At 71.1% G+C, this 115343-nt stretch carries 97 protein-coding genes and 1 tRNA gene (2 of these 98 running past the window's edge); 63 read left to right on the forward strand and 35 right to left on the reverse strand.

What is annotated here, in order from left to right:
- The 6 genes from Q0863_RS00260 to Q0863_RS00285 form a co-directional block, all read left to right on the forward strand.
- A protein-coding gene (locus Q0863_RS00260) for a bifunctional (p)ppGpp synthetase/guanosine-3',5'-bis(diphosphate) 3'-pyrophosphohydrolase (protein WP_298573560.1) crosses the window boundary here: on the forward strand, positions 1–1001 show its end. The gene continues 1171 nt to the left of window position 1, outside the view; only the last 1001 of its 2172 coding nucleotides appear in the window; its start codon lies off the left edge, out of view; it ends in the stop codon at positions 999–1001.
- Between the two features lie 86 nt (positions 1002–1087).
- Complete coding sequence (locus Q0863_RS00265; RefSeq protein ID WP_298573561.1) at positions 1088–1471, forward strand: RidA family protein; 384 nt, start codon at positions 1088–1090, stop codon at positions 1469–1471.
- A gap of 12 nt (positions 1472–1483) precedes the next feature.
- Complete coding sequence (gene recG / locus Q0863_RS00270; protein WP_298573562.1) at positions 1484–3592, forward strand: ATP-dependent DNA helicase RecG; 2109 nt, start codon at positions 1484–1486, stop codon at positions 3590–3592.
- 258 nt (positions 3593–3850) lie between these two features.
- Positions 3851–4789, forward strand: coding sequence for a nucleoside hydrolase (locus Q0863_RS00275; RefSeq protein WP_298573563.1), 939 nt, complete (start codon positions 3851–3853; stop codon positions 4787–4789).
- A 74-nt stretch (positions 4790–4863) separates the two neighbouring features.
- Positions 4864–5112 carry a type B 50S ribosomal protein L31 gene (locus Q0863_RS00280; RefSeq protein ID WP_298573564.1) on the forward strand — a complete coding sequence of 83 codons (249 nt, stop codon included), beginning with the start codon at positions 4864–4866 and terminating at the stop codon, positions 5110–5112.
- A gap of 253 nt (positions 5113–5365) precedes the next feature.
- A complete protein-coding gene (locus tag Q0863_RS00285) occupies positions 5366–6649 on the forward strand; it encodes a citrate synthase (protein ID WP_298573565.1) in 1284 nt (427 codons plus the stop codon).
- Between the two features lie 70 nt (positions 6650–6719).
- On the opposite strand, the gene Q0863_RS00290 is transcribed toward Q0863_RS00285, so the two are convergent.
- Together Q0863_RS00290 and Q0863_RS00295 are read right to left on the reverse strand one after the other, a co-directional pair.
- On the reverse strand, positions 6720–7379 hold the full coding sequence (locus Q0863_RS00290; RefSeq protein ID WP_298575783.1) for a hypothetical protein: 660 nt from the start codon (positions 7377–7379) through the stop codon (positions 6720–6722).
- 86 nt (positions 7380–7465) lie between these two features.
- Positions 7466–9994 (reverse strand): penicillin-binding protein 1A, encoded by a 2529-nt coding sequence (locus Q0863_RS00295; RefSeq protein WP_298573566.1) that lies wholly within the window; start codon positions 9992–9994, stop codon positions 7466–7468.
- A 250-nt stretch (positions 9995–10244) separates the two neighbouring features.
- Between Q0863_RS00295 and Q0863_RS00300 the strand changes: the two genes are divergently transcribed.
- The 13 genes from Q0863_RS00300 to tkt all read left to right on the forward strand — a co-directional run bounded on the left by Q0863_RS00300 (position 10245) and on the right by tkt (position 25896).
- Positions 10245–11303, forward strand: a complete 1059-nt coding sequence (locus Q0863_RS00300; RefSeq protein ID WP_298573567.1) for a pilus assembly protein PilM — start codon at positions 10245–10247, stop codon at positions 11301–11303.
- The gene (locus Q0863_RS00305) at positions 11303–12013 is read left to right on the forward strand and encodes a PilN domain-containing protein (RefSeq protein WP_298573568.1); all 711 of its coding nucleotides are present in this window, start codon (positions 11303–11305) and stop codon (positions 12011–12013) included. The genes Q0863_RS00300 and Q0863_RS00305 overlap by 1 nt, the downstream gene beginning before the upstream one ends.
- Positions 12010–12681: a type 4a pilus biogenesis protein PilO gene (pilO, locus tag Q0863_RS00310; RefSeq protein WP_298573569.1), complete on the forward strand. Its 672-nt coding sequence runs from the start codon at positions 12010–12012 to the stop codon at positions 12679–12681. The genes Q0863_RS00305 and pilO overlap by 4 nt, the downstream gene beginning before the upstream one ends.
- Complete coding sequence (locus Q0863_RS00315; RefSeq protein WP_298573570.1) at positions 12681–13217, forward strand: pilus assembly protein PilP; 537 nt, start codon at positions 12681–12683, stop codon at positions 13215–13217. The genes pilO and Q0863_RS00315 overlap by 1 nt, the downstream gene beginning before the upstream one ends.
- Before the next feature lie 16 nt (positions 13218–13233).
- Entirely contained in the window at positions 13234–15180 is a 1947-nt protein-coding gene (gene pilQ, locus Q0863_RS00320) for a type IV pilus secretin PilQ (RefSeq protein ID WP_298573571.1), read from the forward strand.
- A gap of 278 nt (positions 15181–15458) precedes the next feature.
- Positions 15459–16451, forward strand: a complete 993-nt coding sequence (locus Q0863_RS00325; protein ID WP_298573572.1) for a MoxR family ATPase — start codon at positions 15459–15461, stop codon at positions 16449–16451.
- A gap of 29 nt (positions 16452–16480) precedes the next feature.
- A complete protein-coding gene (locus tag Q0863_RS00330; protein ID WP_298573573.1) occupies positions 16481–17419 on the forward strand; it encodes a DUF58 domain-containing protein in 939 nt (312 codons plus the stop codon).
- Positions 17416–17874, forward strand: a complete 459-nt coding sequence (locus tag Q0863_RS00335; protein WP_298573574.1) for a DUF4381 domain-containing protein — start codon at positions 17416–17418, stop codon at positions 17872–17874. Before Q0863_RS00330 ends, Q0863_RS00335 begins: the two co-directional genes overlap by 4 nt.
- Positions 17871–18917: a VWA domain-containing protein gene (locus Q0863_RS00340; protein ID WP_298573575.1), complete on the forward strand. Its 1047-nt coding sequence runs from the start codon at positions 17871–17873 to the stop codon at positions 18915–18917. The genes Q0863_RS00335 and Q0863_RS00340 overlap by 4 nt, the downstream gene beginning before the upstream one ends.
- A complete protein-coding gene (locus Q0863_RS00345; RefSeq protein ID WP_298573576.1) occupies positions 18914–20683 on the forward strand; it encodes a VWA domain-containing protein in 1770 nt (589 codons plus the stop codon). The genes Q0863_RS00340 and Q0863_RS00345 overlap by 4 nt, the downstream gene beginning before the upstream one ends.
- Positions 20680–22329, forward strand: coding sequence for a BatD family protein (locus Q0863_RS00350; RefSeq protein WP_298573577.1), 1650 nt, complete (start codon positions 20680–20682; stop codon positions 22327–22329). The genes Q0863_RS00345 and Q0863_RS00350 overlap by 4 nt, the downstream gene beginning before the upstream one ends.
- Before the next feature lie 104 nt (positions 22330–22433).
- Positions 22434–23747 (forward strand): dicarboxylate/amino acid:cation symporter, encoded by a 1314-nt coding sequence (locus Q0863_RS00355; protein ID WP_298573578.1) that lies wholly within the window; start codon positions 22434–22436, stop codon positions 23745–23747.
- A 160-nt stretch (positions 23748–23907) separates the two neighbouring features.
- The gene (gene tkt / locus Q0863_RS00360; RefSeq protein WP_298573579.1) at positions 23908–25896 is read left to right on the forward strand and encodes a transketolase; all 1989 of its coding nucleotides are present in this window, start codon (positions 23908–23910) and stop codon (positions 25894–25896) included.
- Between the two features lie 143 nt (positions 25897–26039).
- On the opposite strand, the gene Q0863_RS00365 is transcribed toward tkt, so the two are convergent.
- The 8 genes from Q0863_RS00365 to Q0863_RS00400 form a co-directional block, all read right to left on the reverse strand.
- Positions 26040–26354, reverse strand: coding sequence for a BolA family protein (locus tag Q0863_RS00365; RefSeq protein ID WP_298573580.1), 315 nt, complete (start codon positions 26352–26354; stop codon positions 26040–26042).
- A 162-nt stretch (positions 26355–26516) separates the two neighbouring features.
- A complete protein-coding gene (locus Q0863_RS00370; protein ID WP_298573581.1) occupies positions 26517–28472 on the reverse strand; it encodes an acetyl-CoA hydrolase/transferase C-terminal domain-containing protein in 1956 nt (651 codons plus the stop codon).
- 20 nt (positions 28473–28492) lie between these two features.
- Positions 28493–29050: a flavin reductase family protein gene (locus tag Q0863_RS00375; RefSeq protein ID WP_298573582.1), complete on the reverse strand. Its 558-nt coding sequence runs from the start codon at positions 29048–29050 to the stop codon at positions 28493–28495.
- Positions 29051–29111: 61 nt separating this feature from the next.
- Entirely contained in the window at positions 29112–29732 is a 621-nt protein-coding gene (locus tag Q0863_RS00380) for an ATP-binding cassette domain-containing protein (RefSeq protein WP_298573583.1), read from the reverse strand.
- A complete protein-coding gene (gene modB, locus Q0863_RS00385; RefSeq protein WP_298573584.1) occupies positions 29732–30418 on the reverse strand; it encodes a molybdate ABC transporter permease subunit in 687 nt (228 codons plus the stop codon). Before modB ends, Q0863_RS00380 begins: the two co-directional genes overlap by 1 nt.
- 9 nt (positions 30419–30427) lie before the next feature.
- Positions 30428–31246 (reverse strand): molybdate ABC transporter substrate-binding protein, encoded by an 819-nt coding sequence (gene modA / locus Q0863_RS00390; protein ID WP_298573585.1) that lies wholly within the window; start codon positions 31244–31246, stop codon positions 30428–30430.
- Between the two features lie 756 nt (positions 31247–32002).
- Positions 32003–33793, reverse strand: a complete 1791-nt coding sequence (locus Q0863_RS00395) for an acyl-CoA dehydrogenase C-terminal domain-containing protein (RefSeq protein ID WP_298573586.1) — start codon at positions 33791–33793, stop codon at positions 32003–32005.
- A 31-nt stretch (positions 33794–33824) separates the two neighbouring features.
- The gene (locus Q0863_RS00400; RefSeq protein WP_298573587.1) at positions 33825–34304 is read right to left on the reverse strand and encodes an LEA type 2 family protein; all 480 of its coding nucleotides are present in this window, start codon (positions 34302–34304) and stop codon (positions 33825–33827) included.
- A gap of 182 nt (positions 34305–34486) precedes the next feature.
- Here Q0863_RS00400 and Q0863_RS00405 point away from each other — a divergent pair.
- From Q0863_RS00405 to Q0863_RS00415, 3 genes are all read left to right on the forward strand, one after another.
- Positions 34487–34562: transfer RNA gene (locus tag Q0863_RS00405), tRNA-Phe, on the forward strand.
- A 126-nt stretch (positions 34563–34688) separates the two neighbouring features.
- Complete coding sequence (locus tag Q0863_RS00410) at positions 34689–35909, forward strand: ISL3 family transposase (protein WP_298573588.1); 1221 nt, start codon at positions 34689–34691, stop codon at positions 35907–35909.
- 236 nt (positions 35910–36145) lie between these two features.
- Positions 36146–36367, forward strand: coding sequence for a DUF2188 domain-containing protein (locus Q0863_RS00415; protein WP_298573589.1), 222 nt, complete (start codon positions 36146–36148; stop codon positions 36365–36367).
- Positions 36368–36420: 53 nt separating this feature from the next.
- Here the strand turns inward: Q0863_RS00415 and Q0863_RS00420 are convergent, their stop codons facing one another.
- Positions 36421–37806: an FAD/NAD(P)-binding protein gene (locus Q0863_RS00420; RefSeq protein ID WP_298573590.1), complete on the reverse strand. Its 1386-nt coding sequence runs from the start codon at positions 37804–37806 to the stop codon at positions 36421–36423.
- A 171-nt stretch (positions 37807–37977) separates the two neighbouring features.
- On the opposite strand from Q0863_RS00420, the gene Q0863_RS00425 reads away from it, so the two are divergent.
- Positions 37978–38436: a DUF6491 family protein gene (locus Q0863_RS00425; protein ID WP_298573591.1), complete on the forward strand. Its 459-nt coding sequence runs from the start codon at positions 37978–37980 to the stop codon at positions 38434–38436.
- Between the two features lie 58 nt (positions 38437–38494).
- Here the strand turns inward: Q0863_RS00425 and Q0863_RS00430 are convergent, their stop codons facing one another.
- From Q0863_RS00430 to ftsY, 4 genes are all read right to left on the reverse strand, one after another.
- Positions 38495–38764, reverse strand: coding sequence for an oxidative damage protection protein (locus Q0863_RS00430; protein ID WP_298573592.1), 270 nt, complete (start codon positions 38762–38764; stop codon positions 38495–38497).
- A 91-nt stretch (positions 38765–38855) separates the two neighbouring features.
- The gene (mutY, locus tag Q0863_RS00435) at positions 38856–39944 is read right to left on the reverse strand and encodes an A/G-specific adenine glycosylase (RefSeq protein WP_298573593.1); all 1089 of its coding nucleotides are present in this window, start codon (positions 39942–39944) and stop codon (positions 38856–38858) included.
- Positions 39941–41215: a hypothetical protein gene (locus Q0863_RS00440; RefSeq protein ID WP_298573594.1), complete on the reverse strand. Its 1275-nt coding sequence runs from the start codon at positions 41213–41215 to the stop codon at positions 39941–39943. The genes mutY and Q0863_RS00440 overlap by 4 nt, the downstream gene beginning before the upstream one ends.
- Positions 41212–42558 carry a signal recognition particle-docking protein FtsY gene (ftsY, locus tag Q0863_RS00445; protein WP_298573595.1) on the reverse strand — a complete coding sequence of 449 codons (1347 nt, stop codon included), beginning with the start codon at positions 42556–42558 and terminating at the stop codon, positions 41212–41214. Before ftsY ends, Q0863_RS00440 begins: the two co-directional genes overlap by 4 nt.
- Before the next feature lie 148 nt (positions 42559–42706).
- Here ftsY and Q0863_RS00450 point away from each other — a divergent pair, with 148 nt between their 5' ends.
- The 8 genes from Q0863_RS00450 to Q0863_RS00485 all read left to right on the forward strand — a co-directional run bounded on the left by Q0863_RS00450 (position 42707) and on the right by Q0863_RS00485 (position 49651).
- Positions 42707–44494 (forward strand): DUF885 family protein, encoded by a 1788-nt coding sequence (locus Q0863_RS00450; protein ID WP_298573596.1) that lies wholly within the window; start codon positions 42707–42709, stop codon positions 44492–44494.
- Positions 44491–45048, forward strand: coding sequence for a 16S rRNA (guanine(966)-N(2))-methyltransferase RsmD (gene rsmD, locus Q0863_RS00455; RefSeq protein WP_298573597.1), 558 nt, complete (start codon positions 44491–44493; stop codon positions 45046–45048). Before Q0863_RS00450 ends, rsmD begins: the two co-directional genes overlap by 4 nt.
- 65 nt (positions 45049–45113) lie before the next feature.
- Positions 45114–45617, forward strand: a complete 504-nt coding sequence (coaD, locus tag Q0863_RS00460) for a pantetheine-phosphate adenylyltransferase (RefSeq protein WP_298573598.1) — start codon at positions 45114–45116, stop codon at positions 45615–45617.
- A 37-nt stretch (positions 45618–45654) separates the two neighbouring features.
- On the forward strand, positions 45655–46140 hold the full coding sequence (locus Q0863_RS00465; protein ID WP_298573599.1) for a hypothetical protein: 486 nt from the start codon (positions 45655–45657) through the stop codon (positions 46138–46140).
- Positions 46141–46315: 175 nt separating this feature from the next.
- A complete protein-coding gene (locus Q0863_RS00470; protein WP_298573600.1) occupies positions 46316–46597 on the forward strand; it encodes a YfhL family 4Fe-4S dicluster ferredoxin in 282 nt (93 codons plus the stop codon).
- A gap of 20 nt (positions 46598–46617) precedes the next feature.
- A complete protein-coding gene (gene ggt, locus Q0863_RS00475; RefSeq protein WP_298575785.1) occupies positions 46618–48330 on the forward strand; it encodes a gamma-glutamyltransferase in 1713 nt (570 codons plus the stop codon).
- A 23-nt stretch (positions 48331–48353) separates the two neighbouring features.
- Complete coding sequence (locus tag Q0863_RS00480) at positions 48354–49253, forward strand: MBL fold metallo-hydrolase (RefSeq protein WP_298573601.1); 900 nt, start codon at positions 48354–48356, stop codon at positions 49251–49253.
- Positions 49250–49651, forward strand: coding sequence for an MAPEG family protein (locus tag Q0863_RS00485; protein ID WP_298573602.1), 402 nt, complete (start codon positions 49250–49252; stop codon positions 49649–49651). The genes Q0863_RS00480 and Q0863_RS00485 overlap by 4 nt, the downstream gene beginning before the upstream one ends.
- A 14-nt stretch (positions 49652–49665) precedes the next feature.
- Here Q0863_RS00485 and Q0863_RS00490 read toward each other — a convergent pair whose 3' ends face one another.
- On the reverse strand, positions 49666–50052 hold the full coding sequence (locus Q0863_RS00490; protein ID WP_298573603.1) for a helix-turn-helix domain-containing protein: 387 nt from the start codon (positions 50050–50052) through the stop codon (positions 49666–49668).
- A gap of 387 nt (positions 50053–50439) precedes the next feature.
- Here Q0863_RS00490 and Q0863_RS00495 point away from each other — a divergent pair, with 387 nt between their 5' ends.
- Positions 50440–52236, forward strand: coding sequence for a glycoside hydrolase family 9 protein (locus Q0863_RS00495; protein ID WP_298573604.1), 1797 nt, complete (start codon positions 50440–50442; stop codon positions 52234–52236).
- Positions 52237–52291: 55 nt separating this feature from the next.
- On the opposite strand, the gene upp is transcribed toward Q0863_RS00495, so the two are convergent.
- Together upp and Q0863_RS00505 are read right to left on the reverse strand one after the other, a co-directional pair.
- Positions 52292–52924, reverse strand: a complete 633-nt coding sequence (upp, locus tag Q0863_RS00500; RefSeq protein ID WP_298573605.1) for a uracil phosphoribosyltransferase — start codon at positions 52922–52924, stop codon at positions 52292–52294.
- Between the two features lie 107 nt (positions 52925–53031).
- Entirely contained in the window at positions 53032–55356 is a 2325-nt protein-coding gene (locus tag Q0863_RS00505) for a TonB-dependent receptor (RefSeq protein ID WP_298573606.1), read from the reverse strand.
- Positions 55357–55529: 173 nt separating this feature from the next.
- Here Q0863_RS00505 and Q0863_RS00510 point away from each other — a divergent pair, with 173 nt between their 5' ends.
- Genes Q0863_RS00510 through Q0863_RS00520 form a run of 3 tightly spaced genes read left to right on the forward strand, consistent with a single transcriptional unit; the run spans position 55530 to position 58743 of the window.
- Positions 55530–56693, forward strand: coding sequence for a phytase (locus Q0863_RS00510; protein ID WP_298573607.1), 1164 nt, complete (start codon positions 55530–55532; stop codon positions 56691–56693).
- A gap of 26 nt (positions 56694–56719) precedes the next feature.
- The gene (locus Q0863_RS00515; RefSeq protein WP_298575788.1) at positions 56720–58063 is read left to right on the forward strand and encodes a metallophosphoesterase family protein; all 1344 of its coding nucleotides are present in this window, start codon (positions 56720–56722) and stop codon (positions 58061–58063) included.
- Positions 58064–58071: 8 nt separating this feature from the next.
- Positions 58072–58743 carry an inorganic diphosphatase gene (locus tag Q0863_RS00520; protein WP_298573608.1) on the forward strand — a complete coding sequence of 224 codons (672 nt, stop codon included), beginning with the start codon at positions 58072–58074 and terminating at the stop codon, positions 58741–58743.
- A 383-nt stretch (positions 58744–59126) separates the two neighbouring features.
- On the opposite strand, the gene Q0863_RS00525 is transcribed toward Q0863_RS00520, so the two are convergent.
- On the reverse strand, positions 59127–60623 hold the full coding sequence (locus tag Q0863_RS00525; protein WP_298573609.1) for an aminotransferase class III-fold pyridoxal phosphate-dependent enzyme: 1497 nt from the start codon (positions 60621–60623) through the stop codon (positions 59127–59129).
- A gap of 176 nt (positions 60624–60799) precedes the next feature.
- Between Q0863_RS00525 and Q0863_RS00530 the strand changes: the two genes are divergently transcribed.
- The 9 genes from Q0863_RS00530 (at position 60800) to secF (ending at position 71502) form a co-directional block, all read left to right on the forward strand.
- Positions 60800–61231: an Lrp/AsnC family transcriptional regulator gene (locus Q0863_RS00530; protein ID WP_298575791.1), complete on the forward strand. Its 432-nt coding sequence runs from the start codon at positions 60800–60802 to the stop codon at positions 61229–61231.
- Between the two features lie 223 nt (positions 61232–61454).
- Complete coding sequence (queA, locus tag Q0863_RS00535) at positions 61455–62492, forward strand: tRNA preQ1(34) S-adenosylmethionine ribosyltransferase-isomerase QueA (RefSeq protein WP_298573610.1); 1038 nt, start codon at positions 61455–61457, stop codon at positions 62490–62492.
- A gap of 108 nt (positions 62493–62600) precedes the next feature.
- A complete protein-coding gene (locus tag Q0863_RS00540) occupies positions 62601–63680 on the forward strand; it encodes a Fe(3+) ABC transporter substrate-binding protein (RefSeq protein ID WP_298573611.1) in 1080 nt (359 codons plus the stop codon).
- Between the two features lie 81 nt (positions 63681–63761).
- Positions 63762–65483, forward strand: a complete 1722-nt coding sequence (locus Q0863_RS00545) for an iron ABC transporter permease (RefSeq protein WP_298573612.1) — start codon at positions 63762–63764, stop codon at positions 65481–65483.
- Positions 65480–66487, forward strand: coding sequence for an ABC transporter ATP-binding protein (locus tag Q0863_RS00550; protein ID WP_298573613.1), 1008 nt, complete (start codon positions 65480–65482; stop codon positions 66485–66487). Before Q0863_RS00545 ends, Q0863_RS00550 begins: the two co-directional genes overlap by 4 nt.
- 387 nt (positions 66488–66874) lie before the next feature.
- Positions 66875–68002: a tRNA guanosine(34) transglycosylase Tgt gene (gene tgt, locus Q0863_RS00555; RefSeq protein ID WP_298573614.1), complete on the forward strand. Its 1128-nt coding sequence runs from the start codon at positions 66875–66877 to the stop codon at positions 68000–68002.
- A gap of 166 nt (positions 68003–68168) precedes the next feature.
- A complete protein-coding gene (yajC, locus tag Q0863_RS00560) occupies positions 68169–68510 on the forward strand; it encodes a preprotein translocase subunit YajC (RefSeq protein ID WP_298573615.1) in 342 nt (113 codons plus the stop codon).
- Positions 68511–68626: 116 nt separating this feature from the next.
- Positions 68627–70513, forward strand: a complete 1887-nt coding sequence (secD, locus tag Q0863_RS00565; protein ID WP_298573616.1) for a protein translocase subunit SecD — start codon at positions 68627–68629, stop codon at positions 70511–70513.
- A 23-nt stretch (positions 70514–70536) separates the two neighbouring features.
- Entirely contained in the window at positions 70537–71502 is a 966-nt protein-coding gene (gene secF, locus Q0863_RS00570) for a protein translocase subunit SecF (protein WP_298573617.1), read from the forward strand.
- A 522-nt stretch (positions 71503–72024) separates the two neighbouring features.
- Here secF and Q0863_RS00575 read toward each other — a convergent pair.
- Positions 72025–72855, reverse strand: coding sequence for an inositol monophosphatase family protein (locus Q0863_RS00575; protein WP_298573618.1), 831 nt, complete (start codon positions 72853–72855; stop codon positions 72025–72027).
- A 98-nt stretch (positions 72856–72953) separates the two neighbouring features.
- Here Q0863_RS00575 and Q0863_RS00580 point away from each other — a divergent pair, with 98 nt between their 5' ends.
- From Q0863_RS00580 to Q0863_RS00590, 3 genes are all read left to right on the forward strand, one after another.
- Positions 72954–73715, forward strand: coding sequence for an RNA methyltransferase (locus Q0863_RS00580; RefSeq protein ID WP_298575794.1), 762 nt, complete (start codon positions 72954–72956; stop codon positions 73713–73715).
- A 201-nt stretch (positions 73716–73916) separates the two neighbouring features.
- Positions 73917–74807, forward strand: a complete 891-nt coding sequence (locus Q0863_RS00585; protein WP_298575797.1) for a phosphate/phosphite/phosphonate ABC transporter substrate-binding protein — start codon at positions 73917–73919, stop codon at positions 74805–74807.
- On the forward strand, positions 74804–76933 hold the full coding sequence (locus Q0863_RS00590; RefSeq protein ID WP_298573619.1) for an EAL domain-containing protein: 2130 nt from the start codon (positions 74804–74806) through the stop codon (positions 76931–76933). The genes Q0863_RS00585 and Q0863_RS00590 overlap by 4 nt, the downstream gene beginning before the upstream one ends.
- A gap of 118 nt (positions 76934–77051) precedes the next feature.
- Here the strand turns inward: Q0863_RS00590 and Q0863_RS00595 are convergent, their stop codons facing one another.
- Positions 77052–77696, reverse strand: coding sequence for an exopolysaccharide biosynthesis protein (locus Q0863_RS00595; RefSeq protein WP_298573620.1), 645 nt, complete (start codon positions 77694–77696; stop codon positions 77052–77054).
- Positions 77686–78990 (reverse strand): hemolysin family protein, encoded by a 1305-nt coding sequence (locus Q0863_RS00600; protein ID WP_298573621.1) that lies wholly within the window; start codon positions 78988–78990, stop codon positions 77686–77688. The genes Q0863_RS00595 and Q0863_RS00600 overlap by 11 nt, the downstream gene beginning before the upstream one ends.
- Positions 78991–79283: 293 nt before the next feature.
- On the opposite strand from Q0863_RS00600, the gene Q0863_RS00605 reads away from it, so the two are divergent.
- A complete protein-coding gene (locus Q0863_RS00605) occupies positions 79284–79910 on the forward strand; it encodes a pit accessory protein (RefSeq protein WP_298573622.1) in 627 nt (208 codons plus the stop codon).
- 13 nt (positions 79911–79923) lie between these two features.
- Positions 79924–81051, forward strand: a complete 1128-nt coding sequence (locus tag Q0863_RS00610; protein WP_298575800.1) for an inorganic phosphate transporter — start codon at positions 79924–79926, stop codon at positions 81049–81051.
- 155 nt (positions 81052–81206) lie between these two features.
- Here Q0863_RS00610 and Q0863_RS00615 read toward each other — a convergent pair whose 3' ends face one another.
- The gene (locus Q0863_RS00615) at positions 81207–81617 is read right to left on the reverse strand and encodes a hypothetical protein (RefSeq protein ID WP_298573623.1); all 411 of its coding nucleotides are present in this window, start codon (positions 81615–81617) and stop codon (positions 81207–81209) included.
- 44 nt (positions 81618–81661) lie between these two features.
- Between Q0863_RS00615 and Q0863_RS00620 the strand changes: the two genes are divergently transcribed.
- Complete coding sequence (locus tag Q0863_RS00620; RefSeq protein ID WP_298573624.1) at positions 81662–82015, forward strand: MGMT family protein; 354 nt, start codon at positions 81662–81664, stop codon at positions 82013–82015.
- A gap of 99 nt (positions 82016–82114) precedes the next feature.
- Positions 82115–82768 carry a rhomboid family intramembrane serine protease gene (locus Q0863_RS00625; protein WP_298573625.1) on the forward strand — a complete coding sequence of 218 codons (654 nt, stop codon included), beginning with the start codon at positions 82115–82117 and terminating at the stop codon, positions 82766–82768.
- A gap of 67 nt (positions 82769–82835) precedes the next feature.
- Here the strand turns inward: Q0863_RS00625 and Q0863_RS00630 are convergent, their stop codons facing one another.
- Positions 82836–84851, reverse strand: coding sequence for a M13 family metallopeptidase (locus Q0863_RS00630; protein ID WP_298573626.1), 2016 nt, complete (start codon positions 84849–84851; stop codon positions 82836–82838).
- A 148-nt stretch (positions 84852–84999) separates the two neighbouring features.
- Positions 85000–87072: a M13-type metalloendopeptidase gene (locus Q0863_RS00635; protein ID WP_298575803.1), complete on the reverse strand. Its 2073-nt coding sequence runs from the start codon at positions 87070–87072 to the stop codon at positions 85000–85002.
- 206 nt (positions 87073–87278) lie between these two features.
- On the opposite strand from Q0863_RS00635, the gene Q0863_RS00640 reads away from it, so the two are divergent.
- The 3 genes from Q0863_RS00640 to Q0863_RS00650 all read left to right on the forward strand — a co-directional run bounded on the left by Q0863_RS00640 (position 87279) and on the right by Q0863_RS00650 (position 93255).
- Positions 87279–88652: an MBL fold metallo-hydrolase gene (locus Q0863_RS00640; RefSeq protein WP_298573627.1), complete on the forward strand. Its 1374-nt coding sequence runs from the start codon at positions 87279–87281 to the stop codon at positions 88650–88652.
- A gap of 108 nt (positions 88653–88760) precedes the next feature.
- Positions 88761–89654 (forward strand): ABC transporter ATP-binding protein, encoded by an 894-nt coding sequence (locus Q0863_RS00645; RefSeq protein WP_298573628.1) that lies wholly within the window; start codon positions 88761–88763, stop codon positions 89652–89654.
- 10 nt (positions 89655–89664) lie between these two features.
- On the forward strand, positions 89665–93255 hold the full coding sequence (locus Q0863_RS00650; RefSeq protein ID WP_298573629.1) for a M1 family aminopeptidase: 3591 nt from the start codon (positions 89665–89667) through the stop codon (positions 93253–93255).
- Positions 93256–93286: 31 nt separating this feature from the next.
- Here Q0863_RS00650 and Q0863_RS00655 read toward each other — a convergent pair whose 3' ends face one another.
- Together Q0863_RS00655 and Q0863_RS00660 are read right to left on the reverse strand one after the other, a co-directional pair.
- Entirely contained in the window at positions 93287–95125 is a 1839-nt protein-coding gene (locus tag Q0863_RS00655; protein WP_298573630.1) for a monovalent cation:proton antiporter-2 (CPA2) family protein, read from the reverse strand.
- A gap of 4 nt (positions 95126–95129) precedes the next feature.
- Positions 95130–95501, reverse strand: coding sequence for a hypothetical protein (locus tag Q0863_RS00660; RefSeq protein WP_298573631.1), 372 nt, complete (start codon positions 95499–95501; stop codon positions 95130–95132).
- Between the two features lie 449 nt (positions 95502–95950).
- Here Q0863_RS00660 and Q0863_RS00665 point away from each other — a divergent pair, with 449 nt between their 5' ends.
- Positions 95951–97330, forward strand: coding sequence for a DEAD/DEAH box helicase (locus Q0863_RS00665; RefSeq protein WP_298573632.1), 1380 nt, complete (start codon positions 95951–95953; stop codon positions 97328–97330).
- 190 nt (positions 97331–97520) lie between these two features.
- Here Q0863_RS00665 and Q0863_RS00670 read toward each other — a convergent pair whose 3' ends face one another.
- The 8 genes from Q0863_RS00670 to Q0863_RS00705 all read right to left on the reverse strand — a co-directional run bounded on the left by Q0863_RS00670 (position 97521) and on the right by Q0863_RS00705 (position 106148).
- Positions 97521–98309 (reverse strand): queuosine precursor transporter, encoded by a 789-nt coding sequence (locus tag Q0863_RS00670; RefSeq protein WP_298573633.1) that lies wholly within the window; start codon positions 98307–98309, stop codon positions 97521–97523.
- Positions 98310–98439: 130 nt separating this feature from the next.
- The gene (locus tag Q0863_RS00675; protein WP_298575805.1) at positions 98440–99564 is read right to left on the reverse strand and encodes a zinc-dependent alcohol dehydrogenase family protein; all 1125 of its coding nucleotides are present in this window, start codon (positions 99562–99564) and stop codon (positions 98440–98442) included.
- Between the two features lie 5 nt (positions 99565–99569).
- Complete coding sequence (locus tag Q0863_RS00680; protein ID WP_298573634.1) at positions 99570–100001, reverse strand: thioesterase family protein; 432 nt, start codon at positions 99999–100001, stop codon at positions 99570–99572.
- A complete protein-coding gene (locus Q0863_RS00685; protein WP_298573635.1) occupies positions 99998–101383 on the reverse strand; it encodes a hypothetical protein in 1386 nt (461 codons plus the stop codon). The genes Q0863_RS00680 and Q0863_RS00685 overlap by 4 nt, the downstream gene beginning before the upstream one ends.
- The gene (locus tag Q0863_RS00690; protein WP_298573636.1) at positions 101380–103023 is read right to left on the reverse strand and encodes a long-chain-fatty-acid--CoA ligase; all 1644 of its coding nucleotides are present in this window, start codon (positions 103021–103023) and stop codon (positions 101380–101382) included. The genes Q0863_RS00685 and Q0863_RS00690 overlap by 4 nt, the downstream gene beginning before the upstream one ends.
- A 32-nt stretch (positions 103024–103055) precedes the next feature.
- Positions 103056–104051, reverse strand: a complete 996-nt coding sequence (locus tag Q0863_RS00695; protein WP_298573637.1) for an NADPH:quinone oxidoreductase family protein — start codon at positions 104049–104051, stop codon at positions 103056–103058.
- A gap of 28 nt (positions 104052–104079) precedes the next feature.
- Positions 104080–104913: an IclR family transcriptional regulator gene (locus tag Q0863_RS00700; RefSeq protein ID WP_298573638.1), complete on the reverse strand. Its 834-nt coding sequence runs from the start codon at positions 104911–104913 to the stop codon at positions 104080–104082.
- Positions 104913–106148: an acyl-CoA dehydrogenase family protein gene (locus Q0863_RS00705; RefSeq protein ID WP_298573639.1), complete on the reverse strand. Its 1236-nt coding sequence runs from the start codon at positions 106146–106148 to the stop codon at positions 104913–104915. Before Q0863_RS00705 ends, Q0863_RS00700 begins: the two co-directional genes overlap by 1 nt.
- Positions 106149–106332: 184 nt before the next feature.
- On the opposite strand from Q0863_RS00705, the gene Q0863_RS00710 reads away from it, so the two are divergent.
- The 8 genes in view from Q0863_RS00710 to Q0863_RS00745 are tightly spaced (at most 46 nt apart) and all read left to right on the forward strand, a layout consistent with a single transcriptional unit that may run on beyond the window.
- Entirely contained in the window at positions 106333–107076 is a 744-nt protein-coding gene (locus Q0863_RS00710; protein ID WP_298573640.1) for a 2-phosphosulfolactate phosphatase, read from the forward strand.
- Positions 107073–108131 (forward strand): phosphotransferase family protein, encoded by a 1059-nt coding sequence (locus tag Q0863_RS00715; RefSeq protein ID WP_298573641.1) that lies wholly within the window; start codon positions 107073–107075, stop codon positions 108129–108131. Before Q0863_RS00710 ends, Q0863_RS00715 begins: the two co-directional genes overlap by 4 nt.
- Positions 108132–108177: 46 nt before the next feature.
- Positions 108178–110289: a 3-hydroxyacyl-CoA dehydrogenase NAD-binding domain-containing protein gene (locus Q0863_RS00720; RefSeq protein ID WP_298573642.1), complete on the forward strand. Its 2112-nt coding sequence runs from the start codon at positions 108178–108180 to the stop codon at positions 110287–110289.
- Positions 110290–110297: 8 nt separating this feature from the next.
- A complete protein-coding gene (locus Q0863_RS00725) occupies positions 110298–111476 on the forward strand; it encodes an acetyl-CoA C-acyltransferase (protein ID WP_298573643.1) in 1179 nt (392 codons plus the stop codon).
- Between the two features lie 4 nt (positions 111477–111480).
- Positions 111481–113310, forward strand: coding sequence for an acyl-CoA dehydrogenase (locus Q0863_RS00730; RefSeq protein ID WP_298573644.1), 1830 nt, complete (start codon positions 111481–111483; stop codon positions 113308–113310).
- An 11-nt stretch (positions 113311–113321) separates the two neighbouring features.
- Positions 113322–114104 carry an SDR family oxidoreductase gene (locus Q0863_RS00735; RefSeq protein WP_298573645.1) on the forward strand — a complete coding sequence of 261 codons (783 nt, stop codon included), beginning with the start codon at positions 113322–113324 and terminating at the stop codon, positions 114102–114104.
- Positions 114101–115003: an SDR family oxidoreductase gene (locus Q0863_RS00740; RefSeq protein WP_298573646.1), complete on the forward strand. Its 903-nt coding sequence runs from the start codon at positions 114101–114103 to the stop codon at positions 115001–115003. Before Q0863_RS00735 ends, Q0863_RS00740 begins: the two co-directional genes overlap by 4 nt.
- Before the next feature lie 14 nt (positions 115004–115017).
- Positions 115018–115343 carry the start of an acyl-CoA dehydrogenase family protein gene (locus Q0863_RS00745; RefSeq protein WP_298573647.1) on the forward strand. 841 nt of this gene lie beyond the right edge of the window, so the window shows 326 of its 1167 coding nt (coding positions 1–326); it begins with the start codon at positions 115018–115020; its stop codon lies off the right edge, out of view.

Here is a 115343-nt window from a genome sequence, read left to right on the forward strand (position 1 = left end):
AGTTCCTGGAGAACGTGAAGGTCGACCTGTTCCCCGACGAGGTCTACCTGTTCTCGCCCAAGGGCGACATCCTGTCGCTGCCGCGCAACTCCACCGCGCTCGACTTCGCCTACACCGTGCACACCGACGTGGGCAACACCGCGGTGGCGGCGCGCGTGGACCGCAAGCTGGTGCCGCTGCGCACCAAGCTGGTCAGCGGGCAGACGGTGGAGATCGTCACCGCCAAGTCCTCGCTGCCCAAGCCGCAGTGGCTGGAGTTCGTGGTCACCGGCAAGGCGCGCACCGCGATCCGTGCCCAGCTCAAGCAGCTCGAGCACGAGGACGCGGTGACCCTCGGCCACCGCATGCTCGACCGCGCGCTGGAGGACATGGGCACCTCGCTCGACCGCCTGCCCCAGGCGCGGCTGGATGCCTACCTGGGCGAACTGCGCTATCCGCGGCTAGAGGAACTGCTCGCGGACATCGCGCTGGGCAACCGCATGCCCACGCAGGTGGCCATGGCGCTGGCGCAGTCCGATACCGCCGGCACCGCCCCGGGCGACGAGCAGGTGCGGCGACGCGGCGAGCGCATCCTGATCAGCGGCCACGAGCGCGGCGTGATCAGCTTCGCCAACTGCTGCATGCCGATCCCCGGCGACGAGATCATGGGCTACCACACCGCCGGCAAGGGCATCGTCGTGCACCGGCTGGACTGTCCCAACGTGGCCGAGTACCGCAAGTCGCTCGACCGCTGGGTCGCCATCGGCTGGGATCGCGAGGTGATCGGCGAGTATCCGGTGGGCCTGATCATCGAAACCGAGAACCGGCCCGGCTCGCTGGCCGAGGTGGCGGCCGCGATCGCCAAGGCCAATTCCAACATTGAAGGCGTGGAGTACCTGGAGCGCGACACCAACATCGCCGTGATCCGCTTCTCGATCCAGGTCCGCAACCGCCAGCACCTGGCCGACGTGATCCGCCGCACGCGCCGCCTCGCGGCCGTGCACGGCGTGCAGCGGATGTAGCGCGGAGCGCGATCGCCTGCCTGGCGGCGGGCCGCGTCGTGCCTGCCGGCGACCTATAATCCGGGCTTTCCGAACCGGGACGCCCCATGCCACGTACTCCGATCCAGACCGACCGGGCGCCCGCCGCGATCGGCCCGTATTCCCAGGCCACGCGCGCCGGCAGTACCGTGTTCTTCTCCGGCCAGATCCCGCTCGATCCGGCGACCGGCGAGGTCGTCGAGGGCGGCATCGAGGCGCAGGCACGGCGCGCCTTCGACAACCTCAAGGCGGTGGCCGAGGCCGCCGGCGGCTCGCTGGCCGACATCGCCCGCGTCGGCCTGTACCTGACCGACCTGTCGCAGTTCGCGGCGGTGAACGCGGTGATGGCCGAGTACTTCGAGTCGCCCTATCCGGCACGTTCGACCATCGAGGTCTCCGCGCTGCCCAAGGGCGTGCTGTTCGAAGTCGATGCGGTGATGGTGCTGGGCTGATCCCGGCACGCGATGGCCAGGCCTGCGCCCGCGCTTGCGGCCAGCGGCAGCGTCGCGCTGGATGCACTGCCCGGCGTCGGCCCGGCCGTTGCCGGCAAGCTCGCCGCGCGGGGCCTGTTCACCCTGCAGGACCTGTGGCTGCACCTGCCGCGGCAGTACGAGGACCGCACCCGCATCACGCCGGTGCGACAGCTGCAGCCCGGCGTGGCGGCGCAGGTGGAGGGACGGGTGGAGGCGGTGGAACGCGGCTTCCGCTACCGGCCGATGCTGCGCGTGGCGCTCGCCGACGAGTCGCGGGCCACGCTGGTGCTGCGCTTTTTCCATTTCCGCTCGCAGCAGGTCAACCAGTTCCGCGTCGGCGCCCGCGTTCGCGCCTACGGCACGCCGCGACCGGGCCAGCAGGGTCTGGAGATCGTGCATCCGAGCTACCGCGTGCTGGCCGAAGGCGAGGACGGCGCGCTCGGCGATGCGCTCGATCCGGTGTATCCCCCAGTCGAAGGCATCGGCCCGGCCACGCTGCGCCGGCTGATCGCGCAGGCCCTGGACCGGCTGCCGGACGAGGGCGTGCTGGAACTGCTGCCGCCCGCGCTGCTGCAGGCCGGGGACCCGGCCATGCCGACGCTGCGCGATGCGCTGCTCGTGCTGCACCGGCCTCCACAGGGTGCCGACGTCGCCGCGCTGCTGGCGGGGACCCATCCGGCGCAGCGGCGGCTGGCGCTGGAAGAGCTGCTGGCCCACCACCTGAGCCTGCGCCGCCAGCGCATCGCGCTGCAGTCGCATGCCGCACCCGCGCTGGCGGCCGACGGCGGCCTGGTGGAACGCCTGCAGGCGTCGCTGCCGTTCGCGCTGACCGCCGCGCAGCAGCGCGTGTTCTCGGAAATCCGCGCGGACCTGCGCAAGGGCGCGCCGATGCTGCGCCTGGTGCAGGGCGATGTCGGCAGCGGCAAGACCGTGGTCGCCGCGATGGCGGCGCTGACCGCCATCGGTTGTGGACGGCAGGCGGCGTTGATGGCGCCGACCGAACTGCTCGCCGAACAGCACCTGGCCAACCTGCGCGCCTGGCTGGAGCCGCTGGGCGTGCGCGTGGCCTGGCTGGCGGGCAAGGTGTCGGGGCGTGCGCGCAGCGCGGTGCTGGCCGAGACCGCCAGCGGTGCCGCGCAGCTGGTGGTGGGCACGCATGCGCTGATGCAGGAGGGCGTGGTGTTCCGAGACCTGGCCCTGGCCATCGTCGACGAACAGCATCGTTTCGGCGTGCACCAGCGCCTGGCGTTGCGCGACAAGGGGGCGGATGCCGGCGTGGTCCCGCACCAGCTGGTGATGACCGCCACGCCGATCCCGCGCACCCTCGCGATGGCCGCCTACGCCGACCTGGACGTGTCGGCGATCGATGAACTGCCGCCCGGGCGCACCCCGGTGCAGACGGTGGTGCTCGGCGCCGGGCGCCGGCCGGAGCTGATCGAACGCATCCGCTCCGCCTGCGCCGACGGCCGGCAGGCGTACTGGGTGTGCACGATCATCGACGAGAGCGACGAGGTGGTCGCGCAGGCCGCCCAGACCACGTGGGAGCAGTTGACCGCCGCCCTGCCGGAGCTGCGTGTGGGCTTCGTGCACGGCCGGATGAAGCCGGGCGAGAAGCAGGCCACGATGCTCGCCTTCAAGCGCGGCGAGCTGCATCTGCTGGTCGCCACCACCGTCATCGAGGTGGGCGTGGACGTGCCCAATGCCTCGCTGATGATCATCGAGAATGCCGAACGCCTCGGCCTGTCGCAGCTGCACCAGCTGCGCGGACGGGTAGGGCGGGGCAGCCGTGCGTCCAGCTGCGTGCTGCTGTACCAGCCGCCGCTGTCGCAGATGGCCAGGGAGCGCCTGGACACGATGCGCACCACCAGCGATGGATTCCTGATCGCCGAGAAGGACCTGGAGCTGCGCGGCCCCGGCGAACTGCTCGGCACGCGCCAGACGGGCCTGGTCGGCTTCCGCATCGCCGACCTCGCCCGCGACGCCGACCTGCTGCCGGAAGTGCACCGCATCGCCGACGCGCTGATGCAGGCGTCTCCCGACGCCGCCGATCGCGTGGTCGATCGCTGGATCGGCGGCGCGGCGCGCTATGCCGCGGCATGACGGGACGATCCAGGCGAGGCGCAGCGGGATCGCGTGCCGCCAATCCCCGGGGGCGAGGAGGGCTGCGGAAGCGGCGCCGGCAGCCCGCGTACTCAGCTGACGCGCCATCGATGCGTGCAACGATTGCAGCGCCGCCCGGCCTCGCCCCCTGCGCGTGACGTCGTAAATCGCTACGCTGGTCGGTGCCGGCGCAAGCTTGCTCCGAAGCCGTCGCCGATGCGTGCCGGCGCCTGACCCTCCCTTCCGAATTCCAGACCGATGCCCGATCCGATTCCCCTGCTCATCGATACCGATCCCGGCGTCGATGACGCGCTTGCCCTGCTCATGGCCTTCGACGATCCGGCGCACGAGATCGTCGGCCTGACCATCGCCGCGGGCAACGTCGGCCTGCGCCATACCGTGGCCAACGCGCTGAAGCTGTGCGAGGTTGCCGGGCGCGAGGACGTGCCGGTGTTCGCCGGCTGCGCCGCGCCGCTGCTGCACGCCGCCCCGGATGCGGCCTACGTGCACGGGCAGGACGGGTTCGGCGACACCGGCTACGCGCCGTGCGCGCGGAGCGCTGCGCAGGAGCACGCGGCGCTGGCCATCCTGCGCCTGTCGCACGCGCATGCCGGGCGGCTGCTGCTGGTCGCGCTGGGTCCGCTGACCAACCTGGCGCTGGCGCTGAAGCTCGATCCCACCCTGCCGCAGCGCATCGACCGGCTGGTGGTGATGGGCGGTTCGGTCCGCGGTCGCGGCAACATCACCCCGGCGGCCGAGTTCAACGTCTACTTCGACCCGGAGGCCGCCCACCTGGTGTTCGAGGCCTTCCCGCGCTTCGACCTCGCCGACTGGGACGCCACCCTGGAGCACGGGCTGCCGCATGCCCAGGTCGAAGCCTGGCTGGCCGCCGGTTCCGCCCTCGGGCGCTTCTTCGACGGTATTTCGCGGCAGACGCGGGAATGGTCGGCCGACCGTCGCGGCGACCGCTGGTTCGCCGCCGACGCGCTGGCCATGGCCTGGGCGCTGGCGCCGGAGGGCGCGGTGGAGCTGGCCGAGCGTCCGCTCGAAGTGTGCCTGGAGCGCGGCCCGGCGCGGGGCACCACCATCGTGGACTGGAACCGGCAGACCGGGCGGGCGGACATTGCGCGCATCCTTGTGCGCTACGACCAGGCCGCGTTCGAGCAGCGCGTCCGCCGCGCACTGGCGGCCGGATAGGGACGGCTTGCATCGCGGGTGGGGCTGCCGCTACAATGCCGGGCTTCCCTGCGCAATCTCAACGGTGTGACGCCATGAAGGCCGACATCCACCCCGAATACCGCGAAGTCGTCTTCCAGGACGTGACTTCCGATTTCAGGTTCCTCACCCGCTCGACCCTGGCCGCCTCCTCGAAGGAGACGATCAAGTGGGACGACGGCAAGGAATATCCGCTGGTCAAGATCGAAGTGTCGTCCGCGACGCATCCGTTCTACACCGGTCAGAACAAGATCGTCGACACCAGCGGCCGCATCGACAAGTTCAAGCGCCGCTACGCGAAGTAATCGCGAACGGAACGATCCGTTCCGGAATGTCCCAGACGGCCGCCTTCGGGCGGCCGTCTGCGTTGTCGCGACCGGCGGCCGCGGGCGGTCCGCGCGCCGCGGCAGGCGCTGCCCGCTGCTGCCCTACGGGACCAAAGTCCGAGGCGGCCTCCGGGCCGCCTGTGCGATAATTGCTGCGTTGCGGTAGCCAGCTTGCCGCCGTCGCCGGGCTCCACGGGCCCGTCCGTACGTCTGAACCATGAGGAGCACATCCGTGTCCGACAAAGTCGTGTTGAACACCGGCGGCAAGTCCGTCGACCTGCCCGTCCTGAAACCCACGCTCGGCAACGACTGTGTCGACGTCTCGAAGCTGACCAGGGAAACGGGCCTCTTCACCTACGACTCGGGCTTCACCGCCACCGCCAGCTGCAAGTCGGCGATCACCTACATCGACGGCGACAACGGCGTGCTGCTCTACCGCGGCTATCCGATCGAGCAGCTGGCCGAGCATTCCAGCTTCCTGGAAGTGGCCTACCTGCTGATGAACGGCGAGCTGCCGAACCAGGCCGAGTTCGCCAAGTTCGAGCACGAGGTGACGCATCACACGATGATGCACGAGTCGCTGAAGAACTTCCTGCACGGCTTCCACTACGACGCGCATCCGATGGCGATGCTCGCCGGCACCGTGGCCTCGCTGTCGGCGTTCTACCACGACACCCTCGACCTCGACGATCCGGCGCATCGCCACCAGGCCGCGATCCGCCTGCTGGCGAAGGTGCCGACCCTGGCCGCCGCCGCCTACCGCTACTCGATCGGCTGGCCGATCCGCTATCCGCGCAACAACCTCGAGTACGTCGACCGCTTCCTGCACATGATGTTCGAGGTGCCGAGCGAGCCGCTGGAGCTCAACCCGGTGGTGGCCAAGGCGCTGGACCTGCTGTTCATCCTGCACGCCGACCACGAGCAGAACGCCTCGACCTCGACCGTGCGCCTGGTCGGCTCCACCGGCGCCAATCCCTATGCCTGCATCGCCGCCGGCATCACCGCGCTGTGGGGTCCCGCGCACGGCGGCGCCAACGAGGCGGTGCTCAAGATGCTCGAGGAGATCGGCGATCCGAAGAACGTCGCCTCGGCCGTCGCCAAGGCCAAGGACAAGGAATCGGGCTTCCGCCTGATGGGCTTCGGCCACCGCGTCTACAAGAACTTCGACCCGCGCGCCAAGATCATCCGCGAGATGACCCACAAGGTGCTCGGCGAGCTGGGCGTGGACGATCCGATGCTGGAAGTGGCGATGCGCCTGGAAGAGGCCGCGTTGCAGGACGACTACTTCATCCAGCGCAAGCTCTATCCCAACGTCGATTTCTACAGCGGCATCATCTACAAGGCGCTGAAGATCCCGACCGAGATGTTCACCGTGATGTTCGCCATCGGCCGCACCGCCGGCTGGGTGGCGCACTGGCTGGAACAGCAGGTCGACCCGGAGGCCAAGATCGGCCGTCCGCGCCAGATCTACACCGGCAGCGACGTGCGCGACTACGTGCCCGCCGGCAAGCGCTGAGCGTCCGCGCAGGCCACGCCAGGACGCCCCGCATCGCGGGGCGTCTTCGTTTCACGCCCGGCGTGGCGGATCAGCCGGTGCTTCCGCCGGCCGCCCCGTAGCCGGCGATCTCGTCCTCGACCAGCAGCTGCCGCAGCTGCGCGGCCGAAGCGCGCTTCATCGGCTTGCCGTCGATGCTCGAGAGCGGCGCCTGCCGCAGCGCCACCGCGGGCAGCACGGTCAGTTCGAAGCCGAGGTCTTCGGCGGTGAACATCCAGACCGGGAAATCGCCCTCGCGGATCCTGTCCAGCCGCAGCCGGCGGGCGCGCGACTCGGCCGGGATGCCGGCCTCCTCCAGGAAGCGGGTGACCGCGTCGGCATCGTCGCTGTACAGCTGCAGCGCGATCGGCGTGCGCGCATCGGCCGTGCCGTCGAGCACCGGACCGACCAGGCGCGGGTCGAAGCGGTCGAAGAACTCCAGCGCGCGCAGTGCGGCCTCGCGGCGCATGCGCAGCCCGTCGGCCTGGCTGTCGCCCAGGAACAGGCGCTGGTACTCGCGCAACGCATCCTCGATCTCGCGATTGCGCGGCAGCGAGGCGTCGTCGTGGAATCCCAGGCGCTCGGCGGCCTTGAGCTTGGCCTGGTGGTAGTCGCGGATGCCGCCTTCGGCCATCAGCCTGGCCGCTTCGTGGGCAAGGCGGTGCCGACGCTCGCGCGTGCGGGTTTCGGCGTGCTGGCGGGCACGGTGCATCACGATCCCCCGGTCCTGCGACGCCCCGACTGTAACCGACGCCGGAGAAACGTCAACGTGAAGCGCCGCCCGCCGCGGCGCCCCGGTCAGAAGATGTCGAACGCCTCTTCGGCCGGCAGGTCGTCGAACTCGAACGTGTTCACCGCCTCCATGCGTTCCAGGTCCTCGGCCTTCACGTATTCGACGATGCCGCCTTCCGACGAGGTGGGCAGAAGTTGCCCGCCCGCCGTCACCGCGACCTTGACCATGCCGGGCGGCGGCTCGTTGCTCGCCACCGGCACGCCTTCGAGGGCCACGCGCATGAAGTCGATCCAGATCGGCAGCGCCGCGCGGCCGCCGTACTCGCGGTAGCCGAGCGAACGGTTGTCGTCGCGGCCCACCCAGACGGACGTGACCAGGTTGCCGCCGAAGCCGGAGAACCAGGCGTCGCGGTGGTCGTTGGTCGAGCCGGTCTTGCCGCCCACGTCCTCGCGCCCCAGCACCTTGGCCGCCGCGCCGGTGCCGCGCTGCACGACGTCGCGCATCATCGACACCAGCTGGTAGGCCACGCGCTCGTCGATCGCTCGCGGCGCCAGGACCGCATCCTCGGGCAGCTCGACCGGTTCGGCCGCCGCGGCGCCTTCGGCGCCATCGGTGCCGGTGACGGTGCGCGCAGGCCCCAGGTCGAAGCCGTCGACCACGTTGGGACGCGCGACCTGCACGCCCGTCGCGCTGGGGGCGCAGCCGCGGCACGCGATGGCCGGGTTGGCCTTGTACACGAGCTCGCCGTTGCGGTCGCGCACCTCGTCGATGAACCAAGGGTCGATGCGGAAGCCGCCGTTGGCGAACACCGCATAGCCGCGCGCGACCGACAGCGGGGTCAGAGACGGCGTGCCCAGCGAAATCGACAGGTTGGGCGGCAGTTCGGATTCCTCGAAGCCGAAATGGCTGATGTAGCGACGTGCGTAGTCGACGCCGATCGCGTCGAGCAGGCGCACCGACACCAGGTTGCGCGAGCGCACCAGCGCCTCGCGCAGCCGCATCGGGCCGGCGAAGCGGCCGTCGGAGTTCTGCGGGCGCCATTCCTGGCCGCGCCGCATGCGGAACACCACCGGCGCGTCGAGCACGATCGAGGCCGGATTGAAGCCGCGCTCGAACGCGGCCGCGTAGATGAAGGGCTTGAAGCTCGAGCCGGGCTGGCGGCGTGCCTGGGTGGCGCGGTTGAACTTGTTGCCTGCGAAGCTGAAGCCGCCAATCAGCGCACGCACCGCGCCGTTGTCCGGCTCCAGCGACACCAGGGTGGCCTGTCCGCGCGGAAGCTGGTCGAGCTGCCAGCTGACGCTGGGCGCGGCACCTTCCGCGGCCGGTGCCTTGGCGGGCTTCTCGATCCTCGCCACCCGCACCAGGTCGCCGCGCTTGACCAGGGCCGCCGGCGACTTGCCGGTCCAGCGGCTGGACGCGGCATCCAGGGTGACCGTGGTGCCGTCGGCCAGGACCACCTCGGCCGTCCCCGTTCCGGTGCCGAGCACGAGGGCCGGCAACAGGCCGCCCTGGGCGGGAATCGCGCGCAGGCGCGCGCTGGCCGTGGCCGCGTCCTCGTCGGCGGCCAGTTCGAACGTCTGCTCGGCGCCGGTCCAGCCATTGCGGTGGTCGTAGGCGGCCAGCCCGCTGCGCACCGCGCGGTCGGCCGCGGCCTGCATCACCGGGTCGATGGTGGTGGTGACGTGGTAGCCGCGGCTGAGCACGTCGCCGCCGAAGCGCGCCTCCATTTCCAGCCGCACCATTTCCGCCACGTAGGGCGCATAGGCTTCAACCGGGCGCTCGTGCGGCTTGGCGTGCATCGGAGTGGCGCGCGCCTGGTGGAACTCGGCCTCGCTGATGAAGCCCAGTTCGTGCATGCGCGCGAGCACGTAGTCGTCGCGCCGTTCGCGGGCGCGCTCGGGATTGCTCAGCGGGTTGCCGCTGGACGGGAACTTCGGGATCGCCGCCAGCGAGGCCATCTCGTCGAGATCCAGCGCGGCCAGCTCCTTGCCGTAATAGAACTCGGCCGCGGCGGCGACGCCATAGGAACGGTTCCCGAAGAAGCTCTTGTTGAGATAGAGCTCGAAGATCTCGTCCTTGCTCAGCTCCTGTTCCATCTTGCGCGCCAGCAGCATCTCGGCGAACTTGCGGGTGAAGCTGTACTCGGTGCTCAGGTAGAACTGTCGCGCGACCTGCTGGGTGATGGTCGATCCGCCGGGCACGCGCTCCTGGCCGCGGGTCTTGGCCAGCAGCCAGACCGCGCGCGCGACGCCCTTGTAGTCGATGCCGCCGTGTTCGTAGAAGCGCGCGTCCTCGGTGGCGAGGAAGGCCTGCTTGAGCCGCTCGGGCACGTCCTCGATCTTGATCGGGTAGCGCCGCATCTCGCCGAACAGCGCCATCAGCTTGCCGTCGCGCGCGTACACGTACATCGGCTCCTGCATCTCGATGTCGCGCAGGCTCTGGACTTCCGGCAGCTTCGAGGAGACCGTGTAATAGACGAAGGCGCCGGCGGCCGCGGCGGCGACGGCCAGGACGATGCAGGCCAGCAGCGCCCAGCGCAGGATGCGCAGCAGCGGCCGGGACTTCTTGGGGGGAGTGGGGGCGGGCGCGGACATAGGGGCGCAAGTATAGAGGTCGACAGCGACCACTCAGTGGCCGGTGCCGGTCGGGCGGGGTGGTCGGCGTGGCGATCGGGGCCGGGGAGGGCCGGGGGCGGAAAAGGGGGCTGCCACCCCTCCGGGAGACCCAAAGGCGGGCAATCGGACACGCTCCGGGAAGCCCACTGTTGCCACCGGATGAAAAGTCCGTTATTTAATGCGTCGGGGCACGTTGCGCACGTAAGCGCCCGTGGCAAAGGGGAAAAACGTGGGGCTGATCACAAAAAGTCAAGCGCCGCTTGTCGGGGTCGACATCAGTTCGACTGCGGTCAAGCTGCTGCAGCTGTCGCGATCCGGGGACCGTTACCGGGTCGAGCACTACGCCGTGGAGCCGCTGCCGCCCAACGCCGTGGTCGAGAAGAACATCGTCGAGGTCGAGGCGGTGGGCGAGGCGATCCGCCGCGCGGTCTCGCGCTCGGGCACCAAGGCCAAGTTCGCCGCGGCCGCGGTCTCGGGATCGGCGGTGATCACCAAGATCATCCCGATGCCGGCCGACCTGGACGACGACGACATGGAGTCCCAGGTCGAACTCGAGGCGGTGAACTACATCCCGTACCCGATCGAGGAAGTGAACCTCGACTTCGAGGTGCTCGGCGGGATGCCCGGCAACACCGAGATGGTGCAGGTGCTGCTGGCGGCCTCGCGCTCCGAGAACGTGGAGATGCGTGCCTCGGCGCTCGAACTGGGCGGGCTGACCGCCAGGGTCGTCGACGTCGAGGCCTTCGCCATCGAGAACGCCTTCGGCCTGCTCGCCAACACGCTCAACATCCCGCGCGACGGCATCGTGGCGCTGGTCGATGTCGGCGCGACCATGACCACGCTCAACATCCTGCGCAACGGCCGCAGCCTGTATTCGCGTGAGCAGGTCTTCGGCGGCAAGCAGCTCACCGACGAGGTGATGCGCCGCTATGGCCTGAGCTACGAGGAGGCGGGCCTGGCCAAGCGCCAGGGCGGCCTGCCCGAGAGTTACGAGATCGAAGTGCTGGAGCCGTTCAAGGAGGCCCTGGTCCAGCAGATCAGCCGCCTGTTGCAGTTCTTCTACGCCGGCAGCGAGTTCAACCGCGTCGACCAGATCGTGCTGGCCGGCGGCTGCGCCTCGATCCCCGGCGTCTCCGAAATGGTGGAGGAGCAGCTTGGCGTGCAGACCGTCATCGCCAACCCGCTGGCGCAGATGACGCTGGGTTCGCGGGTCCAGGCGCACGCCCTGGCCCAGGACGCGCCGGCGCTGATGATCGCCTGCGGCCTGGCCCTGAGGAGCTTCGACTGATGGCCCGGATCAACCTACTCCCGTGGCGGGCGGAGCGCCGCAAGCAGCGCCAGAAGGAATTCGGCGTGATGCTCGGGATGGCCGCGCTGGCCGGCCTGCTGCTCTGGTTCCTGTTCAACATGTACTACAACGCGCAGATTTCCGGGCAGAAGGAACGCAACCAGTTCCTGGAGCAGGAGATCGCCGAGGTCGACAAGAAGATCGTCGAGATCGAGGCGCTGGACCGGCAGAAAGCCCGGCTGCTGGCGCGCAAGGACGTGATCGAGCAGCTCCAGGCCAACCGCTCGCAGATGGTCCACCTGTTCGATTCGCTGGTGCGTACCATCCCCGACGGGGTGATCCTCACCGGGATCAAGCAGGAGGGCGAGAAGCTCACCCTGGAAGGCCGCTCCCAGTCCAACTCGCGCGTGAGTACCTACATGCGCAACCTCGAAGGCTCGGGCTGGATGACCAAGCCGGACCTGTCGATCATCGAGGCGCGTGACGGCGTCGCCGGCCTGCCCTACGCCTTCACCCTGACGGTGCAGCTGGCCAACCCGAACGCACCCAAGGACGAGGACGGCGACGGCATCCCCGACCCGGTGCCGCCGGTCAATGCCGAACCGGCCGCCGCCGCAGAAACCGCCGCCGCGGCAACGCCCGCGGGCGAGCCGGCCATCGCGGACGAGCCCGCGGTCGAGACCGCGCCTGCCGAAGGAGCCGCCCAGTGAGCAAGAAGAAGATGTCGCTGCGCGAGCTCGACTTCAACAACATGGGTTCGTGGCCGCGCGAGTACAAGATCGGCTTCTGCGTGCTGCTGGCCGCGCTGATCTTCGGCCTGCTGTGGTACGTGGTGACGCGGCCCAAGGCACCGGAACTCGAGAACCTGGAGCGCAGGGAAGTCGAACTGCGCACGGATTTCGAGACCAAGCAGGGTCGCGCCTCCAACCTGGAGCCGCTCAAGCAGCAGCTCGCGCAGATGGAGCAACAGCTGCAGCAGATGCTGCGCCAGCTGCCGAGCCGCACCGAGATGCCGGCGCTGATCAACGACATCTCGCAGACCGCGCTTGCCACGGGCATCCACAACGAACTGTTCAAGCCGGGCCCCGAGACGCCCAAGGAGTTCTACGCCGAGAAGCCGATCGAGCTGAAGATGGTGGGTTCCTACCACCAGTTCGGCGCCTTCGTCAGCGGCGTGGCCTCGCTGCCGCGCGTGGTGATCATGACCATGCATGACATCTCGCTGCGTCCGCGCGGTGCCGGCAACAACAGCATGGCCGGCATCACGCCGAACTCCAGCCTGGAGCTGGCCGGTACGGTCAAGACCTACCGCTACCTGGACGAGGAAGAGGCCGCGGCCCAGGAAGAGGTTGCGGCGGCTGCCGGGGGGGCTCACTGATGCGAATTTCCAGGAATGCCGCCGGCGCCATGGCATGCGTGCTGGCGCTGGCGCTCACCGGCTGCGTGCGCGGGGTGAGCAGCACCCCGGGCGAGGCGCCCAACCTGCAGGAGTGGGTGGCCAACGTGAAGGCGCGTCCGGCGCCGCCGCTGGATCCGCTGCCGGTGATGCAGCAGTTCGAAACCTTCGAGTACGCGGCGCAGGACCTGCGCGATCCCTTCAGCGCCGTGTTCAGCGACGACGGCGACGGCAGCGGTCCGCGTCCGGACTCCAATCGCCGCAAGCAGGTACTCGAGCAGTTCCCGCTGGACAGCCTGGACATGGTCGGTACCTTGCATACCGGCGCGTCCATGGTGGCGCTGGTGATGGCGCCGGACAAGGTGACCTACCGGGTCTCGCCCGGCGTCTACCTGGGCCAGAACGATGGCCGGGTGACCAGCGTGCAGGAAGATAGAATCGATCTCGTCGAACTCGTGCCGGATGGCGCTGGCGGCTGGCTGGAACGGCCGGCCTCGGTTGCGCTCGAAGACAATTGATCAGGGGAAGTCAAAGATGACCGTCACCACAGTGCGTAATCGGCAGCCGGCCCGGCGCGCCATCCCCGTCAAGGCCCTGGCGATCGGCCTCTGCGCAGGCCTGCTTTCGGCCTCGGCAGCGGCAGGCGCTCCGGACCTGCGTGCCTATGCGCCCGGCATGCTGGCGATGGCGCAGGCCGCTGCCATCGACCCGGCCAAGCAGGTGCCAGGCGTGGTCTCGGTCTCGGCCGTGGACTTCAAGCGCGGCGACGGCGGCGCGGGCAAGCTGATCCTGCGCTTCGACGGCGATGGCGCGAACCCCGACCTTCGCACCCAGGGGTCGAGCGTCATCGTCAACATCGGCAACGCATCGCTGCCGGCCTCGCTGCAGCGCCCGCTCAACGTCACCGACTTCGCCACCCCGGTGCAGCGCATCGACGCGCGCCAGGGCGGCGAGGGTGCCCAGCTGGTGCTGAGCAACCAGGGCAACTTCGAGTCGATGGCCTACCAGAGCGGCCGCGACTACGTGGTCGAAATCGTGCCGCGCGCGGCGGCGACCCCGGAGCGGGCGGTTGGTGCCAGCAGCCCGTCGGCGGTGACCACCGCGGCGCAGGGATCTGCCGCACGCAGCTACAGTGGCCGCCCGGTGACCTTCAACTTCCAGGACGTGCCGGTGCGCACCGTCCTGCAGCTGATCGCCGAGGAGTCCAACCTCAACATCGTCGCCAGCGACACGGTCACCGGCAACGTCACCCTGCGCCTGATCAACGTGCCGTGGGATCAGGCGCTGGACATCGTCCTGCAGGCCCGCCAGCTCGACAAGCGTCGCAGCGGCAACGTGGTCTGGGTGGCGCCGCAGGTCGAGATCGCGGCGTTCGAGAAGGCCAAGGAAGATGCGCGCCTCGAACTCGAGGAACGCGCCGAGATGGTCACCGAGTACATCCCGATCAGCTACGGCAACGCCGAGGACATCGCCAAGCTGCTGACCGAGGAGAGCAAGAACAGCATGGGCGGGGGACAGGGCGGTGGCAGCCAGGGGCAGCAGGAGAGCCGGGGCTTCCTGTCGCGGCGCGGCAGTCTGAGCTTCGACCGTCGTACCAACACGCTGCTGGTCATCGACATCCCGCAGCGCGTGACCGAGATCCAGCGCCTGGTGACGATGCTCGACAAGCCGGTCGACCAGGTGGTGATCGAGGCGCGGATCGTGATCGCCAACGAGTCGTTCGCGCGCGACCTGGGTGCGAGATTCGGCGTGTACGGTGCGAAGGACCGGGTGATTACGTCCGGCAGCATCGATGCCAACCAGTCCTATATTTCTTCCTCCAACGCGTTCGCACGCGATCCGGACGATGCTCCGTTCCCGTCGTTCACCAATCCGCTGAACTTCTCCGGCGGGGCCGGAGCGGGCGCCGGTTCGCTCGCCCTGACCATCCTCGGCAACTACGTGAACTGGGATCTTGAAATCTCGGCGTTGCAGGAGGAGGGTCGCGGGGAAGTGGTGTCCAACCCGCGCGTGGTCACCAGCAACCAGAAGGAAGCAGTGATCCGCCAGGGCCAGGAGATCGGCTACCTGACCGTCACCGGCGGCCAGAGCAACAGCATCCCCACTGTCGAGTTCAAGGACGTCCTGCTGGAGCTCAAGGTCACGCCGACCATCACCAACGACGGGCGCGTGTTCCTCAACATGGCGCTGAAGAAGGACGAGGTCTCCGATTACATCGACATCGGCGACGACCTCGGCGAGGTGCCCGTCATCAACAAGCGCGAGATCACCACGGCCGTGCTGGTCGAGGACGGCCAGACGGTCTCGATCGGTGGCGTCTACGAGTTCAGCGAGCGCAGCGATCTGAGCAAAGTGCCGTTCCTGGGCGACCTGCCGATCCTGGGCAACCTGTTCAAGAAGCGCGGCCGCAACCGCGACAAGGCCGAGCTGCTGATCTTCGTCACCCCGAAGGTGCTGCGCGTCGCGCAACGCGTGAACTGAGCCGCGGCATCACGAAGAACGGGGCCCACGAGGCCCCGTTTTTTTCTGGACCGCGCGCCTGCGTGCGACCTGCCGCGAAGCCGCGGAACCCGCGGGCGCAAGGTTGTTCCAGTCCGCCGAAGACTCACCTGGCCCGGGAAGGGCTTCACGACCACGGGGCCTTCGCGCCCCGTTTTCGTTTGGCCCGGCTGAGTCGCTACTGATCGGCGTGGCCGGAACTGGAACCCGGACGGCGCGATTCTGGTCCAATGGAGCCTGACGACCCACCCAGGCCCCCGATGGACACTGCCCACGACGAGACTCCACGCCTGCATGCCGCGTTCACCGCGCTGCGCGACGACCTCGCCAGCGGGATCCTCGGCCAGGCCGCCCTGGTCGAGCGGCTGCTGATCGCGCTGCTTGCCGACGGCCACCTGCTGGTGGAAGGCGCGCCGGGGCTGGCCAAGACCACCGCGATCCGGGCGCTGGCTGCACGGGTGGAGGGCGACTTCGCCCGGGTCCAGTTCACCCCGGACCTGCTGCCGGCGGACCTCACCGGCACCGAGATCTGGCGCCCGCAGGAAGCCAGGTTCGAGTTCGTGCCCGGTCCGATCTTCCATTCGCTGCTGCTGGCCGACGAGATCAACCGGGCCCCTGCGAAGGTGCAGTCGGCGTTGCTGGAGGCGATGGGCGAACGCCAGGTGACGGTCGGACGGCAGACGTATGCGCTGCCGGCGCTGTTCCTGGTGATGGCAACGCAGAATCCGATCGAACAGGAGGGCACGTTCCCGCTGCCCGAAGCGCAACTCGACCGGTTCCTGATGCACGTGCGGATCGGCTACCCGGAAGCGGGCACCGAAACCGCGATCCTGCAGCTGGCGCGCGAGCGCGCCCGCGATGGGTTGCGTGGCGGCAGCCGCGAGCCGGCCCGGATGGCGCAGGCCGATGTGTTCGCCGCCCGCGCCGCCGTACTGGACCTGCACCTGGCGCCCGCGGTGGAGCGCTACCTGGTGGAACTGGTGCTCGCCTCGCGCGACCCGGGTCGCTATGACGCGGAGCTGGCGCGACGCATCGCCTGGGGCGCCAGTCCGCGCGGCTCGATCGCGCTGGAGCGCTGTGCCCGTGCGCGGGCCTGGCTGGCCGGCCGCGACTTCGTGACGCCCGACGACGTGCGCGACGTGGCCCCCGACGTGCTGCGCCACCGCGTCCTGCCCAGCTACGAGGCGACGGCCGAGGGCTGGGATGGCGATCGCCTGGTCGCGGCGCTGCTCGACCGGGTGCCCTTGCCCTGAGTGCGGACGCCGAGCGCAGGACTGCCGCCATGCCCGCCCAAGCACCAGCCAACGCCAGCGGTCGGCCCGACGCTTCCAACCAGGGCATCGTGCCGACGCTGGCAGAACTGCTCGCGTTGCGGACCGTCGCGCAGTCCCGGCGCCCGCCGCAGCGCGGGCGCCACGGCGCCAGCGGCCCGGCGCCGTCGCCGCTGCGCGGCCGCGGCATGGAGTACGCGGAATCGCGCGAATACGCGCGTGGCGACGATGCGCGCCACGTCGACTGGCGGCTGACCGCACGCAGCGGCCGCATGCACACCAAGCTGTTCCAGGCCGAACGCGAGCGCCTGACCCTGGTCGTGGCCGATACCGCGCCTGCGCTGTACTTCGGCACGCGCGTGCGTTTCAAGTCGGTGCAGGCCGCGCGCGCGGGCGCGGTCGCGGTCTGGGCCGCGGTGGGCGAGGGCGACCGCGTCGCCGCGCTGCGCGGCAGCCACGCCGAAGCTCCGGTGGCGCCTGCCGGTGGCACCCGGGGTGCGCTGCGCGTGCTCGACGCGCTGGTGCGCTGGTACGCGCGTCCCCCGGTCGACGATGCCGGCCTGCTCGACGGCCTCGCAAGGGCGCGACGCCTGCTGCGACCCGGTTCCAGGCTGGTCGCGCTGGCCGATCCCGGCAGCCTCGACGACGTGCCGGATGCGACCTGGGCCGCGCTGGCCCTGCATCACGAGGCGGTCGTGGTGCTGGTGGACGACCCGCTCGAGCGCGACCCGCCGCGCGAGCGCCTGCCGCTGCTTGCCGGCGGGCGGCGCATCGATCCCGACCTGGGCAGTGCGGCGCAGCGCCGCCGCTGGCACGACGCGTTCCCGCTGGCGACGGAGCAGGCCGCGACCCGCCTGCGCGCACGTGGCGTCCGCGTCCACCTCCTGTCGGCCGCCGCGCCGAGCCAGTCCTGGCGGGTGCCAGGCCCCCACGGCGGGGCTGCGGCGTGACTCCGGTGCAGTTGCCCCTGCGCGACGTGCACGAGCCGGTCGCGCCCGGCTGGTGGCCGCCGGCACCCGGCTGGTGGTTCGTGTTCGGCGCGGTCGTGCTCATCGTGCTGGTACTGGCCTGGCTGCGCTGGCGCCGCGCGCGCCGCCGTCGGCGCGCCGGCGAGCTGTTCGACCGGACTGTCGCTGCCGCCGTGACCGCGCCCGAGCAGGTCGCGGCGATGTCCGCGCTGCTGCGCCGCGCCGCCCGGCGTCGCGCAGCCGATGCGGACATCCGCCGCGACGAGGCCTGGCTGCAGCTGCTCGACGAAGGCCTGGAACATCCGGTGTTCGCCACCGGCGCCGGCAGGCTCCTGCTCGAAGGCGCCTTCCGCGCCCGGCTCGATGCGGCCGAGGTGGACGCGCTGCGCACGGTGGCGCGCGCGCGTTTCGTCGACTGGATGCAGGTGCGCGGATGACCGCTGCGCTGCCGGGCTGGTTCGACGCGCTGCCGCACCTGGCCTGGCCCTGGATGCTGCTCGCCCTGCCGCTGCCGTGGCTCGCGCGCCGCTGGCTGCCTCCGGTGCGGCCGACGCTGGCGGCACTGCGGGTGCCGTGGGGGCCGAGGATCGAGGAGATCGCCCGTCGCGGCGATCCCGTGGCGATGCGCGGCATGCCGCGGCTGGCGCTGCTGGCCTGGTGCCTGCTGTGCGTGGCGGCCGCGAGGCCGCAGCAGGCCGGTGAACCGGTGCAGCCGCCGGCATCGGGTCGCGAACTGATGCTGGCGGTGGACCTGTCCGGCAGCATGGGCGAGCAGGACATGCGCCTCGGCGCCGACGTGGTCGACCGGCTGACCGCCGCGAAAGCGGTGATCGCGGACTTCCTCGAGCGCCGCGAAGGCGATCGCGTCGGCCTGATCGTGTTCGGGCAGCGCGCCTATGCGCTGACCCCGATGACGGCCGACCGCGACAGCGTGCGCCAGCAGCTGCTCGACAGCGCGGTCGGCCTGGCCGGCCGCGAGACCGCGATCGGCGACGCGATCGGCCTGGCGGTCAAGCGCCTGCGCGGCGGCGGGACCGGCGCGCGCGGCCCGCAGGTCCTGGTGCTGCTGACCGACGGGGTGAACACCGCCGGCCAGCTCGATCCGATGAAGGCGGCGGAACTGGCCAGCGAACAGGGCGTGCGCATCCACACCATCGCCTTCGGCGGCGACAGTGCGCACACGATGTTCGGCATCCGCCTGCCGACGGGCGAGGTCGAGATCGACGAGGAGGCGTTGCGGCGCATCGCCGAGGCTACCGGGGGGCGGTCGTTCCGCGCCCGCGATGCGAACGAACTCGCCGGCATCTACGCCGAGATCGACCGGCTCGAGCCGGTGGTCCGGCCCGGCGCGCGGCTGCAGCCGATGCTGGAGCGCTATCCGTGGCCGCTGGCGGCGGCGCTGCTGCTTGGCCTGCTGGCAATGCTGCCACCGCCTTCGCGGTGGATGCCGGGCCGGGCGGCGGGGGGTGGCGCGGCATGAGCGAAGCCTTCGCCCAGCTGCAGTTCCTGCGTCCCGGCTGGCTGTGGGCGCTGTTCGCGCTGCCGCTGCTGGCGGCGGGCTGGTGGTGGCGCCGCAACCGGGCGAGCGTCTGGCGCCGCCACGTGGACGCCCACCTGTTGCCGCACCTGATCGAACCCGGTGCGACCCGCGCCAGCGTCGGCGGGCTGTTCGCGATGCTGCTTGCCTGGACGCTGGCCGTCCTCGCGCTGGCCGGGCCGAGCTGGCGCCAGGGCGAGGTGCCGCTGCAGTCGCAGGGCCGCGCGCTGGTGGTCGCGCTCGATCTCTCCGATGCGATGCTGGCGTCCGACCTGCCGCCCTCGCGGATGCTGCAGGCGCGGGCCAAGCTCGCCGCGCTGCTGCGCGAACGCGGCAGCGGTGACGTGGCGCTCCTGGCCTTCGCCGACGACGCCTACACCGTCGCGCCGCTGACCGCGGATGCGGCGAACGTCGCGCTCTTCCTCGACGCGCTGGCGCCGGACGTGATGCCCGTCGATGGCCACCGGCCCGATCGCGCGATCCTCGCGGCGATGCGCCTGCTCGAACAGGCCGGCCACGCCGGCGGCGACATCCTGCTGATCACCCACGCCGCCGATGCGGCGGCCGTTTCGGCCGCGGCGCGCGCGTCGGCCGCCGGCTTCCGCGTGGCGACGCTGGGCCTGGGCAAGGCGGCAGGCGCGACGTTCCGCGCGCGCGACGGCGAGCTGCGTTCGAGCCACCTGGATGCCGCCTCCCTGCAGCGGGTCGCGACCGCGGGCGGCGGACGCTACGCGGCCCTGTCCGCAGGCAGCGAGGACCTCGCCGCGCTCGGCGTGCTGGCGGCCACGGGCGCCCCCGATGCCGCAGCCACGACGCGCGGCAATACCCGGATCGCGCGCGACGAGGGCTGGTGGCTGCTGCCGCCGCTGATGCTGCTGGCGCTGCTGGCGTTCCGTCGCGGCGCCATGGTCGCCGTGCTGGCCGTATGCCTGCTGGCGCCGCTGCCCGCGCTGCAGGCGGCCGGTCCCCCAACCGCCACGCCCTGGCGGCGCGCCGACCAGGTCGAACACGCGCGCCTGCGCGAAGGCCTGGAGGCCTACCGCGCCGGCCGGTTCGACGAGGCCGCGAAGACTTGGCGCGCGCTGCCCGGCGCCGACGCCGCCTACAACAGGGGCAACGCGCTGGCCCGCGCCGGTCGCCTGGAGGAAGCGCTCGAGGCCTACGACGAATCGCTGCGCCACGAGCCGGGGATGGCCGATGCCATCGCCAACCGCGCCCTGGTCGAGGCCGAGCTGCGACGCAATCCGCCGTCCGGCGGCAGCCGGTCGCGGGAGCGGCAGGAAGCCGACGACCAGCGCGAGGGCAAGGGCCAGGGCGGCGGCGACGACGCCGGCGCGCCACCGCCCGAACCACAGGACGAAGGCACCGAGGGCGCGCAGGCGCGGCAGTCCCCGCCGCCGGAGGGCGAGTCCGAGCAGGCCCGGTCCGATCCGCAGCCGCCGCCCGGCAGCGATGCGCAGGCGCAACGCCAGGCCGACGCGGCGCAGCAACAGCGCATGCAGCGTGCCCTGGCCAAAGGCGAGCAGGCCGCCGAACAGGGCGAACGCGAGCCCGGCGATCCCGAGCGCGCGGAAAGCGAAGCCGAACGCGAACGGCGCCAGGCCGGCGAAGCCTGGCTGCGGCGCGTGCCCGACGATCCGGGCGGGCTGCTGCGCGCGCGCTTCCGCCTCGAACACCAGCGTCGCCACGGTGGAGGACCGACGCCATGACCTTGCTCCTGTTGCGCGCATTGGCCTGCGCGATCGTCCTGCTCGGCGCCGGCCTGCCCGCCGCGGCGCAGGCGGCCACCCGCGCCTGGCTCGACCGCGACCGCATCGAGGTGGGCGAAACCACCACCCTCAACATCGAGACCGACCAGGCCGGCGCGCGCATGCCGGACTTCGATGCGCTGCTGCCCGACTTCGTGCTCAGCGGCCACAGCAGCAGCCGCGGCATGGAGCGGGTGAACGGCCAGCACCGCGACCGCGTGCTGTTCGCGGTCGCGCTCAGGCCCCGTCGCGACGGCCTGATGACCGTGCCCGCACTGCGCGTGGGCAACGAGTCGACGGGACCACTGCACCTGACCGTCTCGCCGGCGTCGACCGCGCCCGCGCGCGCAGGCGAACCGGCCTTCATCGAAGGCGAGGCCGACAGCCAGGATCCCTACGTGCAGCAGTCGATCGGCTACACGCTGCGGCTGTACTACGCCACGCCGCTGGTGTCGGGGCAGCTCGACCAGCCGCAGCCCGATGGCGCGACGATGCAGCGCGTCGGCAGCGACCTGCAGTACACGCGCGAAACCGGTGGGCGCCGCTACACCGTGGTCGAGCGCCGCTTCGTGATCGTGCCCGAGCGCAGCGGCACACTGACCATCCCCGGCGCGCGCTTCGAGGGCACCGGCGTGGGCGGTTTCTTCGACGACATGTTCGGCAGCGGGCGTCGCGAACTGCGCGCCAACGGACCGCCGCGGATCCTGCAGGTGCGGCCCCTGCCCGACGGCGCGCCACAGCCATGGCTGCCCCTGCACGGGCTGGAACTGCGCTACCTCGCCACCCCGCAGTCTGCGCGCGCCGGCGATGCGGCGATCATCGACGTGGAGCTCGTCGCCGACGGCGCCGCGGCCAGCCAGCTGCCGGAACTGCTGCTGCCCCCGGTCAACGGGGCGCAGGTGCTGCCCGAGCCGGCCCAGGTGGACGAGAGCTTCGAACGCGGGCGGCTGCGCACGCGGGTGACCCGGCGCTTCGCGCTGGTGCCGGCCCGTGACGGCCAGCTGCGCGTGCCCGGGCCGCGCGTGGAATGGTGGGACGTGCGCGCGGGCGTGGCGCGTACCGCCTCGCTGCCGGCGCTGGAACTGGAAGTCGCGCCCGGCGACGCCGCACCGGCCAGCGCACCGGCCGCGGCCATCGCGGGCACTCCGTCCGCGCGCGACGCGGGTCCGTGGCCGTGGATCGCGCTGGCGTTTGCGCTGCTCTGGCTGGCGACGCTGGCCTGGGCACTGCGCCGGCGCGCGCCCGCGTCCGACGCCGGCGCGGTGCAGGCGCCGCCATCGTCGACCTCGCGGCCGACAGGCGTGCGCGAACTCCAGCGCGTGCTGCAGGTCGGCGATGCGGGCGAGGTGGAGCAGGCGCTGCGCGCCCTGGCCACGCCGCCGGCGCCGAGCCTGGAAGCGCTGTCGCAGGCGCTCGAGGATCCCGCGCAGCGCGCTGCGCTGCGCGAACTGCAGCTGGCGCGCTGGGCCGGCGGCGATCTCGCGGCGGCCCGCGCGTCGCTGCGCGCCGCCTTCGAGCGCGGGGCCGCGTGGCGCAGGGACGCCGCCCCCGCCGAACCCGGCCAGGACCTGCTGCCGCCGCTGTACCCGGGGCCGCGGCCGCGCTGAGGCCCGGTTCGCGCCCTTCCGCTGGAGCGCGCCGCACGCGGCCGGCCGGAGGGCCGCGCCGGTTTTGTTAAGCTTCGGCGATTGTTGCAGGAGAGACAGCGCCGATGAGCGAGCCGACCCGCGGGGCGAGGACACCGATGCCGTTGCACTGGAAGATCGCGATCGGCTTTGGCGTCGGCCTCGTGCTGGGGATGTTCGTCCACTACGGCATCGGCGCGGACGCCGGCTGGGTGCAGGCGCTGACCCGCTACGTCACCACGCCGTTCTCGCAGCTGTTCCTGAGCCTGATCTTCATGCTGATCGTGCCGCTGCTGTTCTCGGCGCTGGTGGTCGGCGTGTCGGAGATGGGCGACGTGCGCGCGCTGGGGCGCATCGGCTGGCGCACGCTGGGCTGGACCATCGCGCTGTCGGGCGTCGCGGTGCTGCTGGGCCTGGTCATGGTCAACCTGTTCCAGCCCGGCGCCGGCGTCGATCCCGCACTCGCCACGCAACTGCTCAGCGAAGGCGCCGAACGCGCCCAGGCGATCGTGCGCGACAGCACCCAGCAGCCCAAGGGCATGGACATGGTGCTGTCGATCGTGCCGCAGAACGTGATCGGCGCGGCGTCCAACAATGCCAACATCCTGGCGCTGATGTTCTTCGCGCTGATGTTCGGCGTCGGCCTGGTGCTGACGCCGTCGCCGCAGACCGCGGTGCTCAAGCGCGGCATCGAAGGGCTGTTCGAGATCTCGATGACCCTGATCGGGCTGGTGATCCGGCTCGCGCCCTACGCGGTGTTCTGCTTCATGTTCAACCTGGCCGTGCTGTTCGGCTGGGACCTGCTGATGAAGCTCGGCCAGTTCGTGCTGGTCGTGGTCGGCGCGCTGGCGATCCACATGCTGGTGGTCTATTCGCTGGCGCTGCGCCTGGTCGGCGGATGGTCGCCGCTGGCCTTCTTCCGCGGCGTGCAGGAAGCGATGCTGATGGGCTTCTCCACCGCATCGAGCAACGCCACCCTGCCCACCGCGCTGAAGGTCGCCGACGAGAACCTGAAGCTGCCGAAGAAGGTCTCGCGCTTCGTGCTCACCATCGGCGCCACCGCCAACCAGAACGGCACCGCGCTGTTCGAGGGCGTGACGGTGATCTTCCTGGCGCAGTTCTTCAACGTCGACCTGACGCTCGGCCAGCAGTTCATGGTGATGCTGGTGTGCATCCTCGGCGGCATCGGCACCGCCGGCGTGCCCTCGGGTTCGCTGCCGGTGGTGGCGCTGATCTGCGCGATGGTCGGCGTGCCGCCCGAAGGCATCGGCCTGGTGCTGGGCGTGAACCACTTCCTCGACATGTGCCGCACCACCGTCAACGTGACCGGCGACCTGGGCATCGCCGCACTGGTCGCGCGAGGGGAAACGGACAGCGAGCCGGACATCGCGGCCGCCTGACGCCACGGCGCGCGGCCGCGGCGCGCCGCAACGGTTGCAGCGGCACCGGTTGCGCGCGAAACCGCGCGAATCAGGCCGCCCGCGGCCACAGGTCCGGCGCGGCATGGGACAATGGCGGCCCCCGTTTGCCGGGGACACTCCCTTCGCTGCCCGCCCTCACATGACCACTCCCAGCCGCAGAGAGCTCGCCAACGCCATCCGTTTCCTCGCCATCGACGGCGTGGAAGCCGCCAAGTCCGGCCACCCCGGCATGCCCATGGGCATGGCCGACATCGCCGAGGTGCTGTGGAACGACTACCACAGCCACAACCCGGGCAATCCGAAGTGGAGCAACCGCGACCGCTTCGTGCTGTCCAACGGCCACGGCTCGATGCTGCAGTACGCGCTGCTGCACCTGACCGGCTACGACCTGCCGATCGACGAGCTCAAGCGCTTCCGCCAGCTCGAATCCAAGACCCCCGGGCATCCGGAAAACTTCATGACGCCGGGCGTGGAGACCACCACCGGTCCGCTCGGCCAGGGTTTCGCCAACGCGGTCGGCTTCGCGCTGGCCGAGAAGCTGCTCGCGCAGCGCTTCAACCGCCCCGGCTTCGACGTGGTCGACCATCGCACCTGGGTGTTCATGGGCGACGGCTGCCTGATGGAGGGCATCTCGCACGAGGCCGCCTCGCTGGCCGGCACCTGGGGCCTGGGCAAGCTGGTCGCGTTCTGGGACGACAACGGCATCTCGATCGACGGCCCGGTGCAGGGCTGGTTCACCGACGACACGCCGGCGCGTTTCGAGGCCTATGGCTGGCGCGTGATCCGCGACGTCGACGGCCACGATGCGGACAGCATCAAGGCCGCGATCGAGGCCGCGCTCGAGCGCGACGACCGTCCGACCCTGGTGTGCTGCCGCACCACCATCGGATACGGCTCGCCGGCCAAGGCCGGCAAGGAATCCTCGCACGGCGCGCCGCTGGGCAAGGACGAGGTCGAGGCCACGCGCCTGGGCCTGGCCTGGGCGCACACGCCGTTCGAGGTGCCGCAGCCGATCGCCGATGCCTGGCGCGCCAACGAAGCCGGCGCCGAGCGCGAGGCCAAGTGGAACGCGCTGCTCGAGCGCTATGCCGCGCAGTTCCCGGAGCAGGCGGCCGAACTGCAGCGGCGCATGCGCTGCGAGCTGCCGCAGGACTTCGCCGCTGCCGCCGATGCCTACATCGCCAAGCTGCAGGCCGACGGCCCGGTGGTCGCCTCGCGCAAGGCCTCGCAGATGGCGATCGAGGCCTACGCGCCGCTGCTGCCGGAACTGATCGGCGGTTCGGCCGACCTGGCGCACTCCAACCTGACGCTGTGGAAGGGCAGCCAGCCGGTTACCGGCGGTTCGCCGGACGCCAACTACATCAACTACGGCGTGCGCGAATTCGGCATGACCGCGATCGCCAACGCGCTGTCGCTGCACGGCGGCTTCCTGCCCTACGACGCCACCTTCCTGGTGTTCAGCGACTACGCGCGCAACGCCGTGCGCATGAGCGCGCTGATGCAGTCGCCGGGCATCCACGTCTACACCCACGACTCGATCGGCCTGGGCGAGGACGGCCCGACCCACCAGCCGGTCGAACACCTGGCCTCGCTGCGCTACATCCCCAACAACGACGTGTGGCGTCCCTGCGACGCGGTCGAGACGGCGGTGGCGTGGAAGGCGGCGATCGCACGCCGCGACGGGCCCTCGTGCCTGGTGTTCTCGCGCCAGAACCTGCAGCACCAGCCCCGCGACGAACAGCAGGTGCGCGACATCGCGCGCGGCGGCTACGTGCTCAAGGATTCCAGCGGCACGCCGGAGATCATCCTGATCGCCACCGGCTCTGAAGTGGAGCTGGCCACGGCCGCCGCCGCGCAGCTCGGCGACAAGGTGCGCGTGGTATCGATGCCGTCGACCGACGTGTTCGACCGCCAGGACGGCGCCTACCGCGAATCCGTGCTGCCGGGCGCGGTGCGCAAGCGCGTCGCCGTGGAAGCCGGCGTCACCGGCTTCTGGCGCCAGTACGTCGGCCTGGACGGCGCGGTGATCGGCATCGACACCTTCGGCGCCAGCGCGCCGGCGGGCGAGCTGTACAAGCACTTCGGCATCACCGTCGAGGCGGTCGTCGCGGCGGCCAAGGCGCTGTAGCACAGGCATCGCGCCGCGCTCGCGGCGCGATGATCGACGTGGTCGGTTGCAGGGCGCGCAGGCGCCCCCTGTTCCGTTCGGGGCCCGCAATGCGCCGTCATGCGCGGGCCGGGCTGCCCGCGGCACCGCCGCCGCCGCCGTCGTCAGCCGGCGCGGTCGTGCTTGCTGCCGCCGCGGCAGGTCGGGGAGTCCGGCGCTTCGCCGGCCTGCGCCCATTCCTCGGGCGTGTAGGTGTGCAGGGCCAGCGCGTGGATCTGCTGCATCAGCGGCCCGAGCGTGCGATACACCAGCTGGTGGCGCTGCACGGCGCGCTTGCCGGCGAACACCTCGCCCACGATCACGGCCTTGTAGTGCGTTTCAAGCCCGCGGCTGTGCATGTGGCTCTCGTCCAGCACGTGCAGGTGCACGGGTTCGAGCGTCTGCAGGGTTTGCGTCAGTTGGTCGGCTTTGCTGGTCATGGGCCGATGATACGCGCGGGGCGATGCGGGGCGTCCTTCCCCATTGCGGGACGGCGCCTTGCGCGCCACCCGGCAGGGCCTCGAGGACTCCCTCCCCCGCGCGCGGGGGAGGGCCGGGGTGGGGGCCGGCCCGCCGCGACAAGTCTACCGGCTACATCGCGTTCACCCCACCGGTGTTGCGGTGCGCGCCAGCGCGAGGCGCAGCAGCCTGGCCTGCAGTCGCTCGCCCAGCCCGCGCGGCCGCGACAGGTCCATGCGCGCCAACGCCTCGCTGTCGTCGACATCGTGCTGCAGCAACGCGGCGGCGACCGTCGCCAGCTTGCCCCGTCGCGAGCCGGTGCGCCGCTTCAGCCACGCCAAGGCGCGCACCACGCGCTGCTCGACCGCATCGAAATCGCTGCCCAGCGGGTAGTCGGGCAGGGTGCCGTCGGCGCGGAACGGCGCCAGTGCCGTCCGCACCCGCGCGGCGCTGTTGCGCGCCCATGCCTCCGGCATCCGGAAATCCGCGCGCAGCTTGCGGCTGCGGATCGCCTCCTCCAGCAGCGCCGGCACGGCCTGCGCATCGGCGATCGCGGCCATCGCGATCACGCAGTCCTCGTCGACCCTGCCGCGCAGGTCGGCGATGCCGTATTCGGTGACGTAGACATCGCGCAGGTGGCGCGGGATGGTCGCGTGCCCGTAGTTCCAGCGGATGTTGGAGCCGGTCTGCCCGCCTGCGTCGCGCGTCGCGCGCAGCAGCAGGATCGAACGCCCGCCGGGCAGCGCATGCGCCATCGACACGAAGTTGTACTGGCCGCCGACGCCCGAGACCACGCGCCCGTCGTCGAGCCCGTCCGACACCGCCGCGCCCAGCGCGGTGGCCATCATGCAGGTGTTGAAGAAGCGCCCGTCGCGCCGTTGCAGCCGTTCGAGCGACTCGTCCTGGCCGGACAGCGCGTTGACCTGGCTCACCCGCATCATGCCGATGCCGTTGCGCGTGGCCTCGTCCAGGCCGTGCAGCCAGTCGTAGAACGCCTGCGAGCCCAGGTAGAACGCGCCATGCAGGAACTGGCCGTCGCGCTCGACCAGGGCGCGTTCGGCCGCGTCCGCGGTGCCATCGTTGAGGCGCCGCATCAGCGCAGCCTTGTCGACCACGCGACGCCGGATCACGCCGGCCTCCACCAGTCGCCGGAAACCTTCGTTGATCATCTCGCTGCAGCCGTACAGGCCCTGTGCGAAGGGTCCGAGCCCGCCGCTGGCCACCACCGCGGGGTGCGACGCGAGGTCCGGATCGAGCGCGGCCAACACGCGCCGGTAGCGCGCATTGTCGGTATGCCGCAGCGCCAGCGCATGGCACAGCGCATCGGACAGCGCGCCGATGCCGATCTGCAGCGTGCCGCCATCGCGCACCAGCGCGCTGGCATACAGGCCGATGGCGTGCTCGGCGTCGCCCACCGGTTCGCGCGGCAGGGCGAACAGCTTCGGCCAGGGCGCGGGCGGCGCCACCACCAGGTCGAACCAGTCCGCGTCCACCGCCGCCGCGCCGCCCATCCAGGGCAGCTGCGGGTCGATCTCGGCCACCAGCAGCGGACGCGGGTGGCCGGCATCGACGATGGCATCGATCACGTCGAAGGTCAGGTCGGTATTGCTCGACAGCGACAGGCGCGTGCCGTCCGCATTCGCCGCCACCTTCTGCACGATGCACTGGACCCCGCGATCGGCCAGCGCACGGGCCACGTGCGTGTAGTTGAGGCTGGCATAGCGCCGCTGCGCCTGTCGCGAGCCGAGCAGGGCCCCCGACTGCAGGTAGAACTCTTCCACGCAGACATGCGCCGGCAGCGCATCGCGCCTTTGCGCATCGACATAGGCCAGGCGCGGAAAGTCCGCGCCGAAATGGCGCGCCACGAATGGCGCCATGAAGCGGCCCTCCAGCCCGCGCGTGGCGCGCGGCGGGTCCAGCGACAGCGCCGTGTACAGGCTCATCGGCCGCGATGCATCCGCGGCCACGCGCGCGTACAGCGCATTGAGCAGGCGGTGCGGCTTGCCGATGCCCAGGGGCGTGGCGATGTGCATCTCGCGCGGCAGCTGCTCCAGCATCCATGCCACCGCTTCGTCGAGGTCGCTGCAGGCGTAGGGCATCGGCCGTCGTCCTCCCGCGCTCATTGCGCCAGCATGTCCGGGCGGAACAGCCGGCGCCGCGAGACCTCGTCGCCCGAGCACATGAAGCGCCCATCGCCGCGGTAGTGCACCGTGCGCGGCCACTTCGGCGAGCGCGCCGCGCGCGCATGCACGATGCGCCACACGAACAGCGGGTATTCGCGGGTGAGGCGGGTCTCGTGCAGGCGGCATTCGAAGCTGGCGTGGCACTGCCCGATCGACGGCGCCGCCACCTCGCGGGACGCTTCCGCATCCAGCCCGAAGCGCTCGAACTTGTCGCCCTCGCGGCTGGAACAGTTGCCGATGCGCACCACCGTGTCGAGCAGCGCTGCGGTGGGCAGGTTGAGCGTGCATTCGCGGCTGCGCTTGGCCAGCGCGTGGCTGCGGTTGGCGTCCCAGAGGTAGGTGCCCACCAGGTCGTAGCCCAGCATCATGTGCCAGCCCAGGGTCATGATCGCGCGTTCGTCCTTCCATTGCGTGCACAACAGCAGCACCGGCCCGGGTTCGAGAAAGTGGCGGGCCTTGTCGACGGGAAATGCGTGCTTGCGAACCGGCTTCATCGGCGCCTCGCGGATCGGTGATGGCGACGAGGATGCCGAACCCCGCGCTAACGCCGCGTGCTCAAGCCAGCACGTGCACCGCCTCGGCGATGCGGCGCACGTCGTCCTCGGTGTGGCTGACGTAGACCATCGGCAGGCGCACCTCGTCGCGCACCCGCTGCAGCCAGGGGATCAGCTCCTCGCGCCGGGCCTGGTCGAGCGCCGACAGCGGCTCGTCGAACAGCAGGATCGCCGGCTGCGACAGCAGCGCCCGCCCGATCGCCACGCGCTGCGCCTCGCCGCCGGACAGGTTGGCCGGGCGCCGCCGGAGCAGCGGGGCGATGCCCAGCAGGTCGACCACCGCGTCGAGTTCGAAGGCGGCCGCCTGGCCGCGCACGGCATGGCGCCCGTACAGCAGGTTGCCGCGCACGTCGCGGTGCGGGAACAGGCGCGCGTCCTGGAACACGTAGCCGATGCGGCGCCGGTGCGTGGGCACGTCGATGCGCGCGGCGCTGTCGAACAGCGCCCGCCCGTCGATCGCGATGCGCCCCGATTCGGGCCGCAGCAGCCCGGCGATGGCGTTGAGGACCGAGGTCTTGCCGGCGCCGGACGGACCGGTGAGCGCCAGCACGCGCGCGTCCTCGACGATGCGCACGTGGCGACGGAAGCCGCCGCGGCGCAGCTGCACGTCGATCTCGAGCATCAGTCGTGCTCCTCGCGACGGCCGCGGCGCACCAGCCATTCCGAGGCCAGCAGCGCCGCCAGCGAGATCGCCACCGCCACCAGCGCCAGCCGCCAGATGCCGGCCTCGCCGCCGGGCACCTGCATCAGCCCGTAGATCTCGGACGACAGCGTGCGCGTCTGCCCCGGGATGCTGGAGACGAAGGTGATGGTGGCGCCGAACTCCCCCAGCGCCTTGGCGAAGGCCAGCACCGCGCCCGCCACCAGCCCCGGCCAGGCCAGCGGCAGGGTGATGGTGAAGAACACCCGCAGCGGGCTGGCGCCCAGCGTGGACGCGGCGCGCTCCAGCCGCCGGTCCACCGATTCGATCGCCAGCCGGATCGCCCGCACCATCAGCGGGAAGCCCATGATCGCGCTGGCCAGCGCCGCGCCCGTCCAGCGGAACGCCAGGGTGATGCCGAAGTGCTCGGACAGCAGCCGGCCCAGCGGCCCGCCGTGGCCGAACGCCACCAGCAGCGCATAGCCCACCACCACCGGCGGCAGCACCAGAGGCAGGTGCACCAGCGCATCGAGCAGGCCCTTGCCCAGGAAGCGGCACCGCGCCAGCAGCCACGCCACCGCGACGCCCGGCGGCAGGCTGGCCAGCGACGCGGCCACCGCCACCTTCAGGCTCAGCGCGATCGCCGTGGCTTCCTCGGGGCTGAACATGGCCGGCGCTCAGTGCGGATCGAAGCCGTGGCGCGCGAACAGCGCCGTCGCCTCGTCCGACCCCAGCCAGCCCAGGAAGGCGGCCGCCTGCGGATGCGTGCCTGCCTGCACCCGCGCCACCGGGTACACGATCGGCGGATGCGCGCCTGCCGGGAAGGTGGCCAGCACCTTCACCCGCGGCTCGGCCCGCGCATCGCTGGCGTACACCACGCCCAGCGGCGCCTCGCCGCGCGCCACCAGCAGCAGCGCCGCGCGCACGTTCTCGGCCTCGGCCACGCGCGGCTGCAGCGCCTGCCACAGGCCCAGCGATTCCAGGCCGGCCCGGGCGTACCTGCCGGCCGGCACGCTGGCGGTCATCGCCAGCGCCAGGCGGCCGTCTGCGCCCAGCAGCGGCAGCAGGTCGGTGCCAGGCGCCAGCGCCAGTGGCGCTGCATCCGAGGCAGCCGGCGCCACCAGCACCAGGGCGTTGCCCAGCAGGTCGCGGCGCGACCCCGCATCCACCAGCCCGCGCGCGTCCAGCCAGTCCATCCAGTCGCCATCGGCCGAGACGAACACGTCGGCCGGCGCCCCCTGCTCGATCTGCCGCGCCAGCGCAGGACTGCCCGCATAGGCCACCTGTACCGGCGCACCGCCGCCGGCCGTATAGGCAGCGGCCGCCTCGTCCATCGACTCCTTCAGGCTGGCCGCGGCGAAGACCAGCAGCGGCCGTTCGGCATCCGGCCCGGCGGAAGGGGCATCGCTAGCGCCACAGCCGGCCAGCAGGGCGGACAGCGCCAGCAGGGCCAGCCGTGTGGCGAGGCGGGGCACGGCCGGTCGAAACGGACCCATGCGGCATCCGGAAGCGGGGGGGAAACTGCACTATAACGGCGACGCGGCTGGCATCGGGGTAGGGCGCGAGAGGGCATCGCTAAAGCCCCGAACGGCAAGCGTCGCCCATTGAATCGCACCGACGGAAGTTTGAAGGACAACAGATGTCCGTCGCTCCTGTTGGGTGGCGAGAATTTCGCCAGACCTCGCGCAGACATCATCAATGCTGGCGCTGCGAGATGCGACGGTCTCGCTTCTTTGTGCGCTGCCGGGGGGTTGGAAGCTGCAACGCTGCAACTTGCAGATACTTTTGACCGCGTTGAAGAAAATTGCTGCGCTGCTTCAGGTGGCACGGACAGCGCGTGAACTGACTACGGCAAAAGTCCCTGAGGTAACGCCGCCAGAAGGACGGCTTCTTCCTCTTTGCTCCTGACGGTCTGATTACGCAGGGGCGCCTTCGGGGAGGACGTCAGCCCTGAGATGTGAGATTTCCCTTGTGGGCAACTCCGCGGGTGCGAACATTCTCGCCGGTCGGTCTACCGCTCATGCAATACCTGTTGCTGGAGCCGATGGGATGGTCGTTCCAGCGATGATCGTTCTACCAGACCGCCACCGCGCTGCCGGTGCGCCCGTTGAGCACGGTGGTCAACCATGCGTTACACATGGTGCTCTTGGTGGGTTGGCGCTGTGAGCTACCAGCCGATCACCGGCGCGCGTCGATCGAGGTGTGAAACGCAGTGCGCCAGAAGCGCGCCGGCCTGCGCCGGCGCGTCTCGATCAGGCGTCGAACGCCGCCTCGTCCAGCGCCAGCAGCGGCGCCGGGCCGCTGTCGATCGCGGCCTTGTGGGCCAGCGTGCGCGGCAGCAGGCGGGCGTAGTAGAAGCGCGCGGTCTCGCGCTTGGCGTCCTTGAACGCCTGCGGCTGCGAGGAGGCGTCGGCTGCGGCGACGCTGCGTGCCCACCAGTAGGCCAGGGCCACGTAGCCCGAGTAGAACAGGTAGTCGTGCGCGGCGGCGCCGATCTCCTCCGGGTTGGCCGCCGCGCGCTTGGCGATCGCCATCGTCAGCGCCTGCCACTCCTGCGCCTTTTCCATCAGCGGGCCGATGAACTCGGCCATCGCCGGGTTGCCCACCTGCTGCTCGCAGAACACCTGCACCAGGCCCAGGAACGCCTTCAGCCCCGCGCCGTGCAGCTGCATGGTCTTGCGGCCCATCAGGTCCAGCGCCTGGATGCCGGTGGTGCCCTCGTACAGAGTGGTGATGCGCGCATCGCGGGCCAGCTGCTCCATGCCGTGTTCGGCGATGTAGCCGTGGCCGCCGAAGCACTGCAGCGCGTGGTAGGTGCACTCCACGCCCCATTCGGTCAGGCAGCCCTTGACGATGGGGGTGAGGAAGCCAAGCAGTTCGTCGGCCTGCCTGCGCTCGTCCTCGCTGCCGGCGTGCGCGGCCAGGTCCACCTGCAGGCCGGCGTGGTAGCCGAGCGCGCGGCCGCCTTCCACCAGCGCCTTGCAGGTGAGCAGCATGCGCCGCACGTCGGGCTGCACGATGATCGGGTCGGCCGGGCGCTCCGGATACTTCGGCCCCGACAGCGCCCGCGACTGCAGGCGTTCGCGCGAATAGCGCAGCGCGTTCTGCAGGGCGCGCTCGGCCAGGCCCAGGCCCTGCAGGCCGACGCCCAGGCGCGCGGTATTCATCATGGTGAACATCGCCATCAGGCCGCGATGCGGCTGGCCCACCAGCCAGCCCTGCGCGCCGTCGAAGTTCATCACGCAGGTGGCCGAGCCATGGATGCCCATCTTGTGCTCGACCGCGCCGCAGCGCACCGCGTTGCGCTCGCCCATGGCGCCGTCGCGGCCGACCTTGAACTTGGGCACCACGAACAGCGAGATACCCTTGCTGCCCGCGGGGGCATCGGGCAGGCGCGCGAGCACCAGGTGGATGATGTTGGGGGTGAGGTCGTGCTCGCCGGCGGTGATGAAGATCTTGGTGCCGCTGATCGCGTAGGCGCCGTCGGCGACCGGTTCGGCGCGGGTCTTGAGCAGGCCCAGGTCGGTGCCGCAGTGCGGCTCGGTCAGGCACATGGTGCCGGTCCATTCGCCGGTGACCAGCTTCTCCAGGAACACCTGCTGCAGCCAGGCCTCGCCGTGGTGCTGCAGCGCGTTGGCCGCGCCATGCGAGAGCAGCGGGAAGTTGCCCCAGGCCAGGTTGGCGGAGTTGATCATCTCCTCCAGCGGCATGCCGACCACGTGCGGCAGGCCCATGCCGCCGAACTCGGCCGGCGCCGACAGTCCGCTCCAGCCGCCCTCGGTGAACTGCCGGTAGGCCTCGGCGAAGCCGGGCGCGGTGGTGACGCTGCCGCTGTCCTTGTCGTAGTGCACGCCGTGTTCGTCGCCGGCCTTGTTCAGCGGCGCCAGCACGGTACCGCTGAAGCGCGCGGCCTCGTCCAGCATCGGGTCGATGAGGTCGCGCCCGGCCTCCTCGAAGCCGAGCCGGGCGAAGCTGGACTCGACGTCCAGCAGGTCGAACAGGGTGAAGCGGATGTCGCGCAGGGGCGCGGAGTAGCTGCTCATCGCAAAGGCTCGTCAGTCTGGAATCGGGGCGTCAGCGCAACACGCCCGGCACGCCGGGCACCGGGCTGAGCCGGCTGTCGCGCTTGATCTCGTAGTCGCGGACCTTGCCGCGGTCGGTGGGCGCGGCGTCGATCGTGCCCTCGATGCGGTACTGCACGCCGCGGCCGTCGGCCAGCCGGCCGGCCAGCAGCAGGCGCGCATCGGGCGAGGGATCGAACGGCACCGTGATCACGTCGGCTGATTCGGGGCCGATGGTCAGCGCCGGCTGCGCGGCCAGCGTGCCGGCCGCCTGTTCCTCGACGGTGAGCGCCAGCGATACCGCCTCGAAGCGCATCGGGATGCTGCTGTAGTTCTGCAGCCGCAGTTCGATCGACCAGCGGCCGTCGGCTTGCACCGTCAGCTGCTGCAGGCTGGCGGCCGGCTCCGAGATCCGCCGCGGCACGCCGCTGCTCGAACACCCCACCAGGAACACCGCCAGCAGCATTGCCGGCACACGCCATCCAAGCTTCATCGCGACCCCATGTGTGTCGTCACGGACAGCGGGAGGATACTACGACGTACGGAAGCGGTCGGCCGGTCCGCCGCCAGGCCGGCCCGAGGGCGGTCGGGTGCATGGAATGCGTCCCCCGGCTTGCCCGACGGAGCGCTCGCCCGTATCATGCGCGGCTCGCACGGCCCAGCGCCGGAGCGCGTGGCCGGGTAGCTCAGTTGGTAGAGCAGGGGATTGAAAATCCCCGTGTCGGGGGTTCGATTCCCTCCCCGGCCACCATTTGCAGAAGCACGAGGAACCGCCCGAAGGGCGGTTTTTTTTTGGTTCTTCGCAGATCACCGGGGGAGTCTTTCGCGGCTGCCGTTACGCTTGAGGCCTGATTTCCAAGGGCTCAGGGATATGCCGATGTTCGACCGCAAGACCATCGAGAAGCTTGGGGGCTGGGAAGGCTACCGGGTCGAGCGGATCGAGTGGCCCCAAGGCGAGAGCCGGACAGTCACGATCCATCTCACGCCGTCGTCCCGTGCGATGTCCTGCGCGCACTGCGGCAGCCGGTGCCGGCAGGTCCACGAGACCACGGTGCGCCGGGTCCGGGATCTGCCGCTGATGGCGTTTCGCGTCGTGCTGGCGGTGCCTCGCCGACGCGTCTGGTGCGTCCAGTGTGGCGGCCCGCGGCTGGAGAAGCTCAGTTGGCTGGGGCGCTACCAGCGGGTCACCGACCGGCTGGCCGAAGCAGTCAGCCAGCTGCTTGCCTCCAGCAACATCGTGGCCGTTGCCCGCTTCTTCCAGCTGGGCTGGCACACCGTCAAGGCACTGGACAAGGCCCAACTGCGCCAAGCTGTCCGGGCGCCGGATTGGAGCCGGATCCATTACCTGGCGATGGATGAGTTCGCCCTGCACAAGGGCCACCGCTACGCCACGGTGGTGGTCGATCCGGTCCGCGGCCAGGTGCTATGGGTCGGCAATGGCCGTTCCCGCGAGACCGCGCGTGCTTTCTTCGAGCAGCTTCCCGCCGGCGTTGCCGCGCAGATCCGGGCTGTCGCGATCGACATGACCACCGCCTACGAGCTGGAGATCAAGGCCAACTGTCCTAATGCCGAAGTCGTCTACGACCTGTTCCATGTGGTGGCCAAGTACGGCCGCGAAGTGATCGACCGGGTGCGGGTCGACCAGGCCAACCAGCTGCGCCACGACAAGCCCGCCCGCCGGGTGATCAAATCCAGTCGTTGGCTGCTGCTGCGCAATCGCGAGAACCTGGATCGGCACCAGTCGGTGAAGCTGGACGAGCTGCTGGAAGCCAACCAGCCACTGCTCACCGCCTACCTCATGCGCGATGAGCTCAAGCGGCTCTGGTTCTACCGCCACCCCTCCTGGGCCAGGAAGGCATGGGACCACTGGCTGGAACAGGCCCAGGGCAGCGGCATCGCGCCACTGGCCCACTTCGCGACCAAGCTCAAGGCCTACCTCCACGGAATCCTGTCGCGCTGCCGGCATCGGCTCAACACCAGCATTGTCGAAGGCATCAACAACACCATCAAGGTCATCAAACGCCGCGCCTACGGGTACCGCGACCAGGAGTATTTCTTCCTGAAGATCCGCGCAGCCTTCCCCGGTATTCAGCGATGAACCTTTTTTTTGCGTCCGGATACCGGCACCCGATCGGCCGGGTCCGCGCTGGCTGCCGCAGGGTCAGACTTTTCCTACACGCCGACGGGTGCCCGCCTGACGGCGAAAGCGTGACCGGTGGCGCAAGCTTGTCTCCGCCCCGGCAGCGCGCATCGGAGTATGGCGCTGCAGGGACGCGGGTTAGGCCGGAGAATGCCGAACCAGCCGGGGCACCTTTTTCTTGAAGGTGTCGGACCATGATTCGCGAACTGATCGAGATCGAAGCCTCCGCGGATGGCTGGCGGGTGCGCGGCCAGGGCGTTGCCGAGGCCCAGGCGCTGTACCGGCCGACCAAGCTGCAGGCGATCGAGGAAGCCCATACGATGGCCTCGCGCCGTTACGTGGAGACCGGCCGCCCGACGGCGGTGCTGGTGCCGATGGGTGGCGGCACCTCGGTGGTCATTGCCACCTGCGGCTGACTGCAGCCCTGCGCGCGTGCGCGCTGCCATCGCGGCTTCGCGCCCCGCCGCGCTCAGTGCGGCCGGGTCCGGGCAGCCAGGATGTCGTCGGCGATCTGCCGCGCCTGCTCGCGCAGCTCGGGGATGGCGATGCTTTCCCACAGGTCGCCGATGCGCAGCGCGCCCAGCACGTACAGCGCCGGGTCCGGGCGGCCGCGTCCGCCGATGACGTGGCCGATGCCGCTGCTGGCCACGCCCAGTCCCTGCGGGCCGGGCAGCACCAGGCCGCGTTCGCGCAGCGCGGCCAGCAGCGCGCCGGGGCGCAGGTCGATATTGGTTTCCACGCCGGTGGCGTTGACGATCCAGTCCGCGCGCAGCATGTGCTCGCGACAGGCATGGCGCGGGCGGAAATGCACGTGGCTGCCGCCGCCCGGGTCGGCGGTGATCGAGCACAGCCGGCCGGCCGTGACCCGCAACTGGCCGCGGACGCGCAGTGCGTCGAGGGTGGCGGCCACCTGCGGGGCGATGCGGTGGCGGTGGATGTCCCAGTAGCGCACCGCGTGGCGCAGGAAGCGGCGCCGCTGGCGATCGTCGAGCGACTGCCACAGTGCCTGGCCGTGGTGGCGCAGGCGGTCGAAGCTCCACTGCCAGGGTTCGCCGGACGCCACGGCGGCGGCCACCCGGCGGCGCAGCACGCGCCAGCGCGCCCGCACGCCCAGCGGCAGCAGGTCGTCCACGCCTTCGCCATGCTGCGGGCCGGTGGCGGCGTGCGGCAGCGGCATCAGGCCGTGGCGCGAGAGCACGTGGATCGGGCCACGATGGCCGGCGGCGTCGAGGCTCAGCGCGGCGTCGACCATGCTCAGGCCGGAACCCAGGATGCAGACCGCGGCGTCGGGTTCGATGCCCTGCACGGCGTCGTAGTCCCACGCCTCGGCCAGGCGCATGCCCGGATGGACCAGGTAGGCGGGCAGGGGGCGCGGCGCGTTGCCGATGGCGAGCACCACGTGTTGCGCGGTCACGCTGGCGCCCGAGGCGAGATGCACGCGGAAGCCTGACGCGTCGCGCTCGATGTCGACGGCGCGCTCGCGCAGGTGCACGGGCGTGCGCTGTGCCGGCAGCGATGCCAGCGCGTGGCGCAGGTAGCGGCCATAGTCGCGGCGTCGGGCGAAGCGGTCGCCCAGGCCTGCCTCGTCGCCGGCGCCGTCCCGGGCAAGGAACTGCACGAAATGGCCGGGCTGTTCGCCGATCGCGCTCATGCGGCCGGCGACGACGTTGAGCAGGTGTTCGCCGCGACCGGTGGAATAGGCCGCCCCGCGCGCCAGCACCGCATCGGGTTCGACGATCGCGACCGGGCCGGCGCCGCGTTCGTCCATCAGCAGCCGGATCGCGACCAGGGTGCCGGCGGCGCCGCCGCCGATGATGACGGTACCGAAGCGGGAATCACCGGGAATGGACGTCATGCCGACTGCGCAGGGGATGCATGCGGGCATTGTCGCATCCGCTCCGGCGCCGGAGCGACGCCCGACCCGGTGCTGAATCCGGGGGCGCCCGGCCATGCCCGCGCAGCGGACGCGGGCGCATCATGGCGACCCCGACCATGAGCAGGCGGCGTCCGCCGCGGGAGACCCACCATGGACATCAGCAAACTCAAGGTTGTCGCATTGGCGGCATCGCTGGCGCTGGCCGCATGCGCGTCGGACAGCGGGCTGCGCACGGAGGAAAAGCGCGCGCTCTACCAGTCGCATGCCGGCGAGCCGGTCTCGAGCTTCCGCTATTTCGGCAGCATCAACGGCTGGTCGCCGCTGGGCGACAGTGCGCTGGTGGTGTGGACGCGGCCGTCGGAGGCGTGGCTGCTGACGCTGCAGGGTCCGTGTCCGGACCTGGAGTTCGCGCCGGCCATCGGCCTGACCAGCCAGATGAACCAGGTGCATGCGCGCTTCGACAAGGTGATCGCGCACGGTGCCGGTTCGATGCAGCTGCCCTGCCATATCCGCGAGATCCGGCCGCTCGACGTCAAGGCGCTGCGCGCCTCGGAAAAGGAATTGCGCGAGGCGCGCGTGCAGGAGCGCGAGGCGGACAGCGGATCCTGACGCCCTCGCGGCGGCGGCCTGGCGGGACCGTCGTCGCGAAGCCGGCGTCTTTGCGCGATCAGCCTTCCGGCACGAAGCCCGCGGGCTTCTCCGCGCCGCCACCGAACAGGAACTTCTGCATCTCCTCCTCGAGGAAGGCGCGGTGCTTGGGGTCGAGCGGGGACAGACGGTTCTCGTTGATCAGCATGGTCTGGTGCGCCAGCCAGGCGGCCCAGGCGGACTTGCCGACGTTGGCGAACACGCGCTTGCCCAGTTCGCCCGGCCAGGGCACGAAATCCAGGCCCTCGGTGTCGCGTTGTTCGTAGCTGCAGAAGACGGTGCGGGCCATGGCGTGCGCTCGGAAGGATTGCCGGCCGCCATTGTAGGAGCCTGCGCCGAACGATGCCCGAGCACGCGGTCCGCGCAGACGCAGCGCGCCGCTACCGGTCGAACGTGGCTTCGAGCAGGCTGCGGATCGGCGCCGGGATGCCGAGCAAGGCCAGCTCCTCGCGGGCCAGCCAGCGCAGGTCCGCGTCGTCGCGCACGCTGGCGTGCAGCGAGACGCTGTTCCAGGCGATCGGCTGCAGGCTGAGGCGGAAGTGGGTGAAGCCGTGCGCGATCGCCGCCAGCGCCTCGCCGCCATCGAAGCCGGCGCCCACGTGCCGTTCGAACCAGGCGCGCGCGGCGTCGGCTTCCGCGTGCTCGGGCAGCGACCACAGCGAGGCCCAGATGCCGGTCGGCGGGCGCCGCTGCATCAGCACCCGGCCTGCGGGGTCGCGCAGCAGCAGGGCGAAGGTCTGGCGTTCGGGCAGCGGCTTGCCCGGTTTCGGCGTCGGCAGGTCGTCGACGCGGCCCGCGCGCAGCGCCACGCAGTCGTCCTGCAGCGGGCACAGCATGCAGGCCGGATCGTGGCGGGTGCACAAGGTGGCGCCGAAATCCATCTGCGCCTGGGTGTAGTCGGCCATGCGGCCGTCGGGGACGCCAGGCAGGTGGCCATCGGCGATGGTCCACAGCCGCTTCTCGATGGCCGGCAGGCCCGGCCAGCCGTCCACGCCATGCACCCGGCACAGCACGCGCTTGACGTTGCCGTCGAGGATGGCGACGCGGTCGCCCCAGGCCTGCGAGAGGATCGCGCCGGCGGTGCTGCGGCCGATGCCGGGCAGGGCCAGCAGCGCATCGAAATCGCGCGGGAGCTCGCCGTCATGCAGTTCGACGCAGCGCTGCGCGGCCGCATGCAGGTTGCGCGCGCGGGCGTAGTAGCCCAGGCCCGACCACAGCGCGAGCACCTCGTCGAGCGTGGCCGCGGCCAGCGCGCGCACGTCCGGCAGCGCGGCGACGAAGCGCTCGAAGTACGGGATCACCACGCGCACCTGGGTCTGCTGCAGCATGATCTCCGACAGCCAGACGCGGTAGGGCGCGCGCGGATGCTGCCAGGGCAGGTCGTGGCGCCCGGCCACGTCGAACCATTGCAGCAGCCGCGCGGCGTAGCGGTCGGCGGCCGGATGCCCGGTCGCGGTGTCCGGGTTCATGGTGCCGGCGTCGCCTCGTCTTCGAACTCGATACGGATGCCTTCGAGTCGCGCCCCGGAGATGTCCATCGCGCTCGCCTCGAGCCGGCCGGTGACCGGGGGCAGCAGCGGACCCTGGTCAAGCGTGCCGGCCCAGGTCATCAGGCCGGGCAGGTCGAGATGGCCGTCGAAACGCAGGTCGTCGCGCGCCACGCGCAGCCCGAGCGGCGCGCCCAGGTCCAGCGGACCGAGATAGTCGACCGACAGCGCCAGCGGCTGCGTCGAGGTCCCCAGCGGCGGCGGCAGCGCCGGCCATTGCGCGGGCCACTGCGCGATGCGGCCGTCGAGCCGCAGCAGCAGGCGCTGGCCGAGGGCGAGCCGGCCGCGTGCATCGAGCTGCGGCACCAGCCCGCCGCCGCGCAACGTCAGGCTCGCCGGCACCAGGCTCCACGCGGGGCCGTGCGCGCGCAGCGGGCCGTGCAGCCCCACGATGAAGGGCACGACGGTGTCGCCGGACTCGTAGCGGCCACTCGCGCCGAAGCGCGCCGGCAGCAGCGCCAGCGCGTCGTCCCAGTGCAGCCCACCCGAGAGCGTGGCCTGCATCGGCAGTCGCCAGTCTGCGCGTGCGGGCGCGAGGGCGCCCACGACCGCGAAGCCGCGCCCGCTCGCCGGCCGCTGCAGGGTGGCGGCCAGGTCGAACGGCGCGCGCATGGCGGCATCGGCGTAGCGCCCGGAGGCCCGTGCGCGCACCGGCGCGTCCTCGCGCAGCTGCGGCATGTCCAGTGCCAGCGATTCGACCCGCCAGCCGTCGCCGTCGATGCGGCCCTCGCGCACCTGCAGGCCTTCGCTGAGCGTGGGCAGGCGACCGTCGCCCGGCGGACGCGATGCCAGCCAGTGGCGCAGCGCGGGCAGGTCGAGCCGGGGCGCATCGAGCTCGATGCGGACCAGCTCCAGCGGATCGCCCAGGCCACGGATCGTGCGCCACGGCAGCGCGACCTCGGCCCGTCGCGCGCGCAGCAGCGGCCGCGCCGCGCCCGGTTCGCGCACCACCAGGTTGCGCACCACGATCATCGGCTGCCGCCCCAGGTGCGTCGCCGCATCGCCCTCGGCGCCGATCTCCAGACCCATCGATGCGCCCAGCTGCCCCAGCACCATCGGGATCGCCCGTTCGGGCGGCAGCGCCAGCCACAGCGCGAGCAGCAGCGCCAGCGGTACCGCGCACAGCAGCAGCACGATCCGCCGCCAGCGCCGGCGCGCCCGCGGCGGCCGGGCCTGGCGCGCAGGCGCGCTCACCCGAGGCTTTCGGGCAGCAGCGCGTCGACGAAGGCTTCGGCGTCGAACACGCGCAGGTCCTCGGGTCGCTCGCCGATGCCGGCGAAGCGGATCGGGATGCCGAACTCGCGCGCCAGTGCGAACACCACGCCGCCCTTGGCCGTGCCGTCGAGCTTGGTGACGACCAGGCCGGTGACGTTCACCGCCGCGTGGAACTGGCGCAGCTGCGACAGCGCGTTCTGGCCCGTGGTGCCGTCGATCACCATCAGCACCTCGTGCGGTGCGCTCGGATCGATCTTGCCCAGTACCCGGCGGATCTTGCCCAGTTCGGCCATCAGCCCCTGCTGGGTGTGCAGGCGGCCGGCGGTATCGGCGATCAGCACTTCGCTGCCGCGCGATTTCGCCGCCTGCAGCGCGTCGAACGCGACCGAGGCCGGATCGGCGTCCTGGCCCTGCGCGATCACCGCCACCCCGTTGCGCTCGCCCCAGGCCTGCAGCTGCGCCACGGCGGCGGCGCGGAAGGTATCGCCGGCGGCCAGCATCAGGCTGCGGCCCTCGTCGCGGAAGCGCCGCGCGAGCTTGCCGATGGTGGTGGTCTTGCCGACGCCGTTGACGCCGACGGTCAGCACCACGAACGGACGTGCCTGCGGGTCGATCTGCAGCGGACGCGCGATCGGCTGCAGCATGGCCACCAGGTCGCCGCGCAGCGCGGTCAGCAGCGCCTTGGCATCGGCGAATTCGCGGGCCTTCATCCGCCGGCGCAGGCCTTCCACCAGTTCGGTGGTCGCGGAGACGCCGACGTCGGCGGTGAGCAGCGCGGTCTCGATCTCGTCGAGCAGGTCGTCGTCGAGCTTGGGGTTGCGCGAGAACAGCCCGCCCACGCTGCGCGCGAACACGCTGCCGCGCAGGCGCTCGCGCCAGCCGCTCCTGCCGGCCGCGGCGGGCGCGGCGCTGGCGGCGTCCACGGCAGGCGCGGGTTCGATGGCCGGTTGTGGCTGCACCGGCGCTGCCGGCGGCGCGACAGGGGTCGGCGCCGGCGGCGCGTCCTTTGCCACGGGCGGTGCCGATGCGGGCGCTGCGACCGGCTCGGCCGCGGCCGGAGCGGTCGCCGCGGACTGCGCGGCGGCATCGTCGATGGCCTCCACCGGTGGCGCGGCAGGCGGCGCGGCTGGTTCCGGTTCGGGGGCCGGAGCGGGCTGCGCGGGTACGGGCTCCGGTTCCGCCTGCGCCGGTGCGGCGCCCGGGAACGCGGCCGCCAGTTCCTCGATGCTGTAGCCGCCCCTGCGCTCGCCCGGGCCGGCCTTGCCGCGCTCGTCGCCGGCGGTTTCGGAGTCTGGTTTCTTGCGGCCGAACAGTCGGATCATCAGGCGGTATGCGGACCGTGCGGGGGTGGTCCAGGGGCCGGACATGCTACCACCGGGGGTGCGACGGCCCGTGACCGCAGGCCCTTGGCATCCTTGGCCGGATCGGGTTCCATCGGTGGCCTCGAAATCGCTTCGCCCGGAGTCCGCAATGCCGAAGTCCCGCGCCCGTCCGCTTGCCGTCGCGCTTGCGCTGGCCCTGTCGTTCCCGCTCGGCCAGGGCGCGCTGGCGCAGATGCCGGTGGCGGCACCGGCGCAGGCGGCGGCGCCGGCCAGCGCCGCCGACGAGGCGCTGCGCGCGCTGTACGCACAGGAGTGGGCCTGGCGCCAGCAGGAGTTCGCGCGCGAGAAGATCGATGGCCGCTGGCAGGCGTCCGATCGCATGCCCTCGATCGCGCCGCAGGACTGGGAGCGACGTGCCGGCTACTGGAAGCAGGTGCTCGACGCGCTCGACGCGATCGCGCCCGATGCGCTGTCGCCGCAGGAGCGCATCAATGCAGCAGTGTTCCGCAGCATGGTCGAGGCCGACTACAACTCGGCCATCTGGCGCACCTGGGAGGCGCCGTTCAACAGCGACTCGTTCTTCTGGGGCTACCTGGTGCCGCGCCAGCCCTATGCGCGCGAGGCGGACTGGGAGCGGCTGTTCGGCCGGCTGCGCGGGCTGCCGGGGCACTTCGACCAGCACATCGCCAACATGCGGCAGGGTCTGGCGCGCGGCTGGAGCGTGCCGCGGGTGAGCATCGAGGGCCGGGACGACACCATCGAACCCTATACGCGCAACGACGCGTCCAATCCCTTCCTGGCCTCGATCGAGGCGATGCCGGCCTCGATCCCGGAACCGCGCCGCACCCAGCTGCAGGCGCAGGGGCGCGAGCTGGTGCGCGAACAGGTGGTTCCCGCGTACGCGAAGCTGCTGTCCTTCATCCGCGAGGACTACATGCCGCGCACGCGCACCACGATCGCGGCCAGCGACCTGCCCGACGGGCGCGCGTTCTACCGCAGCCAGGTCCGCGAGTACGTCACCCGCGACATGGAACCGCGCGAGATCCACGAGATCGGCCTGCGCGAAGTGGCGCGGATCCAGGCGGAGATGCACGAGGTGATGGGGCGTGCGGGGTTCGAGGGCACGTTCGAGGAATTCCTGCAGTACCTGCGCACCGATCCGAAGTTCTACGCGCGCACGCCGCGCGAGCTGCTGGCCACGGCGGCCCATATCGCCAAGAAGGTCGATGGCCAGCTCAAGTACGCCTTCAACACGCTGCCGCGCTACCGCTTCACGATCCTGCCGGTGCCCGACGACATCGCGCCGGTCTACACCTCCGGTCGCGGTGGCCTGGACGCCTGCCTGTTCAACACGTACGACCTGCCGTCGCGCCCGCTGTACAACCTGCCGGCGCTGGTGGTGCACGAATGCGCGCCGGGGCACAGCTTCCAGGCCGCCCTGGCGCTGGAGGCGCCGGCGCGGCCTGACTTCCGCCAGCAGACCTACTTCTCGGGTTACGGCGAAGGCTGGGGCCTGTACACCGAGTGGCTGGGCACGCAGATGGGCATCTACGAGACGCCCTACGAGGAGTTCGGCCGGCTGACCTTCGAGATGTGGCGCGCGGCGCGTCTGGTGATCGACACCGGCGTGCACGAGTACGGCTGGAGCCGGCAGCAGGCGATCGACTACCTCGCCGGACACACCGCGCTGGCCCGCCACGACGTCGCCACCGAGGTCGACCGCTACATCTCCTGGCCGGGACAGGCGCTGGCCTACTACCTGGGCTATCGCACGATCCTGGACCTGCGCGCGGAGGCCGAGCGCGAACTCGGCGCGCGCTTCGACCAGCGTGCCTTCCACGACACCATCCTCAACCTGGGGTCGGTGCCGCTGCCGGTATTGGAGGACGAAGTGCGCGGCTTCATCGCCGTGCAGAAGGCGGCGCCCGCGCCATGACCCGGGCGCCGGGCAGCGTGCGCATCATCGGCGGCCGCTGGCGCGGCACGCGCCTGCCGGTGGCGGATGCGGCCGGGTTGCGGCCAACATCGGACCGCACCCGCGAAACCCTGTTCAACTGGCTGCAGCCGGCGCTGCCGGGCGCGCGCGTGCTCGATCTGTTCGCCGGCAGCGGTGCGCTCGGGCTGGAGGCGATCTCGCGCGGGGCGCGCGAAGCGCTGCTGGTGGAGCGCGACGGGCGCCAGTGCGAATCGCTGCGCGCGGTGGCCGGCCGGCTCGAGGGCGGGCAGGCGGCGACGATCGTGCAGGCCGATGCGCCCGCCTTCCTGCGCGCGCCGCTGCATGGGCGTTTCGACGTGGTGTTCGTGGATCCGCCGTTCGCCGCCGGGCTGTGGGAGTCGGTGCTGCCGCAACTGGGCCCATGGCTGGCCGACGAGGCCTGGCTGTATGTCGAAGCGCCGCTGCAGCGCAACATCGAACCCGGCGCGGACTGGCGGCTGCATCGCGAGGGCAGCACCCGGGAAACGCGGCACGCGCTGTACCGGCGCGGCTGAACGGCGGCGGGCCGCGCTGCTACACTGGCCGCGATCCCGGACACCGACTGCGAACCGACACGATCATGAGCCCGGCCCGCACCCGCACCGCGGTCTATCCCGGTACCTTCGACCCGATCACCAACGGGCACATCGACCTCGTCGATCGCGCCGCGCCGCTGTGCGAGCGCCTGGTGGTGGGCGTGGCCGCCAGCCCGTCGAAGCGGCCGACCCTGTCGCTGGAGCTGCGCGTGCAGCTGGCGCGCCAGGCTCTGGCGCACCATTCCAACGTGGAGGTGCAGGGGTTCGACTGCCTGCTGGCGCACTTCGTGCGCCAGGTGGGCGGCGGCATCCTGCTGCGCGGCCTGCGCGCGGTGTCCGACTTCGAATACGAATTCCAGATGGCGAGCATGAACCGCCATCTCATCCCCGAGGTGGAGACGCTGTTCCTCACCCCGGCCGAGCAGCACGGCTTCATTTCCTCGTCGCTGGTGCGCGAGATCTCGCGCCTGGGCGGCGACGTTTCCGGCTTCGTGCCGGCGGCGGTGGCCGAGGCCCTGCAGGCCGAATGGCGGCGCGAAGCCGAATGATGACCGTCATCCCCACACCACACCCGGAGTCTTCGAGATGAAACTGTTGAACAGCCTGGCGCTGGCCGCCTGCCTGGTGCTGCCGCTCGCCGCATGCAAGAAGGAAGAGGCCGCGCCGGTCGAGCGCGCGCCCGTCGCCGTGCCGACCACCGACGACAAGGCCGCGTGGCAGGAATACCTGAACGACCAGGTGCCGCGCCACATGGAGGGCATCACCGCCCAGCCCTACGTCTACCGCGTGCCGGCCAACGACAACCCCAGCGATCCCGAGGAGTACAACCGCCTCCTCGACAAGGCGCGCATGGACGTGGCCCGCGGCATCGTCAAGGGCAACATCCTGACCTACGCCGGCCTCGATCCGACCAAGACCGCCGACCTGGTCGTCTCCGCGTTCGAGACGGTGACCCCGAACACGATGAAGGGCGTGCGCGTGGTCTACATCGGCGACGAGGCCAACAACGCCCGCGTGCGTGCCGCCGTCGAGCCGGCCGGCGTGGAATACGTGTTCGTCCAGGCCAAGTAGGCCACCGCCCGCGCCGGCACGGCGCGGCTGCAACGCCGCCTCTTCCAGCCGGGAGAGGCGGTCCCGCTGCCGGTCCGCGCCCGCGGGCGGGAATCGCGAACAGGTCGCCGGGGCCGCGCGACGGCGTCCCACGCTTGGAACGGGCCGGTCCCGGCGCAGGGCTTACAATGCGCGCATGGCCCTGAAGATCAACGAGCTCTGCGTCAACTGCGACGTCTGCGAGCCGGCCTGCCCGAACAGCGCGATCACCCAGGGCGAAACCGTCTACGTGATCGACCCGGCGCTGTGCACCGAATGCGTCGGGCATTTCGACGAACCGCAGTGCGTCATGGTCTGCCCGGTCGAGTGCATCGACTCCGATCCCGAGCATCCCGAGAGCGAGCCGCAGCTGCTGGCGAAGCTGCTGCGCCTGCAGGGCGACCACCCCGACACCACACCGCCGGAGGCGAATCCGTGACCAAGCTGCTGCGCACCGTCCTGTTGCTGGTCCTGCTGGCCGGCCCGTCCGCGCTGGCGGCCGAGACCCGGCCGGAACATCCGCCGGGCGCGGCCATCGCCTCGGCGCATGCGCTGGCCACCGACGCGGGATTCGAGACCCTGCGCGCGGGCGGCAATGCCTTCGATGCGGCGGTCGCGGTTTCGGCCGTGCTCTCGGTGGTCGAGCCGATCTCCTCGGGCCTGGGCGGTGGCGGCTTCTTCCTGCTGCACGAGGCGGCGAGCGGCCGCGACGTGTTCATCGACGCGCGCGAGACCGCACCGGCGTCGGCCACGCAGGCGCGTTACCTGAAGGCCGATGGCTCGTTCGATCGCGACCGCGCGGTCAATGGCCCCTGGTCGGCCGGCATCCCGGGCCTGCCGGCGGCGTTCGTGCACGTGGCTGGCAAGTACGGACAGCTGCCGCTGTCGACCTCGCTGGCGCCGGCGATCCGCATCGCGCGCGAAGGCTTTCCCGTGTACGCGCGCCTGGCCCGCGGCTACCAGCAGCGGCGCGAGGTGATGGAGCGCTACCCCGGCACGCGCGCGGTGTTCCTGGCCGGTGGCGTCGCGCCGGAGGAAGGCGCGCTGTTCCGACAGCCCGACCTGGCGCGCACCCTGGAGCTGCTGGCCGAGCAGGGTTTCGACGGCTTCTATCGCGGCGAGGTGGGCGAGAAGCTCGTGGCCGGGGTCAACGCCGAGGGCGGGCAGTGGACCGCGGAGGAGCTGGCCGCCTACACGGTGAAGGAGCGCGAGCCGATCCGTTTCCGCTACCGCGACTGGGACATCACCACCGCGCCGCCGCCGTCCTCGGGCGGAATCGCGCTGGCGCAGATGCTGCAGATCCTGGAGGGCTGGGACCTGGACGCGCTGGACGAGGCGTCGCGCACGCACCTGGTGGTGGAGTCGATGCGGCGCGCGTTCCGCGACCGCACCTTCTACCTTGGCGATCCGGATTTCGTGCAGGTGCCGCAGCGCCTGCTGACCAGCGCCGACTACGCCGCCGGCCTGCGCGCAACGATCAATCCGGCCAGGGCCACACCCAGCGACATGCTCTCGGGCGAGCAGACGCCGCTGGAGGACGAGGAGACCACGCACTTCTCGATCATCGACGCCGAAGGCAACCGCGTCGCCGTCACGCAGACGGTGAACCTGCTGTTCGGATCGGGCCTGGTTCCGCCGGGCACCGGGGTGCTGCTCAACAACGAGATGGACGATTTCGCGCTCAAGCCCGGCACGCCCAACGCGTTCGGGGTCATGGGTTACGACGCCAACGCGCCTGTGCCCGGCAAGCGCATGCTCAGCTCGATGACGCCGACCTTCATGCAGTCGGGCGAGCGCATCGTCGCGCTGGGCACCCCGGGCGGCAGCCGCATCATCACCATGGTGCTGCTGGGCATCCTCGGCTACGACGCCGGCCTGGATGCGCAGGCCGTCGCCGCGCTGCCGCGCTACCACCACCAGTGGATGCCGGACGTCATCGAAGCCGAGAGCGGTGCATTCACCCCGCAGGTGGCGCAGCAGCTGCGCGCGCTCGGCCATGCCCTCAAGCTGCCCGGCGACGAGGCAGCGGGCGGGCGGGGGTCCAGCCACGTCTGGGGCAACCTGCAGACGGTCGAGTGGAACCTGCGCCGCAACACCCTGCACGGCGGCAGCGACCCGCGCAATCCCGTCGGCAAGGCGGCCGTGGACAGCAGCGGCGCCCGCACGCGCTGACGTCCGCCCCCAGGAACCACGCCATGAAACTCTGGTCGATCGAAGGCAACTCGCAGCGGCTCGACGGCGGTTCGATGTTCGGCAACGCGCCGCGCACGATGTGGACGCGCTGGGCGGTCCCCGACGAGCGCAACCGCATCCGCCTGGCCACCCGCACGCTGCTGGCGACGCCGCTCAACGGCAGGACGGTGCTGTTCGAGACCGGCATCGGCGCATTCTTCGATCCGGACATGCGCGAACGCTTCGGCGTGGCCGAGAGCCGGCATGTCCTGCTCGATTCGCTGCGCGAGGCCGGCTTCGAACACGGCGACATCGACGTGGTGGTGCTGAGCCACCTCCACTTCGACCACGCCGGCGGCCTGCTGGCGCCGTGGGCGGAAGGACGCGGCCCGGAACTCCTGTTCCCCAACGCGACCTTCGTGATCGGCCGCCGCCACTGGATGCGCGCCTGCAATCCGCATCCGCGCGACCGCGCCAGCTTCATCCCGGAGTTGCCGGGCCTGCTCGAGGCCAGCGGCCGCATCGAATTCGTCGAGGACGACCGCGCGCCGTCGCTCGGCGACGCGGTGCGCTTCCACTACAGCGACGGGCATACGCCGGGCATGATGCTGGCCGAGATCCTCGGCCCGGACCAGCGCGACGGGCTGCCGCATGGAGGCGTGGTGTTCTGCGCCGATCTCGTGCCGGGCCTGCCCTGGGTGCACGTCCCGATCACGATGGGCTACGACCGCTGCCCGGAACTGCTGATCGACGAGAAGCAGGCGTTCCTCGAGGACAAGCTCGCGCGCGACGTGCACCTGTTCCTGACCCATGACCCGGAGATCGCGCTGGCCCAGCTCGCGCGCGACGAACGCGGCCGCTTCACCGCCGTCCACCAGCACGCACGGCTGGCCGCGCGCGCGCTGTCCGAGGCGGCGCCGTGACGCCCCGCATCAGCCTGTTCATCGCGGCGCTGCACGCGCTGCTGTACGTGGCGCTGGCGCTGCGCGTGGTGCTGCGTCGGCGTGCGACAGGGATCGGCGTGGGCAGCGGTGGGGACGCGGGGCTGTCGCTGCGGGTGCGGGTCCACGCCAACTTCGCCGAGTACGTCCCGCTGTCGCTGTTGCTGCTGGCCCTGCTGGAACTGTGCGGCAGCGCGCCGGCCCTGGTCTGGACCTGCGGCCTCGGCCTGCTGGCAGCGCGCGTGCTGCATGCCATCGGGCTGGGCGCGTCGCCGGGCTATTCGTTCGGACGCTTTGCCGGAACCCTGCTGACCTTCGTGCTGCTGCTGGCGATGGCGCTGGCGGGGCTGTGGCAGATGCTCGCCCTGCAGCTGGTCTGATTCGGCCCGGTCCTTCAGCTTCCGCCGCGCGGGCGACGCGCGCGCAGCGCCGGCAGCTGCGCCTCCACCAGCACCAGGATCGCCTGCTTGAGCGGTTCGCCGCAGGCGCGGAAGCCCTGCAGCAGGCGCCGTTCGACCAGGTCGTCGACGAACTCGGCGTCGGCCGCGGGAATGCCGTCGACGGGCGTCATCGGCGTGCCGCGGCCGGTGGCGAGCCACTCGTAGGACACGCCCGTGGCCAGCGCCAGTTCGGCGAGCCGCTCGCTGGAGGGATGCACGCCGCCACGGGCGCTTTCCCAGTTGCCGACGGCGCTGCGGCTCACGCCCAGCGCTTCGGCCAGTTCGGCCTGCGAGAGGCCTGCACGCACCCGTGACGTCCGGATGCGGGTACTCAGCTTCATCCCGGTGTTCCTTTGCAAAGCGCTATTGATATAGCACGGCGGTGCGGTTGTGTCAGCGATACTGTCTGGTCAGTAACATTGACAACGCTTGTCCAGCTTCGTTGGCATTATTTTGCAACTAGTTGATTTTGTTTATAGTGATTCTGGACTGTCAGCGATACTGTCGTCTTTTCGACCCCTTGGCCCGTTGCTTGCTGGGGCCGTTTCGCCGAGTGTTGCACCGTGGTCGCGTCGGCTCCAGGGACGGATGCCATCAGGAGCGGTGCCGCAGGGAGATGCTGGATGCAAGCGCAGGTTCGGCTGGGTCGGCATCTGCCGGCCCAGCCGGATCGGTCTGCCTGCCGCGGCCCCCTTGCATGCCCCCGGCATCGCAGCCAGCATCGGGACATGCATACACCCTCCGCACTTTTCTGCGCCGTGGCGCTGGCCCTGCTGCCCGCCATTCCCGCCATCGCCGATGACGGCGCCGCCGATCCCCCCGCCGCCACGCCACAGGTCCGGTTCAACCAGATCGGGTTCCACCCCGGCGCCTCCAAGCTGGCGGTGGTGGAAGGCCGGGCCGCAGGGCGATTCGACGTCATCGGCGAGGGCGACGGGCAAGTGGTGCTGGAAGGCGAGCTCGGGCCTGCGGCGGTGTGGCGTCCCGCCGGCCGCAGTGCGGCCATCGCCGACCTCAGCGACCTGCCTGCGGGGCGTTACCGGCTGCGGCTGGACGGATCCCTGCGATCGGACCCTCTGGTAGTCACCGCACGGCCCTATGCGGACTTGGCCGATGCCGCGCTCAAGGGGTTCTACTTCAATCGCGCCGGCACCGCGCTCGAGGCGGCGCATGCAGGGCGGCACGCGCGCGCGGCCGGGCACCCGGACACGCAGGTGCAGGTGCACGCTTCGGCGGCGAGCGCTGCGCGGCCGGCGGGCAGCGTGATCTCCGCGCCCGGCGGCTGGTACGACGCGGGCGACTACAACAAGTACGTGGTCAATTCCGGCATCACCCTGTACACGCTGCTGGCGGCGTGGGAAGACTTCCCCGAGTTCTTCCGCGCCCGCGATGCCGGCATTCCGGAAAGCGGCAATGCCGTGCCCGACCTGCTCGACGAAGCGTGGTGGAACCTGCGCTGGATGCTGGAGATGCAGGACCCGGCCGATGGCGGCGTGTACCACAAGCTCACCAACCTGCGCTTCGACGGCGCGGTGATGCCCGAAGCGGCGCGCGAGCCGCGCTACGTGGTGCAGAAGACCACGGCCGCGGCCCTGGACCTGGCCGCGGTGATGGCGATGGCCGCGCGCGTGTACGCGCCGTACGAGGCGCAGTATCCCGGCGAACCGGCGCGCATGCGCGCGGTGGCGAAGGCCGCCTGGGCCTGGGCGGAGGCGCATCCGGACGTCGTGTATCGACAACCCGGCGACGTGCAGACGGGCGCCTACGGCGATGCTGCGCTGGACGACGAATTCGCCTGGGCGGCCGCGGAGATGTTCCTGCTGACCGGGGACGAGACCTACCTGGAGACGTTCGACCGCCACGCGACGACGCCCGTGGTGCCCTCGTGGGCGCAGGTGGGAAGCCTGGGCTGGAGTTCGCTGGCACGCCATCGCGAGCGCCTGCCTGAGGCCATGCGCGCACGCATCACGCGCGGCGTCGAGGGCCTGGCGGCGCGGCTGGCGGCGATCTCGCAGGGGTCCGCCTGGCGCGTGGCGATGCAGGAGGAGGATTTCGTCTGGGGCAGCAGCGCGCAGGCGCTCAACCAGGCGCTGATGCTGGTGCAGGGCTACCGGCTGTCGCCGCGGCGCGAATACCTCGATGCGGCCCAGTCGCAGCTGGACTACGTGCTCGGTCGCAACCCGCTGGGCGTTTCGTTCGTCACCGGCCACGGCCTGCGCACGCCGATGCACATCCACCACCGCCCCTCGCAGGCCGACGGCATCTCCGAGCCGGTGCCTGGCCTGCTGTCGGGCGGGCCGAACCCGCGCCAGCAGGATGCCGGCGACTGCCCGGTGCCTTATCCGTCCGCGCTGCCGGCGCTGTCGTGGATCGACCACGCGTGCAGCTATGCCAGCAACGAGATCGCGATCAACTGGAACGCGCCGCTGGTGTACGTGGCGGCGGCGATCGAGTCGCTGACGCCAGCAGCGACGGCCGGCGCCGGCCCCGCCGACGGCGGGAGTGCAGCCGGCGCCGCGCGATAGGCACGGGCTGGGAAGCCGGCCGGACTTGCGGTCGGCGCGCGCGCCCCGCGCGGGTTCAGTCCAGTCGCGTGCCGAAGATGCGGTCGCCGGCGTCGCCCAGGCCGGGCAGGATGTAGCCCTTGTCGTTGAGGCGCTCGTCGATCGAGGCCGTGTAGACCTCCATGTCCGGGTGCGCGGCCTCGAGCGCGCGCAGGCCCTCGGGCGCGGCGACCAGGAAGATGCCCTTGATCCGCCGCGCACCGGCACGCTTGAGCATGCCGACGGTGGCGACCAGGGTGCCGCCGGTGGCGAGCATCGGGTCGAGGATCAGCGCGTCGCGTTCGTCCAGGCGTCCGGTCAGGCGTTCGAAGTACGGCACCGGCTGCAGGGTCTGCTCGTCGCGCTGCAGTCCGACCACGCTCACCTTCGCCGCGGGGATCAGCGCCAGCACGCCCGGCAGCATGCCCAGGCCCGCGCGCAGGATCGGCACCAGCGTGATCTTGGCACCGGCGATGCGGCGCACCGCGACGTCGCCGGCCCAGCCCGGCATCGTCGCCGCCTCCGTTTCGAGGTCGGCAGTGGCCTCGTACGCCAGCAACGTGCCCAGTTCGGTGACCAGTTCGCGGAAGGCCTTGGTGCTGAGCGAGGCATCGCGCAGCAGGCCGATCTTGTGCTGGACCAGCGGATGGCGGACTTCGACGGTCTTCATGGCGGCAGGCCCGGAACTGGATGCCGGAAGTCTGCATCAATCGCGACGGAGCCACAAAAGGCGCAGGCCGGCATGCGCCGGCCCGCGGTGGTCGCGCTGCGAGGCGCTCAGAACGCCCAGCGCATCACCAGCTGGTAGCTCGGACCCGCATCCTCGGTCTCGAGCTCGTACTCGTCGTGATCGCGATCGAGCTGGTCGCCGATGGTGTCGAACTTGTGAAAGACCTCGTCCTTGGAGGCATCGAGCAGGTTCGAGGCCGACAGCCGCACCGACACGCTGTCGCCGAACCGCTTCTCGACGAAGGCTTCCAGGTCCGCGCCGTAGCGGATGGTGACCTCCTCGCCGACGATGCGCGTATAGGCATCGCCCTGCTTGCGGTACGACACGCCGAAGCTGGCGCCGGCAGCCGGCAGGTCGTGGATGAAGCCGACGTTGAAGGCGGAGCGGGCCTGGTCGTTGAACCGGCGCTCGCCCATGAAGTCGTCCACCTTCGACTGGACCCAGGCGTAGTTGAGGAACACGCCGGTGTGCTCCAGGCCGATCGCGCCCAGCGGAGTGGACAGGTCGAACTCGACGCCGTAGACCTTGCCGTCGCCGACGTTGCCCGAGGTGAACAGCCAGCTTTCGGCCGGCTCGGCGGCCATCGCCTCCTCGACGGTGGCGTAGTCGCCGTCTTCGACCATGTCTTCCCAGGCGTCGCGCATTTCCTCGCTGGGTTCGCCGGTGTTGACCAGTTCGATCAGGTCCTTGACGTCGCGGTAGAAGACATTGACGCCGACCACGCCGCGCCGGCCGAGGCGACGCTCGTAGCCGAGGTCGAGGCCGTTGGCGGTCTCGGGCGCGAGATCCGGGTTGCCGACGTAGTCGTTGTCGCCGTACTCGCCGTCGAGCAGCGCGGGGATCAGTTCGTTGAAGTTCGGACGCTTGATGCTCCGGGCCAGCGACAGGCTGAGGCGATCGGCGTCGGTCAGGTCCCACTTCAGGTGCATCGACGGCAGCAGCTCGCTGTAGTCCCTGGACACGCGGGTCGTATCGCCGTCCTGGCTGGACTCGACGTCGGAGTCGGTGGTCTCGTAGCGCAGGCCGGCTTCCCACGCGAGCACGCCGGCCTTGCCGGAGAACATCAGGTAGGGATCGATGCGGCGCTCTTCGATCAGGCTGCCGATCGTGGTGTCGGGCGCGTACACCACCGGGTCGCCCTCGGCGTCGGCGGCGAACTCGTAGTAGGCGTGGCCGATCTCGCGCTTCTTGGCGCGGTAGTCGACGCCGAACTCCATCCCGGCCGCGCCGACCACGCGCTTGTGCGCCAGCCTGAAGCTCGTCTCGGCATCGCTGGCGTCGATGTCAAGGCGTTCGGCCTCGGACTCGTCCCACTCGCCGTCGACGTAGGCGTGCGCTTCCTCGGACTCCATGCTCCTGTCCTCGAAGCGCGCGTAGTCCAGGTCCAGCTCCGTGGTGCCGCCGGCCATGTCGAACCGGTACTCGGCGCCGATGCCCCAGTTCTTCTGGTCGACGGTGGAGAAGCCGGGCACGTTGGCGGTGATCACCTCGCCGTCGTCGTACTCCTCCTCGAAGGACACCTCGGTGATCTCGCGGTCGGTCTTGACGTAGAAGCCGTCGACGCTGAAGCGACCGGTCTCGCCGACATCGACGGTATAGGAGACGTTGCCCGAGTAGTCGCGGCCGTCCTTCACTTCCTCCTGGTCCTCCCAGCTGACCAGCTTGGCCATCGTCGGGTCCGAGTAGCGGTCCGAGCGCTTGGACTTGCCGCGGTAGCGGTCCTGCACGTTGATGCCGCCCAGCAGGCGCCCGCCCAGGGCTTCGCCACTCGCGACCGCGCCGAGGGTCGGATTGACCTCGCCGTCGTGCCACCGGTTCACGCCCAGGCGCAGATAGCCGCCATCGAACTCGTAGGCATCGCGCAGGATGATGTTGATCGCGCCGGCGACTGCGTCGCCGGAACGGTTGGCGCTGTTGCTGCGCAGGACCTCGATGCGGTCGACCATCTCCGCCGGGATGCGGTCCACCCAGAACGAGCGGTCGTCGCCGGCGCCGGGCACCTTCTTGCCGTTGATCAGCACCTGGGTGTAGCCGCCGCCCAGGCCACGCAGCTGGACGCCGTCGTATTCCATGATGTCGGAGCCGACGAAGGCCGCGCCCGGCAGGCGCTTGACCATGTCGCCGACGGTGTTGGGCTCGAAGCGCTGGAAGTACTCCAGGTCGTAGCTGAGCACCGGTGCAGTGTCGTCGGTGCGGTTGCGATAGGCGATCTCGCCCTGCACCACCACCGCGTCCAGGTCCTTGGGCTCGGCGGCGGCGTCGATGGCGGTGCCGGGGGCGGTGTCGGGAGCGGCCAGTGCGCCGGCCGACGGCAGCAGCAGGGCGCAGGCGAGGGCGCGTGACAGGCCGATGGCCAGTGCGTGACGTGTCATGTGTCGGGTCTTCGGGTGAAAAATCGACGAAACTTTCACCCCGCGATATGTCGCTGCCATGACAGTGGCCACGCCAGGTCGCCCGTGGAGCGGGGCGCGCGCCCGCGTTTCTCCGGAATGTCATATTTGCTTCATACGATCCCAGCTTCCTTGCAGACCGCGTTCCGGGATCCATGACCCACGACATCCGCACCCTATCGCTGGCGCTCGCGCTCCTGTCCGTCACCGCCTGTTCCACCGGCCCGGCCACCGTGGCGTCGCCCGCGGCCGGCAGCAGCACCGTCGCGGACCGCGAACCCGACGAGTACGAGGACGACGATGTCCTGCTGCGCGACCACGACGTGCCGCACGTGGTCGTCGAAGAAGCCTTCGTCACCGCGTCCACCCCGGACGACAACATCGATTCGCCGGCCAGCTGGATGCAGGACGGTCGCCGCATGCTGGTGGCCACCGCCAAGGCCACCGACCAGCTGGTGGTGTACGACGGCGCCACCGGCGCGCGCCTGCGCAGCGTCGGCGGCAGCGGCGACGGCGCGGGCCGGTTGCGCCGGCCCAACGGCGTGGCCACGGTCGACGACCGCGTGCTGTTCGTGGTCGAGCGCGACAACCGCCGCGTGCAGGCGTTCGCGCTGCCCAGTCTCGAGCCGCTGCTGGCCTTCGGCCAGGACGGGCTGCGGCAGCCCTACGGCCTGTGGGTGCGCCCGCACGGGAACGGCTATGAAGTGCTGGTGAGCGACGCCTACATGGCCGGCGAGGACGCGCAGGGCGACGACATCGTGCCGCCACTGGCCGAGCTCGGGCAGCGTTTCCGCCGCTACCAGGTCAGCGAGCGCGCCGGAACCTGGAGCGCACGCGAAACCGGGACCTTCGGCGATACCGGTGCCGCCGGCGCGATCCGCGTCCCCGAATCGCTGTTCGGCGACGTCGACCACGACCGCCTGCTGGTGGCCGAGGAAGACGTGCCGACGGGCACCCGCCTGCGCGAGTACGACCTGCAGGGCCGCTACCGCGGACGCGACGTCGGTGCCGGCCAGTACGTGGCCCAGGCCGAAGGCATCGCCCTGATGTCCTGTCGCGACGGCAGCGGCTGGTGGGTGGCGAGCGACCAGTTCGCCGACCGCACCGTGTTCCACCTGTTCGACCGCACCAGCCTGGCGCACGTCGGCTCGTTCGCCGGCAAGGTCACGGGCCTGACCGATGGCGTGTGGCTCGACCCGCGCGGCGACTCGCGATTCCCCGAAGGCGTGTTCTACGCCTCCCACCTGGATGCGGCCGTGGCCGCGTTCGACTGGCGCGACATCGCCGCCGCCCTCGAGCTGCCGGCGTGCGCGCGCTGAGGCAAGGCGCCGCTGGCGCGCTGGCGCTGGCCGCGCTGCTGGCGCTGACGCCGCTGGCCGCGCGCGAGGACGGGCGTGCGCCCGAGCCGAACACGCGCGTGCCCGCGGGCATGCGGCACTACGTGGCCAACGTGTTCCCCGACCGCATCGTCGCCTCTCCGGCGCAGGATGCGGCGCGCGGACTTTCCGTGGCCTGGCGGACCAGCCGCGCGGTCGATTCGCCGCTGCTGGAAATCGTGGAAGCCGGCGATTCCCCCGACCTGGGCGAGCCGCGCCGGATCCGCGCCGGAACCCGCGAACTGCGCACGGAGAACGGCACCGCGCACCACCATCGCGTCGAGGTCGACGGGCTGCAGCCCGATACGCTGTACGCCTGGCGCGTGCAGGGCGGCGGCACCTGGAGCGCCTGGCACCACATCCGCACCGCAGCCGCGCCGGGCAGCCCGCTCACCCTGCTGTACTTCGGCGACACCCAGAACAAGAACGTCAGCCTGGGCACGCGCGTGCTGCGCGAGGCGATGCGCCACGCGCCGGAGGCGCGGCTCGCGCTGTTCGCGGGCGACCTGGTCAGCGGCGGCGACGGCGAGGACGACACCGAGTGGGGCGAATGGTTCGAGGCCGCGGGCGCCTTGCCCACCTCGATGGCCGTCGCGCCGGCGGCCGGCAACCACGAGTACTTCGAGGAATTCGAGGACACCCCGCGCGAGCGCCGCGTCCTGGGGAGCCACTGGCCAGTCCAGTTCGCGCTGCCGGGCAACGGCGCACCGGGCGCGGAGCGCACGAGCTACTGGTTCGACTACCAGGACGTGCGCATCGCGGTGCTCGACGGCACCTCCGCGTTGGACCTGGACACCGCCAGGGCGCAGGCGCGCTGGCTGGACGGCGTGCTGGCGGGCAACCCGCAGCGGTGGAGCATCGTCATGACCCACCAGCCGTTCTACTCGCCGCGCGCCGGACGCGACAACGCCGCACTGCGCGAGCACCTGTTGCCGGTGATCCGGCGCCGCGGCGTGGACCTGGTGCTGCAGGGACACGACCACGTCTACGGCCGGCGCAGGGACGAAGGCGGGCGACTGCCGGTGTTTGCCGTGTCGGTCGCGGGCGCCAAGCAGTACCGGCTGTCGGCGGGCGCACGCGAGACCATGGACCCGGTGGCGGAGGACACCCAGCTGTTCCAGGTGATCCGCATCGAGGGCGATCGCCTGCGTTACGAGGCGCGCACGGCCACCGGGCGGCTGTACGACGCGTTCGAGCTGGTCGGCGACGGGACCTCGCGGCGCCTGGTCGAGCAGCCCGATGGGCGCATCGCCCCGCGCCTGTGCCAGCGCGCGCGGACGCTGAAGGGGCGGACCGACCGCTGCTGGGAGTGACCGCCGACATGGACACTGGAATCGCCGCTCACGATGGCGCGCGCGGTCGCGCGGGCCGCGCCCGCGACTGGTGCCTGGCCGCCGCACTGCTGCTGCCGTGGGTGCCGCCGGCGGCAGTCGCCAAACCGCCGCCGCAGGCGCAGGTGCGCCATCCCTTCCTCGCCATGCAGCCTGCGGACGCGCCGGACTCGGCGTTGCTGGCCGTGGAGATTCCGTCCGGCAGCGCCACCAAGTACGAGATCGGCGCCGACGGCCTGGTCTACGTGGACCGCTTCGTGTCGATGCCGGTAGCGTATCCGGCGAACTACGGATCGATCCCGCGCAGCCTGGCCGGCGACGGCGATCCGCTCGATGCGCTGGTGCTGACGCGCGCGCCGCTACACCCCGGCACGCTGGTCCGGTTCCGCCCGGTGGGCGTGCTGCGGATGACGGACCAGGGCGATCGCGACGAGAAGATCATCGGCGTGCCAGTCGACGCGGTGGACCCGACGTACGCCGGCATCCGCGACATCGGCGACCTGCCGCAGGCCGAGCGCGAACGCATCGAGGCCTTCTTCCGGATCTACAAGGACCTGCCGCGAGGACGTGGTGCGGTGGTGCTGGACGGGTTCGGCGACGCGGCCGAGGCGCGTGCGCTGGTCCGGGAGGCGCTGGGGCGGTTTGCCGACGTGGGGCACTGAGGGCTGTCCGGACATCGCGGCGGCGGTCGCCCCCACCCCAACCCTCCCCCGCACGCGGGGGAGGGAGCGGAACTCCGCGACCGAGAGCGGGCACGGTGCTGCGACCAGAAGGGGGAACGTCGCGATCCGCGAGCGGGCGTGCGCCGTGACCGGGGGCGAAACGTCATGAGCCAAGAGCGGGTGTGCGCCGCGACGGGGGCGAGATGTCGTGACCCGAGAGCGGGGAGGGCGCCGAGATCAGAGAGGGAGATGCCACTACGCGGGCGTGGCAACACGTCGCGGCCAGACGGGCGAGGCGCAACGCTGCTCCCCGGAACCGGCCCCGCTCCCACCCCCGCTTGCGGGGGAGGGCCGGGGTGGGGGAGCGCGCGGAGCGCGCCGTCTCAGGCGGCTTCGGCCGCCTTCTGGCGCGGGCCTTCGCGCAGGGCCCTGCCGACCATCGACACCAGCAGCTCGAGCTCGTCGGTGGTGGTCTCGAAGCGCGGGGTGAAGCGCAGCGAGTTGGCGCCGCCGTGGATCACGCCGATGCCATGCTCGCGCAACCACTCCTCGGTGGAGCCAGCGCCGTAGCACTTGAACTGCGGGGACAGCTCGCAGGAGAACAGCAGGCCGGTGCCCTGCACGCCGGTGATCTGGCCGCCCATCTCCGTCCTGAGCGCTTCGAGCCGGGCCACCGCCTCGCGGCCGCGCTCGCGGATGTTGGCGCGCAGTTCCGGCGTGATCGCGTCCAGCACCGCGCAGGCCACGTCGAGCGCGCGCGGGTTGGTGGTCATGGTGTTGCCGTACACGCCGGTGCGGTAGAGCGCGGCGGTCGCCGCATTCACGGCGAGCACCGACAGCGGGTACTGGCCGGCGTTGAGTGCCTTGGAGTAGGTCTCCATGTCCGGTGCGGCGCAACCTTCGAAGCCGGGGTAGTCGACGATCGACAGCACGCCGTGCGCGCGCAGGCCCGCCTGGATCGAGTCGACCAGCAGCAGTGCGTCGTGTGCGCTGGTGAGTTCGCGCGCGGCGTCGTAGAACGCGCGGGGCAGGGCGCGCCCGGGATCGCCTTCGCCCATCACCGGCTCCAGGAACACCGCCTCGATGAACCAGCCGTTACGTTCGGCATCGGCGAAGGCGCGGCGCAGCGCGTCGGCGTCGTAGGGCTCGATCGCGATCAGTGACTCCTCGCCGCGGAAGCTGGCCAGGTGCTGCTGGTAGGTCTTGCGGGTGGAATCGGAATACAGCGCGGGGCGCTCGGTGCGGCCATGGAAGCTGCCCTTGACCACGATGCGCTTGATCTTCGCGTCGGCATGGCGCCCGCCCGGGTCGGTCATCAGCTTGCTGTTGACGTCGGCGATGCGCGCGGCGAGGCCCACCGCCTCCGAGCCGGAATTCAGGCACAGGAAGCGCGCGAACGGGCAGCCGCCGGCGCTGTGCCCGATCTCGCGGCGCAGCGCCCGGTCCAGGCGCAGCTGCGACAGGTTGGGCGTCATCACGTTGGCGATCGCCTGCGGCCTGGCCATGGCCTCGATCACCGCCGCAGGCGAATGGCCCAGGCCGAGCATGCCGTAGCCGCCCGAGTCGTGGACCACCGCGCCCTTGAGGGTGACGATCCAGGGGCCGCGTGCGGTCAGCGCCACGTAGGGGTTGACCGCGTCGGTGGCGTAGAAATTGACGTAGCCGGCCTGCACCGTTTCGATCTGGGCCGATTCGTCGAGCTCGAGCAGGTCGGCGAAGTCGTCGCGGATGCGCGCGTATTCGGCGGCGGCGGCCTCGATCGCCTCGGCCAGTTCGGGATGGGTCGGGGCCAGCCGTTCGAGAGTGGCGTCGTCCAGTCCGCTGGTGCGGCGCTGGCCGCCATGGGCGCGCAGGGGGGCAAGGGCGGTGGTGATCGACATCGGCGCTTCTCCTGGAACGTGCCGCGGCGCGCCTGGGACGGGACGCCACGGTCGGGTGGGGACGCCGCGAACGGCGATTAGGTTCCTATTATCTCGATCCCTTCGTCGCAAGACAGGGTGGATTTGCGCAGAATTCCGTATGATTTCGGCGAATCGCCGAGCCAATTGCGCACATGATGAAGATCACGCCCGCCGACGCCCAACTGCTGTCGTCCCTCCGGGAGAACGCACGCGCCTCCACCGCGCAGATCGCGCGCCGGCTCGGCCTGTCGCGCACCACCGTGCAGAGCCGGATCGAGCGGCTCGAGCGCGAGGGCGTGATCCGCGGCTATACGGTGCGCGTGGACGAGGAGGTCGAACGCGGCCATATCCGCGCCCACATCCTGATCACCGTGCTGCCCAAGCAGATGCCGGCAGTGGTGCAGGCCCTGCACGAGATGCCGCAGGTGCGCAGCCTGCATTCGGTGAGCGGCGCCCACGACCTGGTGGCGATGGGCGTGGTGCCCACGGTGGTGGACATGGACGAGCTGACCGACCGCATCGGCGCGATCGACGGGGTGGAGCGCACGACCTCGGCGGTGATCCTGTCGACCAAATTCGAAAGGTAAGCGTCCTCCGCCGCAGGCGGAGGACGCCACCGCCCCTCCTCCGCCCCGCGGGGGAGGGGGGAACCGCTTGCAAAGCAAGCGGTGGGGTGGGGGCAAGCCGCCGCCACGTCCCCCGCTTGCAGGCGGGCTGTGTGGAACCAGCCCCCCGCGTCCGCCCCAGATGCGCCGCAGCGCTGACGACCCTTCGCCCGCGCCGCCCCGGGCGCCGACCTACAATTCCCCGATGAAGAAATCCGATTTCAATTACGCCCTGCCGCCCGAACTGATCGCGCAGGAGCCGCTGCCCGAACGCTCGGCCAGCCGCATGCTGGTGGTGCCGCCGGGCGAGGCGCCGCTGCTGGACGCGACGATCCGCCAACTCGGCGACTGGCTGCGCCCCGGCGACCTGCTCGTGTTCAACGACACCCGGGTGATCCCGGCGCGGCTGTTCGGGCAGAAGGACACCGGCGGGCGGGTCGAGATCCTGATCGAGCGCCTGTTGCCGGGCAACCGGGCGCGTGCGCAGCTGGGCGCGAGCAAGTCGCCGAAGCCCGGTGCGCGCATCGCGCTCGACGCGGGCGGCACGGCCGAAGTGCTCGATCGCGACGGCGGCTTCTACCATCTGCAGTTCGAGGTCGAAGGCGCGCTGGAGTCGTGGCTGCTCGGCGCGGGGCGCCTGCCGCTGCCGCCCTACATCCGTCGCGAGCCGGGCCGCGACGACGCCGAGCGCTACCAGACCGTGTTCGCGCGCGAGGTCGGCGCGGTCGCCGCGCCTACCGCCGGCCTGCATTTCGACGATGCCCTGCTGGCGGCGCTGCGCGAGCGCGGCATCGAGTCCGGCCACGTCACCCTGCACGTGGGCGCGGGCACCTTCCAGCCGGTGCGGGCCGACGACCTGCACCAGCACGCCATGCACAGCGAGTGGCTCAACGTGGGCGCCGGTCTGGTCGCGCAGATCCGGCGCACGCGCGAGGCCGGCGGCCGCGTGGTGGCCGTGGGCACCACCGTGGTGCGGGCGCTGGAAAGCGCGATGGCCGGCGGCGAGCTGCATCCGCATACGGGCGAGACCAGCATCTTCATCTTCCCCGGCTACCGGATCCGCAGCGTCGACGCCCTGCTGACCAATTTCCACCTGCCCGAATCGACCCTGCTGATGCTGGTGTCGGCGTTCGTGGGCCGCGAACGAATCCTGTCGGCCTATGCGCACGCGGTGCGGCAGCGCTACCGCTTCTTCTCCTATGGCGACGCGATGCTGCTGCTCGGGGACGCGTTCCGGGACTGAACCGGACGCCCGGATTGCCCCGGGCCCGTGCCTGCGTCGAAGCGGATGAGTACAATTCTCATTTCCGGGCGCGGCCAGCCGCGTCCGCCCCGATCCGAGGAGTCGATGATGCGTCTTGCCCCTGTCGTCCGCGCGCCCGTGTTTGCGGTCCTGGTCCTGCTGGCCGCCTGTGGCCAGCGCGAGGCGGCGACGCCGCCGGCTCCGGCCGCGGACGCCGCGCCGGCTGCGTCGGGCGAGGTCAACCTCTACACCACCCGCGAGCCGGGGCTGATCCAGCCGCTGCTGGAGGCGTTCACCGCCTCGTCCGGGATCGAGGTCAACACCGTGTTCGTGCGCGACGGCCTGCTCGAGCGCGTGCGCGCGGAAGGGCAGCGCTCGCCGGCCGACGTGCTGATGACGGTCGACACGGGCAACCTGCTCGACCTGGTCGACAACGGCCAGACCCAGCCGGTCGAATCGCAGGCCCTCGCCGACGCCATCCCCGCGCACCTGCGCGGCGCGGACGGCCAATGGTTCGCGCTGTCCCTGCGCGACCGCATCCTCTACGCCGACAAGGACCTGCAGCTCGACGGCTTCACCTACGAGCAGCTGGCCGATCCGCAGTGGAAAGGACGCGTGTGCATCCGCTCCGGCCAGCATCCCTACAACACCAGCCTGATCGCGGCGATGATCGCCCACGCCGGCGAGGAGAAGACCGAGGCCTGGCTGCGCGGGGTCAAGGCGAACCTGGCGCGCAAGGCCGCCGGCGGCGATCGCGACGTGGCCCGCGACATCCTCGCCGGCATCTGCGACATCGGCATCGCCAACGCCTACTACGTCGGCCGCATGAAGAATGCCGAGCCCGGCAGCGAGCAGCACCAGTGGGGCGAAGCCATCCAGGTGGTCCGCCCGACCTTCGCCAGCGCCGCCGACGGCGGCACCCACGTCAACATCAGCGGGGCGGCGGTGGCGCTGCACGCGCCCAACCGCGACAACGCGGTGAAGCTGCTCGAATACCTCGTCTCCGACGAGGCCCAGAGCCTGTACGCGCGGGCCAACTACGAGTACCCCGTGAAGGCCGGGGTGGAGCTCGACCCGGTGGTGGCCAGCTTCGGCGAGATGAAGGTCGACACCCTGCCGCTGACCGAGGTGGCCCGGCATCGCAGGCAGGCCAGCGAGCTGGTGGACCGGGTGGGGTTTGACAACTGATCGAAGCGGACGCGGTCCGGGATTCCGGCGCTGGCCCGGTCCCGACGGCCGGTCTTGCCGAGCGCAGTACGACTCCGGCCGATGCACGCTGACCCGACCGCAATGATCGCCGTGGCCGCCGCCGCGCCGCGCCCGCGCTCGCGTGCGTGGCCGCGCCCGGACGGCTGGCTGCTGGCCGCGATCGTGTTCGCCGTGGCCGTGGTGCTGCCGCTGCTGGCGCTGGCGTGGACGGCGGCGCAGGGCTCCGAGGGGTTGTGGTCGCACATCGCCGGCCACGTGCTGCCGCGGGCGACGTGGAACACCTCGCTGCTGCTGCTGGGCGTGGGCGCGCTGGTGGTTTCGATCGGCACCGGCGCGGCCTGGCTGGTGACCGCCTACGAGTTCCCCGGGCGCGGCGTCATGGCCTGGGCGCTGCTGCTGCCGCTGGCGGTGCCGACCTACATCGTCGCCTACGCCTATCTCGACCTGCTGCATCCGCTGGGGCCGCTGCAGTCGGGGCTGCGCGCGCTGCTGGGGGTGGCGAGTCCGCGCGATTTCAGGCTGCCCGACATCCGCGGCCTGGCCGGCTGCATCGTGCTGCTGGGGTTCGTGCTGTATCCGTATGTGTACATGACCACGCGCGCGATGTTCATGACCCAGGCCGCCAGCCTGCTGGAGGCCGCGCGCACGCTGGGGGCCGGGCGCGTGGCGCTGTTCACGCGGGTGGCGCTGCCGCTGGCGCGGCCGGCGATCGCGGTCGGCGCCGCGCTGGCGCTGCTGGAGACGCTCAACGACATCGGCGCGTCGGAATTCCTCGGCGTGCAGACGCTCACGGTCTCGGTCTACACCACCTGGATCACCCGCAGCGACCTGCCGGGCGCGGCGCAGATCGCGCTGGCGATGCTGCTGCTGGTGGTGGCGCTGATCGCGCTGGAGCGTCACGGGCGCAGCCGCCAGCGCTATGCCAGCACGCTGCGGCCACGCCCGATGCAGCGCCAGCGCCTGCGCGGCGGCATGGCCTGGCTGGCGCTGGCGCTGGCGGCGCTGCCGGTGCTGGTCGGCTTCGTCGCGCCCACCGCCTACCTGCTGGCCGAAACCTGGCAGCGGCTGGGGCAGGGCGACGGCGTGTCGCCGATGCTCTGGTCCAGCGCCTGGAACACGCTGCGCGTCGCGGCGCTGGCGACCGTGCTGACCGTGGCCGCGGGGCTGGTGCTGGCCTGGGCGCTGCGGCTGGCGCAGGCGCGCCGCGCGCCGCGGTTGGCCGCCGTCGCGCTGCGCGTGGGCAGCCTCGGCTACGCGGTGCCGGGCACGGTGCTGGCGATCGGGCTGCTGGCACCGCTGGCCTGGTTCGACGACGGCGCCAACCTGGCGCTGCAGTGGTTGGGTATCGGGCCGCGGATGCTGCTGATGGGTTCGGTCACGGCGCTGGTGCTGGCGTACGCGCTGCGGTTCGCGATCATCGCCGCCGGCGGCACCGAAGCCGGCCTGGCGCGCATCCCGGTGTCGCTCGACCAGGCCGCCCGCGGCCTGGGCCAGGCGCCGGGCGCGATGCTGTGGCGCGTGCACCTGCCGCTGCTGCGGCCGGCGCTGGCGGCGGCGGCGCTGCTGGTGTTCGTCGATGCGATGAAGGAACTGCCCGCCACCCTGCTGCTGCGGCCGCTGAACTTCGAGACGCTGGCCACCTGGCTGTATGCCGATGCGGCGCGCGGCGCCTACGAGGATGGCGCGGTGGCGGCGCTGCTGATCGTGCTGGCCGGCTTGCTGCCGGTGATCCTGCTGGCGCGCACCGGCCTGGCCTACGGACGCGAGGTGGCGGCGCGATGAGCGGCACGGGAGCAGCGGCGATGCTGCAGGTCGGCGACATCCGCGTGGCCTATCCGACGCCCGCCGGGCCGCGCACCGTGGTCGACGGACTGTCGCTGTCGCTGGCGCGCGGCGAGGTCGGCTGCCTGCTCGGCCCGTCCGGCTGCGGCAAGACCACGGTGCTGCGCGCGATCGCCGGCTTCGAGCCGCTGCAGTCCGGGCAGGTGGTGCTGGACGGCAGGGTGCTGTCCGCGACCGGTTCCACCGTGCCGCCCGAGCAGCGCGGGATCGGGATGATGTTCCAGGACTACGCGCTGTTCCCGCACCTGGACGTGGCCCGCAACGTCGGCTTCGGCCTGGTCCGGCGCCCGCGCCGCGAGCGCGAGGCGCGGGTGGCCGAAGTGCTGGAACTGGTCGGCCTGCCCGACCGCGCGGACGCCTGGCCGCACGAGCTGTCCGGCGGCCAGCAGCAGCGCGTGGCACTGGCGCGCGCGCTGGCGCCGTCGCCGTCGCTGCTGCTGCTCGACGAGCCGTTCTCCAACCTCGATATCGATACCCGCGAGCACCTGGCCGCGGAACTGCGCGCGATCCTGCGCCGCACCGCGACCACCGCGCTGCTGGTCACCCACGACCAGGCCGAGGCCTTCGCCATGGCCGACGCGATCGGGGTGATGGACCAGGGCCGGATCCTGCAGTGGGCCGATGCGGCGACGCTGTACGCCCGGCCGGCCGACCCGTTCGTGGCCGGGTTCATCGGTCGCGGCTGCGTGCTGGCGGCCGCGGCGCTGGGCCTACCCGATGGCGGCCGGGTGCTGCTGCGCCCGGACCGGCTGCTGGTCGATCCGCAGGGCCCGATCCACGCGCTGGTGCTGGCCGTGAGTTTCCGCGGGCCGGGCCGCGTTGCCCAGTTGCGGCTGGACGGAGGCGAGACGGTGGAGGCCGACCTGCCGGAGGACGCCGCGCCGGCATCGGGGACGACGTTGCGGCTGCGGCTGGCGGACGCGGCGCTGGTGCGCTTTCCGTAACGACCGGGATTGCGTTCCGCGGGGGGCGCAGCCGGGCAGGCGGGTGATAATGCGCCGGCCATGCGTCGCATCGCCGCAGGCACTAGCCGCCATCCGCCATGCGCCATCCGGTTGCGGTACGCGAACCCGGGCGCGTCCGGTCCACGCGACCGGCCCGCCATCCGCCATGTCCGCCGGGGCGGCGTCCTACAATGGGCAGCTTCGCCCGCGCCCGCGCGGTGGCAACGGCAGCGGAGCGCCGTGCCCCGCGATCCGCCCGTCCCGACGCGGACGCCGGGCTCCACCGCCATTCGCGCCAGCGCGATCCCCGCCGCGCCGGCGGCAGTGGGCGCCGCGACGGTCGCCCGTGCTCCCTCCACCGCTCCGATTTCCGATTCCAGACTTCCCATGTCCCGCATGCAGTTCGAACTTTTCCGCACCGATGGCGCCGCGCGCCGCGGCCGGCTCACTTTTCCGCGCGGCGTGGTGGAAACGCCGGCGTTCATGCCGGTCGGCACCTACGGCACGGTCAAGGGCGTGCTGCCGGGACAGGTGCGCGAGCTCGGCGCGCAGATCATCTTGGGCAATACCTTCCACCTGTTCCTGCGGCCGGGCCTGGAAGTGATCGAGGCGCACGGCGGCCTGCACGACTTCTCGCGCTGGGACGGGCCGATCCTCACCGACTCGGGCGGCTTCCAGGTGTTCTCGCTGGCGCACCGGCGCAAGATCACCGAGGCCGGGGTGACGTTCGCCGCGCCGACCGACGGCTCGAAGGTGTTCCTCGGGCCCGAAGAGTCGATGCACATCCAGAAGGTCCTGGGCAGCGACATCGTGATGATCTTCGACGAATGCCCGCCGGTGAACGTCGACGGCAAGCCGGTCGACAAGCGCGTGGTCGAACGCTCGATGGAACTGTCGCTGCGCTGGGCCGGACGCTCGAGGAAGGCCCACGAGGGCAACGACGCGGCGCTGTTCGGGATCGTCCAGGGCGGCGTGCACCACGACCTGCGCACGCGCTCGGCCGAGGGCCTGAAGGCGATCGGCTTCGACGGCTACGCCATCGGCGGGCTGGCGGTGGGCGAGACCGAGGACGAGCGCAACGCCATGCTCGAGCACACCTGCCCGCAGCTGCCGGACGGACGCCCGCGCTACCTGATGGGCGTGGGCCGGCCGGAGGACCTGGTCGAGGCCGTCGCCCGCGGCGTGGACATGTTCGACTGCGTGATGCCCACCCGCAACGCGCGCAACGGCCACTATTTCACCTCCACCGGCGTGGTGCGCGTGCGCAACGCGAAGTACGAAAAGGACCTGCGCCCGATCGAGGAGGGCTGCGGCTGCGCGGCCTGCGCCGGCGGCTACAGCCGCGCCTACCTGCGCCACCTGGACCGCTGCAACGAGATGCTGGGGCCGATCCTGGGCACCCTGCACAACCTCTGGTACTACCAGAAGCTCATGGCCGACATGCGCGCGGCGATCGAGGCGGGAACCTTCGCCACCTTCCGCGAGTCCTTCCACGCGCTGCGCCAGCCACGCTGAGCCTCCGCCCCGGGCCTGCTCCCGCCGGTCGTCCAGGCGGATCCGGCGCTGCGGCGCCCGCCTTCCGCGGCCGGTCCGCCGCGCCGGGCGCCCCGAAGCGGCCCCGCGCCGGGGCGCGGCGGGGCCGTGGCATAATTCCCCGCTATTTTTTCCGACGGATGTCGCCATGAACCTGCTTGACCTGCTCATCGCCCCGGCCCATGCCCAGGCCGCCGGCGCGCCCGCCGGCCCCGGCCTGATGGGTGCCGTGCTCCCGTTCCTGATCCTGTTCGCGGTCATGTACTTCCTGATGATCCGCCCGCAGATGAAGAAGCAGAAGGAACACCGCGCCATGCTCGACAAGCTGGCGGTGGGCGACGAGGTGATCACCAGCGGCGGCATCGCCGGGGTGGTGCGCGCGCTGGGCGAGAGTTTCGTGACCATCGAGATCGCCGACCGCGTCGAGATCCGCGTGCAGCGCGGTGCCGTCGGCAACGTCCTGCCCAAGGGCACGCTCAAGTCGGCCTGAGGCCGCAAACCACCACCGCGGCCCGTCCGCGGACGGCGTGATGCCGTGACGGCTCCCCGGCCATGTCGGGGACCGGCCCCCGGGGGTGCGCCCCCTTTCGCCAGGCGATACCTGCAATGCTCGAATTTCCCCGCTGGAAATATGCCCTCATCGTGATCGTGGTGCTGTTCAGCGCGCTCTATGCCGTGCCGAACCTCTACCAGAAGGATCCTTCGGTGCAGGTCACGAAGAACCGCCCGGCGGCGGTCGTGGACGAAGCGCTGGTGCAGCGCGTGCAGGGGCTGCTGGCGGAGGCCGGCGTCGAAGCGCGTTCGATCACCCTCGAAGGCGACCAGGTGCTGGTGCGCCTGCCGGACGCGCCCACCCAGACCCGCGCCTCGGACGTGCTGCGTCCCGCGCTGGGCCAGGACTATTCGGCGGCGCTGAACCTGGTGCCGACCACGCCGGCGTGGCTGGAGAGCCTCGGCGCGCGGCCCATGTCGCTGGGCCTGGACCTGCAGGGCGGCGTGCACTTCATGATGCAGGTCGACCAGAAGGCCGCGCTGGAAAAGCGCCTGGACGGCTACGCCGACGCCATCCGCACGGCGCTGCGCGAAGCGCGGATCGGCTACACCGGTGCCGACCGGCGCCCCGACGACAGCATCCTGGTCACCCTGGCCAACGCCGCCGACGCGGCGCGCGCGCGCACCGAGATCTCCACCGCCATGGGCGGCCTCGGCGGCACGGCCGCGCTGTCCACCGGCGCGCCCACCATCGAGGTCGACGGCAACCGGATCAGCGTGCGCCTGTCGGACGCCGAACTCGGGCGCATCGCCACCGACGCCATCGAGCAGAACCGCAACGTCATCGCCAACCGCATCAACGCCATCGGCGTGGCCGAACCGTCCCTCCAGCGCCAGGGCGAGGACCGCCTGGTCATCCAGCTGCCCGGCCTGCAGGACACCGCCGAGGCCAAGCGCCTGATCGGCGCCACCGCGACGCTGGAGTTCCGCGCCGTCACCGGCGACGAGGCGCAGGCCGCCGCGGCGCTGGCCGACAACAACGTGCCGGCCGGATCGCGCATCTACTACGACCAGGGCGGCCAGCCGCTGCTGCTCTCCCGGCGCCTGCTGGTGTCGGGCGACGAACTGGTCAACGCGCAGCCGCAGGTCGACCCGCAGACCGGTCTGCCGGCCGTCTCGATCACGCTCAACGCCGCCGGCGGCAAGCGCATGCTCGACCACACCCTGGAGAACGTCGGCAACCGCCTGGGCATCGTCTATGTCGAGCGCATCCCCACGGTGACCATGGTCGACGGCGAGGAAGTGCGCTCGTCCCGCACCGAGGAGCGCGTGATCAGCTCCTCGACCATCCGCGGCGTGTTCGGCAAGGAATTCCAGACCACCGGCCTGAGCCGCGAGGAAGCCGCCGCCCTGGCCAAGCAGCTCAAGGCCGGCGCGCTGGCCGCGCCCATGGATTTCGTCGAGGAAGGCGTGATCGGCCCGAGCCTGGGCGCCGAGAACGTGGCCCGCGGCACCCAGGCGGTGATGTACGCCTTCATGTTCACCCTGGTGTTCTTCGCGCTGTACTACCGCATGTTCGGCCTGATCACCTGTATCGCGCTGCTGCTCAACCTGCTGATGGTGGTGGCGGTGATGTCGCTGTTCGGCGCGACCATGACCCTGCCGGGCTTCGCCGGCCTGGCGCTGTCGATCGGCATGTCGGTGGACGCCAACGTGCTGATCAACGAACGCATCCGCGAAGAGCTGCGGGTGGGGTTGCCGCCACGCACGGCGATCGCCAGCGGCTATGACAAGGCCTCGGGCACCATCTTCGACTCCAACATGACCGCGCTGCTCGCCGGCGTGGCCCTGTACGCCTTCGGCACCGGCCCGCTGCGCGGCTTCGCGGTGACGATGGTCATCGGCATCCTGACCTCGGTGTTCACCGCGGTCACCGTCTCGCGCGGCGTCGCCACGCTGCTCTATGGCGGCAGGCGCAAACTCAAGTCGATCGCCATCTGATCGCCGGACACACTGGAAGACACATGGCTCTTTTCCCGCTGAAACTCATTCCCGCCGAGACCCGCATCGACTTCATGCGGTGGCGCTGGATCACGGTCGGCTTCATGCTGCTGCTGATGGTCGCTTCGATCGTGCAGATCGCCGTCAACAGCTTCAACTTCGGCCTGGACTTCACCGGCGGCACCTCGGTGGAACTCGTGTTCGAGCAGCCTGCCGACGTGGACGCGGTGCGCGAACGGCTCGAGGCCGCCGGCTACCCCGGTGCGCAGGTGCAGACCATGGGCACGGCCAGCGACCTGATGATCCGCCTGCAGCCCAAGGACGGCGGCAACGACGCCGAGGCCATCAACCGCACCGCCGACGACGTGCTGCGCGCCGCGGGCACCGAAGACAATCCGGCCACGATCAAGGGCCGTTCGTTCGTCGGTCCGCAGGTCGGCCAGGACCTGGCCAAGAAGGGCATCTACGCGATCGTGTTCGTGGTGCTGGGCTTCCTGATCTACATCGCGTTCCGCTTCGAGTGGAAGTTCGCGGTCTCGGCGATCATCACCACCCTGGGCGACGTGCTGATCGTCGCCGGCTGGTTCTCGCTGGCCGGTCGCGAGTTCGACCTGACCCTGCTGGCGGGCCTGCTGACGGTGATGGGCTTCTCGATCAACGACACCATCGTGGTGTTCGACCGCGTGCGCGAGAACTTCCGCGGCATGCGCGCCGAACCGCTGCAGGTGCTGAACGCCTCGATCAACCAGACGCTGTCGCGCACGATCATCACTTCGGTCGTCGCGTTCCTGACCGTGACGGCGCTGTACGTCTACGGTGGCGGTTCGCTGGCCGGCATGTCCGAGGCGATGATGATCGGCATCGTGATCGGTACCGCGTCCTCGATCCTGGTCGCCTGCCCGCTGCTCACCTTCGGCGTGCTGCGCGTGACCAAGCAGGACCTGCTGCCCAAGGCCCGCGACGAAGAGGCGCTGGCGCGCCGACCCTGACTGCCGGTGGCCTGCCTGATGGAACCTGGAAAGGCCGCGCATTGCGCGGCCTTTTTCTGTGGCCGCCCGTCTGGCGTCGCGGGGAGCCCGACCGGGACTGGTCGTCGCTTCGAAGACATTGATCGTGGTTGGAGGGACCGCCGCGACCGGCGGGCCTGCTTCGTGAATGTCCTCCGGCATCCGCCTGCAGGCGGATGCCTCCCCCTTGATTTCACTGCGCAGGCCCGCCGGTCGCGGCGTCACGCTGCTTTGGATACCACAAACGCCGAGCCTGACATCGGAGCGATCGGCGATGCGCCGGATACTCAGCAGCCGACCCGACCACGACCGGGTCCTCTGTGGCCGCTGCGTACGGCTAGCCCCGCGCCGCACACCGGCAGCGGGTCCCGCCCCGGGAAGCAGCACGGCGTGATTGCTGGAGGACAGCGCGAACGAGCGGCGCGAGACGGCCGATACGGGACGGCCGACTGAGAGACGGTCATGCGCGACGGGTCGCCAGCGTGCCGGCTCCCGTTGGCTGGATCAGTCGAACGCGGCGGCGTATCCCGACGACACGATCACCTTCTGCAACGCGTCGGTCACCTTGAGGTTGCCCGCCAGCAGCTGGCGTCCGGCACCCATCGCCACGTGCATCGGACCGGTCGCGGCGCCGCGGAAATCGCCCACGCGGCCGCCGGCTTCGCGCACCAGCAGCACCCCGGCGGCGATGTCCCAGGGCTGCACGCCGGCCTCGAAGTAGGCGTCGCAGCGGCCGGCCGCGACCCAGGCCAGGTCGAGCGCGGCCGATCCGGTGCGGCGCACGTCCTCGGCTTCGCGCATCAGCACCTTCAGGCAGTCCAGCTGCGCATCGAGGCGCTTGCGCTCGCGCGGCGCGAAGCCGGTGGCCAGCATCGCGCCGGCCAGGTCCTTGCGCTCGGACACGCGCACGCGCTTCTCGTTGAGCTGGGCGCCGGCGCCCCGGCTGGCGGTGAACAGCTCGTTGCGCAGCGGATCGAACACCACCGCGTGCAGCGGCTCTGGGCCCTCGCACAGCGCCAGCGAGACGCACCAGTGCGGGATGCCGTGCAGGTAGTTGCTGGTGCCGTCGAGCGGATCGATGACCCAGGTGTAGCGGCTGGGACCGCGGTTGCCCTTCTGCGCGCCGCCTTCCTCGCCGAGGATGGCGTAATCGGGATTGGCCCGGCGCAGTTCCTTGATGATCGCTTCCTCGGCCAGCCCGTCGACTTCGCTGGCGTAGTCCATCCGCTCCTTCTCCACCACGTTCAGCGCGTCCAGGCGGTGCATGTGGCGCAGCAGCACGTTGCCCCCGGCGCGCGCGGCCTTGACCATGACATTGACGGCGGGGGCAAGCATCGGGGGAACTCCGTGGGGTATGGCGGGCGGCGGATGAAAAGAGCGTGCCGGCGCAGGGGCCGGGCGCGCAGTTTACCATCCGCGCCATGAGCGAACTCCTGCAAGCGGCCGACCGGATCCGCATCGTCCTGGTCGGCACCCAGCATCCGGGCAACATCGGTTCGGCGGCGCGCGCGATGAAGACCATGGGGCTGCATCGGCTGGTGCTGGTGGCGCCCGAGCGGTTCCCCCACGCCGACGCCAACGCGATGGCGGCCGGTGCCGACGACGTGCTCGAGGCAGCGACCCAGGTCGCGACCCTGGCCGAGGCGGTGGCGGACTGCCGGCTGGTGCTGGGCTGCACGGCGCGCAGCCGGCGCATCGCGCTGGACGAACTGCTGCCCGCCGACGCCGCGGCGCGCACCCTGGCGGCCGCCGCCACCGGCACGCCGGCCGCCCTGGTGTTCGGGCGCGAGCGCACCGGCCTGGACAACGACGAGCTGCAGCTGTGCCACGCCGCCGTCCACATTCCCGCCAATCCGGCCTACAGCTCGCTCAACCTCGCTTCGGCGGTGCAGGTGCTGTCCTACGAACTGCGGCTGGCCATGCTCGGCCTGCGCGGAGCCGTACAGCCGGCGCCGGCGCCCGCGGCCGATGGCGACGTCCCGGCGAGCCACGCCGAACTCGAGGGCTTCTTCGCGCAGCTGGCCGAAACCTTGGACGCGATCGACTTCCACAAGGGCCGTACGCCGGACTCGGCGATGCGCAAGCTGCGCCGGATCTTCCTGCGCAGCCAGCTCGACGATCGCGACGTGCGCCTGCTGCGCGGCGTGCTGGCCGACGCCCAGCGGATGGCGCGCCTGGCCGGCGAAAGCCGCTGATCGCATCGCCCGCCGCCACGGCCGGCCGCGCCGGCGGCGCACCGCACAGGACATCTAATGTCCTGCATGGCGCCCCCGTGTCCGCGCGTGCGTCGCTACCGGCCGGCGCGGTTTTCCGCTAGGCTCGCCGCCGTACCAGTGCCCGAGCCGAACCGGAACCGTCCCTTGCCTGTGTCTCCAACCGGTTCCTGCCGTCGCCTCCTGCTGCTGCTGGTGCTCTGGCTCGCCTCGCTGGCGCCAGCGCTGGCCGATGACGGCGTGCTGGTGCTCGGTCGCATCAGCGACGATCCCAAGGCCCATTACGACCAGCTCAGGCCACTGCTGGACTACGTCGTGCCGCGCATGGCCGATGTCGGCATCCGCGAAGGTCGCGTGCTCATGGCGCGCGACGCCCAGCAGATGCAGAGCTACATGCGCCGCGGCCGGGTCGACTGGGTCACCGAGACCAGCGGCACCGCGATGGCGCTCGCCGACCGCGCCGGGGCCGTGCCCCTGCTGATGACCGAGCGCGATGGCGTGGGCCGCTACCGCACCCTCTATTTCGTGCGCAACGACAGCCCGGTGCGCGAACTGGCAGACCTGCGCGGTCGCAGCATCGCCTTCCAGAACCGATCCTCCACCAGCGCCTACTACGTCCCGGCCGAGGAGCTGCTCGGCATCGGCCTGCGCCTGGAGGTGCTGCTCTCGCCGATGGACCGGCCGGGAGCCGATTCGGTCGGTTACGTGTTCGGCCGCTCCGAGCTCAACGTGTCGGCCTGGGTGCACAAGCGCCTGGTCGATGCCGGTGCGATGAGCAACCTGGACTGGGCCAACCCCAAGCGGGTGCCGCCTTCCTACCGCAGCGACTTCCGCATCGTGCGCGAGAGCGAGGAGTTCCCGCGCGCCCTGGAGATGGTGCGCGGCGACCTCGACCCGAAGGTGCGCGAACGCCTGCACGAGGTGCTGGTGGGCGCCGCGGCCGATCCCGATGCGCGCGAGGCGCTGCTGCGGTTCTTCAAGACCACCCGCTTCGTGCCGATCGACGAGGCCACCGAGGCCGGCCTCCAGCGCCTGCGCCAGGGCGTGGCGCGCGTGACCCGGGAGGTCGAGTGAGCGCGCCGCGCTTCGGCCTGCAGGCGCGCTTCGCGCTGCTGGCGGCCGCCGTGCTCCTGGTCACCCTGGCGCTGGTGGCCCTGGTGCTGCAGCGGCAGAACGAACTGCATCGCGAGGTCCGGACGCTGGGGCTGCAGGCGATCGACGAGTTCTCGTCCCGGCGCCTGCTCTCGCAGGGTCAGGCGCAGGTGGTGCAGCTGGCCGATTCGCTGGTCAATCCGCTGTACTACTTCGACCTGGACGCGATCGGCACCTCGCTGCGCCAGGTGCTGCGCCAGCCCGACGTCAGCTACGTCATCGTCTACGACAACGACGGGCAGGTGATCCACGACGGCAGTCCGGACATTTCCACCTACGGCCAGGCGATGTCCGATCCGCTCGCCTACGAGGTGCTGTCGATCAACGGTGCGCACGTGCAGTCCAGCGGAATGCTGCTCGACGTCGCCGCACCGATCCGCATCGGCGACCAGCGCCTGGGCGGGGTGCGCGTGGGCTACTCGCTGGAGGCGGTCAAGGCCGACGAGCGCCAGATCGGCGACATCATGTCCGGGCGCCTGCGCGAGGTCAGCCGCAGCCAGCTGCTCTGGGTCGGCCTGCTGCTGGCCAGCCTGGTGGCGCTGCTGGCGGCGATCAGCCTGGTGGTGCAGCGCCGCCTGGTGTCGCCGGTGCGGCAGCTGGCGGAGGCCGCGCGGGGCATCGAGGCGGGCAACTTCGACACGCCCCTGCCCGCGAGCCGCCGCGTCGACGAGGTGGGCGATCTGGTGCGTGCGTTCTCGCACATGCGCGACAGCATCCGGCGCCACGACCGCGACATCCGTCGCATGGCCTACACCGACGCGCTCACCGGGCTGGCCAACCGGCTGGCTTTCCGCGAGGTGCTGGACCAGCGCGTGGCCGAAAGCAACGGCGCGGCGCGCCAGCTGGCGCTGCTGTTCACCGATATCGACGACTTCAAGCGGGTCAACGACACGATCGGCCACGACGCGGGCGACGAGGTGCTGATGCAGTTCGCCGGCCGCATCGGCGACGTGATCGACGCGCAGGGCGGCGAGGGCGCCGTACTGGCGCGCTTCGGCGGCGACGAGTTCGTGATCCTGCTGCAGGGCGAGCCTGGCAGCGACATCCGCGAGCGCGCCGGATCCCTGGCGGACGTGCTGGTGGAGGAGCTGGGCCGGCCGATCACGGTGCGTGGGCGGCCGGTGTTCCTCGGCATCTCGATCGGCATCGCGCTGTTTCCGGACGATGCCGCCGACGTGCCGTCGCTGCTCAAGAACGGCGACATCGCCATGTACCAGGCCAAGGTTGCCGGCAAGAGCTGCCATCGCTTCTACAGCCGGGTGATGGACCAGGCCGTCGAGCGCCGCGTGCGGATGGAGCAGGACCTGCGCGGCGCCTGGGAGCGCGGCGAGCTGAGCCTGGCCTACCAGCCGCTGTACCGGATGTCGGACGGCAAGCTGGTCGGCGCCGAGGCGCTGCTGCGCTGGCGCCACCCCGAGCATGGCCAGGTGTCGCCGGCGCTGTTCGTCGACGTGGCCGAGCAGAGCGGACTGATCGAGGCGATCGGCCCGCAGGTGTTGCGCGCCGCCTGCCTGGATGCGCGCGGCTGGCAGCGCGACGTGCCCGGCGCGCAGGGACTGTTCGTGTCGGTCAACGTCTCGCCGCGGCAGCTGCGCGCCGGCGACCTGGCCGCGCAGACCGAGGCGGTGCTGCGCGAAAGCGGCCTCGCGCCGCAGCACCTGCACATCGAACTGACCGAGACCGCGGTGATCGCCGACGAGGCGCGCGTGAGCAGCGTGCTGGCGCGTCTGCGCAACAGCGGCGTCAAGGTCTGGCTGGACGATTTCGGTACCGGCTTCTCGGGCCTGAGCCACCTGCGACGGGTGCCGGTGGATGGCGTCAAGATCGACCGCAGCTTCATCGCCGACGTGCTGCGCGACCCGGACGACCTCGCGCTGACCACTGCGATCATCGCGATGGCCCATTCGCTCGGCATCCAGGTCGTGGCCGAGGGCGTGGAAAAGGAAGGGCAGTACGCCATCCTGCGCGAACGCGGCTGCGACATGGCCCAGGGCTACTGGCTCGGCCACCCGGTGGCCAACGCGGAGTTCCTGCGGCTGCTGGGCTGATCCCGCGGCCGGGCAATGCGGGCCCCGGTTGGCGGGCGCGAAACCGCCCGGAGGCGCCTTTATCCGGTGATCGTGCCGCCACGGCATGCGGACGCCGTGCCCGTCCCTTTGTGCGGCGTCAGCCCAACAGGCCCCCGAGCCACTGCGTGGCCGCCGTGGCCAGCGTGCCGCTGAGGATGCCGAACACAACGATCGCCACGATGCCCGCCATCCAGCACGCCAGCATCAGGCCGCCGTCGCGCTCGAGCAGGGCGAAGGCATAGAGCAGCAGCAGGCTGCCGAACAGGTAGTTGGTGAACGGGATCGGCAGCGCCAGCAGGATGCCCAGCAGCACCAGCAGCAGGCCGGTGAACATCGCGGCGGCGCGGTGTTCGATCAGCGCCGTCAGGCGCGGCTTCACCACCCGCTCCAGCCGCGTCAGCCACGGATCGAGCATGCGCTGAAAGGCCTGCAGGCTGGCCCGGCGCGGTCCGCGCCGGGCGACGAAGCGCGGCAGCCACAGCCGCCGCATGCCGACCAGCAGGTGCACGCCCACCAGCACCGTCGCCGGCCCGCTGATCGCTCCGCCCACGCCGGGGATCGGGATGAACGCCGGCAGGATCGAGACGAACAGCAGCATGCCGAACACCTGGCGGCTGAGGCCGGCCAGGATATCCGCCATCCGCAGGTGGTCCTCGCCGTCGCCGCTGGCGAGCGCGTCGAGCAGTTCGCGCGTGCCGGGCACGCCCGTCGCGGCGCGGTGGCCGGACCGCTCAGTGTCCACGGTCGCCGGCATCCACACGCTGCATCAGCAGCTTGTCGATCCGGGGGCCGTCCAGGTCGACCACCTCGATGCGCCAGCCGCCCCATTCGAAGGATTCGCCGACGTTGGGGATCCGCCCGAAGCGCGCGATCACCATGCCGGCGGCGGTGTGGTAGTCGTGGTCGTCCTCGCCCGGCAGCGCGCCGCTGCCGATCAGCTCGCGCACCGTCTCCACCGAGGCGCCGCCGTCCACCAGCAGCGAGCCGTCGTCGCGGGTGGTGACCTGCGAGACGGCGTCGGGGCCTTCGCCGGTCTGGGTGCGGCCAATCACCGCCTCGAGCACGTCGTTGACCGTGACCAGGCCGGCCACGTCGCCGTATTCGTCCACCACCAGGGCCAGCGAGTACTGCTCCTCGCGCAGGATTTCCAGCAGCTTCAGCGCGGGCGTCGACTCCGACACGAACAGCGGCTCGCGCAGGTACTTGAACAGGTCGAACTCGGGTTCCTCGAGCCGGTCGATCAGCGACTTGACCTCGAGGATGCCGACCACGTCGGCGTCGCTGCCGCGATACACCGGATAGCGCGAGAACGGCGTGGCGCGCATCTGCGCGAGGTTCTCGTCGAAGCCCTCGGCCGAGTCCAGCCAGGCGATGCGGGTGCGCGGCGTCATCAGGCTGGCCGCGGTGCGGTCGCCCAGGCGCAGCACCCGGTTCATCATGTTGCGCTCGTCGGCATCGATCACGCCCTGCTCGTGGCTCTCGCTCACCAGCAGGCGGATCTCCTCTTCGGTGACGTGCGCGGCCTGGGTGTCGTTGAGCCGCAGCAGGCGCAGCATGCCGCGCACCGAGACCGTGAGCAGCCACACCGCCGGCGTGGCGATCCGCGACAGCCAGTGCATCGGCAGGGCAACGAAGGCCGCCAGCGTTTCCGGCGCCAGCAGGGCCAGGCGCTTGGGCAGCAGTTCGCCCAGGACGATGGTCAGGAAGGTGATCAGTCCGACCGCGACCACCAGGCCGGCAGTGGCGGCGTAGCTGCCCAGCGCGGGCACGTTCTGCGCCAGCCAGGCGCCGATGGTCGCGCCTATGGCGTCGCCGCCGAACATGCCGGTGAGGATGCCGATCAGGGTGATGCCCACCTGCACGGTGGACAGGAAGCGTTCGGGGTGCTCGGCCAGCTCCAGCGCCTTGCGCGCGCCGCGGTGGCTGGCCGACATCTGCCGCAGCCGGCCCTTGCGCGAGGTGACGACCGACATCTCCGACAGGGCGAAGAAGGCGTTGCAGCCGATCAGGACCAGGACGATCGCGAACTCAAGCATCGTCGGTCCGGTTGGCGGGACGCAGCGCGAACGTCGGGAAGCAGGCCGCCGGAGGGGCGGTCATGGCGGGAACCGGACGGGGGCGGCGGCCCGGGCGGGGCCGGCGGGAAAGTGGAGGAGGTTCGTCGTCCATGGGGCGGCGGCGCGGCAGGGGAGCGCGGCAGCGCATCATAACACCCTGTCCGGCAAGCCATTTCGCGCCCCCGGGGCCGCCGCAATGGCGGCGGGCGTCATCGACCGGTCATAATTCCGCCCCGAAGGCCGTCCACTCCCCGGCGGCGGGATCGATCCCGATGTTTTCCTTGCAAACCATGTTCGGTCAGGGCAACCAGTTCTACTCGCTGCTCGAGGACGCCGCGGCGGCGGCCAACGACGCGGCCAAGGCCCTGCACGCCATGCTCAGGGAGGCCGACCGGCAGCCGGCGCTGGACGCCTTCAAGCTGGCCCGCCTGCGCGAGCGCGAGGCGTCCGACAAGATCAGCCAGGCCCTGGTCGACAGCTTCATCACCCCGATCGAGCGCGAGGACATCGAGGCGCTGGGTTCGGCCCTGTACAAGATCCCCAAGCAGATCGAGAAGTTCGCCGACCGCTATTCGCTGGCCACCCAGCACCTGGAGCACATCGACTTCGCGCCGCGCGCGGCGATGCTCGAGCAGGCTTCCGAGGTGGTGGTGCAGATGGTCAAGGCCCTGCGCGCGATGAAGCTGGAGCCGATGAAGGTGCTCAACGACCGCCTGCGCGCGCTGGAGAACGAAGCCGACCGGCTGATGCTCGAGCTGTACCGGGACATCTACTCGGGCAAGCTCGATGCCCGCGAGATGTTCCTGCTCAAGGAATTCTTCGAGATCCTCGAGAAGGCCATCGACCGCTGCCGCGAGGCCGGGGTGGTCGCCTACGAAATCGTGCTCAAGAACTCCTGACCGGGCCGCGATGATGCTGACCCTGGTCCTGATCGTGGTGGCCACCGCGCTGGTGTTCGAATACATCAACGGTTTCCACGACACCGCCAACTCGATCGCGACGGTGGTCGCGACCAAGGTGCTCTCGCCGATGCAGGCGGTGGGCCTGGCCGCCTCCATGAACCTGATCGGCGCGCTGGCCGGCACCGCGGTGGCCAAGACCATCTCCTCGGGGCTGATCGACGCGGGCGTGATCGAGGTCGGCTCGCAGCTGATCCTGTGCGCGCTGCTCGGCGGCATCACCTGGAACCTGATCACCTGGTGGTTCGGCCTGCCCTCGTCGTCCTCGCATGCGCTGATCGGCGGCCTGCTGGGCGCGGCGCTGGCCGCGGCGTACAACGACTTCGGCGTGGTGATCTGGTCGGAGCCGGCCGAGCCGGTCTACCGCAGCGCCGGCGTGCTGTGGAAGGTGATCGTGCCGATGGTGTCCTCGCCGGTGCTGGGCTTCGCCGCGGGCTTCCTGATGATGGGCGTGCTGTTCTTCATCATCTCGATGATGGCCCGCAGCGGCGGCATCCTGGCGCGCATCGCGCGTCCGCGCTGGGTCAACGGCTTCTTCGGCAAGGCGCAGATCGTCAGCGCCGCCGGCATGGGTTTCGCCCACGGCATGAACGATGCGCAGAAGACCATGGGCATCGTCGCCCTGACGCTGGTCAGCGCGCAGGCCGCCGGTACGCTCGACGTGCTGCCGGCCTGGCTGGCCTTCCTGCATCCGTCCGAGGCCGCGCTGGCCGACGGCGACATCGACACCTGGATCAAGGTCAGCTGCGCGCTGGTGATGGCGGCCGGCACCGCGGCCGGCGGCTGGCGCATCATCAAGACCTTGGGCCACAAGCTGGTCAAGCTGCACCCGATCCACGGCTTCGCCGCCGAAACCAGCGCCGCCTCGGTGATCCTCGCGGCCTCGTCGCTGGGCATTCCGGTCTCCACCACGCACAACATCTCGTCGGCGATCATGGGCGTAGGCACGGCCAAGCGCCTGAACGCGATCAAGTGGGGCGTGGTCCACAAGATGATCTGGGCATGGATCCTGACCATCCCGATGTCGGGCGGGATCGCCTATGGCCTGTTCCGGCTGATGCAGGGCATGGGCTGGGCGTAGCCGGGCCGGCGGGATCGGGATCGGGGATCGGGGATCGGGGTCAGAGTCCCTTTTCGCTCCGTCAACGCACTGCATACACGATATCACGCAGCGAAAAGGGACTCTGACCCCGGGTTCCTTATCGAATCCCTAATCCCCAATCCCGAATCCCGGCCTTACAGCAGGTCGCCTTCGGCCGACAGCGCCCGCTCCAGGCGGTCGCCCATGCCGCCGATCTCCAGCACCACGCGCCCGATCTCGGCGGCGGTGAGGCCCTCGTACGGCCGGTTCTCGCACAGCTGCAGGTAGGGCACCCCGTCGAGTTCGCCGATGGACAGGTAGCCCACGCGCGAACTCCAGTTGAACGCCAGTGCGCGGCGCGCGTCCACGCCGGTGATCGGCGCGATCGCGGTGCTGGTGCGCAGGTAGTTGCGGCCGTCGTCGTCCTGGATCTCCGACAGGAAGATCGCCTGGTGGCGGCGCCCGCCATCGAGCGAGAGCTCCACGCACATCACGTACGGCTCCTGCATGGTGACGCGGAAGTCGCCGCCCAGGAGATGGCCGCGGATCTGTTCGAAGTTCTGCATGGCGCGACGTGCTCGCACGGGTGGAGCGGCTATCCTAGTCGCCGATGGACGCCGTGTCTGCCGATCCGCCCGCCGCCGCGCGCATCCTGGCCGCGATCCGTGACGTGCCGCGCGGCGCGGTCGCCGGCTACGGGCAGATCGCGCGCCGGGCCGGCCTGCCCGGGCGCGCGCGCATGGTGGCGCGGCTGCTGTCGGCCAACGACGATCCCGCGCTGCCCTGGCACCGCATCCTGCGCAGCGACGGCACGATCGCCCTGCCGCCCGGTTCGGCCGGTTTCCGCGAACAGGTGCGGCGGCTGCGCGCCGAAGGCGTGGACGTCCGCAACGGGCGCGTGCGCATGCCGCGCGGAGAGACGGACGATCTCGATGCCGCGCTGTGGGGTCCCGGCGGCGGTTAGGACCGGTTGCGGACGTGCCGGCGGGAAAGACCATCCCGCCGCCTTCGACCGGCGTCCACGGCTTCCACCGTTATCATGGGCGCCAGTGCAGGAGCGCCGATGTTCACCAACCTTCCCCCCGTCACCAAGGCCTTGCTGATCGCCAACTGCGCGGTGTTCGCGCTGCAGCTGATGCTCGGGCCGGCGCTGGATCCGCTGATGCTGTGGCCGTGGCTGCCGTCCGATCTCGCGCCGTATGCGCCGCACGGCTTCATGCCCTGGCAGCTGCTCACGCACGGCTTCATGCACAGCCCCAGCAACATCGCGCACCTGCTGTTCAACATGCTGGCGCTGCTGATGTTCGGCGCGCAGCTCGAATACGCCTGGGGCCAGCGGCGGTTCCTGACCTATTTCCTGGTGTGCGTGGTCGGCGCCGGCCTGTGCCAGCTGCTGGTGGTGTCCTGGGGCGTTCGCAATGGCGGCCTCCCGTTCCCGACGGTGGGTGCGTCGGGCGGCGTGTTCGGCCTGCTGCTGGCCTACGGCATGATGTTCCCGAACCAGCGGGTGATGCTGCTGATCCCGCCGGTGCCGATGAAGGCGCGCACCCTGGTGATCGTCTACGGCCTGATTGAGCTGGTGCTCGGCGTCACCGGCACGCGTTCGGGGGTGGCCCACTTCGCGCACTTGGGCGGCATGCTGTTCGGCTGGCTGCTGATCCGGCACTGGCGCGGGCAGCCGCCGTTCGGCGGCCGCCGCATCCGCCGCGTGGTCTAGCCGCGGCCACCGGCGCCGTGCCGGTGGCCGGATCCAGCGGACCGCGGCAGTCGCGGCGGCCGCAGGCTCAACGCCAGATCGAGACCTGCTCCTCGGCCTTGCGCGTCATCGCATTGCCGGCCTTGCACTGGAAGGTCTCGACGAACGCCGGATGGTTGACCAGCGGCCCGTTGGCGCGCCACTGGCCCGGCGCGTGGGGCAGGGTCGAGGCGTCCTGGGTGGCCGTTTCCGGCGCCAGCTGCTCGCGCCACAGCCCGGCCCAGGCGCGGAAGAACGATTCGTGCGCGGCCTTGTCCGGCGCCGGCTGCGTGGCGGCGAGGGCGTCGAAGGCCAGCTCCACCGCGGCCAGGTCGGCGACGTTCTGTTCGCGGGTCAGGGCGGCGTCCACCCGCAGGCCGCTAGTGGCCGGATACGCATAGGACGCGTACTGCGTGGCGAGCTGGTTGGCGCGGGCGGAGAAGGCCGATTCGTCCTGCGGCGTCCACCAGCTGCGCACGTTGCCCGAAGCGTCGACCAGCTGGCCCTTGAGGTCGACCGCGCGGCTGAGTTCGTGCCCCACCAGCGCGCCGAAGCTGCCGTACTGGGCGGCGGTGTCCTGCTCCATGTCCAGCACCGGCGCCTGCAGCGCCGCGGCCGAGACGACCAGGCGGTTGTGGGCCAGGTCGTAGGCCACCGCCGGCTGCTGCGGCAGCACGTCCCAGCGGCGCTGCGCGTCGGCGCGGCCGATGCGGCGCATCTCCTCGCGGTGGTGCCAGGTGGAGGCGATCAGCATGTTGCTGCCGAAGCTGGTGCGCCCCATCGGCTGCACGGTGTAGTCGATGTCGTCGCGCGGCGCGCCGATCTCGATCGCCAGCGCCTGCAGCTTGGCCTTGGCCTCGCTGCGCGCGGCATCGGACATCCAGGTGTTGCGTTCCACCGCGCGCAGCAGGGCGTCGCGCACTTCGCCGGCGATGCCCTCGGCGCGCGAGCGGGTGGTGTCGGGCAGGTAGCGCGCCACGTACTCGCGCGCCATCATCGGCCCGGCGGCGCGGTTGATCGCGTCCAGCACCTGCACGTCGCGCACCGGCGGCGCGCTCAGCCCGCGCAGCACGCGTCCGTTGAAGGAGAAGTCCGCCTCGCGGAAGTCCTTCGACAGGTAGGGCGCCATCGCGTTGCCGATCTGGTAGCGCAGGTAGACCTTCCACTGCGCCGGCTTGAGCGTGCGCACCAGCGCGTCGAGCTGGGTGAAGTAGTCCTGGTGCGCCATCGAGACGGTCTCGGCGCTCACGCCCTGCGCTTCCAGGAAATCGGCCAGCTGCAGGTTGCGGAACTGCTTGCCGAAGCCTTCGGTCGGCACCAGCGCGTAGTTCTCGCGCGGGTCGCGCAGCGAGGTGATCGGCCTGGAGATGCGCGCGATGCGGGTTTCCAGGTCCAGCACCTGCGCCATCTCGTCCTTGAGCTGCGCGGCCGGCGTGCCGGTCAGGGCGAGGATCTTCTCGACGTACTCGGTGTAGCGGCCGAGCAGGGCGCGGGTGTCGGCGTCCTCGCGCGTGTAGAAGGCCGGATCGGGCAGGGCCAGCCCGCCCTGCGAGAAATAGCCGATGTGGCGGTCGAAATCGCCCATGTCGACGTCGGCGGTGAAATTGAACGCCACCGGGATGCCCACCTGATGCAGCGCGGCGATCGACGGGGCGACGTCGCGGCTGCGCTTGATGGCGTTGATGCGCGCGACCAGCGAGGCGATCGGCTGCGCGCCGTCGCGTTCGACCGCCGCCTCGTCGATGCCGCTGGCCCAGAAGTCGCCGAGCAGCTTCTGCACGTCGTTCTGCGGGGTCAGCACCGCCTCGTCGAGCAGGGCACGCTGCTGCAGCAGCGCGCGCTGGCGCAGGGTGCCGAGCGCGGACACCCGGCCGGTGCCGGCGACGACGGTGTTGGCCGCCAGCCAGTCCTTGTTGACGAAGGTATAGAAGTCGCTGCAGGCGGTGATCGCGGGCGTCGCCGGCTGTTTGGCGCGGCGCTTGCGCTGGGCGTCGGCGTCGGTGGCGGCCAGCATCAGCACCAGGCTGGCGGCAAAGGCGGCGACGAGCGGCTTCTGGATCGGCATCGAGCAGGTCCGGGGATCAGGGGGAAGGCCGGGATTCTAGCAAGAGCCGCACGCGCGCCTTCACCCGGCGGGCCGGTTTGCGGTACCGGCCCCGGCGCAAAGAAAAGCCCGGCATTGCCGGGCTTTTCTCCACACAGGCAGGTGGCGCTTACCAGATCACGACCCGGTCGTCGTCGCCCCGCACCATCGGGTCGCCGGGCTTGCAGTCGAAGGCCGCGGCGAAGGCCGGCAGGTTCGACGGCGCGCCGATCGCGCGGAACTCGGCCAGCGCGTGCTCGTCGGTCACCAGGCGCTTGCTGATCTCCTCGGGGGTGAAGTTGCGGCGCCACACCGTGGCCCAGTTGAGGAAGAAGCGCTGGTCGCGGGTCAGGCCGTCGGTCATCGGGTCCGGGGTGCCTTCGGTGGCCTTCTTCATCGCGTCGTAGGCCATGGCCAGGCCGCCGAGGTCGCCGATGTTCTCGCCCAGCGTATGCGTGCCGTTGAGCGCGCGGCCGTCGGCCAGCTTGTAGCCGTCGAACTGGGCGACCAGCTTGCCGGTGCGCTCCTTGAACGCGGCCGCATCGGCCTCGGTCCACCAGTTCTCGAACTTGCCGGTGGCGCCGAAGCGGCTGCCCTGGTCGTCGTAGCCGTGGCTCATCTCGTGGCCGATCACCGCGCCGATGCCGCCGTAGTTGATCTCGTCGGTGGCCTCTGGGTCGAAGAACGGCGGCTGCAGGATCGCGGCCGGGAACACGATCTCGTTCTGCAGCGGGTTGTAGTAGGCGTTCACCATCTGCGGCGGCATCGCCCACTCGGTCTTGTCGACCGGCTCGCCGATCTTGCCGATCTGCCACTTGTAGTTGAATTCCTGCGCGGCGAGCACGTTGTCCAGGTAGCTGTCGCGGCTGGTCTCCAGCCCGCTCCACTCGCGCCACTTGTCGGTGTAGCCGATCTTGGTGGTGAACGCGGCCTGCTTCTCCAGCGCCTTGGCCTTGGTCTCGTCGCTCATCCATTCCAGGTTCTGGATGCGCGCCTTGAGCGCCTCGCCCAGGTTCGCGACCAGCGCCTCCATCTTGGCCTTGGACTCGGCCGGGAAGGCCACGTCCACGTACATCTGGCCCATGGCCTCGTCGACCTGGCCGTTGATGGTGTCGAGGACGCGCTTCCAGCGCGGCTTCATTTCCTTCTGGCCGCTGAGGGTCTTGTTGTGGAACTCGTAGTGCTGCTGCACGAACGCGTCCGACAGGTAGGGCGAGGCGCCATCGACGACGTGGAAGCGCAGGTAGCTCTTCCACTGGTCCACCGGCACGTCGGCCAGCATCGCGTCGACTTCCTTGAAGTAGTCGGGCACCGACACCGAGAACAGCTTCGGCTGGGCGATGCCCTGCGCCTCGAAGAACTTCGTCCAGGAGAAGTTCGGGGTCAGCTTGTCGGCGTCGGCGACCTGCATCGGGTTGTAGTACAGCGAGACATCGCGCGAGAACTCCGCGCGCGACTTCGACACCTTCGCCAGGCGCGTCTCGAACGCCATCACGTCCTTGGCCTGCTGCTGCGCCTCGGCCGCCGGCACGCCGGACAGTTCCAGCACCTTAGCGATGTGCGCCACGTAGGCCTCGCGGATCTGGGCGTGCTTGTCGTCGCTGTAGTAGGTCGTGTCGGGCAGGCCCAGGCCACCCTGGCCGGTGGCGGCGATGTTGATCGAGGAATCCTGGAAGTCGGGCATCGCGCCGACGCCGATCAGGAAGCCCTGGCCCCTGGCGGCGGTCTGCTGCAGCCAGGTCACGATGCCGGCGCTGTCGGCCAGTGCGTCGATCGCGGCCAGTTCGTCCTTCAGCGGCTCGATGCCCTGGGCATTGATCTTCGCCTCGTCCATGCCGGTGGCCCAGAAGTCGCCGACCAGCTTCTCGACGCCCGTGGCGTTCTCGAGCCCGGCCGCATGCTCGGCCAGCTGCTGCTGGATCGCGGTGGAACGCTCGTCGAGCATCTCGAATGCGCCCCAGCTGGTGCGGTCGCCGGGCACCGGGTGCGCGGCCAGGAACTTGGCATTGGCGTAGCCGGCGAAGTCGGTGCAGGCGTTGCGGGTGTCGTCCAGGTCGGCCAGCTGGAAGCGGTTGACGGCCGGCAGCTTGGCCTCGTCGAGGCTGAAGGCCGGCGGGGTCGCGGCCGGGGCGGCGGCGGTGGCCGGGGTGTCGCCCTTGCCGCATGCGGACAGGGCCACGGTGACGGCAAGGGACAGAAGCAGCAGGCGAGGTGCAGTGGCGCTCACGGGAATCTCCGGGTCGATGGAACGGCGACGACGATGCCGCCGGCGCCGGCTTTTGCGCCACTGTACGCCGCTGCCCGCAGCGCCGAGGGTGTCGGAGGTCATGCGCGCCGCGGCCTGCTCCGCGCGCATCGCGGCCGTTGCGTGCAGAATCGAGGTCCAGTCGGAAACGGGGGAGAGCGGGCATGCGGGTGCATTTCCATGGCGCTGCGGGCGAGGTCACCGGTTCGATGCACCTGGTCGAGGCGGCGGGCCAGCGCATCCTGCTCGACTGCGGCATGATCCAGGGCGGCCGCGCGGCCGAGGCGCGGAATTTCGATGCGTTCCCGTTCGATCCGGCCTCGATCGACGCGCTGGTGGTGAGCCATGCGCACATCGACCACATCGGCCGCATCCCGCGCCTGGTCTGGCAGGGCTTCCGCGGCCCGGTCTACATCCAGCACGCCGGCGCCGAACTGCTGCCGGTGATGCTGCTCGATGCCGCGTCGCTGGCCGAGAACGATGCCGAGCGGGAGAACCGCAGGCGCCGTCCCGGCGAACCCGAGGCCATGCCGCTGTTCACCCGCGAGGACGTGCAGCAGGTGCTGGAGCAGGTGCGGCCGCTGCCTTACGGCGAGCGCAGGCAGATCCTGCCGGGCGTGGAGATCGCGTTCCGCGATGCGGGCCATATCCTCGGCTCGTCGATCGTCGAGGTCTGGGCGGACGCGCGCAAGCTCGTCTACTCCGGCGATCTCGGGCCGCACGGCACGCCGATCCTGCGCGATCCCGAGCAGGTGCGCGATGCCGACCTGGTGGTCATGGAAGCCACCTACGGCGACCGCAACCATCGCGACCGGCTCGATACCATCCACGAATTCGGCGAACTACTGGAACAGGCCTGGAACGGGCGCGGCAAGGTGCTGATCCCCGCATTCGCGGTGGGCCGTTCGCAGGAACTGCTGTACTGGTTCGCCCGGCACTGGGACGAATGGCAGCTGGCGCGCTGGCGGATCTTCCTCGACAGTCCGATGGCGGCCAAGGTGGTGGCGATCTACGACCGCCACCAGGCGCTGTTCGACGCCGACGCGCGCGGCGTGTGGAAGGGCCACCCCAGTCCGTTCCGGCTGCCGAACCTGCACATCACCGGATCCACCGCCGAGTCGATGGCGATCAACCGCATCGAGAACGGCGCGATCGTCATCGCCGGCAGCGGCATGGCCAACGGCGGCCGCATCCTGCACCACTTCCGCCACGGCATCGACCGTCGCGACACCCACGTGGTGTTCGTCGGCTACCAGGCCGAGGGCACGCTCGGCCGGCGCCTGGTCGACGGTGCCAAGTGGGTGCGCATCCATGGCCACGACCATCGCGTCAACGCGCGGATCCACACCATCGGCGGCCTGTCGGCGCATACCGACCAGCGCGGACTCATCGACTGGTACGAGGGTTTCGAGGGACGCCCGCCGCTGGTGCTGGTGCACGGCGAGGACAGGGCGCGCGAAGCGCTCGCCGGCGAACTGGGCGAGCGCCACGGCATCGACGTGCGGCTCGCAAGACCGGGGATGGTGGTGGAGGTCTGATGCATCGCCCTGTGTGACCTCCGGCACCCTGACCAGTCACATGTGCGGGCGCCGCGTCGTCCCCGTTACCATCCAGGCAGCCGGGCATGAAGCCCGAGGGGACGTTCGATGCTCGCGATCCGCGACCTGTGCAAGACCTACGCCAACGGCGTGCATGCGCTCGACCACGTGAGCCTGGACATCCCGCGCGGGATGTTCGGCCTGCTCGGGCCCAATGGCGCGGGCAAGTCCTCCCTGATGCGCACGCTGGCGACGCTGCAGGAGGCCGACAGCGGCAGCGCCACGCTCGAAGGCGCCGACGGCACGCCGATCGACGTGCTGCGCGACAAGAATTCGGTGCGACGCCAGCTCGGCTACCTGCCGCAGGATTTCGGCGTGTATCCGAAGGTCAGCGCCGAGGACCTGCTGGAGCACTTCGCGGTGCTCAAGGGGCTCACCGTCCGCGGGCAGAGGCGGGAGGTCGTCGACGGCCTGCTCAAGCAGGTGAACCTGTGGGATGCACGCAAGCGCAAGCTCGGCGGGTTCTCGGGCGGCATGCGCCAGCGCTTCGGGATCGCCCAGGCCCTGCTCGGCAATCCGCGGCTGGTGATCGTAGACGAACCGACCGCAGGACTCGACCCGGAGGAACGCAACCGCTTCCTCAACCTGCTGGCCGACATCGGCGAGCAGGTGGCGGTGATCCTGTCCACGCACATCGTCGAGGACGTGACCGACCTGTGCCCGACGATGGCGATCATGAACAAGGGCCGGGTGCTGTTGACCGGACGTCCGGCCGACGCCATCGCGGAACTGCGCGAGCAGGTCTGGCGCAAGCAGGTGGGCAAGGACGCGCTGCCGGACTACGAGGCAAACCACACCGTGCTCTCGACACGCCTGGTCGGCGGGCAGCCGGTGATCCACGTGTTCAGTGCGCAGTGCCCGGAGGACGGCTTCGAGCGCATCGATCCGGACCTGGAGGACGTGTACTTCCGCCAGTTGCGCCTGCAGCGCCAGGCTGCCTGAGGCGCCGCGCATGATCCTCGAATTCTTCCGTTTCGAGCTGCGCGAGCAGCTGCGCTCGCCGCTGCTGTGGTTCCTGGCGGTGCTGTTCGCGCTGCTGGGCTTCGGCGCCGCGGCGAGCGACGCCGTGCAGCTCGGCGGCGGCATCGGCAACGTGTACCGCAACGCGCCGATCGTGGTCGCGCAGTGGCTGACGGCGTTCACCCTGCTGGGCATGCTGATCGTGCCGATCTTCGTCAGCGCGGCGCTGCTGCGCGACTTCGAGCAGGGCACCGCCGAGCTGTTCTTCGCCAGCCCGATCCGCCGCCGCGACTACCTGCTGGGGCGGCTGGCGGCGGCGATGCTGGCCAGCCTGGTGGTGTACCTGGTGATCGCGCTGGGCATCTTCATCGCCCAGTTCATGCCCTGGATCGACGAGGCGCGGCTGGGACCGGTGTCGCTGCGACCCTACCTCTGGGCGTTCGCGGTGATGGTGCTGCCGAACCTGGTGTTCACCGGAGGCCTGCTGGCGCTGCTGGCGGCCGTGACCCGCTCGATCCTCTGGGTCTACCTCGGCGTGATCGGCTTCTTCGTGCTGTACGGCGTCAGTGCGGCACTTATGCGCGACCTCGACAACGTCTGGCTGGCGACCCTGCTCGAGCCGCTCGGCATCCGTGCCTTCGCACGCACGATCCGCTACTGGTCGGCCGAGGAGCGCAACACGGGGCTGCCGGCCCTGGCCGGTTACCTGCTGGCCAACCGTGCGCTGTGGATCGCGCTGGGGCTGGCGCTGTTCGCCGCCACCTTTGCCCTGTTCCGCACGCAGCGCACCGGCACCGGGCGCAGCCTGCTGCGCCGGAAGACGCGCGTGGTGAAGCTCGACGACGTCCCGGTGCAGCCGACGCCAGTGCCGTCGGTGCCGCGGGTCGCGCCGGACTTCGGCCGCGGCACCGCGCTGCGCCAGTTCCTGCACCAGGTGCGCTTCGATACCGCGGGCGTGCTGCGCAGCGTGCCGTTCCTGGTGATGCTGGCCTTCGGCCTGGCCAACTTCATTCCCACGGCGCTGTCGATCCAGTCCATGTACGGTACCGACGTGTACCCGGTGACCTCGCGCATGCTCGATGCGCTGCGCGGCAGCTTCAGTTTCCTGCTGGTGATCATCGTGATGTTCTACGCCGGCGAGCTGGTGTGGAAGGAGCGCGCGGCGAAGATCCACGAGGTCACCGACGCCGCGCCGTTCCCCGGCTGGGTGCCGCTGGCGGCGAAGTTCTGCACGATCGTGGCGGTGGTGCTGCTGTTCCACGCGATCGGGATGTCCGCCTCCATCGCGATCCAGCTGGCCAAGGGCTACACCGCGATCGAACCGGCGCTGTACGGCAAGGCCCTGCTGCTCGATTCGGTGCCGTTCGTGCTGATGGGTGGCATGGCGCTGGTGCTGCAGGTGCTGGCGAACAACAAGTTCATCGGCTACGGCCTGCTGGTGCTGGTGGCGCTGTCGCAGATCGTGCTCGACGTGCTCGACTTCACCCACAACCTGTACACGTTCGGAAGCTGGCCGAACGCGCCGTACTCGGACATGAACGGCTACGGCCACTTCCTGCAGGGACAGCTCTGGTTCCAGGGCTACTGGGGCGTGCTGTTGCTGGCGCTGTTGTTGCTGAGCGCCGGGCTGTGGGTGCGCGGCGTCGACCAGGGCCGGCGCCAGCGCTGGGCGCAACTGCGTACACGCATGCGCGGCGGCCTGGGTGTCGCCTTCGTCGCGGCACTGGCGACGTTTGCCGGCATCGGCGCCTGGCTGTTCTGGAACACCAACGTGCGCAACGACTACATCTCGCCGGAGGCGCAGCTCGATCTGCAGGCGCGCTACGAAAAGGAATACAAGCAGTACGAGCACCTGCAGCAGCCGAAGATCGTCGCCAGCCGGCCGCTGGTCGACCTGCGGCCCGAAACGCAGTCGATGACGGCGGACCTGACCTACACCGTCCACAACCCCCACCCGGAGCCGATCGCCGACGTCCATCTGCAGGTCGATGACGACGACACGCTCACGTCGGTCGACCTGGGCGGCGGGCAGACCCTCGCCGCGCACGACGCCCCGCTCGGCTACCGGATCTACCGCCTGTCGCGCCCGCTGCAGCCGGACGAGCGGCGCGAGTTCCGGTTCCGCATGGAGTTCGCTCCCAGGGGCATCACCAACTCCCAGGCGCAGACCCGGTTCGTCGACAACGGCAGCTTCTTCAACAGCCGGCTGTTCCCGTCGTTCGGCTACAACCCGCGCGCCGAGATCGAGGATCGCAACGACCGTCGCAAGCGCGACCTCGGCGAGCCACGGCGGATGCCGAAGCTCGAGGACGAGGCCGCGCGCACCAACACCTACCTCGGCGACGACGGCGACTGGATCGACTTCTCGACCACGGTCTGCACCGCGCCCGACCAGGTGGCGCTGGCGCCGGGCTACCTCGAACGCGAGTTCATGCGCGATGGACGCCGCTGCTTCAGCTACGCCATGGACCAGCCGATGCTGGACTTCTACGCCTTCCTGTCGGCGCGCTGGCAGGTGAAGAAGGGCGCCTACAAGGATGTCCCGATCGAGGTGTACCACGACGCCAGGCACCCGTTCAACGTCGAGCGCATGATCGAGGCGACGCAGAAGTCGCTGGCGTATTTTGAGGATCACTTCACCCCGTACCAGCATCGCCAGTTCCGGATCATCGAGTTCCCCGGCTACGCCAGCTTCGCCCAGGCGTTCGCGAACACGATCCCGTACTCGGAATCGATCGGCTTCATCACCGACCTGCGCGATCCGGACAACATCGACTACGTCTTCTACGTCACCGCGCACGAAGCCGCGCACCAGTGGTGGGCGCACCAGGTGATCGGCGCCAACGTTCAGGGCGCGACAATGCTGTCGGAGACGCTGGCGCAGTACTCGGCGCTGATGGTGATGGAGCAGGAGTACGGCCGCGCGCACATGCGCCAGTTCCTGCGCTACGAACTGGATCGCTACCTCGGCGGGCGCGGCGGCGAGCGCCTCGAGGAATTACCGCTGTACCGCAACGAGAACCAGCAGTACATCCATTACCAGAAGGGTGCGCTGGCGATGTACCGGCTGCGCGAGGAGCTGGGGGAGGAAGCGGTGAACCGCGCGCTGCGGCGATTCCTCCAGGACAAGGGCTACCAGCGGGCGCCGTTCGCCACTTCGCGCGAGCTGGTGGCCTACTTCCGCGAGGAGGCCGGGCCGGCACAGCAGGCGCTGATCACCGACCTGTTCGAGAAGATCGTGTTCTACGACAACCGCGTGGTCGAGGCGTCCTCGAAACAGCGTGCGGACGGAAAGTACGACGTGACCCTGCGGCTGCACGCGGCCAAGCGCGAGGCCGACGGCAAGGGCACGGAAACCCCGGCTGAGCTGGACGACTGGATCGAGGTCGGCGTGTTCGCGCGCGGACCATCGGGCAAGGAGCGCGACGAGAAGGTGCTCTACCTGGTGCGGCACCACGTGACCACGGAGGATCCGGTGGTCACCGTGACCGTCGACGAGGCGCCGTTCGAGGCCGGGTTCGACCCGTACAACAAGCTGATCGACCGGGTGGCGGACGACAACCGCAAACGCATCGCGATGTAGCGGGCAGGCACATGCGCGCGCGCGCCGCAGTTCAGGCCGCGGACGACGGCTGGACGGGCACGTCCGCTTCTCCGTCCAGCCGCTGCCCCTCCCGACGCGGCGGGGTGAACGGCGTCGGCTTCGGCGCGTTGCCGGTGTTGCTGAGCAGCATGGGAATGCCCGCGCGGACGTCGTTGCTGGCGGTTTCCAGTTCGAAGCGTTCCGCATCCAGCCGCCGGACCTGCTCGGCGATGCGCGCCGCTTCGTCGGCGTCGATGCCGACCGCGCGCAGCGCGGCCTCGCCGAACGCCACCGCCGATTCGAAAGTCTCGCGGATCTGGAAGTCGACCCCGGCATTGACCAGTTTCAGCGAATGCTCGCGGTCGAACGAACGCACGAGCAGCTTCGCCTGCGGGAACTGGTGCCGCGCCAGTTCCACGATCAGGTCGGCCGCGGCGCGGTCGTCGATGCACACCGCGATCGCGCGCGCGGCGTCGGCGCCGGCAGCGTGCAGCACGTCCAGCCGGCGGCCGTCGCCGTAGTAGACCTTGAACCCGAACTCCGCCGCGCTGGTGATCATCTCGATGTCGGTGTCGATGATGGTCACGTCCACGTCGCGCGCCAGCAGCGACTGGCTCATCACCTGGCCGAAGCGCCCGAACCCGATGATCAGCACGCTGCCCGTCTGGCCCGAGACCGCCTCCACCCCGTCCAGCGAGGGCCGGTGCCTGGGCACCAGCCGGCGCGTGGCCAGCACCACCAGCGGCGTGAGCACCATCGACAGCACCACGATCGCGGTGAAACTGTCGTTGGTCTCGCCGCCGATGACGCCGGCGGCTTCGGCGGCCGAATACAGCACGAATGCGAACTCGCCGCCCTGCGCCATCAGCGTGGCGCGGTCCAATGCGTCGCCGTGGCTGCTGCGCAGCAGCCGCGCGACGAGGTAGATGCACACGCCCTTGGCCAGCATCATCGCCGGCACCGCGAGCACGATCAGCTGCCAGTTCCCGCGCACCACCGCGAGGTCGAGCGACATGCCCACGGCGAGGAAGAACAGGCCGAGCAGGATGCCGCGGAACGGCTCGATGTCGGCCTCGATCTGGTGGCGGAACGTCGACTCCGACAGCAGCACGCCGGCGAGGAAAGCGCCCATCGCCATCGACAGTCCGCCCATCTCCATCAGCATCGCCGCGCCGAGCACCACCAGCAGCGCGGCCGCGGTCATCACCTCGCGGGCGCGGGCGGCGGCCAGGACCCGGAACAGCGGGTTGAGCAGGTAGCGGCCGGCCAGCACCAGGCCGGCGAGCGCGGCGGCGCCGATCGCGAGCGCGGCCAGGCCGGAAGGTGCCTGCGGGTCGGCGGGCGCGTGCGACATCAGCGCCACCAGCGCCAGCAGCGGCACGATCAACAGGTCCTCGAACAGCAGGATCGAGACCATGCGCTGCCCGCGCGGCAGGGCGATGTCGCCGCGCTCGCCGAGCAACTGCATCACGATCGCGGTCGAGGTCAGCACGAATCCCGCACCGCCGATGAAGGCGGCCTGCGGCGGCAGCCCGAACATCAGGCAGACCCCCGTCAGGGCCGCGGTCGCGGTGAGGATCTGCAGAGCGCCCAGGCCGAAGATCTGGTGGCGCAGGCTCCACAGGTGCGACGGGCGCATCTCCAGCCCGACCACGAACAGGAACATGACCACGCCCAGTTCGGCGAAATGCAGGATCGCCTGCGGATGGGCGAACCAGCCGAACCCGAACGGTCCGATCGCCAGTCCCGCGGCCAGATAGCCCAGGACCGAACCCAGCCCCAGCCTGCGGAACAGCGGCACCGCGACCACCGCCGCGCCGAGCAGGGCCACGGCCCCGAGCAGGGCGTCCGCGCCGGCCCCGGCGGCCATCGCCTCAGCGCCTGCGCGCGGCGGTGCTGGTGAGCGCCAGCAGCAGGAAACCGCCCGCCAGGCCGGCGTCCTTCATGAACTGCAGCAGATGGGTGCCGCGCACGCCGCCGCCCATGGCCCAGAACGGATGCGACATCGCCGCTTCCGCCACCACCAGCGCGGCGGCCAGCATCGCGGTGGCGCGCAGGCGCCAGGCGGCGGCGACCAGCACGCCCAGGACCAGCGCCGCGACGCTGAAGCTCAGGGTGGCCCCGCTGGCAGGCGCGCCCTGGTAGGCGCCCCACAGGCGCCAGCCGCCGGTGACGATGAGCGCGCTGGCCAGCAGCAGGCGGGCCAGGCTGACTCCGGGACTCGATTGCGAGGTGCGGAAGGACATGCGGCGCTTCGCGTGGCGGGAACCCGCAAAGGGTGTCACAGGCGGCCGCGCGGGTTCCAGTCCTCGCCACGCGACGTTCGTGGCGTCGCGATCCCGGCGCGGCCACCGTGCGACGACGCGTGCAGGCGCACCGCCGGATGACCGGGCATCGTGCCCGGCTGGCGCCGCCGGCCGCGTCCCCGTACAATGGCGGCGTTTGCAAAACGGCTGCCCCGCTGCTCCCAGAGCAGCCACGATCCTGGCAGGCCGGCCCGGGCTCCGTCCCGTGGCGTCCTATTCCGCACGTCTTTCGTCGCGCAGACACGGCCCGGAAACCTCCGGTCACCGTCAAAACATTGCCCGCAACGCGGAACTGGATGGTTCCGGGCAAGCCAGTCGAAGGCATTTCGACCCGTGTCCACCCCTGGTGGGCGGGTGCGTGGCCGCGGCTGACACGGAGTGAATCCCACATGTTGTTCGAAGACCTCGGGCTTTCGCCCGCGCTGCTGCGCGCGCTGTCCGAAACCGGCTACACCACGCCCACCCCGATCCAGGCCCAGGCCATCCCGCCGGCGCTCAACGGCGAGGACATCCTCGGCGCCGCGCAGACCGGTACCGGCAAGACCGCCGCGTTCGGCCTGCCGCTGCTGCAGAAGATGGCGAAGATGACCCCGGTCAAGGGCCCGCGCAAGCCGCGCGCCCTGGTGCTGGTGCCCACGCGCGAGCTGGCGGTGCAGGTGGCCGACAGCCTCAAGACCTACGGCCGCCACCTGCGCCTCAACGTCACCATGATCTTCGGTGGCGTCGGCATGCAGCCGCAGATCGAGAACCTGCGCCGCGGCGTCGACATCCTGGTCGCCTGCCCGGGCCGGCTGATCGACCACCTCGACTCGGGCCACGTCAAGCTCGACGCGGTCGAGCTGCTGGTGCTCGACGAGGCCGACCGCATGCTCGACATGGGCTTCCTGCCGTCGATCAAGCGCGTGCTCTCGCGCGTGCCGCAGCAGCGCCAGAAGATGCTGTTCTCGGCGACGTTCGAGCCGCGCATCCGTGCACTGGCGATGGAACTGCTGAACAAGCCGACCGAAGTGCAGGTCGCCGCGCAGAACACGATCGCCGAAACCATCACCCACCGCGTGCATCCGGTCGACGGGCCGCGCAAGCGCGACCTGCTGGTCGAGATCCTGTCCAGGCGCCACACCGACCAGGTGCTGATCTTCGGCAAGACCAAGCACGGCTGCAATCGCCTGGCCGAACAGCTGGAAACCGCCGGCCTGAAGTCGGTCGCGATCCACGGCAACAAGAGCCAGGCGCAGCGGCAGAAGGCGCTGGACCAGTTCAAGTCGGGCAAGGCGCGCATCCTGGTGGCGACCGACGTGGCCGCCCGCGGCCTCGACATCCCGAACCTGCCGCTGGTGATCAACCACGACCTGCCGATGGTCGCCGAGGACTACGTGCACCGTATCGGCCGTACCGGTCGCAACGGCGCGTCGGGCGAGGCGCTGTCGCTGGTGGCACCGGAGGAGGGCGGCCTGCTGCGCCAGATCCAGCGCATGCTCAAGGCCGACATCGTGATGCAGACGGTGGACGGCTTCGAGCCGAGCCGTCCGATCCGCCTCGATGCGCCGATCCCGAAGAACGGGGGCGGCCAGCAGCGCAGGCAGCCGATGGGCGGACGTCCGGCCCAGCGCCCGGGCGAGCAGAAGCCCGGCGGCCAGCGCGCCCCGCGCAAGGCCGGTGCCCGCGGCCACGGCAAGCCGGCCGACCGCGGCGCGCACGCGCATGCGCACACCGGCAAGCCCGGCGGGCGTCCGGCGCGTAGCGCCCAGCGCCTCGACTCGCGCGCCTGACCGGCGCGCGCAGACCGGTTTGAACGGCACGGCCGGCCCCTCGCGGGGTCGGCCGTTTTTCGTTGCACCTTGTGGGCCGCCGGCGGGCCGGGCACCTGTCCGGCGTGGAAGGCGCGACCGGCTGTGGTGGAGCGGAAGGCGCCAGGCGCGCAGCCTGGGCCGGCGCGTCCGTGGCCTCCGTCCGGGGCGATCAGCCGCTGGCTGCCTGCTCGCGCAGGGCGCGGGCGCGCGCCGGGCCCAGGTAGGCCGCGATCGCGCGCCGCATCAGGTACAGCAGCGGGATCAGCGCGATCGCCGCCAGCATCTTCCAGGCGTAGTTGACGCTGCTCACCGCCAGGAACAGCGAGGTCGGCCACTGCTGCGGGCCGAGCACGAAGGCGATCCAGATCACCACGAAGCTGTCGACCAGCTGCGAGACCGCGGTCGAGCCGGTGGCGCGCAGCCACACCATGCGCTCGCCGGTGGCGCGGCGGATGCGGTGGAACACCTGCACGTCGATCAGCTGCCCGACCAGGAACGCGACCACCGAGCCGGCGATCGTCCACAACCCCTGGCCGAACACGGCCGCGAACGCGGCCTGGTAGTCGGGCACGCCCTGCGCCTGCGCCGCGTCGACCCACCAGTCGGCCGGTGCGAGCGCGATCGCCACGAAGGCGAACACGAAGCCATAGACGATCAGCGCCACCGCGATCCACGAGATCATCTTCACCCCGCGCCGGCCGAAGTATTCGTTCACCACGTCGGTGAAGACGAACACCACCGGCCACAGCAGGGTGCCGGCGGTGAAGCTCAGCGAGCCGTTCTGGCCGAACAGGTTCCAGGCCAGCGGCGCGATGCCGAGCGTGTCCTCGAGCGCGAAGATCTTGACCCCGATGAACTCGGCCAGCACTGCGTTGACGCAGAAGAAGGCGGCCAGGGCGATGAACAGCCGCGTGGCGCGATCGTCGAGCAGGCGGGCGGTCGGGGAGGGGGCGTCCACGGCCGAAAGTGTAGCGGCAGGATGGCCGGCGCATCCCGGAGCGCTGCGGGGACGGGATCGCGGCGCCGTGCGCGGCGGCTCGCGCGTGCGTTGGCGCCTTCCTGCACGCGCGCGAGCCGCGCGCGTCGCGCTAGTCGAACAGCACCACCTGGCGGATCGCCTCGCCGCGGGCGAGGCGGTCGAAGCCGGCGTTGACGTCGTCCAGCGACAGCGTATGCGTGAGCAGCCGGTCCACCGGCAGGCGTCCGGCGCGATGCAGGGCGATGTAGCGGGGGATGTCGCGTTGCGGCACCGCCGAGCCCATGTACGAGCCTTTCACCGTCCGCTCCTCGGCCACCAGGCTCACCGCCGGCACGCTGAAGGCGCGATCGGGCGCGGGCAGGCCGACGGTGACGGTGGTGCCGCCGCGCGCGGTTGCGGCATAGGCGGTGGCCAGCACCTGCGCGTTGCCTGCGGTCTCGATGGCATGGTCGGCGCCACCGGCGGTGGCCTCGCGCACCTGCGCCGCGACGTCGCCCGTGCGCGCGTCGATGCAGTGGCTGGCGCCCAGTTCGCGCGCCAGCGCCAGCTTCTCCGGCACCACGTCCACCGCGACCAGCGGCCACGCCGAGCACGCGGCCGCGCCCAGCAGCGCCGAGAGGCCGACGCCGCCGAGTCCGAACACCGCCACCGATTCGCCCGGGCGCACCCCGGCGGTGTTCACCACCGCGCCCACGCCGGTCATCACCGCACAGCCGAACAGCGCCGCGATGTGCGGCGGCGGCGCCGGATCCACGCGCACCGCGGAGTGCTCCGAGAGCACCGCGTACTCGGCGAAGCCGGAGATGCCCAGGTGGTGGTGCAGGGGCGCGTCGTCGCCGTCGCGCAAGCGCATCGCCCCGCCCAGCAGGCTGCCGCGGGCGTTGGCCGCCGCGCCCGGTTCGCACAGCACCGGGCGGCCGCGCGCGCAGGGTCCGCAGTGGCCGCACATCGGCACGAACGAACACACCACGCGGTCGCCCACGCGCAGCGTGGCGACGCCGGCGCCCAGTTCGACCACCTCGCCGGCGGCCTCGTGGCCCAGCAGCATCGGCATCGGCCGCGGCCGCGAGCCGTCGATCACCGACAGGTCCGAGTGGCACAGGCCCGCCGCGCGCACGCGTACCAGCACCTCGCCGGGCCCGGGCGGCAGCACGCGCACGCTGTCGATGGCCAGCGGCCGCGACTGCGCGTACGGCGCCGGTGCGCCCATCGCGCGCAGTACCGCCGCGCGCATCGCGGTCACGGTGCGGGCTCCACCAGCAGCGGCTGCAGCGCGGCGCGGATGCGTTCGGGGATCGGCGTGCTGCGCCGGCTGTCGCGGTCGACGAAGACATGCACGAACCAGCCTTCCGCCGCCGGCGCTTCCTCGCCAGCGCGGAACAGGCCGATGCCGTAGCGCACGCTGCTGTTGCCGAGCTTCTCCACCCGCAGCCCGGCGTCGACGCTGCCGGGGAAGGCGATCTCGCGCAGGAAGCGGCAGTGCGATTCGGCGCACAGCCCGATCGCGCCGCCGCGGTGGATGTCGAGCCCGCCTTCGGTGATCAGGTATGTGTTGATCACCGTGTCGAAGTAGCTGTAGTACTCGACGTTGTTGACGTGGCCGTAGACGTCGTTGTCCTTCCAGCGGGTGGCGATGGACAGGAAGTGGCGATAGTCCGCGCGCGCGCTCATGGATTCTCCCCGCCCGTGGCCGGCACCGCGGCGGGCGCGTCCTGTTCGCGGCCTACCAGCAGCCACCAGCAGGCCACCGCCGCGGCGAGCGCGATCCAGGGATCGAACAGCGACAGCGCCACGCCGCCGAGCACCGCGCTGCCGCGCTCGGCGTTGCTGCGCGGAATCGCCAGGCCGATGTAGGCGCAGGCGAAACCGGTGGTGACCAGGGTGATCGACAGCGCCACGCCCAGCAGCGGCTGCAGCCCGGTCAGCAGCGGCAGCAGGAAGTAGATCACCGGCAAGCCCATCATGTAGTACGAGACCAGGCCGCTGTGCAGGTCGCGCATCGACTGCGGGCCTTCGCGCCAGCGCGACACCACCACCACATGCACGCCCGCCCACAGCGATCCCTGGGTGGGGAAGAACGGGGACACCAGCCCCGCTGCGGCATTGCGCATGGCCAGCACCAGGTGCGAGCGCCGGGGATCGATGCGGATCGGGTCGTCGGGACGCGCGGCCTGCGCGTCGCGGATCACCGCATCGCCGGTGACCCAGTCGCCGAACTGGATCACGTAGGTCAGCAGCACCAGCGGCAGCACGTCCAGGTACATCGACAGCGGCGGCCAGCCGATCGAGAAGGGCGACATCTTCGCCACCGCATCGGCCACTGGCGGCGCGAGCCAGCCCCACTGCACGTCGTAGCTCACCTCGCCCACCAGCGGGCCGACCACGGCCGCCGCCAGGAATCCGGGCAGCAGGCCGAGCGCGGTGAAGTGGCGCAGCCAGCGATGGCGGGCCTGCCAGCGATGCAGCGGCGCGGAGAACACCACCACCAGGCAGATCGCGCAGGCCAGCAGGATCGACACCGGTTGCTGCTCGAGGAAGCGCGGCGCGTCGGTCACGAACACCTGGCGGAAGGCGGCCAGCGCCGAACCGATCAGGATCGTGGCGCGCAGCGTCGGCGGCAGCCAGCCGATGAGCCGCGGGCCGGCGCGGCTGATGCCGAGCACGAACACCAGCAGCGCATAGCCCAGCGACAGCGCGGTCATCGCCTGGAAGCGCAGCTCCGGCGTGTCGTAGCGCGCCAGCACGAAGGCCAGCACCAGCGGCAGCGCCGGCGTGGTCCAGCCCGGCGCATAGGGATCGCCGAACACCCACAGCGAGATCACCAGGAAGGTGCTGATCATCAGCGAGGTGGCGATGCCTTCCTCGAAGCTCATGCCGAAGTAGCCGGTGAGGATCGGCACCAGCGCCAGTCCGGTCGCGGTCGCGACCAGGGTGCCCTGCAGCAGTTCGGGCCAGTGCGGGCGGGTGTGCAGGAACGGCAGGCGGAAGGTGAACGGACCCCAGCGCCAGCCGCTGCGTTCGCGCACCGCGGCCGGGTCGGTCGCGCCGCTCACGTCGCGTTCCCGTCTTCGGCTTCCTGCAGCGCCCGCCACTGCACCTTGCCGGTGGCGCTGCGCGGCAGCGCGTCGCGGAACTCGATCGCGTGCGGCACCTTGTAGGCGGCCATGTGTGCGCGCGCCCATTCGATGATGCCGGCCTCGTCGGCGTCGTGGCCCTCGCGCAGCACCACGATCGCCTTGGCGCTCTCGCCGCGGTGGGCGTCGCGCATGCCGATCACGCAGGCCTCCTGCACCGCGGGATGGCCGTACAGCAGCGACTCCACCTCGGCCGGCCAGATCTTGAAGCCCGAGGCGTTGATCATGCGCTTGAGCCGGTCGACCATGAAGAAGTAGCCCTCGTCGTCGACGTAGGCCAGGTCGCCGGTGCGCAGGAAGCGCTTGCCGTCGATCTCGGCGAAGCTGCCCGGATCATCCTCGGGGCGGCCGTGGTAGCCGAGCATCACCTGCGGCCCGTGGGTGACGATCTCGCCGACCTCGCCGGTCGGCAGTTCCTCCAGGGTCAGCGGATCGACCACGCGCGAATCGGTGTCCAGGATCGGCAGCCCCAGGCACTGCGGCTTGGGCCGGTGCACCGGGTTGAGGTGGGTCGGCGCCATGGTTTCCGACAGGCCGTAGCCTTCGACATAGTCGATGCCCCACAGCTGGCGGATGCGTTCGGCGACCGCCCTGGGCATGGCCGCGCCGCCGCCGGTGAGGACGTGCATCGAGGACAGGTCGAAGGCCGACAGGTCCTGGGCGAGGAAGTCCATCAGCATGGTCGGGATCGCGGTCCACGCGCCGGCGCGGTGGCGCTGGATCAGCAGCGCGGCGCAGCGCCGGTCCCAGCGCGTCATCACCACCATGGTGTTGCCGCGGTAGACCGGTGTGTTGATCCCGTTCTGCAGGCCGGTGACGTGGAACATCGGCAGGCTGGCCAGCACCACCGTGTCCTTGGGCACGAAGCACCACTCGGGTCCGGCGACGGCGGTATGCATCACGCTGCGGTGGGTGTGCAGGCAGCCGCGCGGCGCGCCGGTGGTGCCCGAGGTGTAGGGCATCACCGCCAGGTCGTCGGGACCAGCCAGGTGCGCGGATGGAGCGAGCCCGGCCTCCAGCGCCGCGTTCCAGCCGATCGCGCCCTCGAACGCCTGGCGCGGCTGCGCCACGACCTCGGGCAGCGGCAGGTCGGTGCCGGCATCGATGTAGTCGGAGTACGTGGCCACGACCACGTGGTCGAGCAGCTCCCCGCGCAGCGGCAGCAGCTCCGGCGCCAGCTCCTGCGCGACCAGCGCGGTGCGCGCGCCGCTGTCGCGCACGATGTGTCGTACCTCTTCCAGCCGGTTCATGCTGTTGACCGGCACCACCACCGCGTCGGCGCGCAGGATCGCGTAGACCGCGACGACGAACTGGGGACAGTTCTGCATGAACAGCGCCACGCGGTCGCCGCGGGCCACGCCGCAGCGCTGCTGCAGGAAGCCGGCCAGCGCATCGACCTGCGCGGCCAGCTGCGCGTAGTCGAGGGCGCCGCCGTAGTAGAGCGTGGCCGGGCGCTGCGGATAGCGGCGCGCGCTGATCGCGAGGTTCTCGTACAGCGAGGTCCGGGGCAGTTCGAGATGGTGCGGCAGGCCGGGTGGCCAGTGCGGGGAACGCGGCATGGATCGGCTCCTGTGTCGTCGTTGCGCGGAACTCAGCCGGCCAGCTGCGGCAGCACCACCAGCTTGCCCACCGCCTCGCGCGCCAGCAGCGCCTCGAGCGCGGCCGGCGCCTGCGACAGCGGGTAGCGGCGCGAGACCAGCGGCCGCAGCGCGCCCTCGCGCAGCCAGGCCAGCAGTTCGCGGGTGTTGGCGGCGCTGGCCTCGGGCTCGCGGCGCACGAACTCGCCCCAGAACACGCCGACCAGGGACGCGCCCTTGAGCAGTAGCAGGTTGGCCGGCAGCTTCGGGATGTCGCCGGCGGCGAAGCCGACGACCAGATGGCGGCCGCGCCAGGCCAGCGCACGCAGCGCGGTCTCGGTCATGTCGCCGCCGACCGGGTCGTAGACGATGTCGACGCCGCGTCCGCCGGTGAGCGCCTTGAGCCGCTCGCGGAAGGCCGGGTCGGTGGAGTCGAGCGCTTCGTCGGCGCCGCGCGAACGCGCCGCCTCGCGCTTGGCTTCGCTCGAGGCGGCGGCGATCACGCGCAGGCCCATGCGCTTGCCCAGTTCCACCGCCGCCACGCCGACGCCGCCGCCGGCGCCGAGCACCAGCAGGGTCTCGCCGGGCTGCGCCTGCGCGCGGTCCTTGAGCGCGTGCCAGGAGGTGCCATAGGTGAGCAGGAAGCTGCCGGCCAGCTCCAGTTCCTCGTCGCCGGTGTCGGCCGGCAGCACCACCAGGTGGCGCGCGTCGGCCAGTACCTCCTCGGCGTAGGCGCCGAAATCCGCGGTGCCGGCCACCCGGTCGCCGACGCGCGGCGCGGTCACGCCTTCGCCGGTGGCGGTGACCGTGCCGGCGAACTCCGAACCCGGAGAGAACGGGAACGCCGGCCGCAGCTGGTACTTGCCGGCCACCATCAGCGCGTCGGGAAAGTTCACCGAGGCCACGTGCACGCGCACGCGCACCTGCCCGGGTCCCGGCGCGGGCAGCGCCATGTCGGTGACGCGCAGCGTGTCGGGGCTGCCCCAGGCTTCGCAGGTCACGGCTCTCACGCGGTATTCCTCCGTCGGGATGGCGGGATCAGAAACGGCCTTCGGTGGCCTCGTAGACGCGGTTGCGCAGCGCGACGAGCTTCGGGCCGAAGTCCTGCACCAGCTTCTCGCGCGTCATCACCGAGACGCGGCCGCTGATGTTGAAGGCGAAGTGGCGGGTGCGGTCGGCCGAGACCATCGGCACGCCCACCGCGAACACGTCCGGATGCCAGTCGCCCATGGAGAACACGAAGCCGTAGGTCTCGTAGTCCTGGCGCGCGCGCTCGATGCCGGCACGGATCCTGGGCCAATCCGCCGGCGGCGTGCTGCGTTCGAAATCCAGCATGCGCAGGTCGAACAGTTCGCGCGGGCGCGCGGCCAGGTCGGCGCGGCCCAGCGCGGTGGTGCCGTGCGGCACGTGCGCACCCTTCTCCAGCCGCAGGTTGAACGTCTCGTCGCCCTGGCAGACTTCCAGCAGCAGCATGCGCAGCCCGTCCGGTACCGCGAGCATCACCGCGGCGCGGGTGTATTCGGCCAGCTCCTGCATCAGCGGCTGGGCGATGCCGACGATGTCGTGCCCGGCCATGTAGGCGTGGCCGAGGCCGAGCACGGCCGGACCCAGCGCGTACTTCTCGCGCGCCGGCGCGTACTCGAGATAGCCGAGCGTGGCCAGGGTCTGGGTCAGCCGCGACACCGTGGCCTTGGGCAGGCGCGTGCGGCGGGCGATGTCCTGGTTGCCGAGGTAGCGTTCCTCGGGATGGCCGCGGCTGCGTTCGAAGCAGCGCAGGATCGAGAACGCGCGGACCACCGAGTTCACCAGCTGCGGGTTGCGGCCGTCCGGATCGGTGGACAGGCTCTGGATGTCGCGGCGTGGATTGCCCATCAGCGTTCTCCCTCCTGCCGCGCGTGCTTCTTCAGCTCGATGCGGGCGATGGTTTCGCGATGCACCTCGTCGGGTCCGTCGGCCAGGCGCAGCGAGCGGTTGTGCGCCCAGGCCCGGGCCAGGAAGGTGTCCTGGCTCACCCCGGCCGCGCCGTGCGCCTGCACCGCCCAGTCGATCACCTGTTCGGCGGCCTGCGGCGCGATCACCTTGATCATCGCGATCTCGGCGCGCGCGGCCTTGTTGCCCACGGTGTCCATCATCCGCGCGGCCTGCATCACCATCAGCCGCGCCTGGTCGAGCAGGCAGCGCGACTGGGCGATGCGCTCGCGCCAGATCGACTGTTCCGACACCTGGCGGCCGAACGCCCGGCGCTGCGACAGCCGCTGGCACATCAGCGCGAGCGCGCGCTCGCCGGCGCCGATCGCGCGCATGCAGTGGTGGATGCGGCCGGGGCCGAGGCGGCCCTGCGCGATCTCGAAGCCGCGGCCCTCGCCCAGCAGCATGTTGGTCGCTGGCACCCGCACGCCCTCCAGCGCGATCTGCATGTGGCCATGCGGCGCGTCGTCGTAGCCGTACAGGTCCATCGCGCGCTCGACGGTCAGCCCGGGGGCGTCGGCCGGCACCAGGATCATCGAGTGGCGGTGGTGCCTGTCCGCGTCCGGGTTGGAGATGCCCATGACGATGTGGACCGCGCAGCGCGGATCGCCGGCGCCCGAGGCGTACCACTTGCGGCCGTCGATCACGTAATCGTCGCCGTCGCGGCGGATCGTGCATTCCAGGTTGGTGGCGTCGGAGGAGGCCACCGCGGGTTCGGTCATCAGGAACGCCGAACGGATCCGTCCTTCGAGCAGCGGCAGCAGCCACTGCGCCTGCTGCGCGTCGCTGCCGTAGCGCGCCAGCACTTCCATGTTGCCGGTGTCCGGCGCGCTGCAGTTGAACACCTCCGGCGACCAGTACACGTGCCCCATCAGTTCGGCGAGCGGGGCGTAGTCGAGGTTGGACAGGCCCTCCGGGGCGTGCCGGCAGTCGGGCAGGAACAGGTTCCACAGGCCCTGCGCGCGTGCCTCGCCCTTGAGCCGCTCGATCACGGCGCTGGCCTGCCAGGGACTGCCGGCGGCGCGCGCGCGGGCATCTTCGGCGGCGTGGGCGGCCTCTTCGGTCCAGACGTGCTGCTGCAGGAACGCCTTCAGGCGCTGGTGCAGGGCTTGGGCGCGAGGACTCGGGCTGAGGTCCATAAGTTCCGTAATACGAAATTGAGTTCCAGTAACTCAGGATGCTATGCCGACTCTTCGGCAGGCGCAAGCGCTCGCGCCGCCAGGGCAGGTATGGTGCGGCGCATCACGTGTGGTGCTTGCAGCGATCAGAAATGCCCTCTAGATTGGATTCCAGATTGCAGAATTAAGTTCCATTAGGCGAAACATGACGTACGACGTAGCCAGCACCGATTCGCCCAGCCTGCATGTCCTCGTCCGCCACCAGGACGTGGACGGCGCGCGCCTGGGCGCCAAGGTCGTGGTGGTGATCGACGTGCTGTTCGCCACCTCGACCATCGTGCGCGTGCTCGGCGCCGGGGCGGGGGCGGTGTATCCGGCGCGCGACGACGACGATGCCCGGGAAGAGGCCGCGCGCCGCGTCGGGGCGGTGATCGCCGGCGAATACCTGGCGCGCACCCTGCCGGGCTGGGCGCCCGCAACGCCGCTGGCGCTGTCGGCGCAGGTGCGCGAAGGCAGCGAGCTGGTCTACTCCACCACCAACGGCACCCGCGCCATCGCCGCCTGTGCCGGCGCGGTGGCGGTGTACGCCGGCGCCCTGACCAATGCCGCCGCGCTCGCGCGCCACATCGCGCAGGCGCACCCCGGCGTGCCGGTGCTGCTGGTCTGCGCCGGATCGCTGGGCCGGCTGTGTCTGGGCGATTTCATCGGCGCCGGGCACGTGGTGCGCGCGCTGCGCACATGCGCCGGCTATGCACCGAGCGACGCGGCGCTGGCGGCCGAGCTGGCCGCGCTGGCGGCCGAGCCGGTGGCGGCGCTGTCGGGCTCGCGGGTGGGGCGGCTGCTGGCCGACGCCGGCCTCGAGGACGAGATCGCCGATGCCGGCAACCGCGACTGCTGTGAGGTGGTGCCGGTGCTGCGCGACGGACGCATGGTGAGGGCGGCGGCATGAGCGCGGCCGGACCGTTCCCCTCGGTGGAGGACAACGTGGCTGCGCTGCAGGCCTGGCTGCAGGCGCGGCTCGAAGGCTTCGGCGGCGCGATGCAGGTCGAGCGGCTGGCCGGCGGCCGCTCCAATCCCGGCTGGCGCCTGCGTACCGCCGCGCGCGACTGCGTGCTGCGCGCGCGTCCCGGTCCGCGCGCGCGGCTGCTGCCCTCGGCGCATGCGATCGAGCGCGAGTTCCGCGTGCAGCAGGCGCTGGCCGGCAGCGGCGTGCCGGTGGCCGCGATGCACGTGCTGTGCGAGGACGAGTCGCTGATCGGCGCCGGCTTCTACGTCATGGACTTCATCGACGGCGAGATCTTCGGCGACCAGTCGTTGCCGGGCCTGGAGCCGCCTGCGCGCGGCGCCCGCTACGACGCCATGAACACGGCGATCGCGACCCTGCACGGCCTCGATGTCGATGCGCTGGGGCTGCGCGACTACGGCCGCAGCGGGGGCTACTTCGCGCGCCAGATCGACCGCTGGACGCGCCAGTACGCGGCCAGCCGCGGCGAGGCCATCGCCGACATGGAGCGGCTGATCGCCTGGCTGCCGGCGCACCTGCCGCGCGAGCAGGACGAGCCGGTCGCGCTGGTGCACGGCGATTTCCGGCTCGACAACCTGGTGTTCGCGCAGGGCCAGCCGCGCCTGCTGGCGGTGCTGGACTGGGAGCTGTCCACGCTGGGCCATCCGCTGGCCGACTTCGCCTACCACGTGATGAGCTGGCATATCGCGCCGGGCTTCCTCGCCGGGCTCGGCGGCCTGGACCTGGACGCGCTCGGGATTCCGGACGAGCACGCCTACGTGCGCGACTACGAGCGCCGCACCGGCCTGCGCGTCGGCGAGCACTGGGACTTCTGCCTGGCCTACAACCTGTTCCGCCTCGCCGCGATTCTGCAGGGCGTGGGCGCGCGGGCGCGGGCCGGCATGGCCACCGATCCGGAGGCGCTGCGCTTCGCCGCGCAGGTGCCGGCGCTGGCGGCCCTGGGCTGGCGATTCGCCCGGCGCGCGGAGGCGACCGCATGAGCGCCGGGCGTCCACTTCTTCTCCCCGACAAGGTGCAGGCATCGACATGGCGGTAGGCACGACGATCCGCGACGGCATTGCCGTCGTCAGCTTCGACAATCCCCCGGTCAACGGGCTGGGTCTTGCGGTGCGCCGCGGCCTGGCCGAAGCGCTGGCCCAGGCCAACGAGGACGACGCCGTGCGCGGCATCGTGCTTACCGCGGCCGGCCGGTTCTTCTCCGGCGGCGCGGACATCAAGGAGTTCAACACCCCGCGCGCGGAGCAGGCGCCGAACCTGCACGACCTGATCGCCGCGGTGGAATCCAGCGCCAAGCCGGTATGCGTGGCGATCAACGGCACCGCGCTGGGCGGCGGCCTGGAGCTGGCGCTGGGCGCGCACTACCGCGTGGCGCATGCGCAGGCCGAAGTCGGGCTACCCGAGGTCAAGATCGGCATCCTGCCCGGTGGCGGAGGCACCCAGCGCCTGCCGCGCGTGGTCGGGCTGGAAACCGCGCTCAACATGATCGTCTCCGGCACGCCGGTGGCGGCCCGCCGGCTGGCCGACACGGCGCTGTTCGACGCGGTGGTGGACGGCGATCCGGTCGCGGCCGCGGTCGAACTGCTGCAGGCCCGGATTGCCGCCGGCGGCCCGCACCCGCGCGTGCGCGACCGTGCGGTCGAGCACGCGGATGCGCAGGCGTTCCTGGCCTGGGCGCGCATGGGCGTGGCTGCCGCTTCGAAACACTACCCGGCGCCGCTGCGCTGCGTGGATGCGGTCGCGGCCTCGCTCAGGCCTTTCGACGAGGGCATGGCGGTCGAGCGCGAAGGTTTCACCGTGCTGCTGCATTCGCCCGAATCGCGCGTGCTGCGCCACGCCTTCTTCGGCGAGCGCGCAGCCAGTCGCATCGACGACATCGGCCCGGACGTGCGGCCGCGCCCGATCGAACGCGTGGGCATCGTCGGCGCCGGCACCATGGGCGGCGGCATCGCCATGAACTTCCTCAATGCCGGTATCCCGGTGGCGCTGCTGGAGACCTCGCAGGAGGCGCTCGACCGCGGCCTGGCCACCATCCGCCGCAACTACGAGGCCAGCGCGAAGAAGGGCAGGCTGACCGCGGAACAGGTGGAGCAGCGCATGGCGCTGGTCGCGCCCTCGCTCGACTACGCCGCGCTGGCCGATGCCGACCTGGTCATCGAGGCGGTGTACGAGGACTACGCCGTCAAGCAGGCGGTGTTCGAACGCATCGATGCGGTGGCGCGGCCGGGGGCGATCCTCGCCACCAACACGTCCACGCTCGACGTGGACCGGGTCGCCGCGTTCACGCGGCGCCCGCAGGACGTGCTCGGCCTGCACTTCTTCAGCCCGGCCAACGTGATGCGCCTGCTGGAAGTGGTGCGCGGCGCGAGGACGGCGCCGGACGTGATGGCCACCGCGATGGCGGTGGCGAAGCGGATCCGCAAGACCGCGGTGGTCTCGGGCGTGTGCGACGGCTTCATCGGCAACCGCATGATCGAGCAGTATTCGCGCCAGGCCACCTTCCTGCTCGAGGAGGGGGCGTTGCCGCAGCAGGTGGACCGCGCGATGGAGGCCTTCGGTTTCGCGATGGGCCCGTTCCGCATGGGCGACCTGGCCGGCAACGACATCGGCTGGGCGATCCGCAAGCGCCGCTACCTCGAGCAGCCCGACATGGTCTACGCGGACAACGCCGATGCGCTGTGCGAGATGGGCCGCTACGGCCAGAAGACCGGCAAGGGCTGGTACGACTACCGGCCCGGCGACCGCACCGCGCATCCGTCGCCCGAGGTCGAAGCCATGATCGTCGAACGGTCGCAGGCGCAGGGCATCGCGCGCCGCGCGATCGACGACCGCGAAATCGTCGAGCGGCTGGTGTACGCGCTGGTCAACGAAGGCGCGCGCATCCTCGAGGAGGGGATCGCCGCGCGCGCCTCGGACATCGACATCGTCTATCTGTCCGGCTACGGCTTCCCGCCGTGGCGCGGCGGGCCGATGTTCCATGCCGACCAGGTCGGCCTCTACAACGTGCTCGCGGCGATGCGCCGCTACGCGAGCGGCCACCGCGGCGAGGCCTGGGCGCCGGCGCCGCTGCTGGTCGAACTGGCCGAAGCAGGCCGCTCCTTCAACGATCCGGTCGCGCGCCCGCGCGCCGCCGCCGCGTGAGGTCCGCCGTGAACGAAGCCGTCATCGTGTCCACCGCCCGCACCGGCCTGGCCAAGAGCTGGAAGGGCGCGCTCAACCTCAGCCACGGCGCCACCATCGGCGGCCACGTGGTGCGCCACGCGGTCGAACGCGCCGGCATCGATCCGGCCGAGGTCGAGGACGTCGTGCTGGGCTGCGCCTGGCCCGAAGGCGCCACCGGCAGCAACATCGCCCGCCAGGCGGCGATCCGCGCCGGGCTGCCGGCCAGCGTGCCCGGCGCCACCGTCAACCGCTTCTGCGCCTCGGGCCTGCAGGCGATCGCGCAGACCGCGCAGCGCATCGTCGCCGGCGAGGGCGAGGCGTTCGTGGCCGGTGGCGTGGAGTGCATCTCCACGGTGCAGAACACGATCAACCAGCACATGCTCGAAGACGTGTGGATGGCGCGTCACTATCCGGCGATCTACATGCCGATGCTGCAGACCGCCGAAAACGTCGCGCGCCGCTACGGCATCGATCGCGAACGCCAGGACCGCTACGGCGCGGAAAGCCAGCAACGCGCCGCGGCGGCGCAGGCGGCCGGTCGCTTCGACGACGAGATCGTGCCGATCACGGTGCGCCAGGCGGTCGCCGACCCGGCGACCAGGGCGATGGTCACGCGCGAGGTCACGCTGTCGGCCGACGAGGGCGTGCGCGCCGACACCACCTTCGACGCGGTGTCCAGGATCCGGACCGCGCTGCCGGGCGGGGTGATCTCGGCCGGCAACGCCAGCCAGTTCTCCGATGGCGCCTCGGCCTGCGTGCTGATGTCGGCCGCCGCCGCGGCGCGGCGCGGGCTGCAGCCGCTGGGCGTGTTCCGCGGCTATGCGGTCGCCGGCTGTGAGGCCGACGAGATGGGCATCGGCCCGGTGTTCGCGGTGCCGAAACTGCTCGAACGGGCCGGGCTCTCGGTCGAGGACATCGGCCTGTGGGAGCTCAACGAGGCCTTCGCCGTGCAGGTGCTGTACTGCATGGATCGGCTCGGCATCCCGCACGAGCGGCTCAACGTCAACGGCGGCGCGATCGCGGTCGGACATCCCTACGGCGTCAGCGGCGCGCGACTGGTCGGCCACGCGCTGATCGAGGGCCGGCGGCGCGGCGCGAAGTACGTGGTCGTGACCATGTGCGTGGGCGGCGGCCAGGGCGCCGCGGGCCTGTTCGAGGTGGCCTGAGGCGATGCCCGGCCTGCTGCTCTCGCGCGAGGACCTGTGCTTCCAGCTGTACGACTGGCTGGAAGCGGAGTCGCTGCTGTCCGCGCCGCGCTTCGCCGAGCATTCGCGCGAGACCTTCGAGGCGGTCCTCGACAGCTGCGAGCGACTGGGCGAGGAAGTGCTTGCGCCCTGCCACGCGCTCTCCGATCGCGAGGAACCGGCGTTCGACGGCACGTCGGTGACGCTGCCCGACGCGGTGGTCGAGGCCGTGCGCGCGGTGGCCGGCAGCGGCCTGCTCGCCGCCACCCAGGACGAGGCGGTGGGCGGCATGCAGCTGCCGGTGCTGGTCGAGAAGGCGGCGCTGGCCTGGCTGTACGCGGCCAACATCGGCGCCTGCGCCTACCCGATGCTGACCGTCGGCAACGCCTCGCTGCTGCTCGCCCACGGCACGCCGGCGCAGGTCGAGGCGTTCGCGCTGCCGCAGCTGCGCGGCGAGTGGACCGGCACGATGTGCCTGTCCGAGCCGCAGGCGGGCTCCTCGCTGTCGGACATCACCACGCGCGCGCAGTACGAATGCGATTCGCCGCTCGGGCCGCGTTACCGCCTGTCCGGCCGCAAGATGTGGATCTCCGGCGGCGAGCACGGGATCCTCGACAACATCGTGCACCTGGTGCTGGCCAAGGTGCCCGACGAGCACGGGCGGTTGCCGCCGGGCACGAAGGGCATTTCGCTGTTCGTCGTGCCGCGGACGTTGACGCAGGCGCAGGGGTTTGCCGGCGAACGCAACGACATCGACCTCGCCGGGCTCAACCACAAGCTCGGCTACCGGGCGGCGGTCAACTGCGCGCTGAACTTCGGCGAGGGCCGGCATGCGCCGGGCGGCCGGGCCGGCGCCGTCGGCTGGCTGGTCGGCGCGCCGGGCCAGGGCCTGGCCTGCATGTTCCACATGATGAACGAGGCGCGCATCGGCGTCGGCCTCGGCGCAGTCGCGCTGGGCTACACCGCCTACCTGCGTGCGCTGGACTACGCGCGAAACCGCCCGCAGGGGCGCCTGCCCGGGCCCGCCGGCAAGAATGCTGCGCAGCCGCAGGTGGCGCTGGTCGCGCATGCCGACGTGCGCCGCATGCTGCTGGCGCAGAAGAGCTACGCCGAAGGCGGACTCGGCCTGGTGCTGTACTGCGCCAGGCTCGTGGACGAGGCGCGGATCGCGCGCGACGCCGGCGACGCCGAAGCCGCTGCCTCGCGCGGACTGCTGCTGGACATCCTCACCCCCATTGCCAAGAGCTGGCCCTCGCAGTGGTGCCTGGCCGGCAACGACCTGGCCATCCAGGTGCACGGCGGCGCGGGCTATACACGCGACTACGGCGTCGAGCAGCTCTGGCGCGACAACCGCCTCAACGCCATCCACGAAGGCACCCACGGCATCCAGGCCATCGACCTGCTCGGGCGCAAGGTCGTCATGCAGGACGGCGCGGCGTTCGAGGCCTATTGCGCGCTGCTGGACGCGAGCCTCGCGCGCGCTGCCGGGACCCCCTGCGCGGCATCGGCCGACGCGATCGCCGCGCGCTTGGCGCGGCTGCGCGAGGTCACCGCGTGGCTGCTGCGCGTGGACGACCCGGTCGCGCGCCTGTCCAACGCCAGCGCCTACCTGGAAGTGTTCGGCCACCTCACCGTGGCCTGGGTCTGGCTCGGCCAGCTGCTGGCGCTGGGCGCGCGCGCGGACGACTTCGCCCGCGGCAAGCGCCACGCCGCGCGCTGGTTCCTGCGCTGGGAACTGCCGCGCGTGGACGCCTGGCTGGACCGCCTGGCCGATCTCGACGACACCGCGCTGACCATGCGCGACCAATGGTTCTGATGGGAGTCTCCATGCACGGCAACCGCACCCTGTTCGACATCGACGGCCGCGTCGCCCTGGTCACCGGAGGCTCGCGCGGCCTCGGCCTGCAGATCGCCGAGGCGCTGGGCGACTACGGCGCCAGCGTCATGATCTCCGCGCGCAAGCAGCACGAGCTCGACGCGGCGCTGGGCCACCTGCGCGGCCGCGGCATCCGCGCCGAGGCCTTCGCCGCCGATGTCGGCCAGCCCGACCAGGTGGCGCGCCTGGCCGAGGGCACGCTGTCGGCATTCGGGCAGGTGGACATCCTGGTCAACAACGCCGGCGCCAGCTGGGGCGCCGATGCCGCCGACTATCCGCTCGAAGCCTGGGACAAGGTCTTCGACCTCAACGTGCGCGGGCTGTTCCTGCTGACCCAGCAGGTCGCGAAGCGCTCGATGCTGCCGCGCGGCGGCGGACGCATCATCAACATCGCGTCCATCGCCGGCCTGCGCGGCAACGCCGGCGGGGCGCTCAGGACCATCGCCTACAACGCGTCCAAGGGCGCGGTGGTCAACCTCACGCGCGCGCTGGCGGCCGAATGGGGCGGTCAGGGCATCACCGTCAACGCGATCGCGCCGGGCTTCTTTCCCTCGAAGATGAGCCAGGGCGTGATCGACGCGCTCGGCGAGGAGGCGCTGATGGGCAACGCGCCGCTGCGACGGCTGGGCGGCGACGGCGACCTCAAGGGCGCGGCGCTGCTGTTCGCTTCCGATGCCGGCGCGCACATCACCGGCCAGGTGCTGGCCGTCGATGGCGGGTACACCGCGGTATGAAGCCGCTCGGCGCGCTGCGCGGCAGGGTCGCGGTGATCACCGGCGCCGGCTCCGGCTTCGGCCGCGAGTTCGCGCGGATCGCCGCGCGCGAAGGCATGGCGGTGGTGCTGGCCGACGTGCAGGCCGACGCGCTGGCGGCCACCGTGGCCGGGCTCGAGTCCGACGGCGTGATCCTGATGCACCGCTGCCTGGACGTGGCCGATGGCGAGGCCATGCAGGGGCTGGCGCACGATGCCTGCGCGCGTTTCGGCGCGGTGCACCTGCTGTTCAACAACGCCGGCGTCGGCAGCACCGGCCTGCTCTGGGAAGCCAGCGTGCAGGACTGGGAGTGGGTGCTGGGCGTCAACCTGTGGGGCACGATCCATGGTGTGCGCGCCTTCGTGCCGCGCATGCTGGAAGCGGCCGCCGGCGATGCCGGCTACCGCGGCCACGTGGTCAACACCGCCTCGATGGCCGGCCTGGTCGACCCGCCGCTGACCGGCCCCTACAACGTCGCCAAGCACGCGGTGGTGTCGCTGTCCGAAACCCTGCACCAGGACCTGTCGCTGGTCGGCGACCGGGTCGGCTGCTCGGTGCTGTGCCCGTCCTGGGTCGGCACCGGCATCGCCCGTTCGGAACGCAACCGTGCCACGCCGGCGCCGGCCTCGCGCTCGGCGGCGGTCGGGCGCGCCCTGGTGGAGAAGGCGGTGGCATCGGCCCGGCTCACCGCGGCCGATGTCGCGGAGCTGACCTTCGCGGCCGTGGCCGAACGCCGCTTCTGGATCCTGCCGCATCCGCAGGCGCTCGATGGCGTGCGCGCGCGCAGCGACGCGCTGCTCGCCGGCGAGGCGCCGCCCGACCCCTACGCCGCGATGCCGCGGCTGCGCGAGCAGCTGGCCGAAGCGCTGCGCGCACCCTGACCCGAGGAGACCGGATGGACCTCAACTTCAGCCCCGACGAACTGGAATTCCGCGACCAGGTGCGCGCCTTCATCGCCGCGCACCTGCCCGGCGACATCCGCGACCGCGTGCGCCGCGGCGACGACAGCGACGTCGCCAGCGACGTCCGCCGCTGGCAGAAGATCCTGCACGCGCACGGCTGGGGCGCGGCGATGTGGCCGGTCGAATTCGGCGGCACCGGCTGGGACAAGACGCGCCAGTACCTGTTCGATATCGAATGCGCCGCCGCCGACGCGCCGATCCAGCTGCCGTTCGGCCTGAAGATGGTGGCGCCGGTGATCATGCGCTATGGCACGCCGGC

The organism is uncultured Luteimonas sp. (genome assembly GCF_947492465.1).
In the GTDB taxonomy this organism is placed as follows: Bacteria; Pseudomonadota; Gammaproteobacteria; order Xanthomonadales; family Xanthomonadaceae; genus Luteimonas.

Bases quoted from the DNA above. Each gene is read 5' to 3' on its own strand.
- Q0863_RS00265 (WP_298573561.1), top strand. From the start codon at position 1,088: ATGCCACGTACTCCGATCCAGACCGACCGGGCGCCCGCCGCGATCGGC.
- recG (WP_298573562.1), top strand. From the start codon at position 1,484: ATGGCCAGGCCTGCGCCCGCGCTTGCGGCCAGCGGCAGCGTCGCGCTG.
- Q0863_RS00275 (WP_298573563.1), top strand. From the start codon at position 3,851: ATGCCCGATCCGATTCCCCTGCTCATCGATACCGATCCCGGCGTCGAT.
- Q0863_RS00280 (WP_298573564.1), top strand. From the start codon at position 4,864: ATGAAGGCCGACATCCACCCCGAATACCGCGAAGTCGTCTTCCAGGAC.
- Q0863_RS00290 (WP_298575783.1), bottom strand. From the start codon at position 7,379: ATGCACCGTGCCCGCCAGCACGCCGAAACCCGCACGCGCGAGCGTCGG.
- Q0863_RS00295 (WP_298573566.1), bottom strand. From the start codon at position 9,994: ATGTCCGCGCCCGCCCCCACTCCCCCCAAGAAGTCCCGGCCGCTGCTG.
- Q0863_RS00305 (WP_298573568.1), top strand. From the start codon at position 11,303: ATGGCCCGGATCAACCTACTCCCGTGGCGGGCGGAGCGCCGCAAGCAG.
- Q0863_RS00315 (WP_298573570.1), top strand. From the start codon at position 12,681: ATGCGAATTTCCAGGAATGCCGCCGGCGCCATGGCATGCGTGCTGGCG.
- pilQ (WP_298573571.1), top strand. From the start codon at position 13,234: ATGACCGTCACCACAGTGCGTAATCGGCAGCCGGCCCGGCGCGCCATC.
- Q0863_RS00325 (WP_298573572.1), top strand. From the start codon at position 15,459: ATGGACACTGCCCACGACGAGACTCCACGCCTGCATGCCGCGTTCACC.
- Q0863_RS00330 (WP_298573573.1), top strand. From the start codon at position 16,481: ATGCCCGCCCAAGCACCAGCCAACGCCAGCGGTCGGCCCGACGCTTCC.
- Q0863_RS00340 (WP_298573575.1), top strand. From the start codon at position 17,871: ATGACCGCTGCGCTGCCGGGCTGGTTCGACGCGCTGCCGCACCTGGCC.
- Q0863_RS00345 (WP_298573576.1), top strand. From the start codon at position 18,914: ATGAGCGAAGCCTTCGCCCAGCTGCAGTTCCTGCGTCCCGGCTGGCTG.
- Q0863_RS00350 (WP_298573577.1), top strand. From the start codon at position 20,680: ATGACCTTGCTCCTGTTGCGCGCATTGGCCTGCGCGATCGTCCTGCTC.
- Q0863_RS00355 (WP_298573578.1), top strand. From the start codon at position 22,434: ATGAGCGAGCCGACCCGCGGGGCGAGGACACCGATGCCGTTGCACTGG.
- tkt (WP_298573579.1), top strand. From the start codon at position 23,908: ATGACCACTCCCAGCCGCAGAGAGCTCGCCAACGCCATCCGTTTCCTC.
- Q0863_RS00365 (WP_298573580.1), bottom strand. From the start codon at position 26,354: ATGACCAGCAAAGCCGACCAACTGACGCAAACCCTGCAGACGCTCGAA.
- Q0863_RS00370 (WP_298573581.1), bottom strand. From the start codon at position 28,472: ATGCCCTACGCCTGCAGCGACCTCGACGAAGCGGTGGCATGGATGCTG.
- Q0863_RS00375 (WP_298573582.1), bottom strand. From the start codon at position 29,050: ATGAAGCCGGTTCGCAAGCACGCATTTCCCGTCGACAAGGCCCGCCAC.
- Q0863_RS00380 (WP_298573583.1), bottom strand. From the start codon at position 29,732: ATGCTCGAGATCGACGTGCAGCTGCGCCGCGGCGGCTTCCGTCGCCAC.
- modB (WP_298573584.1), bottom strand. From the start codon at position 30,418: ATGTTCAGCCCCGAGGAAGCCACGGCGATCGCGCTGAGCCTGAAGGTG.
- modA (WP_298573585.1), bottom strand. From the start codon at position 31,246: ATGGGTCCGTTTCGACCGGCCGTGCCCCGCCTCGCCACACGGCTGGCC.
- Q0863_RS00395 (WP_298573586.1), bottom strand. From the start codon at position 33,793: ATGAGCAGCTACTCCGCGCCCCTGCGCGACATCCGCTTCACCCTGTTC.
- Q0863_RS00400 (WP_298573587.1), bottom strand. From the start codon at position 34,304: ATGAAGCTTGGATGGCGTGTGCCGGCAATGCTGCTGGCGGTGTTCCTG.
- Q0863_RS00410 (WP_298573588.1), top strand. From the start codon at position 34,689: ATGTTCGACCGCAAGACCATCGAGAAGCTTGGGGGCTGGGAAGGCTAC.
- Q0863_RS00415 (WP_298573589.1), top strand. From the start codon at position 36,146: ATGATTCGCGAACTGATCGAGATCGAAGCCTCCGCGGATGGCTGGCGG.
- Q0863_RS00420 (WP_298573590.1), bottom strand. From the start codon at position 37,806: ATGACGTCCATTCCCGGTGATTCCCGCTTCGGTACCGTCATCATCGGC.
- Q0863_RS00425 (WP_298573591.1), top strand. From the start codon at position 37,978: ATGGACATCAGCAAACTCAAGGTTGTCGCATTGGCGGCATCGCTGGCG.
- Q0863_RS00430 (WP_298573592.1), bottom strand. From the start codon at position 38,764: ATGGCCCGCACCGTCTTCTGCAGCTACGAACAACGCGACACCGAGGGC.
- mutY (WP_298573593.1), bottom strand. From the start codon at position 39,944: ATGAACCCGGACACCGCGACCGGGCATCCGGCCGCCGACCGCTACGCC.
- ftsY (WP_298573595.1), bottom strand. From the start codon at position 42,558: ATGATCCGACTGTTCGGCCGCAAGAAACCAGACTCCGAAACCGCCGGC.
- Q0863_RS00450 (WP_298573596.1), top strand. From the start codon at position 42,707: ATGCCGAAGTCCCGCGCCCGTCCGCTTGCCGTCGCGCTTGCGCTGGCC.
- rsmD (WP_298573597.1), top strand. From the start codon at position 44,491: ATGACCCGGGCGCCGGGCAGCGTGCGCATCATCGGCGGCCGCTGGCGC.
- coaD (WP_298573598.1), top strand. From the start codon at position 45,114: ATGAGCCCGGCCCGCACCCGCACCGCGGTCTATCCCGGTACCTTCGAC.
- Q0863_RS00465 (WP_298573599.1), top strand. From the start codon at position 45,655: ATGAAACTGTTGAACAGCCTGGCGCTGGCCGCCTGCCTGGTGCTGCCG.
- Q0863_RS00470 (WP_298573600.1), top strand. From the start codon at position 46,316: ATGGCCCTGAAGATCAACGAGCTCTGCGTCAACTGCGACGTCTGCGAG.
- Q0863_RS00480 (WP_298573601.1), top strand. From the start codon at position 48,354: ATGAAACTCTGGTCGATCGAAGGCAACTCGCAGCGGCTCGACGGCGGT.
- Q0863_RS00490 (WP_298573603.1), bottom strand. From the start codon at position 50,052: ATGAAGCTGAGTACCCGCATCCGGACGTCACGGGTGCGTGCAGGCCTC.
- Q0863_RS00495 (WP_298573604.1), top strand. From the start codon at position 50,440: ATGCATACACCCTCCGCACTTTTCTGCGCCGTGGCGCTGGCCCTGCTG.
- upp (WP_298573605.1), bottom strand. From the start codon at position 52,924: ATGAAGACCGTCGAAGTCCGCCATCCGCTGGTCCAGCACAAGATCGGC.
- Q0863_RS00505 (WP_298573606.1), bottom strand. From the start codon at position 55,356: ATGACACGTCACGCACTGGCCATCGGCCTGTCACGCGCCCTCGCCTGC.
- Q0863_RS00510 (WP_298573607.1), top strand. From the start codon at position 55,530: ATGACCCACGACATCCGCACCCTATCGCTGGCGCTCGCGCTCCTGTCC.
- Q0863_RS00520 (WP_298573608.1), top strand. From the start codon at position 58,072: ATGGACACTGGAATCGCCGCTCACGATGGCGCGCGCGGTCGCGCGGGC.
- Q0863_RS00525 (WP_298573609.1), bottom strand. From the start codon at position 60,623: ATGTCGATCACCACCGCCCTTGCCCCCCTGCGCGCCCATGGCGGCCAG.
- Q0863_RS00530 (WP_298575791.1), top strand. From the start codon at position 60,800: ATGAAGATCACGCCCGCCGACGCCCAACTGCTGTCGTCCCTCCGGGAG.
- queA (WP_298573610.1), top strand. From the start codon at position 61,455: ATGAAGAAATCCGATTTCAATTACGCCCTGCCGCCCGAACTGATCGCG.
- Q0863_RS00540 (WP_298573611.1), top strand. From the start codon at position 62,601: ATGCGTCTTGCCCCTGTCGTCCGCGCGCCCGTGTTTGCGGTCCTGGTC.
- Q0863_RS00545 (WP_298573612.1), top strand. From the start codon at position 63,762: ATGCACGCTGACCCGACCGCAATGATCGCCGTGGCCGCCGCCGCGCCG.
- Q0863_RS00550 (WP_298573613.1), top strand. From the start codon at position 65,480: ATGAGCGGCACGGGAGCAGCGGCGATGCTGCAGGTCGGCGACATCCGC.
- tgt (WP_298573614.1), top strand. From the start codon at position 66,875: ATGTCCCGCATGCAGTTCGAACTTTTCCGCACCGATGGCGCCGCGCGC.
- yajC (WP_298573615.1), top strand. From the start codon at position 68,169: ATGAACCTGCTTGACCTGCTCATCGCCCCGGCCCATGCCCAGGCCGCC.
- secD (WP_298573616.1), top strand. From the start codon at position 68,627: ATGCTCGAATTTCCCCGCTGGAAATATGCCCTCATCGTGATCGTGGTG.
- secF (WP_298573617.1), top strand. From the start codon at position 70,537: ATGGCTCTTTTCCCGCTGAAACTCATTCCCGCCGAGACCCGCATCGAC.
- Q0863_RS00575 (WP_298573618.1), bottom strand. From the start codon at position 72,855: ATGCTTGCCCCCGCCGTCAATGTCATGGTCAAGGCCGCGCGCGCCGGG.
- Q0863_RS00600 (WP_298573621.1), bottom strand. From the start codon at position 78,990: ATGCTTGAGTTCGCGATCGTCCTGGTCCTGATCGGCTGCAACGCCTTC.
- Q0863_RS00605 (WP_298573622.1), top strand. From the start codon at position 79,284: ATGTTTTCCTTGCAAACCATGTTCGGTCAGGGCAACCAGTTCTACTCG.
- Q0863_RS00610 (WP_298575800.1), top strand. From the start codon at position 79,924: ATGCTGACCCTGGTCCTGATCGTGGTGGCCACCGCGCTGGTGTTCGAA.
- Q0863_RS00615 (WP_298573623.1), bottom strand. From the start codon at position 81,617: ATGCAGAACTTCGAACAGATCCGCGGCCATCTCCTGGGCGGCGACTTC.
- Q0863_RS00620 (WP_298573624.1), top strand. From the start codon at position 81,662: ATGGACGCCGTGTCTGCCGATCCGCCCGCCGCCGCGCGCATCCTGGCC.
- Q0863_RS00625 (WP_298573625.1), top strand. From the start codon at position 82,115: ATGTTCACCAACCTTCCCCCCGTCACCAAGGCCTTGCTGATCGCCAAC.
- Q0863_RS00630 (WP_298573626.1), bottom strand. From the start codon at position 84,851: ATGCCGATCCAGAAGCCGCTCGTCGCCGCCTTTGCCGCCAGCCTGGTG.
- Q0863_RS00640 (WP_298573627.1), top strand. From the start codon at position 87,279: ATGCGGGTGCATTTCCATGGCGCTGCGGGCGAGGTCACCGGTTCGATG.
- Q0863_RS00645 (WP_298573628.1), top strand. From the start codon at position 88,761: ATGCTCGCGATCCGCGACCTGTGCAAGACCTACGCCAACGGCGTGCAT.
- Q0863_RS00650 (WP_298573629.1), top strand. From the start codon at position 89,665: ATGATCCTCGAATTCTTCCGTTTCGAGCTGCGCGAGCAGCTGCGCTCG.
- Q0863_RS00655 (WP_298573630.1), bottom strand. From the start codon at position 95,125: ATGGCCGCCGGGGCCGGCGCGGACGCCCTGCTCGGGGCCGTGGCCCTG.
- Q0863_RS00660 (WP_298573631.1), bottom strand. From the start codon at position 95,501: ATGTCCTTCCGCACCTCGCAATCGAGTCCCGGAGTCAGCCTGGCCCGC.
- Q0863_RS00665 (WP_298573632.1), top strand. From the start codon at position 95,951: ATGTTGTTCGAAGACCTCGGGCTTTCGCCCGCGCTGCTGCGCGCGCTG.
- Q0863_RS00675 (WP_298575805.1), bottom strand. From the start codon at position 99,564: ATGCGCGCGGCGGTACTGCGCGCGATGGGCGCACCGGCGCCGTACGCG.
- Q0863_RS00680 (WP_298573634.1), bottom strand. From the start codon at position 100,001: ATGAGCGCGCGCGCGGACTATCGCCACTTCCTGTCCATCGCCACCCGC.
- Q0863_RS00690 (WP_298573636.1), bottom strand. From the start codon at position 103,023: ATGCCGCGTTCCCCGCACTGGCCACCCGGCCTGCCGCACCATCTCGAA.
- Q0863_RS00700 (WP_298573638.1), bottom strand. From the start codon at position 104,913: ATGGGCAATCCACGCCGCGACATCCAGAGCCTGTCCACCGATCCGGAC.
- Q0863_RS00705 (WP_298573639.1), bottom strand. From the start codon at position 106,148: ATGGACCTCAGCCCGAGTCCTCGCGCCCAAGCCCTGCACCAGCGCCTG.
- Q0863_RS00710 (WP_298573640.1), top strand. From the start codon at position 106,333: ATGACGTACGACGTAGCCAGCACCGATTCGCCCAGCCTGCATGTCCTC.
- Q0863_RS00715 (WP_298573641.1), top strand. From the start codon at position 107,073: ATGAGCGCGGCCGGACCGTTCCCCTCGGTGGAGGACAACGTGGCTGCG.
- Q0863_RS00720 (WP_298573642.1), top strand. From the start codon at position 108,178: ATGGCGGTAGGCACGACGATCCGCGACGGCATTGCCGTCGTCAGCTTC.
- Q0863_RS00730 (WP_298573644.1), top strand. From the start codon at position 111,481: ATGCCCGGCCTGCTGCTCTCGCGCGAGGACCTGTGCTTCCAGCTGTAC.
- Q0863_RS00735 (WP_298573645.1), top strand. From the start codon at position 113,322: ATGCACGGCAACCGCACCCTGTTCGACATCGACGGCCGCGTCGCCCTG.
- Q0863_RS00740 (WP_298573646.1), top strand. From the start codon at position 114,101: ATGAAGCCGCTCGGCGCGCTGCGCGGCAGGGTCGCGGTGATCACCGGC.